The organism is Ruegeria sp. YKSD163 (assembly GCF_059612905.1).
In genome coordinates, this window is the sequence record NZ_JBXWRM010000001.1 from 227,982 (window position 1) to 338,298 (window position 110,317).

Genomic DNA, 110,317 nt, shown 5'->3' on the forward strand with positions numbered 1-110,317 from the left:
CCTGATGAGCGTGCTCTGGCTGGTGGCGGGCTATTCCATCGCCTTTGGCGGCGGCACATCGGGGCTTTGGGGCGGTTTGGACAAGGTGATGCTGGCCGGTGTTACTGCCGAAAGCCTCAGCGGCACCCTGCCCGAGATCCTGTTCTTTGCCTTCCAGATGACATTCGCCATCATCACCCCCGCCCTGATCGTCGGCGCCTATGTCGAGCGCGTGGGCTTCGGCTTTGTCCTCACCTTCTCGGGTCTCTGGATGCTGCTCTGCTATGCGCCGGTGGTGCACTGGATCTGGGGTGGCGGCATGCTGGCCGATGGCGGGATCTTCGGCGAAACTGGCGTCAAGGACTTCGCGGGCGGCATCGTCGTGCACGAGACCGCCGGTCTGGCGGCGCTGATCATCGCCGTGATGCTGGGGCCGCGCCGCAACCGCACCACCCCGCCGCATAATCCCGGTTTCGTGATGATCGGTGCGGCGATGCTGTGGGTGGGCTGGTTCGGCTTCAACGGCGGCTCGCAGCTGGCCGCCGATGGTGGCGCCGCCATGGCGCTGACCGTCACCCATATCTCGGCCGCCACCGCCTCGCTCAGCTGGGCGTTGTGGGAGCGGATCAAATACGGCAAGGCCTCGCTGGTCGGCCTCGTCACCGGAACCATCGCAGGTCTTGCCTCGATCACCCCGGCCAGCGGCTTCGTCGGCCCCACCGCAGCACTGCTCATTGGCGCCGTCGCCGGTATCCTCTGCCAGGAGGCGGTGAACCTGGTGCGCAACTGGCTGAAGATCGACGACACGCTCGACGTCTTTGCCGTGCACGGGGTCGGCGGCATCTTTGGCACGCTCATGATCGCCGTGCTCGGCGCCGGCAGCTGGGCCGCTCAAATGGGCGGGCTGGTGATCGTGGGTGTCTTCACGGCCGTTGTCACCATCGTGTTGGTCAAGGTGGTTGCGCTCATCACCCCGCTTCGCGTAGATGCCGAGACCGAAACAAACGGGCTTGACCTCTCCGTTCATGGCGAGCGGGCCTATGACATGAGCAGCTGAGCCCACCTCGGCTGTTCCGATGCCCTCAAGGGGCTCAGGCGGATCTCTGAACAGGGGTCCGCCTTTTCTCTGGTCGGTACCTCAGCCTCTCCATGAAGACCCCCTCTTTCCTCTTGCTGTAAATATCCCCGCCGGAGGCATCGCGCGGCACGCGCGATACCGCTTCAGCCAGCGGTCAAACGCGACGCCAGATCAGCCGCCCCGCCGCCGGTGCGCAGCAAGGCCCAGATCTCGTCGGCGGCACCGCCCCCGATCAGCTTGACCGCCTTGGCACGCACGCGTTCCTCGCGCTCGGCAAGCGTCAGCGGCGCCATCAGGTCATGGCGCACCTCCTGTCGCTGACCGTCACGGCGCAAGAGCGACAGATGCGCCTGGGTCTCGCTCAGGCTCTCGTCGCCGATGACCTCCATCTGGTCGCGCAGCTGGATCAGCCGGGGATCTGCGCAAATGGCATCGCTATAGCTGTCAAGACGCGCGGTATCATGCCCCAGCGCCCGCATCGCCAGAACCGTGCCATAGGAGAACTTGGCCCCCAGCCCGGTGGTGGGCGCCTGCTGGTTACACACGCTTAGCCAGCGCGGATGGGTGCGAACCGTCAATGTGGCCACTTCGGGCGCGGCGATATCCAGGCTGCGCGCCGCCTCGAGCGCCGCATGCAGCCCGTGACAGCAAGCATGAAACTTGTGGCTGACCTGTTCGAACAGCCAGCTTTCACCCAGCCCCTCCAGCGCCGACATCTCGCCCGCGCCGTGATGGGTGGCGCCAAAGCCGTAGTCGCCCTCCAGCGCCAGCGGATTGGCGTCAAAACCGCGTCGCACCAGCTCCACCGCCTCGATCCCGGCGGCAGCGGCCAGACCCGCGTTATAGGGTTTGCCCATGGTGCCGAACTGCGCCTTGAGCCCGGCGGCGCGGGTGGCGGTCAGCCCCAGAGCCTGCGCCATCCGCTGCGGCGTCAATCCGGCCAGCCGTCCGGCCGCGGCGGCGGCGCCAAAGGCGCCGGCAGTCGCGGTCTGGTGAAACCCCGCCTGATAATGCCCGCGCCCCAGCCAGAGGCCGACGCGCACCGACAGTTCCATCCCAACCAGCGCCGCCTCCAACAGTTCGACAATCGCGGCATCGCGCGCCTCGGCCATGGCCAGTACGGCGGGAAACACCGCCACAGATGGGTGGCCGATATGGGCGAAATGAGTGTCGTCGTAATCCAGTGCATGGGACACGGTGCCATTGACCAGCGCAGCCCCTCGCAGGGGTGCCGCGCCGCCGCCGAACAGATGCGCGCGCCCGGCGCCACCCTCCTCCAACACCATCTCGCGCAGGATGCGCGAAACCGGCTCCTCGACCCCGGCCCGACCGACCGCGATCCAGTCAAGCGCGGACAGCGACGTGACCAGCCGGGCGGCGGGCGTCGTGGTAATGGAACCAGTGGCGAACTCGGCAAGGGTGCGTGTCAACTCAGGCATGACGCGCAGTCTAGCGTCGGACGGACCCGCGTAAAGAGGGCATCGCTCAGCCGTATAGTGCCCGCGCGCGCTCCTCGAAGGCGCGCACGATCCGCTGCATCGCCTCGTTGAACACAAGACCGATCACCCCTTGCAGGATGGCGTTCCTGAACTCGAAATCCACGTGAAAGGAGACGTCGCAGCCCCCCTCGCGCGCATCGGCAAAGGCCCAGTCGGATTTCAGGTATTTGAACGGCCCGTCCAGGTATTCGGTATCGATCCGCATCTCGGCTGGAAACAGGGTCACCCGGCTGCCGAACCGCTCGCGGAAAACCTTGAACGAGATCACCAGATCGGCCTCCATCACCTGCGCCGCGCCCTGGGGCGTGATGCTGCGGATCCGGGCGGCCGCGCACCAGGGCAGGAACTGCGGATACTTCGCCACATCGGCAACCAGATCGTACATCTGCTGGGCGGTATAGGGCAGGCGACGTGTTTCCGAATGTGTGGGCATCTGTCCTTGGGTATTTGTTGGTGACAATGGCGCGTGATTTCGTATGTTGCGCGCCAAAGATCAAGGGGGCTGCGATGACTGACCGCGCTTATGTGATTGACGAGATGATCTCGGCCAAGGCCATCGCGGCGCGGATCGAGGCGCTGTGCCGTGAGATCCAGACCGAGTTCGCCGATACCGACAAGCTGGTCGTGGTGGGCCTGTTGCGCGGCAGTTTCGTGTTCATCGCCGATCTGGTGCGCGAGCTCGACCTGCCGATCGAGGTCGATTTCCTCGAAGCCTCCTCTTATGGCGACGCGATGGAATCGAGCCGCGAGGTGCGCATCCTCAAGGATCTGCGCAGCCCGATCGAGGGGCGCGACGTGCTGGTGGTCGAGGATATCGTCGATACCGGCCATACTCTGAACCATGTCACTCATCTCTTGCTCAGCCGGATGCCCAAGCGGCTGAAATCCATTGCGCTGCTGGACAAACCCAGCCGGCGCGAAGTGGATTTCCGCTCCGACTGGATCGGCTTCGAGATCCCCGATGAGTTTGTGGTGGGCTATGGCATCGACTTTGCCCAACGCAACCGCAACCTGCCCTTCATCGGCAAGGTCCGCTTTACCGAAGCCTGATACGGCGCGTTGCCTGCGCGGCGCAATCCAAGAAAATTCGTCGGATTTTCTTGCCCCGGCTCACGGGCCGAGTTGCGCCGCCCGGTCTCGAAGCGCCTGGCAGAGCAGGCCACGAACCCGGATCAGGCGCGGCACATCGGCCAGTTCCTCGTGGCAGGCGACCCAGATCGGGGTTGCGGTCTCGGGTGGCAGTCCGACATCAAGCCGTACCAATCGGGGGTCGTTGCGGGCGATGAAACAGGGTAGCAACGCCCGGCCCAGCCCCTGCGCCACCATCTCGCGCAGCACCAGGAAACTGTCGGCCGATCCGATTGCCGCCCCAGGCTCAAGTTGCGGCTCCAACCAGGCCCAGGGTCGCGACCTCCGCATCGCTCCGTCGAAGCCGAGCCAGCCCGCGGTGTTGCAGCCAGGTGCCGCATAGGCGGCAAATGCCATACTGACCGGGCTTTCGCCCACCAGCCCCTCGGGCAGCACCGGCGCCGGGCGCAGGGTCAGTTCGGCCTCTAGCCGCGACAGGTTCAGATGGCTGTTGGTCGAGATCAGCGATAGCCGCAATTCCCCCGCACTCTGGTGCAGATCGGCGAGGATCTCGGGCAGCAGGCTCTGGCACAGCGTATCGGTGGAAGTCACCCGCACGTGGCCGGCCAGGGGCGCGTCCAGCCCCTGTGCCAATTGATGCACCGACTGCACCGCCTGCCCCACTTCTCGCGCCGCCGCGATCAGACGCAGCCGATCGGGTCTCAGAACATAGCCACGCGGGGTCCGGTCGAACACCTGGGTGCCGACACTCTCCTCAAAGGCGGCGATCCGGCGCAAAACGGTGGCGTGATTGACCCCCATCCGCCGGGACGCCCCCGCCACACTGCCCGCCTCGACCACCGCCAAGACAAATTGCAGGTCGTCCCAGTTCAATCTGTGCAAGATTTAAGACCCTTTAACCAGAAATGCAGACTATCCGCTAAGATTAACACAAGTACACTTGGAGATGTTGTCATTATCTTTTTCGCAACGGAGACGGGACATGTTTGCAAAGACCAAGACCGCCATCGCCGCCGCCACGCTGTGTGCCGTGGGGGGGCTGGCCCTGGCCGGTAGCCACGCACAGGGCGAATTCGCGCGTGAAATCAAGGCCCGCCAGGCGCAGATGACGCTCTATGCCTTCAACCTGGGCATTCTTGGCGCGATGGCCAAAGGCGAAGCAGAATACGACGCCGAAGCCGCCGCGCTGGCCGCCAACAACCTGGCCGCCGCCAAGTCGATCTGGATGCCCACCGCCTGGCCCGCCGGGTCGGACAATGCCTCGGTCGAGGGCACCCGCGCCCTGCCCGCCATCTGGGCCGCTGATTCGGATATAGGCGCCAAGTCGCAGGCGATGGGCGAGGCGGTCGCGGCCCTGCAGGCCGCCGCCGGCACCGATCTCGAAGCGCTGCGGGGCGCCATCGGCCCGGTTGGCGCCTCTTGCGGCGGGTGTCACAAGCCCTTCCGCGCCGAAGAGTGACGCGCGCGCCGGTCCCGGCTAGACTGGGACCGGTTCCTTGTTTCTGACGGAGGCGCGGATGAAGCTCTTGCGCATCGGTGCGGTGCTGGCGCTTGCCGGCCTTGCGGTGTTCTGGCTGCTCACCCGGCCCGAACGCCTGGCTCAGAGCGCTTTGGACGGTGTCGCGGGTGATGCCGCGCGCGGTGCGCTGGTCTTTGCCGCTGCAGGTTGCGCCTCCTGCCACGCCGCGCCGGGGGCTGAGGGCGAAACGCGGCTGGTGCTGGCCGGGGGCGAGGGCTTTGCCAGCCCCTTCGGCACCTTCTATGCCCCCAATATCTCGCCCTCTCCGGAACACGGGATCGGCGGCTGGAGCGTGCTGGACCTGGCCAATGCGATGAAATACGGCACCTCGCCCGAGGGTCAGCATTACTATCCCGCGTTCCCCTTCGTTTCCTACGCCAACGCGGAACTGGGCGATATCGCCGATCTGTATGCCTATCTGATCACCCTGCCCGTCTCGGATACGCCCAGCCGCGCTCACGATGTGGGATTTCCCTTCAACATCCGGCGGGGCCTGGGGCTGTGGAAACAGCTCAACACGGGCAAGGGCTGGGTGATGACCGATCCCGCCGACGACCAGATCGCGCGCGGGCGCTATCTGGTCGAGGCGCTGGGACATTGCGGCGAATGCCACACCCCGCGCGATGCACTGGGTGGATTGCAGCGTGACAAGTGGTTGTCCGGCGGGCCGATCCCCGGCAGCAAGGGCCGCTTTCCCGACTTGACGCCCAAAACGCTGAAATGGAGCGCCGAGGACATCGCCTATTACCTGGAAACCGGCTTCACCCCCGATTACGACAGCGCGGGCGGTGCAATGGCCGAGGTGATCCAGAACACCGCGCAACTGCCGCCCGAGGATCGTGCCGCAATCGCCGCCTATCTCAAGGCGCTGCCTGCGAATTGACCGGGCCGGAGCCCAGCACCGAACGCAGGGCGCGTTCAAAGATACCGGCCCCCACCGGGATCAGCGCATCGGGAAAATCATAGTCGGGATTGTGGAGTTGCGGATGACCGGTCCCGGCCCCCAGCCACAGCATTGCGGCCTCGGCCCCCTTGCCGAATTGCCCGAAATCCTCGGAGAATTTCTGCGGCACTTCGGTCAGGCGCAGCGGCACATCGCCCGCTCGGCAGGCCTCGGCCAGCAGATCAACGGCGACGGGATGGTTGGTGCAGGCCTCGAACACGTCGTCATAAGCGATCTCGACGCGCAGCCCCGCAGGGTCGGCATGGGCGAACACCAGCGCCTCGGCCTCACCCACCAGCGCCGCCATGCGCGCATCGGTGACAGTGCGCAACGTGACCCAGAGCGTGCCCTCGCCCGGCGCGACGCCGAATGTCGGCTCGCCCAGCCGGGCATGGGTGAGCGTGGTCAAAGCAAAGCCATCGTCCAGCGCCCCACCCGGACCCAGCGCCGCTAGCCGTGGCATCAACGCCGCCATCACACCCGCGGGTGACAGCCCATCCTGCGGCGCCGCCGCATGTGAGGTTTTGCCAAAAAGCCGGATCGCCATCCCGCGAGAGGCACAGTTGGCCGCACGCGCGCAAAGCTCGACCGTGCCCAGCGGCAATCCCGGCAGGTTGTGCAAGGACAGCACCGTGTCGGGCTCCACCTCGGCAAAGCGCGGATCGGCCCGCAGCGCCATGGCACCCTTGCCGGTTTCCTCGGCCGGTTGAAAGATCAGGATCGCTCGGCCCCGTGCCGGGCGCCGCATGGCCAGCGCCTCGGCCACCGCCAGAACGATGACCATATGACCGTCATGTCCGCAAAGATGCCCGTGGCCCGGCGTCTCGCTGGCATAGGCCAAGCCGGTCTCTTCGGGAATGGGCAGCGCGTCCAACTCGCAACGCACGCCAACGCTGGGCCCCGCGACGCCGCTGTCAAAGACCGCCACCACCCCGTGACCGCCCAGACCGGTCAGCACCCGGTCGGCGCCCATCTCGCGCAACTGACCCGCAACCATCGCAGCGGTGCGCCCCTCAGCGCCCGAGATCTCGGGCGCACGGTGCAGCGCATGGCGCAACGCGGTGAGCCGCGCCAGATCGTCGGGCGTCATGCCAGGCCGAGTTTCTTCTGCCGGGCGTCCCGCAGGCGCGCAAAATCGTCGCCCGCGTGGTAGGACGAGCGCGTCAGCGGCGTTGCCGAGACCATCAGGAAGCCCTTGCCATAGGCGGCTTTCTCATAAGACGCGAATTCTTCGGGCGTGACGAAACGGTCGACCCGGTGGTGTTTCGGCGTCGGTTGCAGGTACTGGCCGATGGTCAGGAAATCGATATCGGCGGCGCGCATGTCGTCCATCACCTGGCGCACCTGCTGTTCGGTCTCCCCCAGCCCCACCATGATGCCGGATTTGGTAAAGATCGACGGATCCAGTTCCTTGACCCGCTGGAGCAGGCGCAACGAGTGGAAATAGCGCGCGCCGGGGCGCACCTCGGGGTAAAGGCCCGGCACGGTTTCCAGATTGTGGTTGAACACGTCGGGTTTCGCCTCGACCACCACTTCCAGCACCTCGGGCGCGCATTTCAGGAAATCGGGTGTCAGAATCTCGACCGTGGTCGAGGGGCTGCGATGCCGGATGGCACGAATGGTCTGGGCAAAATGCTCGGCACCGCCATCGGCCAGGTCGTCGCGGTCAACGCTGGTGATCACCACATGGTTCAGACCCAGTTTCTCGACCGCATGCGCCACCCGGCCTGGCTCGAACGCGTCCAGCGCATCGGGCCGCCCGGTGGCGATGTTGCAGAAGGTGCAGCCACGGGTACAGATCTCGCCCATGATCATCATGGTGGCGTGGCCCTGGCTCCAGCATTCGCCGACATTGGGGCATCCGGCTTCTTCACAGACAGTCACCAGGTTGTTGTCGCGCATGATCCGGCGGGTATCGGCATAACCCTTGCCCCCCGGCGCCTTGACCCGGATCCAGTCCGGTTTCTTGGGTTGCGACTGATCGGGGCGATGCGCCTTTTCAGGGTGGCGCTGCTCGGGGATCTTCAGGTCACGCACGGGTCGGTTTCCCTTGGCTGGAACGGTTGCGGCACCCTCTAACATAACGCGGCGTCACAAGTAAGGCCACTGCTGCATGACCGCCATGCATTCTCGGGGTGGCGCGATGCTGCACATGCAGCATTTCCCCGGTTGAAGCCGATCTGGAATCGCTCTAACCCTCGCCCGACCTATTGAAATTCCAAGGAGATCGTCTGATGAAGACCGGAGCATCCCTTCCCAATGTCACCTTCCGCACCCGCGTGCGCGACGAGGCCGTCGGCGGCCCGAACCCCTATCGCTGGCAGGACATGACCACCGCCGACTATTTCGCGGGCAAGCGCGTGGTGCTCTTTTCGCTGCCCGGCGCCTTCACCCCCACCTGCTCGACCTATCAGCTGCCCGGTTTCGAAAACGGCTTTGGCGATTTCCAGGCTCAGGGCATCGACGCGATCTATTGCATGTCCGTGAATGACAGCTTTGTCATGAACAAATGGGCCGAGGCGCAGGGGCTGAAGAACGTCGCCGTGATCCCCGATGGCTCGGGCGAGTTCACCCGCAAGATGGGCATGCTGGTTGACAAGGACAATCTGGGTTTTGGCATGCGCTCGTGGCGCTATGCGGCCATCGTCAATGACGGCAAGATCGAGGCCTGGTTCGAGGAACCCGGCCTGATGGACAACTGCCCCGAGGACCCCTATGGCGTCTCGTCGCCCGAAACCGTGCTGAATTGGCTGGTCGCGGCGAATAGCGAAATCGCCGCCTGACCCCTGGCCCCCACGATTTTTCGATACCCGCGCGACTTGCGCGGGTATTTTTTTGACTTTTTTCCCGTCCAGTGAGTTAGATTTTTTTCATAAGGCAAAAAGACACGGCAACTGCCGGCATATCAAATCAGGGGAATACCCCCACGGGAGGGAACATGAAAAAGAATATTGCAGAAGTGATCGGCACGTTCACGCTGGTCTTTATGAGCTTTTCGACCATTACCTTTATGGCCGATCAGGTGGGCGCGCTGGGCATCAGCCTGTCCTTTGGTCTGGCGGTGGTGGCCATGGCCTATGGCATCGGCCCGATCTCGGGCGCACATCTGAACCCGGCGGTCAGCATCGGCGCCTTCATGGCCGGGCGGATGTCGATGCCCGAGATGATCGGCTATTGGGTGGCGCAGGTCGTGGGCGGGCTGGCGGCGGCCTTTGTCATTCTCGCGATGAGCGGCGATCCCGCCATGGCCAAGAACATGATCGGCCCGCAGGGGCTGGCGGCGGCGCTGATCTTCGAGGTGGTGGCGACTTTCATCTTTGTTACTGTGATCCTTGGCGCAACCCAGGACGGGCATGCAACCCCAGTGGCCGGGCTGGCCATCGGCCTGACCCTGACGTTGATCCATATCGCGGGCATCGCCATCACCGGTGTCTCGGTCAACCCGGCCCGGTCCATCGCCAGCAACCTGTTCGACGGCGCGGCGTTGGCGCAGCTGTGGCTGTTCCTGGTGGCCCCGCTGGCCGGTGGCGCCCTGGCAGGCATCCTGCACAAGAACGGGTTGACACGCGCCTAGCCCGCGGCACCCAGCCCTTCCGCCGGTTGCGGCGGAGGGGCCTTGCGCGCTTCGGTCACGATCCCCTCACCCACCTGTCGGATGATCCGCTCCAGATCGTCGAACCAGCGCGCCCGATAGGTCGAACTGCGCCGCACCAGCCCCACGGTACGGGACGGTTCCGGCGCTGGAAACCGATGCAGCCGCAGCCCCGGCACGGCGGCCAGTTCCGAGCGCGCGGCCAGTTCGGGCATCAGGGTGAGACCGAATCCCTCGGCCACCAATCTCGATAGTGTGGCCAACGACGAGGCGCCCATGTTGATCCCCGCCGCCGCCCGGTCATGGCCGCAGACCTCAAGCGCCTGATCGGTCAGGCAATGGCCATCCTCCAGCAACATCAGTTGCGCGGGTTGCAGATCGGTGGGGCGCAGCGCCTCGGCCCCCTGAGCCAGGCGCGCCAGACGGGCCTCGGACCCGGCCAGCAGGAAACGGTCGCGAAACAGCTCGACCGAGGTCAGCCCCGCCTGGGACACCGGCAGCGCCAGCACCGCCGCATCCAGCTCCCCTTTGTGAAGCGCCTGCAAGAGTTGTTCGGTGCGCGCCTCGCGCACATGCACCCGCAACGACAGGTTCTGCGCCCTCAGTTCCGCCAGCACGCCGGGCAGCAGATAGGGCGCCATGGTGGGAATGAGGCCCAGAGACAGGCTTGCCGCACCTGCCTGATCCCGCGCGAACCGGTCCAGCCGGTCGGCACTGGCCAAAGCTTGATCGACCAGCGGCAGCACGCTGCGCCCCAGCGGTGTCATTACCACGTCGCGAGCGCGCCGCTCGACCAGCGGTCCGCCCAACACCTCTTCCAAAGCGCGGATCTGCACCGACAGCGCGGGTTGCGAGACGTGACAGGCCTCGGCCGCGCGACCAAAGTTGCGCTGCTCGACCAGGGCCTTGAAATAATGGAGTTGCCGAAGGGTGAAACTCATAAGAGAAACATATCGCAATCATCCCCGGCAACAACCCGGAATTATCCGATCAGTCGATCGCGCCCGCTCTGTTCCTCGTAATGCCGCTTGAGCCGTTGCAGAGCAATCCGCAGCACGATCTTGCCCGAACGCGCAGACCAGCCCATGCGTTTCTCTGCCAGTTCCAGCCCTTCGAGGTAGCAGCAGCAGCGCAGCGCCACATCGCTCAGCCCCGGCCCCAGATCGGATAGCGCGCGCGCCACCCGGTCGCGGGCGGCCTCGGGGCCGTGGCGGATGCCGCTGTCGGGCTGAAAGCCTCCCCGCGCGCCGCCGGTCAGGAACCGGTCCCAGTTCTGCGAGATGTTGGGACCCATCTGCGCCAGTTCGAAATCCTCGCGCAGCCGCTCGCCCGCCCGAACCAACGTATCATCCAGAAAGGGCTGACCATCGCGATCCTTGCGCCGGGCCAGCGCGATCAGAGGGCTTTCGGCCATGTTGTAGCGCACCCGGCGCGGCCGTTCGCCCGCCTCGCCCTCAACCGTCTTGTCGCCCATCACCCGGTGTTGCGCGGCAAAGGGGCTTTGCGCCTCGGCGAACCCGTCCTGGGCGGCGCGGGCGCGATTCTCGGCCTCGGCCAGCAGCCGGCCCAGGGCGCCACGCCCAGCGGTGGTCAGGTAATAGCGGCTGATCCGGCCCGGCTTGTCACAGGCGATCCAGTCCTTGAGCGCCAGCGCCTGCGCCATGGCACAACTGACCACGGCGGTGCGGGTATTGCCGCCCTTGCCGTCGTCACGCACCACCACGGCCTTGTCCATATCCTCGGCCACCGCCAGCACCGCGCCGCTTTCGCACAGCCGTCGCAGGATACGCGTGGCCTCAAGGTCAAAGGTGGCGGCGTCGGGGGTCTCCTCGGTCTGTTGGGCGGGCTTCATCATCGGGGCGGTATCCTCTGGCTTGGACCCACCGCGCGAAACCGGCGATCTGCTGAGCTTCAGCGGCGGGAAATGGGCGGCCGCCAAAGCCTCGAGCGCCGCGTCCACCAGGGGATCGTCCCGCCGCATTTCGACCCGCCGAATCTGGCGCAGCACGGTCGAGGCATGACACCCCGCCCCGCGCGCCAGATCCCGGATCGAGAACCCCGCCTCGGTATGAGCCAGATAGCGCTGCGCGCTTTCGGGAACCCAGCCGGGGACGGCGTTTTCTGCCCAGTTACCCATCGTGTCCTACCCTCAAAGGCAAATTGACTGACCCTTTTATCCAGCAGTTATCCCCCGAGTTGCGCACACACCTTATGGTTGCATTGGTTACTCGTTCGTTAAGAAAGCCGCTGGTCAACCGATGATTGTTTCGAAAGGATAAACAGTTCTGAAGTCAGCGCTCGGTAGTTTCCACATCGAAGCAACACCCGCAGGGGTTGTGGCTAAAATGTGGCGAACGTTATCGGGAAAGGAACCTTCATGCAGGACCTGATGTACATGGTATCGCAACTGCGCCGCCCGCGCCTGCTGATCCGCGCCGCACGCTTTGGCCAGGCGGAATACAACCGCGACCGCCACCTGCAACGTATCCTTGGATACGGCAAGCTGCCGCGCCCAGCGGCGGCGCTGATACGGCTGTTGGAGCTGGAAAGGGTTCTGGACGAGCAGCGGCGCGCAGAGGATGCGGGATATTCGCTGCCCCGGCACGTGGACCTGCTGATCGCAATGATGGGCGAGGCGCAGCTGGTACAGACCAGCCACGCCCCGCATAACCCGTGACTTACATGAAGGCGTCGGGCATCGAGGCCTTCTTTTCGGCCACATAAGCCGCCAGCGCGTCAGCGATCTCGGGGTCGAGCGTGGGTTGCTGATAGGCGCCAAGCAGCTTGTCCACCCGGCTTGAGGCCAGCGCATACGTGTCGCGCGCGCCCTCTTCCTCCCAAGTTTCGAACGGCTTGTAGTCGAGCAGTTCGGATTTCCAGAAGGCGGATTTGAAATTGGCCTGGGTATGGGCACAGCCAAGGTAATGGCCGCCCGGCCCCACCTCGCGGATGGCGCCCATCGCCTGATGCTCGGCATCGACGGGGACGCCCTTGGCCAGCCCGTGCAATGCGCCCAGCTGGTCTGCATCCATGACGAACTTCTCGAAATCCGCCACCAGGCCACCTTCGAGCCAACCACAGGCATGCAGCATGAAGTTCACGCCCGAGAGCAGCCCCATGTTGAGCGAGTTAGCCGTTTCGTAAGCCGCCTGTGCATCGGGCAGTTTCGAGCCGCAGAACGACCCCGCCGAGCGGAACGGAAGGCCAAGACGCCGCGCCAACTGACCGGCACCATAGGTGACGAGGCTTGCCTCGGGCGTACCAAAGGTGGGGGCGCCCGAATTCATGTCGATCGACGACACGAAGGCACCAAAGATCACCGGCGCGCCGGGGCGGATCAACTGGCTATAGGCGACACCGGCCAGAACCTCGGCCAGAACCTGGGTCAGCGTACCGGCTACCGAAACCGGTGCCATCGCGCCGCCGACGATGAACGGAGAGATGATGCAGGCCTGGTTGCTGGCCGCATAGACCTCGAGCGCGCCCATCATGATGTCGTCGAAGGTCATCGGCGAGTTGATGTTGACCAGCGAGGTCATCACCGTGTTGTCGCGCACGAACTCCTTGCCGAACAGGATCTCGCACATCTCGACCGAATCCTGCGCCCGTTCCGGCGCGGTAACCGACCCCATGAAGGGCTTGTCGCTCAGTGTCATATGCGCCATCAGCATGTCCAGGTGACGCTTGTTGACCGGAATGTCGGTGGGCTCGCACACGGTGCCGCCGGAATGGTGCAGCCATTTCGACATATAGGCCAGTTTCACGAATTTCTCGAAATCGGCCATCGTGGCATAGCGGCGCCCGCCCTGTGCATCGCGCACGAAGGGCGGGCCATAAACCGGCGCCAGCACCAGATTGCGACCGCCGATAACCACCGATTTCTCGGGATTACGGGCATGCTGGGTGAACTGGCTGGGTGCGGTGGAGCAAAGCTTGCGCGCCAGCCCGCGCGGAATCCGCACCCGCTCGTCCTCGACCTCGGCCCCGGCCGCGCGCCAGCGATCCAGCGCTGCGGGATTGTTGACGAAGTTGACACCGATCTCGGCCAGCACCGTCTCGGCATTGGTCTCGATGATTTCGAGGGCCTCTTCGTTCAGCACCTCGAAATTGGGGATGTTACGTTCGATATATTTGGCGGTCTCGATCACAACCGCCGAGCGTTCGGCACGGCGGGCGGCACCACCGCCGCCCCGGGCGCGCCGCCGGGTCATTGCCTCTTCCATGGTTGATCCCCTGGGTGATTGGTTAGCGTGGACTGTCTTTTATCAGGCGGTTGCCGATTTCGAACGTGGATTGCGGCGCTCTTGGGGGAAAAGCGACATGTAACGCGCCTTTGCACGAAAGCACGCCGCGCCCATCGGGCGCGGCACCGTTTTCCAAATGGAAAACGGCCCGGAAAACGTGCCGTTTTCCGGCGCCACCTCTTGCGCAAAGTCAGGCCGCACCCTAAGAGCCTGACATGAACCAGACATCCCACGACCGCCTTCTGATCATTGACTTCGGCAGCCAGGTAACGCAGCTGATCGCCCGCCGCCTGCGCGAGCTGAACGTCTATTGCGAAATCCATCCTTATCAGAACGTCACCATGGACTTCGTGCGCGAAATGGCGCCACGGGCGGTGATCTTCTCAGGCGGGCCCGACAGCGTCACGCGCGAGGGCAGCCCCCGCGCGCCGCAGGAAATCTTCGACTATGGCGTGCCGATCCTGGGGATCTGCTATGGCCAGCAGACGATGATGACCCAGCTGGGCGGGCGCGTCGAATCCGGCCACGGCACCGCGGAATTCGGCCGCGCCTATGTCACGCCCAAGGGCAAGCTCGATATACTCGACGGCTGGTTCACGGACGGCCGCGAACAGGTCTGGATGAGCCACGGTGACCACGTGGCCGAAATCGCGCCCGGTTTCGAAGTGTTCGGCACTTCGCCCGGCGCCCCCTTTGCCATCACCGCCGACACCAGCCGGCATTTCTACGCGGTCCAGTTCCACCCCGAGGTGCACCACACCCCCAACGGCGCAAAGCTCTACGAGAATTTCGTGCGTCTGGCCGGGTTCAAGGGCGACTGGACCATGGGCGCCTATCGCGAGGAAATGATCCGCAAGATCCGCGAACAGGTGGGCGACAAGAAGGTGATCTGCGGCCTTTCCGGCGGCGTCGACAGTTCCGTCGCCGCCATCCTCATCCACGAGGCGATCGGCGACCAGCTCACCTGCGTCTTTGTCGACCACGGGCTGTTGCGCAAGAACGAGGCGACCGAGGTCGTCGGCATGTTCCGCGACAATTACAACATTCAGCTCATCCATGCCGACGAATCCGATCTGTTCCTGGGCGAGCTTGACGGCCAGTCCGACCCCGAGACCAAGCGGAAGATCATCGGCAAACTCTTCATCGACGTGTTCCAGAAACATGCCGACACCATCGAGGGCGCCGAGTTCCTGGCCCAGGGCACGCTCTACCCCGACGTGATCGAATCGGTTTCCTTCTCGGGCGGCCCCTCGGTGACGATCAAATCGCACCACAACGTGGGCGGCCTGCCGGAGAAGATGGGCCTGAAACTGGTCGAGCCGCTGCGCGAGCTGTTCAAGGACGAGGTCCGCGCGCTGGGCCGCGAGCTGGGCCTGCCGCAAAGCTTCATCGGTCGCCACCCCTTTCCCGGGCCGGGCCTGGCCATCCGCTGCCCCGGCGAGATCACCCGCGAAAAACTCGAAATCCTGCGCGAGGCCGACGCGATCTATATCGACCAGATTCGCAAGCACGGGCTCTATGACGAGATATGGCAGGCCTTTGTCGCCATCCTCCCCGTCCGCACCGTGGGCGTGATGGGCGACGGGCGCACCTATGATTACGCCTGTGCCCTGCGCGCGGTGACCTCGGTCGACGGCATGACCGCCGATTATTACCCGTTCACCCACGAATTCCTTGGCGAAACGGCGACCCGGATCATCAACGAGGTCAAGGGCATCAACCGCTGCACCTATGACATCACCTCGAAACCTCCGGGAACCATCGAGTGGGAGTGATCGGCCCCCATATCCGGGTCGCTCGGTAACGGCATGAGCCCCATCGCCCGCGCCGCGCTGTGGATGACCGGTGCCATCGCCTCGTTCTCGGCGATGGCCGTGGCCGGGCGCGAGTTGAGCACCGTACACGATACATTCGAAATCATGATGTATCGCAGCTTTGTCGGCGTGCTGGTGGTTTCAATTGCGCTCACCTTCAGCGGTAAATGGCATCAGGTCAGCACCCGAGCACTGGGTCTGCACGCGCTGCGCAATGCGGTGCATTTCACCGGCCAGAACCTGTGGTTCTTTGCCGTCACCGTGATCCCGCTGGCGCAGGTCTTTGCACTGGAATTCACCCAACCGCTCTGGGTCATCCTGCTGTCACCGCTGCTTTTGGGCGAGCGGATGACACGGGTGCGCTTGGCCGCGGCAGTGATCGGGTTCATCGGGATCCTGATCGTTGCCCGCCCCGGCGCCAGCAGCCTGAATATCGGCATCATCACGGCGGCTTTGTCGGCTATTTTCTTTGCCATGACAACGATTTCCACGAAAAAGCTCACTCGACTTGCCAGTATCGGCTGCATCATGTTCTGGCTGACGATCATGCAGGCGGTGCTGGGGCTGGTGGCCTCGGGCCATGACGGTCAGATCGCCCTGCCCACGCTCGGCACCGCACCCTATCTGGTGTTGGTGGGGCTGGCCGGTCTGCTTGCGCATTTCTGCATCACCAACGCGCTGTCCATTGCCCCCGCCACCGTGGTCGTCCCCATCGACTTTGCCCGCCTGCCAACCATCGCCGTGGTCGGAATGCTGCTCTATGGCGAGGCGCTGGATATCTGGGTTTTCGTCGGCGCCGCGGTGATCTTTGCCGGCAACTACGTCAATATCCTTGCCGAGACCCGGAACACGGCGCGGTAACGCCCTCTCAATCCGGCGCGAGCTGACCCATCGTCAAGAGTTGACCGATCTGTACACCCTCATAATTTGATCTCACCACAATGGGAACTCCCCGCAGTCACTCACCTGCGCGGGACGGAGATATCTGGGAGAGATCAATGAGATACGCGCTTTCGGGTGCGCTGGCTTTGTGCACCCTGACGGTGGCGGCACAGGCGGGCGGCCTTGACCGGTCAGGCCAGGGCATCAACATCCTCTTTGAAGAGGGCGATGCGGTCCAGTTCCGCCTGGGCTGGACCGATCCCCGCGTCAGCGGCAGCCTGGGCGGTGTGCCCTCGGGCAATGTGGCCAACAGCTTTGTCCTGCCGCATTTCGCCTATAAGAAAGCGCTGACCGACCGGCTGGATTTCGCGCTGATCTATGATCAGCCCTTTGGCGCCGACATCACCTATGACGCCGCCTATCCGCTGTCGCAAAACCCCGTGCCGGGCGGGCGTCGCGATGTGCTCAGGGCCAAGGCCGATACCGACGCGCTGACCGCCGTGTTCCGCTATCGCTTTGACCGGGGGCTGAGCGTGATCGGCGGCCTGCGCGCCCAACGGGCCGAGGCCAGCGTGACCGTCCCCGCAGCGGCCGGATACAGTGTGACCACCGACAGCCCGGTCGATTACGGCTATGTCGTGGGCGTCGCGTGGGAGCGGCCCGATATCGCCGCAAGGGTGGCGCTGACCTATAACTCGGCCATCGACCATACCCTGCAACAAAGCGAGAGCCTGAACCCTCCGCCGCCCGCACCGCCAGGCTTCGTGGCCACCCTGCCCTCGACCAGTACGATCAGCACACCGCAATCGGTGAACCTCGATTTCCAGACCGGTATTGCAGCCGACACGCTGTTGTTCGGCAGTGTGCGCTGGGTCGACTGGACTGCGCTGGTCTATAACCCGCCCAATTATCCGCCGCTCACCAATTTGGTCGATTACGACAGCGATACGGTGACCTATTCGCTGGGCATCGGGCGCAAATTCTCCGAGGCATTTTCGGGCGCGGTGACTTTGGGATACGAGAGGCACTCGGGCGACAGCCTGTCCGATCTTGGCCCCACCGACGGGTTCTGGAGCGTCGGGCTGGGCGGCACCTATTCGCTGGACAAGGCCAAGATCTCGGGCGGCGTGCGCTATACCGATCTGGGCGATGCCACCACCAACAACGGTGCCCGCTTTACCGGCAACAGCGCCTGGAGCGTCGGATTCCAGATCACCTATGCGCTGAACTGATCAAGGCGCAGGAATCGGGTCGCGCGGGGGCCGCCCCATCGGGCACAAGGGGGCATGAGCGATCAGAAAACCCTGTCCCCCCGCGCCTGGGCCGAGCTGTTGCTGCTTGGTCTCATCTGGGGCGCGTCCTTTCTGGCGATCCGCATCGCGCTGGACGAGGTGCCGGTGGTCACGGCGGTACTGCACCGGACGTTCTGGGCCGCCCTGCTGTTGTGGCTGGTGGTCTGGGCCAGCCGCATCGCGCTGCCGCGCGATCCCCGCATTTGGGGCGCCTTTCTGGTGATGGGGCTCCTGAACAACGTGATCCCCTTTGGCCTGATGGCCTGGGGCCAGCTGCATATCGAGACCGGGCTGACCTCGATCCTGAATGCCAGCACCGCGATCTTTGGCGTGCTGGTCGCGGCGGCGGTCTTTGCCGACGAGCGGCTGACGCCCCGGCGCCTGCTGGGGGTGAGCATCGGCTTTGCTGGCGTGGTGGTGACCATCGGGCCGGAGCATCTGACCCGGTTCGACCCGCGCTCGACAGCGCAGCTGGCGGTGCTGGCGGGCACGCTTTCCTATGCACTGGCCGGGGCCTGGGCGCGCGCCCGGCTGGGCGGGTTGCCGCCGCAACTGGCCGCTGCCGGAATGTTGACCGGGTCGAGCCTGATCCTGCTGCCTGCCGCACTGCTGATCGACGGGCCGGTCAGCCTGTCGCTGCAACCGGTAACCTGGGCCGCCATCGGGTATTATGCGCTGGTCGCCACGGCGGGGGCCTATTTGCTTTATTACCGGGTGCTGGCGATGGCGGGTGCGGGGAACCTGATGCTGGTCACGCTGGTGATTCCGCCGGTGGCTATTGGCCTTGGTGCCTGGATACGATCCGAGGCGCTGCCGACCAATGCCTTTGGCGGTCTCGCCCTGCTGGCCCTGGGCCTGATGCTGCTGAACCGCCGCCCGCGCCGCCGCGATTGACCCGGCCCGCCGCGCCCATTAGCAAGGGCGCGAACAGCAAGGATGAGGGCGGGATGATCTACGGCTCGGCTCGGGACTGGCGCGAGGCCAGTCGCAAGAAAGTGCTCTTTTTCGGCATGTCGGGCCTGGGCAAGACCCATGTGTCGAACCGGTTGCGCGACAATGGCGACTGGTTCCACTACTCGATCGATTACCGCATCGGCACCCGCTACATGGGCGAGTTCATCACCGACAACGCCAAGGCCGAGGCGATGAAGGTGCCATTCCTGCGCGATCTCCTGATGTCGGATTCGATCTATATCGGCTCGAATATCTCATTCGAGAACCTGACCCCTGTCTCGACCTACCTGGGCAAGCCCGGCGCGCCCGAAAAGGGCGGGCTGCCCATCGCCGAATACCGCCGCCGTCAGGACCAGTTCCGCCATGCCGAGATCTATGCCCTGCTCGACACCGAATATTTCATCGACCGGGCGCAGCGGTTGTATGGCTATCCGCATTTCATCTGCGACACCGGCGGTTCGATCTGCGAATGGGTCAATCCCGAGGATCCGCGCGACCAGGTGCTGAACGAATTGTCCAAGCAGACGCTGATGATCTGGATCGAAGGATCCGAGGCGCATACCGCCGAGCTGATCCGCCGTTTCGACAAGGCGCCGAAACCGATGTCCTATCAGCCGGAATTCCTGTCCCGAGTTTGGGATACCTATCTGGTCGAAAACGATTGCGCCCCAGACGAAGTCGACCCCGACGCATTTATTCGCTGGACCTATGCGCAGGCGCTGGCGCATCGTCAACCCCGCTATCGCGCCATGGCCGACAACTGGGGAATTACCGTCACCGCCGAACAGATCGGCAGCATCCGCGACGCCACCGATTTCGACACGCTGATCGAAGCCGCCCTGGAGAACCGCCCCCGCTAAACGACCGAGAAAATTCTGCGAATTTTCTCTCCCCCCTCTGGACGATGTGAATCGTGATTGCTATACGACGCGAACCGTTCCGGCGTAGCTCAGCGGTAGAGCAGTTGACTGTTAATCAATTGGTCGTAGGTTCGATCCCTACCGCCGGAGCCAATACCCTCGCATAGCGTTGATACATGGTGAAAAAGCGATCCTTTCAGGGTCGCTTTTCGCGTTTTGGTCAGGGTCAAAGAAAAAGGGGGCCGAAGCCCCCTGTAAAGTCTCGCGTGCCAGGCTCAATCGTTGACCGCCCGGTGTTTTCTGCCTGCGGCCTGGACGCGTCGGGGGCGAGCGCACCCGCCCCGTGTTCGAGTGAGGGGGCTGGTCACCCCGCCCCACCCGGGACCCGGCAGCCCCAGCAGCTGGGGCCGTCGGCTGGAACGCCGGGCGCGGATGGGCCGCGCCGCCGGTTCCGGATCTCGTCGGGGCCGGATTTCCGAGGGAAGCCCTCGGCCCCTACGCGCCCCGGCGGGGGCGCGATTTGTCGCCCCGTGGTTACGAGCAGCCGCTCGTCGCGCCACAGGTGTTGCACTTCATGCAGGTGCCGTTGCGCACCAGCGTGTAGTTGCCGCATTCGCCGCAGGCCTCGCCCTCGTATCCCTGCATGCGCGCCTTGGTGCGGGCATCCATGCCGGTGGCGGCCACGGCGGCCTGTCCGGTTTCGGGGACCAGCGTCTGCAGCGCCGCGACGGGGTCGCCGGCGGTGTCCAGCGCCACCGCGCCAACACTGGCACCACCATTCAGCACCACCAGTTCCTGCGGCAGACGCTTGCGCAAATAACCGGTCGAGCTGATCTGTTTCAGCACCTCCAGCGATTTCGACGCGGCGCTATCGCTGACGGTGGTGACATTCGACACGCCCTCGTCCTCGCCCTTGCCGATATCGTCAAAGGTGGCGCCTTCGGGTTTCACATGGGCCAGGTCGGTGCGGTCGAGATAGCTGACTGCCAGTTCCCGGAACACATAGTCCAGGATCGAGGTCGCGTTCTTGATCGAGTCGTTGCCCTGTACCATGCCGGCCGGTTCGAACTTGGTGAAGGTGAAGGCATCGACGAATTCCTCAAGCGGCACCCCGTATTGCAGGCCGACCGAAACAGCGATGGCAAAGTTGTTCATCATCGCCCGGAACCCGGCGCCTTCCTTGTGCATGTCGATGAAGATCTCGCCCAGCGAACCGTCCTGGTATTCGCCGGTCCGCAGATAGACCTTGTGACCGCCCACAATTGCCTTCTGGGTATAGCCCTTGCGGCGATGGGGCAGCTTCTCGCGATGGCTGCGGATCACCTCCTTGACCACCACCTTTTCGATCACCTTCTCGGCCAGCACGGCGGCCTTTGCGGCGGGGGTGCCGGTTTCCAGCACCTCGGCGGCCTCGTCGTCATCCTCGATCAGGGCGGCGGCCAGCGGCTGGCTCAGCTTGGACCCATCCCGATAGAGCGCGTTGGCCTTCACCCCCAGCGACCAGCTGAGTTCATAGGCCTTCTGGCAATCCTCGATGGTGGCGTTGTTGGGCATGTTGATCGTCTTGCTGATCGCCCCCGAGATGAAGCTCTGCGCCGCTGCCATCATGGTGATGTGGCTGTCCACCGACAGGAAGCGCTTGCCCTTCTTGCCGCAGGGGTTGGCACAGTCGAAGATCGCGTAATGCTCCTCGGACAGATGCGGCGCCCCTTCCAGCGTCATGGTCCCGCAAACATGGTCGTTGGCCGCGTCGATATCCTTCTTGGTAAAGCCCAGATGCCGCAGCAGGTCAAAGGTGGGATCGTTCAGCTTGGTTGCCGGGATACCCAGCACACCAGTGCAGAAATCCTCGCCCAAGGTCCACTGGTTGAACACAAAGCGGATGTCAAAGGCGCTTTCCAGCGCGGCGTCGACCTTGCGCAGCTCGTTGGGGCCAAAGCCGTGACCGGTCAGCGAGGTGTGGTTGATCCCCGGCGCGTTGCCGATGGTGCCATGACCCACCGCATAAGAGACGATCTCTTCGATCTGGGCGCTGGAGTAGCCAAGATTCTCCAGCGCGGCAGGGACCGAGCGGTTGATGATCTTGAAATAACCGCCGCCCGCCAGCTTCTTGAACTTGACCAGCGCGAAATCGGGTTCGATCCCGGTGGTGTCGCAATCCATCACCAGACCGATGGTGCCGGTGGGCGCGATCACGCTGGTCTGCGCGTTGCGATAGCCGTTCTTCTCGCCCAGGCTCAGCGCCTCGTCCCACGAGGCCATGGCCAGTTCGACCAGACGCGGGTCGGGGCAATTGGCGTGATCCAGCGGCACCGGCTTGACGCTCAGCTGTTCATAGCCATTGGCCTTGCCCTGGGCTGCGGCGCGGTGGTTGCGGATAACCCGCAGCATGTTGGCGGCGTTGCGCTCGTAGCCGGCAAAGGGCCCCAGCTCTCCGGCGATCTCGGCCGAGGTGGCATAGGCGACACCGGTCATGATCGCGGTCAGCGCACCGCAGAGCGCGCGGCCCTCGTCGCTGTCATAGCCGTAGCCCATGTTCATCAGCAAGCCGCCGATATTGGCATAGCCCAGACCCAGCGTGCGGAAATCATAGCTGAGCTGCGCGATTTCCTTGGACGGGAACTGCGCCATGGTCACCGAGATTTCCAGCGTCAGCGTCCACAGGCGGGTGGCATGGATGTAATCCTCGGCCTGGAACTCGCCATCCTTGAGGAAGGTCAGCAGGTTCATCGACGCCAGGTTGCACGCGGTATCGTCGAGGAACATGTATTCCGAACAGGGGTTCGAGCCGCGGATCGGCCCATCTGCCGGGCAGGTGTGCCAATCGTTCACCGTGTCATGGAACTGGATGCCCGGATCGGCGCAGGCCCAGGCCGCATGACCCACCTTCTCCCATAGCTCGCGCGCCTTGACGGTCTTTGCGACCTTACCGTTGACGCGGTTGATCAGCTCCCAATCGGCATCCTTTTCCACCGCTTTCAGGAAGGCATTGGTGACCCGGATCGAGTTGTTAGAGTTCTGGCCCGAGACCGAGTTATAGGCCTCGCTGTCCCAATCGGTGTCATAGGTGGGGAATTCGATGCTGGTATGGCCCTGCTTGGCGTAATCCAGCACCCGTTTGACATAGGTCTCGGGGATCGCGACCTTCTTGGCCTCGCGAATTGCGGCCTTCAGCCCCTCGTTCACCGTCGGGTCATAGGCATCCACCTCGGCACCGTCCCAAACGCGGATGGCGGCAAAGATGCCATTGAGCATCTTTTCATGCATCTTCGAGCCGGCGACGATGCTGGCGACCTTTTGCTCTTCCAGCACCTTCCACTGGATGAACTGCTCGATATCGGGGTGATCGGCGTCGACGATCACCATCTTGGCTGCCCGACGGGTTGTCCCGCCCGATTTGATGGCGCCCGCCGCGCGGTCGCCGATCTTGAGAAAGCCCATGAGGCCCGAGGATTTGCCACCGCCCGACAGGCTCTCACCCTCCGCGCGCAGATGGCTGAAATTGGTGCCGGTGCCCGAGCCGTATTTGAACAGGCGCGCCTCGCGCACCCACAGATCCATGATGCCGCCCTCGTTCACCAGATCGTCGCTGACCGACTGGATGAAACAGGCATGCGGCTGGGGATGTTCATAGGCGCTGTCCGACTTGGTCAGCTTGCCGGTCTTGTAGTCGACATAGTGATGCCCCTGCGCCGGGCCGTCGATCCCATAGGCCCAGTGCAGGCCGGTATTGAACCACTGCGGGCTGTTGGGCGCGGCGCGCTGGGTGGCCAGCATATAGCGCATCTCGTCGAAATAGGCGCGCGCGTCCTCTTCGGTAGTGAAATAGCCACCCTTCCAGCCCCAATAGGCCCAAGCGCCCGCCAGGCGGTCAAACACCTGCTTGGAAGAGATCTCACCGCCCATTTCGGCGTCGCTGTCGGGGACCGAACGCCACAGGAATTCCGGCACCCCCTTTTCGCGCACCTTCTTGAGACGGCTGGGCACGCCCGCCTTGCGGAAGTATTTCTGAGCGATCACGTCGCTGGCGACCTGGCTCCAGCTGGTGGGAACCTCGATATCGTCGAGGCGGAATACGATGGTGCCATCCGGATTGCGAATCTCGGAGGTCGCGGATCGGAACTCCAGATCCGCATAAGCATCCTGTCCCGCCGTCGTGAACTTTCTTTCGATCTTCATGTCCCCAGCCCCTGGTCGTTTTTTGGGTCTTGCCGCCCGCAGGCCCATCCCGCTGGCGCTCTCCGCATTGCCGTCATTCGGCCCGTTGCCGGAACCGGAACGAATTCGCCCGTCGCCGCGATGAGTGGCGCGGCGTTCTAAGAACATGGTGATCTGTGGTTTCTTCGTCCCGCCCGTTCCGCCGCTCTGGCTTTGATACCAGATTTTGTGGCTGTGCAACCGGCCAATACAATCTGACGTATGCAGGCATAGAAGGTCAACGGCATTTTTGCACCCCGGCAGGATTCTTTTCTGTTGACCCGCGAGCCCGTCGGCGCCCCCCGTTCCAACGGCGCGATTCCTCCACAGGACCATCCCCAGCCCTTGCTGCGATGCAGTTGGGCACAGCATGAAAATTTCCGTTTTTTCACGGTGGCTTTCATCCGGAACTAAAAGTCGAAGTCGCTTGGATTTCTGCATTGCAGCAACGCACAAGCCCCCCTCGCGCCCGCTTCCACGATCCGATATGGTGGGTCTGAAATACGCCGCGACTCGGAAAGTTCCGTAAGGTGAAACCCCTGTTTGGCCTGCTGGCCGCCCTGCTGACTGTGGCTTCGTGCACACAAGATATTGCGGTTAACTCTGCGTCAGCCCTGTTCCCGACCCGCCCCAAAGCCCTGATCGAGGGATTCGCTGGGGCCTGTTCCGAACCGAGCGAAACCCTGCGACGTCCCGATCCGGGAACTTGGCAATGCTGGGTTGACCTGCCCGCCGACCTGACCGCAGCGGCAGTCGTGGACCATGACGGCACGCTCAAGGCGCTGCCGCAACTGGTGGTTCAGTTGCAGGTCGCCCAAACGACCGATGGCCGCTATCTGGCCACGCTCGAAGATTACCTGAATGTTCCGCAGGCCTCTGGGTCCGCGCGGCGGATCGCCTCGGATGGACCGGGCGCCCAAGAGGCGCGCATCGGCCTGTTGCGCGACATGGGTGGCCAGATCATCGGCGAGTAAGAGAGGAAAGTGGTCGGGGCGGCGAGATTCGAACTCACGACCCCCTGTACCCAAAACAGGTGCGCTACCAGACTGCGCCACGCCCCGGACCGTGCGCCTTCCTATCTGCCGCAATCCGATTTGAAAAGGCCTAACAGGGCCATATGGCGGGTCCGTCCGAAAAAACACGGTGCCGCAACTGGGTGCCCGGCGCGATGCCATACCGCGCGGCCAGCCCGCCATTGATTTCGAGCACCGCAAATACCGCATCTCCGCCCGGTATCGGGGTCTCGTCATGTGGAATCGCATTGGGATGCACGCGGGTCACGGTGCCACTTCGATCAACAAAGATCAGGTCGAGCGGGATCAGCGTGTTCTTCATCCAGAACGCAACCCGCTGGGGGTGCTCGAAAACAAAGAGCATGCCAGCCCCGCGTGGCAGGCTCTCGCGGAACATCAGCCCCTGCGAGCGCTCTTCGGGTGTCTGGGCCAGTTCAATGGTGAACCGCGACTCGCTGCCATCACCGCGCAGGCGCAGTTCGTCATCCCGGCATTCATCTGCCCAAAGCGTCACCGCACTGGTCAGCCAGACCAGCAGGCAAAGCGCCGCGCGGATCACCGGCCCGCCCTCACGGGTTCAGCGCCGCTTCCCAGGCCAGCACCTCGGCCGCCATACGCCCGCGTTTACCGTCGACGACACGCATTGCCAGCGCCTCGCCGGGTTGCAGGTCAGACAGGCCCGACTGGCGCAGAACCTCGATATGCAGAAAAACGTCCTCGTTGCGGCCAAAGACATTGGCAAAGCCGAACCCCTTGCCCTTGTCGAACCACTTGACGCGGGCCGGTTCCAACGGCGCGGCGCGGATCACATCCGGATCCATCTCGGCAAAATCCGACAACAGCACCGTCTCGGGTCGCTCGGGGGGAACGATGCCGACCACCTCGACCGCCTGCACGCCGCGATCGGTGCGGTGGGTCATGATCTCGATGGCGGCCCCGTCGGCAACCGAACTCTGACCAAAATTCCTGAGCACATTGACGTGCAAGAGGATGTCCGGCCCGCCCTCGTCGGCGACCACGAAACCATATCCCTTGGCCGGGTCAAACCATTTTACCCGGCCCCGGACCTTGTATGCACTGCTCAATTCTTCGGACACTTGCTATCCATCGTGATTTGACGTTGCTGTAAGCCCCTTGGTTTGCCGGATTTTACACCGGAAACACAAGGAAAAAAAGTTCTTCTATTTCTGACACTTGCATTTCACGTTCCGCGAATGTCATGGGTTAAGGCGTTGAATATTCCAGCTTTCCGACGCCGCATCGCGACGCCAGACAAAGCGATCATGAAGACGGAACGCTCCATCAGCCCAGAACTCGATCTCGACAGGTGTCAGGCGAAACCCGCCCCAGAACGGCGGCCGCGGTGGGTTCGGTCCCTTGGCAGCGGTAATCTTGGCAACCTCGGCCATTAGCGCGGCGCGACTAGACAATGGCCGCGACTGGCGTGAGGCCCAGGCGCCCAGCCTGCTCTTGAGTGAGCGCGAGGCATAATAGGCATCCGCCTGCGGCCCCGCTTCGCGGGTGATCGTGCCGCGCACCCGAAGCTGTCGGCGCAGCGATTTCCAATGCATAACAAAAGCCGCCTTGCCGGCCTGCTCCAGCTCGATCGCCTTGGCACTTTCGTAATTGGTGTAGAAAACGAAGGCCGCCGGTTCGATCTCTTTCAGCAGCACCATCCGCACATTCGGCAGGCCCGAAGCGTCAACCGTCGCCAGCGCAATGGCGTTCGGATCGTTGGGTTCCGACTGTTCGGCCTCGGCCAACCACTCCCGCGCAATAGCAAACGGGTCATCACCGGCAAAGATGCCAGTCCTGTCACTCATGTCCATCCCCTTGAACAACTGCACTGGATCCTAGGCCCTCTTACCGACACGGGCAAGAGCGCGCGCCCTTGAAGGGACATGTTCTATAGCATAAACCACAAGCTCATGACGCGACGACAGGCGGAGAACCGAACATGTCAAATCAGTTGATGGCCGGAAAACGCGGCCTCATCATGGGACTGGCCAATGACAAATCCATCGCCTGGGGCATTGCCCGAGCGCTTGCGGATGCGGGCGCAGAGCTGGCCTTTTCCTATCAGGGCGATGCGCTGAAGAAGCGGGTCGACCCGCTGGCCGCGCAACTGGGTAGCGAGATCGTGCTGCCTTGTGACGTGGGTGACGAGGACTCGATCGACGCGCTGTTCGACGCGCTCGAACAGAAATGGGGCAAGCTCGACTTTGTCGTGCACGCCATCGGCTTTTCCGACAAGAACGAGCTGCGCGGCCGTTATGTCGACACCAGCCGGGCCAATTTCAAGCTGACCATGGATATCTCGGTCTTTTCCTTCACCGCGGTGATGAAGCGGGCCGAAAAGCTGATGACCGAAGGCGGCAGCGCCATCACCCTCACCTATTACGGCGCCGAACAGGTGATGCCGCACTATAATGTGATGGGCGTGGCCAAGGCGGCGCTGGAGGCGTCGGTGAAATACATGGCCGAGGATCTTGGCAAGGACGGTATCCGCGTCAACTCCGTCAGCGCCGGTCCTATCAAGACGCTGGCCGCCAGCGGCATCGGCGATTTCCGTTATATCATGAAGTGGAACGAATATAACTCGCCGCTGCGCCGCAATGTCACGATCGACGATGTGGGCAAGTCGGCGCTCTACCTGCTCTCGGATCTCAGCTCGGGTGTCACGGGCGAGAACCTGCATGTGGACAGCGGCTATCACATTGTCGGGATGAAGGCGGTCGACGCCCCCGACATCGACAAGGGATAACGGGGGGCAAGACGGCATGAGCACCAAGGATCCGCATCGCTTGCCCCATGAAAAGGGCTTTCACATCAGCTGGGACCAGATTCATCGCGACAGCCGGGCGCTGGCCTGGCGACTGGACGGTCAGGGCCCCGACGAGGGCGCCTGGCGCGCGGTGGTGGCAATCACCCGTGGCGGCATGGCCCCGGCGATGATCGTCAGCCGCGAGCTGGATATTCGCACCGTCGACACGATCAGCGTGAAATCCTATCACCATCAGGCCCAGGGACAGGCGCAGGTTCTGAAAGCGCCCGACGCCGGTCTGATGGGCGACGGAACCGGTATTCTGGTCATCGACGACCTGGTCGACAGCGGCAAGACGCTGGAACTGGTGCGCGAGATGTATCCCAACGCCCATTTCGCCACCGTCTATGCCAAACCCAAGGGCAGGCCCATGGTCGATACCTTTATCACCGAGGTTAGCCAGGACACCTGGATCTTCTTCCCCTGGGACATGGCATTGCAATATGTCGAACCCTATCGGGGCACCGACTGATCCAACCGCCAGCGCGCCCAAAAGGGCGCGCTTTTTGCACCAAGCCCCACCTCCTGAACAGAGTATCCAAGATGGCCCCGACCCGCACCGCCACCACTTTCGCACCGCCGGTGATGGAGGCGCGGCGCTGGCTGGAGGGCGTCACGTTTTCGCCCGAGCGGCCGCTGATCAATGTCAGCCAGGCCGCCCCGGTCGAGCCGCCACCGCAGGCGCTGCGTCAGGCGATGGCCGATTTCGCCCTGACCGAGGACAGCGCGCATCTCTATGGCCCGGTGCTGGGCAACGCCGATCTGCGCGCCGAACTGGCCGCGCAGATCAGCCACCATTACGGCGGCGCGGTCAGGCCGGAACAGGTGGCGATCACATCGGGCTGCAATCAGGCCTTTGCCGCCACCATCTCGGCCATTACCGGCGAAGGGGATGAGATCATCCTGCCAACGCCTTGGTATTTCAACCATAAAATGTGGCTCGACATGGAGGGGGTCACGGCGGTGCCGCTGGCCACCGGCCCCGATCTGCTGCCCGATGTCGAGGCCGCGCGCGCCCTGATCACACCGCGCACCCGCGCCATCGCGCTGGTGACGCCGAACAATCCGGGCGGCGTGGAATACCCCGCCGAGCTGGTCGGCGCCTTTTACGATCTGGCCGCCGAACACGGGCTGCGCCTGCTGCTGGACGAGACCTATCGCGATTTCGACAGCCGCAGCGGTGCCCCGCATGACCTGTTCACCCGGCCCGACTGGGACCAGACGCTGGTGCATCTCTACTCCTTCTCCAAGGCCTACCGGCTGACCGGGCACCGGGTCGGCGCGCTGGCCAGCGATACCGGACTTCTGGCCGAGATCGAGAAATTTCTCGACACCGTTGCCATCTGCCCAGGCCAGATCGGCCAGCATGCCGCGCTTTGGGGCATGCGCAATCTGGGCCAATGGGTGGCGGGCGAACGGGACGAGATCCTCGACCGCCGCGCCGCCATTGCCGAGGGCATGCCCGCGCTCGAGACCGAGGGCTGGAAACTGCTGGGGCTGGGTGCCTATTTCGCCTATCTCGAACATCCCTTCGACATCCCCTCGGACGAGTTGGCGAGGCGGCTGGTGCGGGATGCCGGGGTGCTGGTGCTGCCCGGCACCATGTTCATGCCCGAAGGCGACCCCGCCGGTGCCCGCCAGCTGCGCGTGGCATTTGCCAATCTCGACCGTGCCGGAATCGGGCAACTGTTCGACAGGCTCAAAGGGCTCCGCTTCTGACCTTGCCCAGCCCGGGCGCCCGGCGTAGACAGGGCGGCAAACAAACGGGCAAGGCGAAATCGCCGCAATCCAGCCGAAACAAGGGGGCGACATGTCCGCAGGTGTCAAAAGCTTATCGAAGACCTTTGTCTGGATCCTGATGGGTCTGCTGATAGCGGGGCTTGCCGGTTTCGGCGCCGTCAACCTCAGCGGCACGGTGCGCACCGTAGCGCAGGTGGGGGAGCAGACTGTCAGCGTCGACGCCTACGCCCGCGAACTGCAACGCGAGATTCGCGCCATCGAGGCGCAGACCGGCCAACCCCTGCAGATGAGCCAGGTGCGCGATCTGGGCATCGACCAGGCCGTGCTGGCGCGGCTGGTGGCCATTGCCGCGCTCGACAACGAGGTGGCCGGACTGGGGATCTCGATCGGTGACGAGAACCTGAGCCGCGAGATCGTGCAGATCCCCGCCTTTCAGGGTGTCGACGGCAAATTCGATCCCGAGGGCTATCGCTATGCGCTGGACAATGCCGGGCTGAGCGAGGCCGAGTTCGAAGCCGATCTGCGCCGCGAATCGGCGCGTACCCTGGTGCAGGGCGCGATCATGGAAGGGCTGGTCATGCCCAACACCTATGCCGACACGCTGGCGCAATTCGTCGGTGCCCGGCGCAGCTTTACCATGGCCACCGTCGATACCGGCGCGCTGGATACCCCGGTTGCAGCCCCCGATGCGGCTCAGATCGAGGCCTATTACGCCGAAAATCGGGACCAGTTCATGCTGCCGCGCAGCAAGCGGCTGACCTATGCGCTGCTGACGCCCGAAATGCTGCTCGACCGGGTCGAGCTGGACGAGGGCGCGGTGCGCCGTCTCTTCGAGGAACGCGAAAGCAACTACCAGCAACCCGAGCGCCGTCTGGTCGAACGTCTGGTCTTTGCCGATCAGGCCAGCGCCGAAAGCGCCAAGGCCCAGGTCGAGGTCGGCGGTGCCACCTTCGAACAGCTGGTCGCAGATCGCGGCCTGTCTCTGACGGATGTCGACATGGGCGACCTGACCGCGGAGGATCTGGGCGCTGCCGCCGAGGCGGTGTTCGCCGCAGAGGTCGGCGAGGTGGTCGGCCCCCTGCCCTCGGATCTGGGCCCCGCGCTGTTTCGGGTGAACGGCACGCTCGATGCCCGCATCACCGCATTTGAAAGCGTCGAGGCCGAGCTGCGCGATGAGCTTGCTGGCGAACGCGCCCGCCGCCTGATCGAGGCGCAGGCCGAATCCCTCAATGACATGCTGGCCGGTGGCGCCACGCTGGAAGAGCTGGCACAGGATACCGACATGGAACTGGGCCAGATCGACTGGACCGAGGACAGCTCGGATGGGGTCGCCGCCTATGCCGGGTTCCGCGAGGTCGCGACCGAGGTAGCCGAGGGCGATTTCCCCGAAATCGGCTTTCTCGAAGACGGCGCCATCTTTGCCCTGCGCCTGGACGAAGAGCTGGAGCCGCGCCCCGAACCGCTGGACAGCGCCCGCGAGCGCGTGATCGCTGCCTGGACCGCCGCCGAAACCCGCCGTGCCCTGCAGGACAAGGCCGCCAGTGTGGTGACCGGTCTGGCAACGGATGGAGATTTCACCGCCACCGGCCTGCCGCATCGCGTGGAAAACGGTCTGACCCGCACCGCCTTCATCGACGGCACGCCGTTTGATTTCATGGAGCAGGTCTTTGCAATGCAGCCCGGCGACCTCAAGGTGATCGCGGGCGAAGAGGCCGCGTTCATCGTCCGCCTCGAAGAGGAACTGCCGCCCGCCGATACTGACGAACTGACCCAGATGAAACGGGCGCTGAACGCCCAGATGACCCAGGCGCTGGCGCAGAACCTGTTCGACATCTACGTCCGCGACGCCCAGACCCGGGCACAGCCGACCCTGGACCAGCGCGCGCTGAACGCGGTGCAGGCCAGCTTTCAATAAGGGTTCCCCATGGCGCTGACCCCCGATTTCGAAACCTTCGCCCGCGCCTATGAGGCGGGCGAAAACCAGGTCGTTCATACCCGCCTGGCCGCCGATCTCGACACGCCGGTGTCGCTGATGCTCAAGCTGACGGGCGCCCAGAAAGACGCCTTCATGCTCGAATCGGTGACCGGGGGCGAGGTGCGCGGGCGCTATTCGATCATCGGGATGAAGCCGGACCTGATCTGGCGTTGCCATGGCGGACATTCTGCGCTGAACCGGCAGGCGCGGTTCGATCCCGACGGGTTTCAGCCGCAAGAGGGCAATCCGCTCGACAACCTGCGCGCGCTTTTGGCCGAAAGCCGCATCGCGCTTCCCGAGGATCTGCCGCAGGCCTCGGCCGGGCTGTTCGGCTATCTCGGCTATGACATGGTGCGGCTGGTCGAACATCTGCCCGATGTGAACCCTGATCCGCTGGGCCTGCCCGATGCGGTGATGATGCGCCCCTCGGTCGTGGCGGTGCTCGACGGGGTCAAGGGCGAGGTCACCGTGGTCTCGCCCGCCTGGGTCAGCGACGGGCAATCGGCGCGCGCCGCCTATGCCCAGGCGGCTGAGCGGGTGATGGATGCGGTGCGCGATCTCGAACGCGCCATGCCCGCCGAGACCCGCGATCTGGGCGAGGCACATGAGGTTGCGCCGCCGGTGTCGAACTTCACCCGCGAGGGCTATAAGGCGGCGGTCGAAAAGGCCAAGGATTACATCCGCGCGGGCGACATCTTTCAGGTGGTGCCGGCGCAGCGCTGGACGCAGGAGTTTCCGCTGCCACCCTTTGCGCTCTACCGCTCGCTGCGGCGCACCAACCCGTCGCCCTTCATGTTCTATTTCAACTTCGGCGGCTTTCAGGTGGTCGGCGCCAGCCCCGAGATCCTGGTGCGCGTCTTTGGGCAAGAGGTGACGATCCGCCCCATCGCGGGCACCCGCCCGCGCGGCGCCACCCCGGAAGAGGACCGCGCCAACGAGGCCGATCTGCTCGCCGACAAGAAGGAACTTGCCGAACATCTGATGCTGCTCGATCTCGGCCGCAACGATGCGGGCCGCGTCAGCAAGATCGGCACCGTGCGCCCGACCGAGAAATTCATCATCGAACGCTATTCCCACGTGATGCATATCGTGTCGAACGTGGTCGGAGAGCTGGCCCCGGACAAGGACGCGCTGGATGCCTTCTTTGCCGGCATGCCCGCCGGTACGGTCAGCGGCGCCCCCAAGGTGCGCGCGATGGAGATCATCGACGAGCTGGAGCCGGAAAAACGCGGTATCTATGGCGGCGGTGTCGGCTATTTCAGCGCCGGGGGCGACATGGACATGTGCATCGCCCTGCGCACTGCCATCGTCAAGGACCGCAAGCTTTATATCCAGGCCGGTGGCGGCGTGGTCTATGACAGCGACCCCGAGGCGGAGTTCATGGAAACCGTGCATAAATCCAACGCCATCCGCCGCGCGGCGGCGGATGCGGCCCGGTTCACCGGACTGCGCAACAGCTGATGCACCTGCTCGATCCGCGCACCCTGCCCCCGGTTCCCTGGAAAAACGGCGGCGGCGTGACGCGCGAGATGGCCGGAGAGGCTGACCTCTGGAGGCTCAGCCTAGCCGAGGTTGCCGCCGAGGGTCCGTTTTCCCTGTTTCCCGGACAGGCCCGTATTCTGACCGTGGTCCACGGCAGCGGAATGGAACTGCACACCGACGGGTGCGTCCTGCATGCGAGATCTGGCACCCCTCTGCATTTCTCAGGCGATCTCACGGTCACCGGAAGATTGCCTGACGGTCCAGTGCGCAACCTGAACCTGATCTACGATCCCAACCGGGTGACCGGCTCTGTCAGCGTTCATACCGGAACAAGCAACCTTGCCGCCGTCCCCGAAGAGGTTGCGCTCTATCTCCTCAGCGGCACGGCAAGCTGTCAAAACACCGTCATATCCGCTGGCCAGTGCCTGCTCGCCCGAGGATCTCCCTTGAAGCTCGGCCTTGACGCCCTGGCGCTCTGCATTTCGATCTCACGCCAAACCTGATCCTTCATTCCGCCGCAAATACTCCCGCCGGAGGCGCACAAGAAAAAGAGCGCGCCGCAGGCGCTCCTTTTGGCAACACCACCCCCCGGCTCAGCCCGGATCACGCGTCAGCACTGCCGAGACCGGCGCCAGCGCCACCCGGCTGGCGCGATCCTGCAACCCCCACAGCAGCAGCGCCGAGATCGTGTCGGGCCGCAGCCGGCCCAGCATCACCACCGCGCCCTCCTGCCCGGCGCGGAAGGCCGCCTGGTCAAGGAACCGGCGCATCACCGTCGGGCTTTGTCCGGCCCCATCGAAATCGCGGAACACCACCGCCGAGGGCACACCGTCGCGCGCGGCCAGTTTCTGCACCGTGTTCAGCCCGTTATCCTGGGTCAGCAAACCACGCCCGCTGCCACCGACAATGGCGGTGACCTGATCGGACAGCTCCCGGTTGCCCTGGATGCCGGTGCCGGTGCCTTCCAGGACGCCGACAGTCTCGGGCAGCGCCTTCAGCCAGACTGCCATCGAAACTTCGGCATCCTGCGCACTGGCGGCGGTGGGCAGATCGGCGATCAGCATCACCTCGACCCCGGCGGCGCGGTGGCGCGCCATTTTTTCGGCGGCCTGCGGGTCAGCCGGGTCCAGCGCAAATGTCAGCGGATAAGGAAAGTCGCGCAGCGCCTCGCTGCCCAGCCCCTCGGCATCGTCGATCAGGACAATCGACATCAGCGGCTTGTCCTCGGGGTTGTCGAATGTCGCCGCATAGGCCTCGATCGGGCGCGGGCCGTCCTCGGCCGGAGCTTCGACGGGGGTATCGCGCTCGGTCAGCGGAACAACCGGGGTGCCGACGCGCGGCGCCGCGCCCTCTTCGGCCCCACCGATCTGAGGCAGGGCGGCGATGCGCGGTTTCTCTTCTTCCTTCGGGTCCTCTGGTTCAGCCATTGCAGTATCCGGTGCCGGGGCGCTGTCGGCGGCCGGGGCCTCGGTCACGCTGGCCTCCTCCTGCGCCACTTGGGGGTCGGCGGTGATCGCGGGCTGTTCCGGCGCCGCCTCGGGCAGGTTGGGCTCCGTCACCTCGGCGGTCACGCTGGTCGAGGGCACGTTGGGTTGCGCGGGTGCTTCGGTATTCACCTCGGGTTCGGCGCGATCCTGCGGTGCGGCGGGGCTGCCCAATTGCGGTTGCGTTACCCCGGTACCCGTCCCCGGCACCTGCACGGCGGCGGTTTCGCTGCCCTCGGGCCGGTCGATGGCATCGGTCGCGCCCCCCACCTGCGGTTTGTCGGCAGGCTGGCGGTCGGCCTCGTCCAGGGCGCCAAGCGTTTCGGCACCCGTGGCCGCCTCGGGTTGGCGCGGCGCCAGTTCCACCAGATCGGCGTCACGGCCGGGGGCCGCGATTCCCCCGTCCCCGGCAGGTTCCGCCGCCGGTTCCGCCGCCGCGGGTGTTGCCGCCACCTCGGGACGCTGCGGCAAAGGTGTCGTCAGCGAAAGCCAGGCCGCTGCCGCCAAGACCAGCACCGCCCCGGCCAATAGTCCTCCGATGAATCCGCCCATATCCTGTCGCCTCTTGTTGGTCCTGCTTCGACTTTTTGCCCGTTCGCCCCGTCTGCCCTTGACGCTGCCGCGCAAGACTGAACATGTAGGGGCGCGATTACTATACCTTGGCTGGCCCCCGTGCCACCAGCCCCTAATACCCGACGGGACAAGGCTCAAGATGCTGCTCTTGATCGACAATTACGACAGTTTCACCTACAACCTCGTGCACTATCTTGGCGAGCTTGGCGCCGAGATCGAGGTGCGCCGCAACGATGCGTTGGATGTGCAAGAGGCAATGGCGCTGAACCCGGCGGGCATCCTGCTCAGCCCCGGCCCCTGCGACCCAGATCAGGCGGGCATCTGCCTGGCCCTGACCGAGGCCGCCGCCGAGACCCGCACACCATTGCTGGGTGTATGCCTCGGGCACCAGACCATCGGGCAGGCCTTTGGTGGCAAGGTGGTGCGCTGCCACGAGATCGTGCATGGCAAGATGGGGCAGATGCATCACAGCGCAAAAGGGCTGTTTGCGGGCCTGCCCTCGCCCTTCGAGGCGACGCGCTATCACTCGCTGGTGGTCGAGCGCGACAGCTTGCCCGACTGTCTCGAGGTCACCGCCTGGCTGGAAGATGGCACCATCATGGGGCTGCAACACAAGGAATTGCCGATCCATGGGGTGCAGTTCCATCCCGAATCCATCGCTTCGGAACATGGGCATGCGCTGCTGCGCAATTTTCTTGATGTCATGAAGGTGCCGGCATGAGTGATGCGCTGAAACCGCTGATCGGCGCCGCCGCCGATCGGTCGCTGACCCGCGCTGAGGCCGAGCAGGCCTTTACCATCCTGTTCGATGGCGAGGCGACGCCCAGCCAGATCGGTGGGTTGCTGATGGCACTGCGCACACGTGGCGAGACGGTTGACGAATACGCCGCCGCGGCCGCCGTGATGCGCGCCAAATGCAACGCAGTGCGCGCGCCCGAGGGCGCGATGGATATCGTCGGCACCGGCGGCGATGGCAAGAACACGCTCAATATCTCGACCGCCACAGCCTTTGTCGTGGCGGGTGCAGGCGTGGTGGTGGCCAAGCACGGCAACCGCAACCTGAGCTCGAAATCGGGTACCGCCGATTTGCAGAGCCAGATGGGCATCAACGTGATGGTTGGCCCGCAAGTGGTTGAAAAGGCGCTGAACGAGGCCGGGATCGGCTTCATGATGGCGCCCATGCATCACCCGGCCACCGCCCATGTGATGCCCACCCGGGCCGAGCTGGGCACCCGAACCATCTTCAACATTCTCGGGCCGCTCACCAACCCGGCAGGGGTCAAGCGGCAACTGACCGGCGCCTTTACGCGCGCGCTGATCCGGCCCATGGCCGAGACGCTGGGCCTCTTGGGCTCAGAGCGCGCCTGGCTGGTGCATGGCTCGGACGGCACCGACGAGCTGACCATTACCGGGGTCAGCTGGGTTGCCGCGCTCGAGGATGGCACCGTCAAGGAAGTCGAGCTGCATCCCGAGGATGCGGGCCTGCCCGTCCATCCGTTCGAGACGATCGTCGGCGGCACCCCCGAGGAAAACGCAACCGCATTTCGCGCGCTGCTGGATGGCGCGCCCTCGGCCTATCGCGACGCGGTTCTGCTGAACGCGGCCGCAGCGCTGGTGGTGGCCGACCGCGCCGCCGACCTGCGCGAGGGTGTCGCCCTCGCCGCCCAGAGCATCGACAGCGGCCAGGCCCGCGCCAAGGTCGAGGCTCTTTCCCGCATCACACAGGACGCAAGATGACCGATACGATTCTCGACAAGATCAAGGCCTACAAGCTGGAAGAGGTCGCTGCCGACAAGGCTGCCAAACCCTTGGAGGTGGTCGAGGCCGAGGCGCGCGAGGCAAGTCCGGTGCGCGGCTTTGCCGATGCGCTGATCGCCGCTACACGCCAGGGCTATGGCCTGATTGCCGAGATCAAGAAGGCCAGCCCGTCCAAGGGCCTCATCCGCCCCGACTTCGACCCGCCCGCGCTGGCGCGTGCCTATGCCGAGGGCGGCGCGACTTGCCTGTCGGTGCTGACCGACACGCCCAGTTTCCAGGGCGCCAAATCCTATCTGTCCGCCGCGCGCGCCGCCTGCAACCTGCCCGCGCTGCGCAAGGATTTCATGTATGACCCCTATCAGGTGGTCGAGGCGCGCGCGCTTGGGGCCGACTGCATCCTGATCATCATGGCCTCGGTCGATGATACCCAGGCCGAGGAACTGGAACAGACCGCGTTCGACTGGGGCATGGATGTGCTGATCGAGGTGCATGACGCAGAAGAGCTGGAACGCGCCGAGCGGCTGAAAAGCCCGCTGATCGGCATCAACAACCGCAACCTCAAGACCTTCGAGACGACGCTGGATACCACCCGCAAACTGTCGAAACTGGTGCCGCCAGAGCGGATCATCGTCTGTGAAAGCGGGCTGAACACGCCCGCCGACCTGTCCGACATGGCGCGCTATGGCGCCCGCTGTTTCCTGATCGGCGAAAGCCTGATGCGCCAGGACGATGTGGCCGAGGCAACCCGGACCCTGCTCGCCGATCCGCTGATGCCCGGAGCGATGTGATGAGCCTGACCCATTTCGACGCCAAAGGCGATGCCCATATGGTCGATGTCACCGACAAGGCGATCACCGACCGGGTGGCCGTGGCCGAAGGTTACATCAGCATGGCGTCGCAAACCTTTGATATCGTGTCAGAAGGCCGGGCCAAGAAGGGCGACGTACTGGGCGTCGCCCGGCTTGCAGGCATAATGGGGGCCAAGAAGACCCCCGACCTGATCCCGCTTTGCCATCCGCTGCCGCTGACCAAGGTTGCGGTCGAATTGACCCTGGACCCCGAGCTGCCCGGCGTGCGTATCGCCGCCACGGTGCGGACCACCGGCCAGACCGGTGTCGAAATGGAGGCGCTGACCGCGGTCTCGACCGCTGCGCTCACCGTTTATGACATGGTCAAGGCGGTCGACAAGGCGATGCAGATTGGCGGCATCCGGGTGACGCTGAAAGACGGCGGCAAGTCAGGACGTTACGAGGCGACATGATCACCGTCGAAGAGGCCCGCGCACTGCTGCTCGACCTGGTGGAACCGCTTGGCGCCGAAGAGGCGCCGCTGGCCGAGTGCGCAGGCCGGGTTCTGGCTCGCGATGTCGCCGCGACGCGCGATCAGCCACCCTTTGCCGCCGCCTCGATGGACGGGTACGCGGTGAAATCCGCCGAGGTCGAACGCCACGCCATGTTCAAGGTGATCGGCGAAGCGGCAGCGGGGCACCGGTTCGATGGCCAAGTGGGTCCGGGTCAGGCGGTGCGGATCTTTACCGGGGCACCGGTGCCGGATGGTGCGGATTTCGTTGTGATCCAGGAGGATGTCAGCCGCAGCGGCGATCTGATCACCATCACCGACATGCCCGGTGACAAGACCAATATCCGCCCCGCTGGCGTCGATTTCCGGGTCGGACAGACCCTTGCCGCGCCACGCATACTGCGGCCCGAGGATGTGGCGCTGCTGGCCTCGATGAATATCCCACGGGTGCCGGTACGGCGACAGCCGGTTGTCGCCCTGATCTCGACCGGGGATGAGTTGGTGATGCCGGGCGAGACGCCCGGCCCCGATCAGATCATCGCCTCCAACACGTTCGGTCTCAAGGCCCTGTTCGAGGCAAATCGCGCGCAGGTCCGGGTATTGCCCATTGCGCGCGATACCCGCGCGTCGCTGACCACAGCCTTTGAACTGGCCCGCGGCGCCGATCTGGTGATCACCATCGGCGGTGCCTCGGTGGGTGATCACGATCTGGTCGCACAGGTGGCGGCTGAACTTGGGATGGAACAATCCTTCTACAAGGTACGGATGCGCCCGGGCAAACCGCTGATGGCGGGCCGGATCGGCGACATGCCGATGGTCGGACTTCCTGGTAATCCCGTTTCTGCAATGGTTTGCGGATATATCTTTATCCTACCGATGCTGCGCCGGATGCTGGGTCTTGACCCGGAGATTGCCCTGCGCGAGGCGGTGCTGAGCGCGCCGCTCGGCCCCAATGGCCCGCGCGAGCATTACATGCGCGCTCAGGTCGAGAATGGCCAGATTGCCACCTTTGGCGATCAGGACAGCTCTCTCTTGTCGATACTGGCGCAAGCCAACGCGCTGTTGATGCGCCCGCCCGAGGACCCGGCCCGCGCCATTGGCGAGCGGGTTCGATACCTGCCGATCTGATCCTCAAACCTCGATTGTTGACACAAAACAAGAACATGCGTAGAACAAATGTAAACGCGTGACCGGAGAGGTATGGGGAATGCTGACAAAGAAGCAACTCGATCTGCTGGAATTCATTCACAAAAGATTGCAGGCAGATGGTGTTCCACCCAGTTTTGACGAGATGAAGCTGGCGCTGGATTTGCGCTCGAAATCGGGCATTCACCGGCTGATCACCGCGCTGGAGGAGCGTGGCTTCATCCGCCGTCTCGCCCACCGCGCCCGCGCCATCGAAATCGTCAAACTGCCCGAGAGCTTGGGCGGCGAACCCACGGTGGGCTTTCAGCCCCGGGTGATCGACGGCGACCGGCCCGACCACCCGCGCCCCGCCAATGCCGAACCGGTGACGATCCACGCAGTGGAGCTGCCGGTGATGGGCCGCATCGCCGCTGGTGTGCCGATCGAGGCGATCAGCCAGGTTTCGCATCAGGTGGCCGTGCCCGGCAGCATGGTTGGCAAAGGCGAGCACTACGCGCTCGAGGTCAAAGGCGATTCGATGATCGAGGCCGGGATCAACGATGGCGATGTGGTGGTGATCCGCGAGACCTCCACCGCCGACAATGGCGATATCGTGGTGGCGCTGGTCGATGACAGCGAGGCGACGCTGAAACGATTCTATCGCCGTGGCGCCAGCATCGCGCTCGAAGCCGCGAACCCGGCTTACGAGACCCGCGTGCTGCCTTCGGACAGGGTGCGGGTACAGGGCCGGCTGGTCGGGCTGATCCGCACCTATTGACCCCGATCTATGGATCGGGACGCGCGGCGCCGTTCCACAGGCGCCTCCCCGACAGGCGCGCGGCGCTTTCCATGCCTTTCGGTCCGATGCTGAGCGCGCCGGTAAGGGCCAGCCGCTTTGGGTCGTAAACCTCGCAAGGCCCGTTCACCGCAAGCGGGACCGCCGAGACAATCAGCTGCGCCCTGTCGCAGCCGCTTATCCCCTGTGCCGCTAGCTTGCCGGTCACATGCACGATCTCGACGCCACCCACCTGCATCTTGCGCAACATGTCTTCTCCGGGCCAACGCGCCGCCGCCGCCATCTGGTCGGCGCCGTCGCCATCGTTTTCCAGCCAGACCCCGGCGATGAAGCCCGCCCCGCGCGGCTTGCTCAGCGCGCGGCCCGTGTCGGTCATCACCCCCACCAGCCCACCGGTATCGGCGATCAGCACGCCGGGCCGCTCGGCCCCGGACCAGAGCCAGAAGGCCGCCACCATCACCGGCACGCCCGCCAGCCGCGCCCGCCCGCGCCACAGCACCAGCCACAGCGCGCCCAGCGACAATATCGGCAACACCGCCCAATCGGGGCGCATCACGTAGCCACGCGCACTCTCCAGCCCCGCAACCCAATCGGCGACGCTCAGGATCCAACGCAGGCCCAGCCCCATCACCTCGAGCCCGATCCAGTCGAGCCCCAGCGGCGCCAGCACCAGCGCCAGCACCGCCGCCGGAATGACCACCAGTCCCATTAGGGGCACCGAGAGCAGATTAGCCACCAGGCCGTAATGGGCCAGCGTGTTGAAATGCGCGGCCCCGATCGGCGCCGTCGCCAGCCCCGCCACCGCCGATGAGATCATCACCCCCACGACCGGATTCAGCCAGCGCGGCCCCAACCCGATCTCAGCCTCGCGCAGCCAGCCGAACACCGCAACCAGTGCCACGGTGGCGGCAAAGCTCATCTGGAACCCCGGCCCCAGCAGCGCCTCGGGCCGCAGCACGAGGACGATCAGCGCGGCCATTGCCACCGCCCGCATCGACAGCGCCCGCCGGTCGACCAGAATGGCGCAGAGCATCACCGCCACCATCACAAAGGCACGCTGGGTCGCTACATTGCCGCCCGACAGCGCCAGATAGCCCGCTGCCACTGTCAAAGCGCCAAGCGCGGCCAGCTTGCGCACCGGCAGGCGCAGCGCCAAAGGCGGGATCAGCGACAGTGCCACCCGCAGCGCAGTAAAGACAAACCCCGCAAGCAGCCCCATATGCAGGCCCGAAATCGCGAGAAGATGCGCCAGATTGCTGGCCCTCAGCGCATCAAGCGCGCCCTGGCTCACGCCGCTACGGTCGCCGGTGGTGACAGCGGCAGCAAAGCCGCCCACATCGCCCGGCAGCCGCGCGCGGATATGGGCCGAGGCCGCCATGCGCAGGGTAAACACGCTCATGTCACGCTCGGCCCGGTCGGGCGGCCGCGACAGCAGCACCGGAACGCGCGTATATCCGATAGCGCCCAGACCCTGAAACCAGGCATGGCGACGGAAATCGAAGCCGCCCGGCTCGACCGGCCCCTGTGGCGGCGACAGATAGGCGGTGGTCATGATCCGGCTGCCCGGCTCGGGCACACGTTCGTCACCATGCAGCGAGATCCGCACATGGCGCGGCGGTCCCGTCGGCATCCAGCTATCCAGCCGCACCTGATCCAAGGTCACCCTCAGCTTGTCCGAGGCGGACCGGTCCATCGCTACCACCCGCCCCTCGACCGGGCCGTAATAGCGCCCCTCGATCACCGGGGCGGCGACCTGATGCGCGCGCGCACCCGCAAGAACAAACCCCGCCGCGATCAGCGCCAGCGCCCAGCCCAGCGGCGAAAAGGCGCCAGGCCGCCTCCATGCCCAGATGCCAGTCGAGATGCCAATTCCCGCGACCACCGCGTAAAGGGTCAACCCCGGCTCTACACGCAACAGGAAATAGCCACCGATCCCCAGCGCCAGGAAAACCGGCACCCAGGGGAACAGGTACCCTCGCTGCGCCAGCAGCGCGGCCTCGATCCGTGGCAGAACGCGCATGCTTGCTCCCACTCGTCCGGCTCGTTAGACAGACCGCAGAACCCTAGCCCCTTCACGGTTACCAAAAGGTAAATTGCCCTTATGCCGGATCAGGTCGTCACCCGCTTTGCCCCTTCTCCCACCGGTTTCCTGCATATCGGCGGTGCCCGCACGGCGCTGTTCAACTGGCTTTACGCGCGGGGGCGCGGGGGCAAGTTCCTGCTCCGGATCGAGGATACCGACCGGGCGCGCTCAACCCCCGAGGCGACAGCGGCGATCCTGCAGGGCATGGCCTGGCTGGGACTGGACCATGACGGCGAGGTGATCAGCCAGTTCGAGCGCGCACCGCGCCATGCCGAGGTGGCGCTGGAGCTGCTGGCCCAGGGCAAGGCCTATAAGTGCTTCTCGACGCAGGACGAAATCCAGGCCTTTCGCGAGGCCGCCCAGGCCGAGAAACGCTCGACCCTGTTCCGCAGCCCTTGGCGCGACGCCAATCCGGCGACCCATCCCAACCGGCCCTATGTGATCCGGATCAAGGCGCCGCAAAGCGGCGAAACCGTGATCCGCGACCGGGTGCAGGGCGATGTGACCATCCGCAACGACCAGCTCGACGACATGGTGCTGCTGCGCTCGGACGGGACACCGGTCTATATGCTGGCGGTGGTAGTGGATGACCACGACATGGGCGTGACCCATGTGATCCGGGGCGACGACCATCTGAACAACGCCGCCCGCCAGATGATGATCTATCAGGCGATGGGCTGGGAGGTGCCGGTCTGGGCTCATATCCCGCTGATCCACGGACCCGACGGCAAGAAACTTTCCAAACGTCACGGCGCGCTGGGGGCGCAGGAATACCAGGCGATGGGCTATCCCGCCGCGGGCATGCGCAACTATCTGGCGCGGCTGGGCTGGAGCCATGGCGACGACGAGTTCTTTACCGACGCGCAGGCGCGCGAGTGGTTCGATCTGGATGGAATCGGCAAATCCCCTGCCCGGTTCGACCTGAAAAAGCTGGAAAATCTGAGCGGTCAGCACATTGCCGCCTCAGATGACGCTGCGTTGCAGCAAGAGATTCAGGCCTATCTTGCGGCTGCAGATCGTCCAGCTCTTACCGACACACAATCCAGTGATCTGGAACGTGCGATGTATTGCCTCAAGGACCGGGCACGTACTTTCCCTGAACTTCTTGAAAAAGCTTCATTTATACTCTCCACTCGACCGATTGAACCAGATGAGAAGGCAGCGGCGGCCCTGGCCAGTGTATCCGATGGTATACTGACAGAATTGACGCCGCAGTTGCAAAATGCTAGCTGGACGAGAGAGTGTCTGGAAGAAGCGTTGAACGCTTTTGCCGAGGCGCATGGAACCAAGTTTGGCAAGCTTGCCGCGCCCCTCAGGGCCGCGCTTGCCGGACGGGCCGTGACGCCTTCGGTATTCGACATGATGCTGGTGCTGGGCCGGGACGAAAGTCTGGCCCGTCTCCGGGACGCGGCGAACGCAGCCTGACATTCACGATCAGGCAATGTTGCGCGGTTAAGACCTGGGCTTGCGCGGCTGTGCGCAGGCCTTGACGCATGCGATGCGAGGGCCTCCGCCCGTGTCCGTGCCTGCCATGAGGAAGGGAAATCGATGACTGAAGACAAGAAAACCGCCACGCTCAGCCTGAACGGCCAATCCTACGATTTGCCAATCCTTTCGCCCTCGACAGGCCCGGATGTGATCGACATCCGCAAACTCTATGGCCAGGCGGGCGTGTTCACCTATGATCCCGGTTTCACCTCGACCGCAAGCTGCGACAGCACCATCACCTATATCGATGGCGAGCTTGGAGAGCTGTTGCACCGGGGCTATCCGATCGACCAGCTGGCGGCGAAATCTCATTATCTCGAAGTCTGCTATCTCCTGCTGTACGGAGAGCTTCCGACCGCGGCCGATCTGGAAAAGTTCGAGAGCACGATCACCCGCCACACCATGATCCACGAGCAGATGCACTATTTCTTCCGCGGCTTCCGCCGGGATGCGCATCCGATGGCGACCATGGTGGGTGTGGTCGGCGCGATGTCGGCCTTCTACCACGACTCGACCGATATCGCCGACCCGCATCAGCGCGAGATCGCCAGCCACCGCCTGATCGCCAAGATGCCGACCATCGCGGCGATGGCGTATAAGTACTCGATCGGTCAACCGTTCATGTATCCGCGCAACGATCTGGATTATGCGGCCAACTTCCTGCAGATGTGCTTTGCCGTGCCGGCCGAGCATTATCATGTGGACCCGATCCTGGCCCGCGCGATGGACCGGATTTTCACCCTGCATGCCGATCACGAGCAGAACGCCTCGACCTCGACCGTGCGTCTGGCGTCGTCCTCGGGCGCGAACCCGTTTGCCTGTATCGCCGCCGGTATCGCCTGTCTCTGGGGTCCCGCCCATGGCGGCGCCAACCAGGCTTGCCTGGAGATGCTCAAGGAAATAGGCTCTCCGGACCGGATCCCCGAATACATCGCCCGCGCCAAGGACAAGAACGACCCGTTCCGCCTGATGGGCTTTGGCCACCGGGTCTACAAGAACTTCGATCCGCGTGCGACGGTGATGAAACAGTCCGCCGACGAGGTACTGGACCTACTGGGCGTGGAAAACAACCCGATCCTGGCCACCGCCAAGGAGCTGGAGCGCGCGGCGCTTGCCGACGACTATTTCGCCGAGAAAAAGCTGTTCCCGAATGTCGATTTCTATTCGGGCATCATCCTCGAGGCGATGGGCTTCCCCACCTCGATGTTCACGCCCATCTTCGCCGTGTCGCGGACCGTGGGCTGGGTCAGCCAGTGGAAAGAGCAGCTGGCCGACCCGCAGCACAAGATCGGCCGCCCGCGTCAGCTGTACCTCGGCTCGACCGCGCGCGACTATGTGGATATCGAAGACCGCTGACCCGCGGTCGATCCGGTTTCAAACCCCGGCGGAGCCCTCCGCCGGGGTTTTTCTGTGCCAGCCGGTTCCGCTCGGCCCGGTCTTGCGAAGACGGGAGGACTTGGGACAGATGCGAATCCCCGGCCTGCCCTGCCACAGCGACGCCAGGTTGCTGTTTCGGAAATCCCGGCTATCCGTTTCGCCCCGCAACATCGTTGACGACTGGTAAACGCCGCACCCCGCAAAACCCGCCATCCAGCGGCAAATGCGTCAATTTCATGGCGTGAATATGGCGTGAACGGTAGCGTCGGCTCCGGCAATTGAACGCGGTTAGTGACGCGGGTTAGTAGGGGGTTTTCATGACCGGAACCATTGGCGAAAAAACAGAAATCACCGTGACACTGGGCTGCGAACCGCGCCTGCTGGTCACCATCGTGGAAAAGCCTGACGGCGGGCTGTTCATCGACATCAAGTCAGAGGACCCTTCGGTCGAGGTGGGTGATCTCGACGGTTTCTTCTTCAATTTCAACGACGATGCGACGCTGGACGGATTGCATATCTGGCCCGCCGAAAACGAAGGCACACAATGGTCGCCAGTCACCGATGTTCAGCTGAACCCAGATGCCGTCGACAGCCTGAGCAACGGAGCCCAGCTGGCTGAAGGCTATGATGCGGGCATCCAGTTCGGGACAACCCCGGATTCGACCCAAGGCCATGTCAGCGCCGCCAATTTTACCATGTGGTCCGAGAACGGGCCTCTCAGCATCGAGGATATCGACCTCGACAGCCTGGCGGCGGTAGTGGATTCCGACACCGGCAATGGCATCGTCAAGACCGTGAGCGACAGCACCGGCGACACTGGCGATGACGAAGACGACCATGACGAGGACGAATGCGCCTTTGTCATCGAGGGTCCGGTCAACACCGAGGTGGTGCTGACCCAGCTCGAGAATGGCGATATTCGCGTCGACCTCGAGGTGCTCGAGGGCGACGACCCGGACGCGACCGGCCAGATCGGCGATATCACCGGGCTGTTCTTCAACGTCGGCGATGACAGCCTGCTGGACGGCATGACCGTGAGCGGCGAGGATGTCACCGGATCGCAATTTGCCGCCGGTTCGGTCAACGATCTGGGCAACGGCGCCAATATGGAAGGCGCCCAGGAAGGCGAGACCGGCGAGACCGCAAACGGGTTCGATGCCGGCATCGCGATCGGAGCGAACGGCATCGGGCATGGCGACGATATCCGCGCCACCAGCTTTACCCTGTCGCATCCCGACGGGCTGAGCCTGGAGGATTTCAGCGGCGAGTATTTCGGGTTGCGCCTGACCTCGGTCGGGGACGAGGACAGCGATGACCGCGACGGGTCGCTGAAGCTGATCGGCCAGTGCGAGGACGAACCGCAGCCGCCGATCTGCGACGACCAGTATTACCTGAACGATGTCATGGCGCTGATGACCCAGCCCATGCATGACGAACTGGCCTATGAGATGATGGCCAGCGACCCGGTCGAAGAGGTGGATCTGGTCGAGACCTACTGAGCACCCTGCCCGCTCAGAACAGGCTCAGCTGATCGCCGGGCTGCGGGGGCACCCGGAACAGATCGCATCTCAGGGCTGGCGCCTCCTGCGCCAGCCCGATGCGTTTGCAGGCGGTGCGGAACCGTTTCGCGATCATCTGAGCATACTCGCCCTCGCCCCGCATCCGGTGACCCCAGCGCGGGTCGTAATCGCGCCCGCCATGCATCTCGCGCAGACGGGCCATCACCTTGGCCGCGCGGGTGGGCGCATGTTCGGCCAACCACTCCTGCCACAGCAGCGACACTTCGCGCGGCAGCCGCAGCATGATCCAGCTGGCGGTGTCGGCGCCCGCCTCGGCCCCGGCAGCGAGCAGCGCCTCAAGCTCGTGATCGGTCAGGCCGGGAATCAGCGGCGAGGTCATCACCCGCACCGGCACCCCAGCCCCGCTGAGCGCCCGGATCATCGCCAGACGCCGCGCCGGCGATGGCGCGCGCGGTTCCATCCGGCGGGCCAGCCCCGCATCCAGCGTCGTGAGCGAGATCCCGACCCGCACCAGCCCACGCGCCGCCATCGGCGCCAGAATGTCCAGGTCGCGTTCGATCAGCGCACCGCGCGTTACGATGGCAACCGGATGGTTGAACGCATCCAGCACCTGCAAACAGCCACGGGTGATCGCATGGGTCTTTTCCAGCGGCTGATAGGGATCGGTATTGGTGCCGATGGCAATCGGCGCCACCTTGTAGCGGCGCGCGCTCAGCTCGGCCCGAAGCACCTCGGCCGCGTTGGGCCGCGCCACCAGCCGGGTTTCGAAGTCCAGCCCCGGCGAAAGGCCCAGATAGGCGTGGCTGGGCCGGGCAAAGCAATAGGAACACCCGTGTTCGCAGCCCCGATAGGGGTTGATTGAGCGATCAAAGGGCAGATCGGGCGAGCGGTTATAGCTGATCAGGCTGCGCGCGGTTTCCAGCGAAACCTGGGTCCTGAGCGGTGGCAACTCCTCCTCCCGATCCCAACCGTCAGGTTCGGCCACCCGATCCAGCGGTTCGAACCGGCCCGCATCGTTGCTGCGCGCGCCACGCCCGACGGGCCGGGCCGAAATCAAGGGGGGTACGGGGTGAGTCTGCATGCCCAAAAATAGAACATTAGGCGAACATTCAGCAAGGCAAAAAGTGCCGCCAATCTGGTCGCAAGCGACCTGTCCGAGAGCAGGAATATGCAGCGTATCGATGATCTAACCACGGAATACTCATTATCATTCGGGCATTTTTCATCCTATAGGTCGGTTGCAACACCGCCCATGTCGCAATCAACGCAGTCGAAAAGTGACCTTCGGGCAAAAAGGAAAAAAACGGCACCCCCGGGGCCCGCCCCGCCCAAGATTGAGGAATTGCGCCATGTCGGAAGAAGAAGACATCATCCTGTCGGAACTCGACGACGAAGAACTTGTCCAGCAGATGTTCGACGACCTTTACGACGGTCTCAAGGAAGAGATCGAGGAAAGCGTCAACATCCTGATCGAACGCGGCTGGGCGCCCTATGACGTTCTGACCAAGGCTCTGGTGGGCGGCATGACCATCGTCGGCGCCGACTTCCGCGACGGTATCCTCTTCGTTCCCGAAGTGCTGCTGGCCGCCAACGCGATGAAGGGCGGCATGGCCATCCTGAAGCCGCTGCTGGCCGAAACCGGCGCGCCGCGCGTCGGCAAGATGGTGATCGGCACCGTCAAGGGCGACATTCACGACATCGGCAAGAACCTCGTGTCGATGATGATGGAAGGCGCCGGTTTCGAGGTGGTCGATCTGGGTATCAACAACCCGGTCGAGAACTATCTGGAAGCGCTTGAAAACGAGCAGCCCGACATTCTTGGCATGTCCGCCCTACTGACCACCACCATGCCCTACATGAAGGTTGTGATCGACACGCTGGTCGAACAGGGCAAGCGCGACGATTACATCGTTCTGGTCGGCGGCGCACCGCTGAACGAGGAATTCGGCAAGGCGATCGGTGCCGACGCCTATTGCCGCGATGCCGCGGTTGCCGTGGAAACCGCCAAGGATTTCGTCGGCCGCAAGCATAACCGCATGGCCGGCTGAGCGCGCCAGCGGGTACAGTCAGGGCCGCCCTTCGGGGCGGCCCTTTGCGTTTGGGGCCGCGGGCTCGCTTGGCCCGTTTCCGCCGACGACACGAAACCGCCAACATTCCCCCTGACTTTGGCCACCATCACAACCTAATTTTCGTCAGTGCCCCAAAGCTGCTGACAGGTGCCCAATGCCAACGACCTTTACCGCGCTTTTTCTCGGCAATCTGGCCGATATCGACACGTTCGAAGGCAACAACTCTGCCGAAAACGCCGGGGCGCTTGCAGGCATGACCTTTGGCAGCGTCGCCAATCCGCTGGTCGACAGCGCCGTGACATGGAGCGCGGTGGGAGATCCCGGCAGCCTCTACGATATGGACAACACCCCGTCCGAGCAGTTCTCGATCGACGGTGGCCCGGCGCAAACCTTTGATGGCACCGCGATTTACGATGCCACCATCACCTATACCGATGGCAGCACCGCGATCATCACTGCCGTGCTGGCACAGGATGTGAGCGGCAACACCTATCTGGTGCCCGAATTCAACGCCAATGCCGACCAGGCCGCGCTCGAGGCGGGAATCATCGAGTCGATCACGCTTGACGCCGTCACCGGCGGAGGCGCCAACTATTCCGGTCTGACCGCAAATCGGCAGGAATGGCAGTTGGTGACCTGCTTCACTCCCGGCACCATCATTGACACCGCCCAGGGTCCGCGCCTGATCGAAGAGCTAAAGCCCGGTGACCTGATCCGCACACTCGACCATGGCGATCAGCCGCTGCGCTGGGTCGGGCATACGACCGTGCGCGCCACCGGTGCGCTGGCCCCGATCCTGATCCGCGCCGGGGCGCTGGACAACCGCCGCGACCTGATCGTGTCACCTCAGCACAGGATGCTGATCGAAGGCTGGCAGGCCGAACTGATCACCGGCCATGCCCAGGCGCTGGTCACCGCCAAGCATCTGGTCAATGCGCGCGACATCCTTGTCGCGCCGGGTGGCGAGGTCACCTATATCCACCTGCTGTTCGACCGACATGAAATCATCTGGGCCGAAGGCTGCGCAACCGAGAGCTTTCATCCCGGCCAGATGGGCTGGTCCGGTCTGGAACAGGCCGCGCGCGATGAAATCCTGATTTTGTTCCCGGAACTGGCGGCGATTGGCCTTGCCAGCTATGGCCCGCTGGCGCGGCCCGCCATCCGCCAGCACGAGGCGCTGTTGTCGGTGGCCTGACACGACCTGTCGCAGCCGCACTTGCCTTTCCGCAACGGCGCCGGGCATTCTGCCGCCACTGCAACCAGTAAAGGCGCCCGATATGAACACCGCCCCAGATGACGCCCAGCTGACCCGCAGCGGCCTGAGCCTGACCACCGGCGGGGCGCGGGTGCTGCTCATTGCCTGCGGCGCCCTGGCGCGCGAGATTCTGGACCTGCGGGACCGTAACGGCTGGACCCATATGGACCTGACCTGTCTGCCCGCCATCCTGCATGTCTATCCCGAACGGATCACCGCCGCCGTCGAAGAGGCGGTCGCCCGCCACCGCGGCACATATCAGCATATCTTCGTCGTCTATGCCGATTGCGGCACCGGCGGCCTGCTCGAGGCCGCCTGCGCGCGTATGGGGGTCGAGATGGTCAAGGGTCCGCATTGCTATTCCTTCTTCGAAGGCAACGCGCGCTTCGCAGAGGTTTCCGAAGACGAGATCACCGCCTTTTACCTGACAGATTTCCTGGTCCGGCAATTCGATGCCTTTGTCTGGAAACCGATGGGGTTCGACCGCCACCCCGAGTTGATCCCGATGATGTTCGGCAATTACACCAAGCTGGTTTACCAGGCCCAGACCGACGATGCGGCCTTGACAGAAAAGGCGCGTGCCTGTGCCGAGCGGCTGGGCCTTGCATTCGAACGTCGTTTCACCGGCTATGGCGACCTGGAAACCACGCTGGCCGACTGGGCAGGCAGTGTCGCGCGCGGCGACTAACGCCGCGCGCTCCTTGCTCAGGCCTCTTTCCGCGTACCTAGTGCTGCCATGGCGCGGGCCTCGTAAGCGGCGATTGCCCCACCATCCAGGCTGTTGCCGACGCGCTCGACCCAGGCCTTGATCGCCGGGGTGTCGGGCATCAGGTGCGGCGCCCACTGAAAAGGCGAGGCCAAGAGAATATCCGCGACACTCACCGTGTCGCCCAGCAGGAACGGCTGATCTTTCACCCCCCTCTCCAGCACGGCGCAGACCTCACCCATGCCGCGAAAGGTCTCGGTCAGCGCCGGGTGATCCAGCCCGGAAAAGGCGGCCACCAGAACCGGCTCCAGCACCCCACCCGAATAGGCCATCCAGCTCAGGTAAGCGCCGCGCCCCGGCGCGCCGATGGCGGGGCTCAGCGGCTGGCCGAACAGCTCGTCCAGATACATCATGATGGCCGCGCTTTCGCGAATCCCCGTGCCGTCGTCGGTGACCAGATAGGGCACCTTGCCCTCGGGATGGGGATTGCGCGGATCATGCCGCCCGCTGCCGTCATGGCGCACGACGTCGACGGTCACCACCTCGACCTGATCCAGCTTGCCCATCAGCATCAGCTGCGCGATGACGCGGGAAGAGCGGGTATGGGGCGAATAATAGAGCGTTGGCATTTGGATCACCTTTGATCTGACGGGTTGAAGATGCCCCCATGTGCCAATACCCTCTTGCCAGTTTCTGTCAGGAGGTTTGCAGGACCCTGCCCCATGCCCAAGACCGACCGCCTGTTCCGCCTTCTGCACCTGATCCGGGGTTTGCGCCCGCCGGTGACCGCCGCGCGGCTGGCCAGCGCGATGGAGGTGTCCGAGCGCACGATCTATCGCGACATTGACAGTTTGCGGGCAGCGGGCGCCCGGATCGAGGGCGCGGCGGGGCTTGGCTATACCATGGTCGAGGACCCGGCCCTTCCCCCGCAGACCTTTACCCAGATCGAGATCGAGGCCCTGACACTGGGGCTTGCTGATGTGACGCAGCGCGGCGATGCCGACCTGGCCCAGGCGGCCAGCGACGCGCTGGTCAAGATTCTGGCCACCCTGCCCGAACGCCAGCAACGTCAGGCCATGCACGCGGTCAACTTGGTGCAACGCCTGATCACCCCCGCGACACCCACCATCGACATGACCCTGCTGCGCGAGGCGATGTGGGCCGAAGAGGCGCTGGACATCGGTTATCGCGACCTGAAACAGGACCGGACCCGGCGCCGTATCTATCCGCTGGCGCTGTCCTATCATGACCGCAGCGTGATGCTGCTGGCCTGGTGCTGCAAGCGACAGGATTTTCGCAGCTTTCACGTTACGCGCATCGAGGGTTATGAAAGGACTAGCGAAAGCTTTCGCCCGCGCCGGGTGACGCTGTTGCGGGATTTCCTTGAAAAACTCCGCCTACGGGATCAAGCCTGTCTGGCCGACCTTGCGTGACGCGGATTACGCGGCGGCGGCAGCCGTTTCGCGAATCCGCTCGATCATGGATCGCAACCCGTTCGAGCGCTGCGCCGACAGATGGTCGTTCAACCCCAGCCGCGCCAGCTCGGTGCGCGCGTCGATCCGCGCCACCTCGGCCACCGGCACCCCGTTATAGAGCGCGCGCAAGACCGCGATAAGACCGCGTACGATCATCGCATCGCTGTCCCCGTCAAAGCGGAACACGCCATCTTCGATCACCGGATGCAGCCAGACCTGGCTGGCGCAACCATGTACACGTGTGGCAGGTACCTTCAGCGCTTCGTCCAGCGGGTCCATCGCCTTGCCCTGCTCAATCACATGGCGATAGCGGTCTTCCCAATCGTCGAGAAACTCGAAATCCTCGACAATCTCCTCGAAGGCGGGGCTGGCCATGTCTCGCTCCTGCTCAGGTCATATGCGGGTCAGCAGTGACCTAAGCTCCGTCCGACCCGGTGTCCAGACCTGCCATGGCTTTTCAAGCGTGCCGCGATGCGCTAACCGATAGACAGGAAAACACCAAGGACTTGCGGGGCACCCCATGCTGAAACCACTGATTGCTCTCGTGACCGCCGGATCGGTGCTGACGGCCTGTGGCGGCTGGCGCGACTCGCGGGTCAATCCGTCGAACTGGTTCGGCCCCTCGACCCCGGCACCGGTCGAGGCCGCTGCCGCCGAAGACGTCAACCCGCTGATCCCCAACAGTTCCGGCAAGGGGCTTTTTGCGCGCCCCGACCCCAAGGACCGCAGCATCCTGATCACACAGGTGACCGAACTGAAAGTCGAGCCCACCACCACGGGGGCCATCATTTCGGTCGTCGGCGTTGCCAACCGGCAGGGCGGCTTTGATACCGAACTGCGCCCGATCGTGACGCCCGAGAATACCGAGGCCGGCATCCTCGCCTATGCGTTCCGTGTGGTCTATCCCGAGGACGCGACCCCACAGGGCCCGGTCCAGACCCGCACCATCCGCGAAGCGGTCAGCGTGTCCCGTCAGGATCTGGCCGGGATCAAGGTGATCCGGGTCGAGGCGAAGGAAGGTGCTCTGGAAACCCGGCGCCGCTAAGGCCCGACGGCAGCGTCTCGGGCAGAGCGATTGTTCGGATACGGGCGGGCGACGCTGGCGCTACAGCGACACCACCTCGACATTCTGACCCTTGGCGGCCAGCGCGATCTCGCCCTGACACAACCGTAGCGCATCGGCGCCGAACACTTCCAGCCGCCAACCGGTCAGCGACGGCACGTCGCGTTCGCCGGCCGCGATCAGGTCCAGCTCGGCGCTGTTGGCGATCAGCTTGGCGGCAACGCCCACATTCTCGGTCTTGGCCTTCAGCAGCACCCGCAACAGATCGGCCAGCGCCGGGTTCACCTGCAGGTTCTCGCGCCCGTTCTTCACCTTGGGCATCCGCTCGGGCGGGCAGTCGATCCCGCGCCCCACGGCCGCCAGAATACCGTCGGCAATGGCCCCCTTGCGCGCCTCGCGCAACAAGAGCCGCGAACCGCCCAGATCGGCATGTGTGCGCGGCTTGGTCGAGGCCAGCTCGATCAGCGCGTCATCCTTGAACACCCGGTTGCGCGGCACGTTGTTGTCCTGGGCATAGCTTTCGCGGAACTGCGCCAGTTCGCGCACCACCGCCAGGAACTTGCCCGAGTTGGTGCGGGTCTTGATGCGGCGCCAGGCCTCTTCGGGGCGAATGTCATAGGTTGCCGGATCGGTCAGCGTGCGCAATTCCTCGGCAACCCAATGGCTGCGCCCGGTCTTGGCCAGATCGGCGGCAAGGTGTTCATAGATCTGGCGCAGATGTGTGACATCAGCCAGGGCATAGGTTTTCTGCGCATCGGTCAGCGGACGGCGCGACCAGTCGGTAAAGCGCGAGGTCTTGTCCAGCCCCTGCCGGCAGATCTTGCGTACCAGCGTTTCGTATCCGACCTGCTCGCCAAAGCCACAGACCATGGCCGCGACCTGGGTGTCGAACAGCGGTTCGGGAAACACCCCCGCATCCACCCAGAAAATCTCAAGATCCTGCCGGGCGGCATGGAACACCTTGACCACCGAGGTATCGCGGAACAGCGCATAAAGCGGATCCAGCTCCAACCCCTCGGCCAGCGGATCGACCAGAACGGCGCAATCATCGCCGTCACCGGGATAGGCCAGCTGAATCAGGCAGAGTTTCGAGTAATAGGTCCGCTCCCGAAGAAACTCGGTATCGACGGTCACATAAGGTTGGCTGGCGGCCGCCGTACAGAACGCGGCCAGTTCTTGAGTGGTTGTCAGGGTCTTCATACGGTTTTTATCTTGTTCTTTTCCTTGGTTCCGCCCGTGCCCCCGGAACGGGTCGGTTTCGCTCACCTTAGGGCCAACACCCCTGCTCTGCAAACCCCCTATGGCGCGCACGTCCCTGCGTCAGGGCAGCCAGACCGGCCTGCGGTCACCACCGGCAAAGCGGCGCAGGACCGCCGGATAGAGCTTGTGCTCCCAGGTCAGCACTCTTGCGGCCAGTGTCTCGGGCGTGTCGCCGGGTTCGATGGCAACGCGGGCCTGACCCAGGATCGGGCCATCGTCAAGTTCCGAGGTCACCTCGTGCACGGTGCAGCCATGTTCGGTATCGCCTGCCGCCAGGGCGCGGGCATGGGTGTGCAGCCCCTTGTATTTGGGCAGCAGCGAGGGGTGGATGTTCAACATCCTACCCTGGAACCGGTCGGTGAAACCGGCGGTCAGTACCCGCATGAAGCCGGCCAGGCAGACGATATCGGCCCCCGCGTCGAGGATCGGCTTGATCAGTTCGACCTCGAACGCGGCTCGGTCCTTGCCATAGGGGCGATGATCGACAACCGCCGTCGGCACGCCGCGCGCGGCGGCCTTGGCCAGCCCGCCCGCGTTTGCGTCATTGGACAGCACCAGACAGGGCCGCGCCGGATGGTCGCCGGTCATGCTGTCGACCAGCGTGACCATGTTCGACCCGCCACCCGAGATCAGGATCGCGACGCGCTTGGCGCTCACAGCAGCTTGCCCGCATAGGCGATGCCGGGCGTGGTGGTGACGGTGCCGATGCGGGCAACGGCTTCGCCCTCGGCGGTCAGCAGCTCGGTCAGCGTCTCAGCCCGGTCAGCGGCGCAGACCACGATCATGCCGATGCCGCAGTTGAAGGTCTTGAGCATCTCGGCCTCGGCAATACCGCCGGTTTCGGCCATCCAGCGAAACACCGGCGGCAGATCCCAGCTGTTCAGGTCGATGGTAGCGCCCATGCCCTCGGGCAGGACCCGCGGCAGGTTCTCGGTCAGGCCGCCGCCGGTGATATGAGCCAGCGCATGCACGCCACCGGCGCGGATCGCGGCCAGAACCTGGCGCACATAGAGCCGGGTCGGCGCCAGCAGCGCCTCGCCCAGTTTGCCGGGGCCAAAGGGGCAGTCCGATTCCCAGCTGCTACCCGAGATCTCGACCAATTTGCGCACCAGCGAATAGCCGTTGGAATGCACCCCGTTCGAGGCGAGGCCCAGCAGCACGTCCCCCTCTGCCACGCCTTCGGGCAGCGCGGTGCCGCGCTCGATCGCGCCGACGGCAAAGCCCGCCAGATCGAAATCGCCTGCCGGATACATGCCCGGCATTTCAGCCGTTTCGCCGCCGATCAGGGCGCAGCCGGACTGTACGCAGCCTTCGGCGATACCTTCAATAATGCGGGCGGCGGTATCGGTTTCGAGCTTGCCGGTCGCGAAATAATCAAGGAAAAACAGCGGCTCGGCACCCTGGCAGACCAGATCGTTGACGCACATGGCAACGAGGTCAATGCCAACCCCGTCGACCAGGCCAGTGTCGATGGCGATGCGCAGCTTGGTGCCGACACCATCGGTGGCCGCGACCAGGATCGGGTCCTGATATCCGGCCGCCTTGAGGTCGAAGAGCGCGCCGAACCCGCCCAGTCCGCTGGCCACGCCGGGGCGGTTGGTGCGCTTGGCGGCCGGCTTGATCCGGTCCACCAGCGCGTTGCCCGCATCAATGTCCACACCTGCCTCGGCATAGGTGATGCCGTTCTTGCCCGCTGTCATCGGTCCATCCTCACGATTGCTTGCGCGGGGGTTATTCGATTGTGCCCGCGCATGCAACGGTCAGGCTTGACGCGGGAGCGGATCGTGTTAGGCATGGCCCATGGCGGGCCTGTAGCTCAACGGTTAGAGCAGAGCGCTCATAACGCTTTGGTTGCGGGTTCAAATCCTGCCGGGCCTACCACATTCTCCGCATTCGTCCGGTCAGCGTCCGATCACGATATCGGCGCAGAGCCCTCCCAACCGTTCACTGTCACCCAGCCGGAGTGCGCCGCCATGAGCGCGCGCTATATCGGCAACGATGGCAAGGCCCAGGCCCACACCGCCGCCCTGGTTCTGGTTGCGCGACGTATCCAGCCGCTGGAACGGTTTCACGGCCTCGGCGCGCTTGTCCGCTGGAATTCCGGGGCCGTCATCCTCGACCCGGATGCGCAGAAACTTTGGCGTCACCGCCAGACTGACTTCGACTCGGGTTCCATAGCGGACCGCGTTGGTAATCAGGTTCTCGACCGCGCGGCGGACGGCCGTGGGCCGCAAGGTGACGGTATCCCCCTCGGGCACCTCGCAGGCGACCAGCGCGACATTGCGATCGGCGCGACGGGCATCCTCCACCACCTGCTTCAGCAAGGCGACGGGATCGACCTTTTCCGGCGCGCTTTCCGACACTCCGCGCGAAAAATCGAGGAACGCGTCCAGCATCTGCTGCATTTCGGCCACGTCCTGCAACATGGGCGCGGCATCCTCTTCGTCGATCATCGCCAGTCCCAGTTTCAACCTGGTCAGCGGCGTGCGCAGATCGTGGCTGACCCCCGAGAGCATCAGGGTGCGCTGTTCGATCTGCCGTTCGATCCGGGCCCGCATGTCCAGAAAGGCACTGCCGGCTGCCCGTACCTCGATGGCGCCCGAGGGATAATAGGGAACCGTGTGCCCCCGGCCAAAAGCCTGCGCCGCATCCGCCAACCGTTTGACCGGCCTCAGCTGGTTGCGCATGTAGAGAAAGGCAATCACGGTCATCAACAGACCAAAGGCCACCATCGTCACGATCAGCTGGTGCGGCGCGGCGGGCGACATGCGGCGGCGGTCGAAGATCAGCTCGACCGGACCCAGCGCGCTGCCCAGATAGAGCCGCACCACCCGGGTATCGGGCAGTTCCACCGCGATCACATCCTGCACCCTGCTGCGCAGAACGTGTTCTACCTGTCGGCCGGTATAGTCATACCAGGGTCGCAGATCGTCTGAGGGCACGTCGCCGTCATTCACGAATCGCAGACTGACCTGCAAGGCGTCGAGAGCCGGCCGCAGCCGCACCTGAACCTGGGCATGGGTTTCGGTCTCGGTGACCTGCCCCATGATCAGCTCGATCTCGCGCACGGCGGTCAGCGTCATCTGGGTGGTCACATCCTCCAGATGCCGTTGCAGGAACACGACAGAAACCACGATCTGGACCGCGATGACCGGTACGACGATGATGATCGCCGCACGGGCATAGAGGCTGCGTGGCATATAGTGTTTGAGCCAGCGGAATGTCATGGCTAAACCTACCCCGGTGCCAGAGCGAGAAAAAGAGACAGATGACCCAGCCGCCCGACGAATTCGACCCGCCCATCGGCACCCCCATCGAGCTGGAGCCCGGGATAAGGCGGATCGTGGCGCCAAACCCCTCGCCGATGACCTATCGCGGCACCAATACCTATCTGGTGGGCACAAGAGAGCTGGCGGTGATCGACCCCGGCCCGCTGAGCGAGGCGCATCTGGAAGCGATTCTGGACGCGCTAGGACCCGGCGAGAGCATCAGCCATATTGTGGTCACCCATACGCATCTGGATCACTCGCCTCTGGCGCGCCCGCTGTCCGAGCGCACCGGCGCGCCGGTTCTGGCCTTTGGTGGGCCCGAGGCCGGGCGCAGCGCGGTGATGCGCGCGCTGGCGGCGCAGGGGCTGGCTGGCGGTGGCGAGGGTATCGACACCAGTTTTGTCCCCGACCAGACGATCGCCGATGGCGAACGGATCGAGGGCGACGGCTGGCAGCTGGAGGTAATCCATACGCCGGGCCATCTGGGCAATCATATCGCGCTGGCCTGGCAGGATGTGTGCTTTACCGCCGATCACGTGATGGGCTGGGCCAGTTCGCTGGTCTCGCCCCCCGATGGCGACCTGACCGATTTCATGACCGCCTGCCGCGACCTGCGCGCCCGCGATTGGAGGCTGTTCCATCCGGGCCATGGTGCCGCCGTGACCGAGCCAGGGGCGCGCCTCGACTGGCTGATCAGTCACCGCCTGGGGCGCGAAGACGCGATCCTCGCGGCGCTGGCCGACGGTCCCGCCACCGCCGAGGCGCTGGCGCGGCGCATCTACACAGAAACACCCGCTGCGCTGCTGCCCGCTGCCACCCGGAACGTGTTCGCCCATCTGGTCGATCTGACCGGCCGCGACCGGGTTGCGCCCGAGGGCAAACTGGCGGTGTCGGCCCGGTTTCACCGTCGATCCTGAACGCCCGAGAAAATTCGACGAATTTTCTCTCCCCCCCTCTGGACGCGGTGAATCGGGATTGCTATACGGCCCGCACCGTTCCGGCGTAGCTCAGCGGTAGAGCAGTTGACTGTTAATCAATTGGTCGTAGGTTCGATCCCTACCGCCGGAGCCAAAATCCTCATAAATCGGACGCTTATAGGGGATTTCTCACCTCAAAAGTTTCTATCCTTCTTACGTGCCCGGCATGGCGTAGGGCGCTTGCAACAAAACGCCCCGTGGCTTTCGCCGCGCAGTATTATGCTGCCTCAAAAAGGCGGACAAGACACAGGCGATCAGGCGGCCTGTCCAAGTGGTTCGGTGAGGTCAATGGTGATCAGGTTTTCGGCTTCGTGGCGCCGGAACGGAGACAGGGCCTGCGTCACATAAGGCTCGATTCGCATGCGCGTCCGCTGCCAACCTGCAAAGCGGCGGAACAACGCCCATGATATCTCGTCGCTGGCCGGAATCGCCGTCTGCACACGGGTCACCCCGACACAGGCTTCGCGCCGCAGCAATTGCCCCAGCATCAGCGATGCCAACCCCTTGCCCTCTTCGTTCTCTGCCACGTTGACCTGCCAGACAAACAGCGTCTGCGGATCATAAGGCAGGATATAGGCCAGCACCGCGCCGGCAACCTCGCCGTCAAGCTCGGCCACGACCGAGGTTTCGACGAAATCATCGCACCCTGCCAGATCGCCCAGAAGCGTTCCCACCAGTTCCTGCTTGTCACAATGGGCCAGGGCGGCAACGGCCGCTCCATCCTGCTGCACGGGCGCGCGCAGCACGGGAATGGGTTGCTCGAACAGGTCCAGGGAATGCTTCATCAGTGACTCCTCTAAAAGCTTCGATTGACTAAGTATCATACAGATCCGCACAATTCAAATCTCTCCTATTATTGTGCGCATATGTCACAATTTCCACCAATGCGGTTGCGGCAAAAACTTAGTTTATCTTTGGATATTCGATACCGCCCGCTTGTCATCCCTTGGTGAAATTGCCATTCTGGATCAATTGCGCGAGGAATCCTCATGAACCGGATCGACAGCAGCCTGATCGCCTTGCGCCGCATCCTGCGCGCCACCGACATGTTCGGGCGCGAGCTGGCGCAATCGGCCGGGTTGACGGCGGTGCAACTGCGGGTGCTGCAAGTGGTGGGCGAAACCGGCCAGAGTACCGCCACCGCCATTTCGAACCGGATGCGCGTCAGCCAGGCCACCGTCACCGTGTTGGTGGACAAGCTGGTTGCCCGAGGCATGGTACAGCGTGAAAAGTCGCAATCTGACCGGCGCCAGACCGACATCCTGATCACCGATCTTGGGCAGCAAACGCTGGCCACTGCCCCCGACCCGCTGCAACAACGCTACGTCAGCCGGTTCCTGGCGATGCAGGACTGGGAACAGGCGATGCTGGTGGCGGCGCTGGAACGGGTCGCCGCGATGCTGGATGCCGAGGACATGGACGCGGCCCCGGTGCTCGACAGCGGCGAGATCGGACGCACCGCACCCTGAGCCCCTGCCCTCACTCGGTCCGGGCGCGCAGGCTGTCTATCAGGTCCTGTTCCACGTTCAGATGCTGATCGGCCGCCTCGATGGTGCGGCGGTCCAGGTGCTGCGGGTTCAGGTCCACCCCCTGCGCCAGCGTCGCCGTCACCGCCCTGAGCGCTGCGACACGGGCATATTTCTTGTTGTTGGCGGGGATCAGCGTCCAGGGCGCGCGCGCGGTCGAGGTACGGGCGAACATCTCGTTCACCGCCTCTTCGGTCTCGGTCCAGCGAGCGCGGTTGCGGAAATCCTCGTAGGTCAGTTTCCAGCGCTTGAGCGGATTGCGCAGACGCTCCTCGAACCGGCGCATCTGCTCGTCAGCCGAGACGTGAAAGAACAGTTTCACGATACGGGTGCCATCGTCGATCAGCATTCGTTCGAAATCGTTGATCTCGCGATAGGCCGCGCGCCATCGGTGTTCGGGCGTCAGCCCCTCGATCCGTTCGACAAGAACGCGGCCGTACCAGCTGCGGTCAAAGGCGCTGATGGCGCCCTCGGGCGGCAGGCGCTCGAAAAAACGCAACAGGTAGTGGCGGTTGAGGTAATAATTGCGGGGCGCCCCGATCGGCCAGACCTTGAAACTGCGCGGGTCGAGCGCCTGGCTGATCCGGCGAATGGCACCACCCTTGCCAGCCGCATCCCAGCCCTCGAACACCAGCACCGCCTTGTGCCCATGAAACAGATAGGCCTGCTGGATGCGGGACAGCAGCAACTGCTGCTCTTGCAAGCGGGACAGGTATTTTCTCTTCGACAGCGACAGGCTCAGGTCCGCGTCGGCGAGAGTCAGGGTCTTGTCAGGTGCCATATCCAACCTTTGCAGGGATCGGCGCGCGTGTTCCGGGGATCAGTCTTTGGCCTGACGTCGCAAAAATCAACCCCTTGGCCAGAATGCAAAAGGCCGGGCATCCCGCCCGGCCTTTCGACTGTTATCTGGCAGGCGCTCAGGCGCGGCGGCGACGGCCTCCGGCGCGGCCACCCCGACCCCGGCCTTCGTCCCCCTCGGCCGCGGGCGCTTTGTTGGAGCGGATCCATTCGGCGCCGTGAGGGTCGTTATTGGTCAGCAGGTTGGCGGCCCGGATGGCCTCCATCTCTTTCCCCGCGCGCGGCAGGGTCGAGCCCAGACCGAACATGGTCACAAAGGTCTCGTCATCCATGCCCTCGGGCAGGATGATGCCGGCGGCGGCCACAGCCTCACGCTTTTCGGCGATGGCCTTTTGCGTCACCGGCAGCGCCACCGGGTTCATGATCGCGCTGGTCATGCCCGCACCCATCGCCATCGGCAGGAAGGCGTTGTTGATGCCGTGCCGGTTGGGCAGGCCGAACGAGATGTTGGACGCACCACAGGTGGTGTTCACGCCCAGTTCCTCGCGCAGGCGGCGCACCAGGGCGAAGACCTGCTGACCGGCGGTTGCCATGGCACCGATCGGCATCACCAGCGGGTCGACCACGATGTCATGGGCCGGGATGCCGAAATCGGCGGCGCGCTGCACGATCTTCTTGGCGACGGCAAAGCGCACATCGGGGTCTTCGGAGATGCCGGTATCGTCGTTCGAGATCGCCACCACGGGCACGTTGTATTTCTTGACCAGCGGCAGGATCTGCTCCAGCCGTTCCTCTTCACCCGTGACCGAGTTCAGCAGCGGCCGACCCTCAGCCGCCGCCAGACCGGCCTCGAGCGCGCCGGGCACCGAGCTGTCGATGCACAGCGGCACGTCGACCAGCCCCTGCACCAGCTCGACGATCTTGCGCATCAGCGGCGGTTCGGTCTCGTTGGGGTTGGGGTTGGAGTTATAGACAACACCCGCGTTGATATCGAGAACGGTGGCCCCGGCGGCAACCTGGGCGATGGCGTCCTTTTCCACGGTCGAGAAATCGCCCGCTTCCAGCTCGGCGGCCAGTTTCTTGCGGCCCGTGGGGTTGATCCGCTCGCCGATCACGCAGAACGGCTGGTCAAAGCCGATGATCGCGGTTTTTGTTTTGCTTTCAACGATGGTGCGGGTCATGTCTGGCCTTTCAGGTCGGGTTTACGGGGCGGGTGCTGGCACCGCCGTTATTGATCGCCCAGGTGGCATTGGTCTTGATGCCGCCCAGCGGGAAGAAGTGCACATTGGTGATGTTGAAATCGGGGTTGGCGGCCTTGTGGGCGGCCAGTTCGGTCACGACATCATTGGGTTCATAGGGCAGCAGCAGCTTGGATACGTCCATCGCGCGCTTTTGCAGCACTTTCAGAGAAGGGCCGACGCCGCAGGCGATGGCGAACTTGATCAGGGTCTGCAGCTTGGCCGGGCCCGCGATGCCGATATGGATCGGCAGGTCGATGCCGGCATCCTTGAGCCCGTTGGCCCAGGCGATGATCGGCTTGGCCTCGAAACAGAACTGCGTGGCCAGTGCCATCTGGGCATCGGTGGTCTCGTTGAATTTCTGCTTCCAGCGCAGCGCGTCCATCACATTGGCATCGCCGCCCTTGGGGTCGATGTCCTTGTTGCCCTCGGGGTGGCCTGCGACGTGCAGACGCTTGAACCCTGCCTTGTCAAAGAGGCCGGTTTCCATCAGTTGCATCGAGCAGTGGAAGTCGCCATGCGGCTCTGCCACGCCACCTGCCAGCAGCAGCGCCTGCTCGACCCCGGCCTCGCCCTGGTACATGGCGATCCAGTTTTCCAGCGTCTTGGCATCCTTGATGATACGCGCCGGGAAATGCGGCATCACCGGATAGCCCTCGGCGGCCAGCCGCTTGGCGGTTGCCACCATATCCTCGATCGGCGTGCCCTCGATATGGGCGATATAGACGCGGGTGCCATCGGGCAGCAGGGCGCGGAAATCCTCGACCTTTTCCGCGGTGCGCGGCATCACCTCGATCGAGTAATCCTTGAGAAAGGCCTCGACGGTGGGGTTCACGGGGCCGTTCTCGACCGTCTCGCGTTTCTTGAAGTTCAGCAAAGCCATCACGGCCTCCCATATGCTCTGCGGGCTCATGCCCAACCGTCGTTTGCAATCAGCGCCTTGATGCGGTCGCGATCGTATTCCCGTTCCAGACGCTGGGCCTCGGCCTCGACGATATCCGCCGGGTCACCGGCAACCTCGTAAGGTTCGGCCTTGCGCCACTCGGCCAGATAGGCATCGGTGTCCTGCGCGCCCACTTTCATCGCGGCGCGGTCGATGGCCTGCTCGAACCGTTCCTCCAACTGACGCTTGGCGCCGCGGCGGCCTTTGCCGACGATGACCTGAGCCGGGATGTCCCGCCAGTAGACGATGGTAACCTCGGGCATGCAGTCGATTCCTCCTGATCCGGTGAGCCGGTTCTAGCGGTCAATATGGGGCGGGGTCGGTCCGATTTCGACACGTGCGCGATGTGCAGCGACCTTTGTCGTTTTCGGACCTTCCGCGAGTCACGGCTTAGCGCGGATCGCCTGCCCGTGCCTTCCCGAATTCTTCAGCAAGATGATGAGCAATGATCATGTCACGAAAAACCCCGGGGCCTTGTGGCGCCCGGGGCTCTTGTTCGCACAGTGAGGTGTGTCAGCCGACCAGGCCGCCATCCTCGCGCGTAACGGCGATGATGGCCGAACGCGGCACGCTGTCACCACCATCGGGCCAGTGGCTGTCGCCATCCTCACCCGGATGCTGCACGCCCACGAACATGGTGCGGCGGTCGGCCGACCAGCACAGGCCGGTGATCTCGGCCTCGCGCGGGCCGACCAGAAAGCGGCGGATCTCACCGGTCACCGGATCGCCCGCCAGCATCTGGTTGTTGCCCTGACCGGCGAAATCACCCTCGTTCGAGTATTTGCCGTCGGTCTGGATCCAGAGCAGCCCGTTGCTGTCGAATGCCAGCCCGTCGGGCGAGTTGAACATGTTGCCCGCGTTGACGTTTTGTGACCCCGCATTGGCATCGGAATGCACCGTCGGGTTTCCCGCCAGCACGAACAGATCCCAGTCGAAGCCTTCGGCGGTATGGTCGCCGCCTTCCGGGCGCCAGCGCACAATCTGGCCATAGTTGTTCTTTTCGCGCGGATTGGGCCCTTCGGCCGGGGTCTCGTCGCCGCCCTTGTTTGGCTTGACGCCGCGGTTCTTGTTGTTGGTCAGCGCGCAATAGACCTCGTCCGCGTTCGGATTGGCGGTGACCCATTCGGGGCGGTCCATGGTGGTAGCACCCATTTTCGAGGCCGCGATCCGGGTATGGATGCAGATTTCGGCCTGGCTCATGCCGGTGGCCTCGGGCGTCAGCGCCAGCCACATACCCCTGCCCGACGCGTCGAACTTGGCCGCGTAAAGCGTGCCATTTTCCATCAGCTCGTCGGTATCGACACCGGCGGCATAGACCCCGTCCGAGACATAGCGGTAGAGGAATTCACCCCGCTCGTCATCGCCCATATAAATCACCAGACGCCCGTCGCGATTTACGACACATTCGGCATTCTCGTGCTTGAAGCGGCCCAGCGCGGTGCGCTTCTTGGGGGTCGAATTCGGGTCGCGCGGATCGATCTCGACCACGTAACCGGCACGGTTGGGTTCGTTGGGATTCTTTGCGACGTCAAAGCGGTCGTCCACGCGCGCCCAGCCATAGCCCCAGTCCTTGGACGAGACACCATAGCGCGCCAATTCCGCCGAAACCTCATGCGCCTCGTCAGCGGCGGAGAAGTAGCCGTTGAAGTTCTCTTCGCAGGCCAGATAGGTGCCCCAGGGGGTGGTGCCCGAGCCGCAGTTGTTCCAGGTGCCGAAGGTGACCGTGCCGGTCGGATCAGCGGCGGTTTTCATCAGGTCGTGGCCTGCGGCGGGGCCGGTCAGGGACATCTCGGTACGCGGCGTGATGCGGCGGTTATAGGGGCTGTCGGTGACCACCTGCCAATGGCTGCCGTCATGGGCCAGTTCGACCACGGTGACGCCATGGGCCAGTAGACCCTTTTCCACGTCGTCATCGGTCTCGGCCTTGCCGTCCGTGCGGTTGCCCCAGATGATCTCGCGGTTGGTGTATTCGTTGTTCACCACCAGCAGGGTGCGACCCTGATGATGGAACACCTCCATCCCGTCGGTATTGTCGCCAAAGGCGCGCGCCTGGCTGGCGGCGGTGCCGCGCGTGGCCTGATCGAAGGCCACCCCATCCGACCACAGCGGGTCGGCCCAGCGCACCAGAACCTCGGCCTTGAACCCTTTTGGCACCACGATCTCGTCCGCGGTCGAGGTTGCCACAGCCTCAAAGGCAAAGCGGTTGGTCGCGGCCTCGGCCCCGCGCGGCAGAACCGCACCGCCAAGGGCCGCAAACCCGCCCATTGCCAGCACCCCGCCCAGGAAGCCACGACGCGACAGCGCCTCTTCAACGACATGGTCGAAATCGCAATCCTCGGGGCGCGGGTTCATCGCCTCGTCAAACTCGTCAAATGTCAGGCTGCGGTCGTTTTTCATAGCGTGCTCCATGGCTTGCCAGCAGAATCCCTGCCGGCACGGCGGCCGGCGATAGCAGATGCAGTCGCACGGCTTTGTTAAACCTGTATGACGGTTCTGCCCTCTGCCCCCGGGAAATCTCTTGCGCCGCGCGGGAACGGATCCTAGGTTCAAGCTAACACGAAATCGGAGGGCGTGAAACATGGCGCCCAAGCGTCCCAAAGGTGCGGGCGCGTTCCCGAAAGCGGTCGAAAGCCCCGCGCCGAACCGGCCGGATCCGGACGCCCTCTATGCGGCGCTCGATCTTGGCACAAACAGTTGCCGCATGCTGATCGCCCAGCCCAAGGGCAGCGGTTTCCATGTGGTGGACAGCTTCTCTAAATCCGTCCAACTCGGAGCTGGGCTGGAACGGACAGGTCGTCTGTCGCGCTCGTCGATGGCGCGCACCATCCAGGCGCTGCGTATCTGCCAGCAGAAGATCAAGCGCAACAAGGTGCACCGGATGAGGCTGGTCGCGACCGAAGCCTGCCGCCGCGCCAAGAACGCGCGCGAATTCATCCGCGATGTAAAGCGTGAGACCGGTCTGACACTGGAGATCATCCAGCCCGAGGAAGAGGCCCGGCTGGCCGTGATCTCCTGCGCGCCACTGGTCTCGACCCGCTCGGAGCAACTGCTGGTGGTGGATATCGGCGGTGGCTCGACCGAGCTTGTCTGGATCGACCTGACATCGGTGCCGCGCCGCGACCGCCCCTCGGCCATCATGCGGCTGCATGCGGGGTTTCACCCGCCCGAAAGCCCCTTTCCCGCCGCCAAGGTGGTGGACTGGATCAGCGTGCCGTTGGGCGTGGCCACGCTGCGCGACCAGTTCAACGATGTCGAGGACGATTCTGCGCGCTTTGCGCTGATGAGCTGGTTCTTCGAAGAACAGCTGGCCGATTTCGTGCCCTATAGCAGTCAACTGGGCCGTGACCGGTTCCAGATCGTCGGCACCAGCGGCACCGTCACCACGGTGGCGGCCAGCCATCTGGGGCTGAAGCGGTATGACCGGACCAAGGTCGACGGGCTTCGCATGACCAGCGAGCAGATCGACAAGGTGATCCGGGGTTATCTGGATCTGGGTCCGCAGGGTCGGCGCCGCGACCCGCGCATCGGCGAGGACCGCCATGCGCTGATCATGTCGGGTTCGGCCATTCTTCAGGCGCTGCTCCGATGCTGGCCCACCAACCGGCTGTCGGTGGCCGACCGGGGCCTGCGCGAAGGCTTGCTCTACGCGCAGATGAGCGCCGACGGGGTACTGGAGGATGGACCGTTCTAGGCGTGTCCGGCTTGAATCCGGCGGCCAATCGCCGTATCGCCCAGAGCGAAAGAGAGGCCAGACGACATGGCAAAGAACACATCCGGACGCGGACAGCGTGACCTCAAGGTCAAGGTCAAGACCGCCCGCGGGCGCAAGCTCAGCTCGACCCGCTGGCTGCAACGCCAGTTGAACGACCCCTATGTCAAGCGGGCGCAGGCCGAAGGCTATCGCGGGCGCGCGGCGTTCAAGATCCTCGAACTGGACGACAAGTTCCGCTTTCTAGTGCCGGGTGCGCGGGTGGTCGATCTCGGTTGCGCCCCCGGCGGCTGGTGCCAGGTCGCGGTCAAGCGCGTCAACGCGCTGGGCGAGCGCAGCGACAAGCGCGTGGGCCGGGTGCTGGGCATCGACCTGCAAGAGGTCGAACCGATCGCGGGGGCCGAGATCCATCAGCTCGATTTCCTCGACGACGGTGCCGATGACCGGATCAAGGAGTGGCTGGGCGGCAAGGCGGATGTGGTGATGTCGGACATGGCGGCCTCGTCTTCGGGCCACAAGCAGACCGATCACCTGCGGATCATCGCACTGTGCGAGGCCGCGGCCTATCTGGCCTTTGACGTGCTCGAAGAAGGTGGCACGTTCGTGGCCAAGGTACTGGCCGGTGGGGCGGAGGGTGATCTGCAAAAACTGCTCAAGCAGAAATTCACCAAGGTCGCCAACGTGAAACCGCCCGCCTCACGTTCGGACAGTTCCGAAAAGTTTGTGGTGGCCACCGGCTTTCGCGGCTAGGCGGGCGCCGTTTTCCGTCGCGGAAAACGGCCCGGAAAACATCTGTTTTCCGGCTCCTGCCGCAGGCAAATACCCAGAATTCAGCCGTTGTGGCTGAAACGACGCCGCAGCACGCGACAGCAGGCACAGCGCATCTCCGGCGTTCAGCGATTGCGCGAATAGCCGCGCGCCCATCGCCTCGGCCCGGCTTTGCTGATCCAGGAACATGAACAGGCGGGCATGTCTGCCCCCATCGCAAAGAGCTGGCATCTGATTTCTCCTGCAGCAGGGCCTTCTGGCCCATGAACCGTCAACCTGCCACGCGGTTCTGCCGATCCGATGGCACAATCAAGGCCGCTTCGAGGCAGTCGGCTCTCAGCCTATTCGCCCGCCAAGTCCATCAAGGCGCCGTTGAACTCGGCGCCCAGAATCAGGATCGCGGCATTCAGATACAGAAAGATCAGCGCCGCCATCGCCCCAGCCAGTCCGGCATAGGTCGCTGAATAACTGGCGAAATTCGCGATGTAGAGAGAGAATCCCCAGCCGCAACCGGCCCAGAGCACCAGCGTCAGCACCACCCCCGGCAGGATCCGCCTGAGCGGATGCCGCCGCGCGGGCAAGAGGGCATGGCAGGCCAGCACCGCGCCCGCCGGCATCGCGACCACGAAAATCCAGCTTAGCCGCTCGACCGACAACCAGTCGGGCGCCTCTCCCGGCAGGGCCTCGGTGACCAGCCGGGTATAGATCGGCATCGCCACCTCGAACGCGGCCACCGCCAGCACGATAGCACCGCCCCCCACCACGATCCCGATGCACAGCAGCCGGGTCTTCCAGAAGGGCCGCGTATCCGCGTCGTGATAGGCCCGCGAGATCGCCTCGCGCACCGCATCCACCCCGTTCGAGGCAAAATAGACCGCCAGCACGCCGCCCACCGTCATGACGCGCGAATTCGCTCCCTCCAGCACCGCATTCAGCTCCGCCACGATGGGGGTGGCAACCTGTTCGGGCCAGGTGCCAAAGATCAGTTGGATCAGGTCGTCGGTCACCAGATTTTGGCTGAGACTGCCCGCCAGCGCCACGGTAAAGAGGATGAAAGGAAACAGCGCCATCATCATCGACATCGCAACATGGCTGCTCATGACAAAACCGCTTTTGGCCTGAAACCGGCTCAACGCCAGCCAGACCGCGCGCAGCGGCAGGGGAAGGGAGGGATTCGCCGGACGCGTCATGGGGTCAATCTAGCCGCTGGTGGTACCGGGTTCCAGCCGTGCCACGATCGCGCGGGAACAGAAGGTCCCGGCGGCGCACCTGACGCATCGCTCAGCACAGTCGGCCCTGCCTGTCCGCAATGGTGTCCGCGATTGCAGCCGGGAGCAGGTCCGTGCAACATGGCTGCGACATGCCACAGCCCGATCCCGCCCCCACCCCGACGCGCCCGCAGCTGGCCCAGTTGCGCGACATTGCCATCCTGCTGGCGCTCGCCGTATTGGCGCTTTATGCCGGAGCGGGATTTCTGATCCCGCTGGCGCTGGCCTTTCTGGTCTATGTTCTGGTCACCGCGATCAGCGACCGGGTCCATGCCGCGACCGGCGCGCCGGTCTGGCTGACCACGCTGGCGGGGATCACGGTGGTTCTTGCCGGTCTCTTCGTCATGATCGCGGTGATTGGGGGGCAGGCCACGCAATTCGCCCGTGCCATCGCAAGTTACGAGAATGCCTTTGACGAGGCGGTGACCCGGGTTGCGGCACTCTTGGGCGAAGAGGTTACCGGTTTCGTGCGCGACAACCTGATCCGCATTGACCTGTCTGCCCTGACCCGGACGGCGCTGGGCAGCGCCACCTCGCTTCTCAACACCTTCCTGCTGGTCTCGCTTTATGTGGCGTTCCTACTGGCCGAGCGGCGGGTGCTTGGCATCAAGCTGCTGCTGGCCGCCCGTGACCCTCAACTGGGCCGGGACATGAGTCAGGTGATGGAGGCGATCTCGCACAATCTGCAAAGCTATCTGGGCGTCAAGACATTCGTCAGCCTGCTGACCGCCGGCATCAGCTATGCCGTGTTCACCCTGCTGGGGCTGGAGTTCGCCGAGACCTGGGCGGTGCTGACATTCGCGCTGAACTTCATTCCCTCGATCGGGTCTATCGTAGCGGTGATCTTTCCGGCGCTTGCCTCGCTGGTGCAGTTCGACACCATCACGCCCTTTCTCGTCATCGTGTTCTTTTGCGGGACGGTGCAGTTCCTGATCGGCAATTTCCTCGACCCGGCGCTGTTGGGGCGGTCGCTGAACATGTCCACCTTCATGGTGATCCTGGCGCTGACCTTCTGGACGGCGGTCTGGGGGCTGATCGGCGCCTTTCTCAGCGTGCCACTCACGGTCTGCATGCTGATCGTGTTCCGCCATGTCCCCGCGCTGCGGCCGGTGGCGGTGCTGATGTCCAAGGACGGCCACCCCGAGGCGCAGGACCCAAACGCGTGACAGCCCCCCTGCCCGAGGCCCTGTTCATCGGTTCCGAGATCTATCGCCGCTCGACCTATGGCGCGACGCATCCGCTGGCGATCCCGCGCGTGTCGACGGTGATCGACCTATGCCGGTCACTGGGCTGGTTCGCACCCGGCCAATACCGCACCAGCCCGCGCGCGCGGCCAGCCGCGCTGAGTGCATTTCACACGCCCGACTATATCACCGCACTGCAACGGGCCGAGGCCGAGCAGGCGGTGAGCGAGGAGACCCGCGCTCGCCACGGGTTGGGCACCCTGCCCAACCCGGTCTTTGCCGAGATGTTCCGGCGCCCGGCCACGGCGGCGGGCGGCTCGCTCTTGGGGGCCGAACTGGTGGCGCAGGGCCACCGCGTGTTCAACCCCGGCGGCGGCACGCATCACGGCTTTGCCGACCGCGCGGGCGGCTTCTGCTATCTCAATGACCCGGTTCTGGCGATCCTGGCGCTGCAACGGCTGGGCTGCACCCGCGTCGCCTATGTTGATATCGATGCGCATCATTGCGACGGGGTCGCCTCGGCCTTTCACGGGTCGGAAACGGTGCGCATGATCTCGGTCCACGAGGCGCGGCGCTGGCCCTTTACCGGCGGGCTGGCGGATGACGCGGGAGGTGCGGCGTTGAACCTGCCGGTGGCACGCGGACTGAATGACTGCGAGTTCGGACTGATCCTCGATCACCTGATCCTGCCTGCGGTGGCAGGATTCCGCCCCGATGCTGTGGTTCTGCAATGCGGCGCCGATGCAGTGGCCGAGGACCCGCTGTCGCGGCTGGCGCTGTCCAACTGCGCGCATCGGGAGACGGTGCGGGCGCTGGCGGCGCTCTGCCCGCGCCTGCTGGTGCTGGGCGGTGGCGGCTACAACCCGTGGAGCGTGGCGCGCGCCTGGACCGGGGTCTGGGCCACGCTCAGGGGCAACGAGATCCCCGACCGCCTGCCCCCCGAGGCCGAGGCGGTGCTGCGCGGTCTCACCTGGCAGCGGCAGCGCCACGCGCCCCGCCCCGAGACCTGGTTCACCACGCTGGCCGACACGCCGCGCCCCGGCGCGATCCGGTCCGAGCTGCGCGCGGACCTGTCCCGGCTGGAACAGAGGATGCGGGCCGAGGTCTGAACCGGCATCCGGGGCTATGCCATCGCGCGTGCGCCTGCTAAGGCTTTGACATGTGGACCGCTCTTCTGTCGCTGATCGTCTTCTGCCTCTACGGGGCGTCGATCATCTGCGCGGTGCAGGCGGCGCGCACCGCGCGCACGCCGCAGGGCGCGGTCGGCTGGGTGGTGTTCCTGCTCACCCTGCCCTGGGCCTCGGTGCCGCTTTACATGTTTCTGGGGCATCACCGATTTCGCGGCTACCGTATAGCGCGGCGCGAGAGTGAGAGGGTGGTGGCCGGGCTGCGCGCCCATGCTGATGCCACCGCCCCCGATCCCGACCGCGTGATGGTCAACACCCGCCCCTTTGAAAAGATCGCCCATATGGCGGTCAGCCGGGGCAATGGCGCCCGACTGCTGGTCGATGGCGAGGCCACATTTGCCGCGCTCTTTGCCGCCATCGATGCCGCACGCCACTATGTGCTGATCCAGTTCTATATCGTGCGCGACGACGATCTGGGGCTGGAGCTGCGCGACCGGCTGATCGCAGCGTCCCGGCGCGGGGTCAAGGTGCGGTTCCTGACCGATGCCATCGGCAGCTACCGTTTGTCGGACAGCTATGTCGAGGATCTGCGCGCCGCCGGAATCGACATCGCCGACCCGCGCAAGCAACGCGGCCCCAACACCCGGTTTCAGGTCAATTATCGCAACCATCGCAAGACGGTCGTGGTGGATGGGCATACCGGCTATATCGGCGGCCACAATGTGGGCGTCGAATATCTGGGCCAGGACGCGGCGATGGGCCGTTGGCGCGATACTCATTTGGAAATCACCGGTCCCACGGTCCTGCAACTCCAGCTGGTCTTTGCCGAGGACTGGCATTGGGCGCGGGGCGAGGATCTGCTCGATCTTCTCATTTGGGAGACCCGACTGGCCTCGCAGGATGCGAATGCCCTGATCGTCGCCACAGGGCCCGGTGACCGAACCGAAAGCGGCGCGATGATGTTCTTTGCCGCGATTACAGCGGCACAGCGCCGGTTCTGGATCGCCTCACCGTATTTCGTGCCCGATCTCGACATTCTGGCGGCGCTGAAGCACGCCGCGCTGCGCGGGGTGGATGTGCGCCTTCTGGTACCCGACGAGGCCGATCACACCATTCCCTGGCTGGCGGCCTTCGCCTATTTCGACGAGGTGCGCGAGGCCGGGGTACGCGTGATGCGCTATACCGACGGCTTTCTGCACCAAAAGGTATTCGTCGTCGATGATACCATCGCCGCCGTTGGCACAACCAACCTGGACAACCGCTCGTTCCGGCTGAATTTCGAGGCGATGGCGCTGTTCTTTGACGCAACCGTGGCCGCGCAGGTGGCGGCAATGCTGGAACATGATTTTGCCAGCAGCACCGAGCTGACACGCAGCCTGGCCGCGCAGCCCATGTTCATCCGCTACGGCGCGCCGCTGGCACGGCTGTTTGCCCCGATCCTGTAGACAAATCCTTTAGCGCGGCAGGCGGCCTTCGAAAATCCTGCCGATCAGCGCCACCAGATAGGCCGTGGACAGGCCAAAGGCCAACAGCCCCGCCACCGCGGCAAAGGCAGCAAAGATACGCAGGCCCGGCCCCAGCACGATGTCGCCATAGCCCAGCGTGGTATAGGTGACGAGCGAGAAATACAGCGCCTCGTTCCAGTCGGTCAGAACGTCGCTCCAGATCCAGACCCCGGCCCAGAGCCAGACCTGCAAAGTATGGGCCAGCACGATGAAGGCCAGCGAAACACTGATCACCGCCGCCGTGCGCATGGCGCGCGACAGATGTCGCAGCCGGATCGACAGGTGCACGATCACCAGGGTGCACCAGACCAGCAGCAGCACCTCGACCACGAAACACAGGCCCAGATACAGGCTGCCCCACATGATCTGTTGCAAGAGTGTCATCGTCGCCCGCCTTTGCCCCTTTTCGTTCTGGGCGCAGGATGACGGTGCTGGCCGGTAGGTGCAACCCCGCCGCGCCCTTGGGCCGCGGGGTCACGCTCAGCGTGTCTGCGCCATGCAGTCATTATAGGTTCGGGTGTAGATTTTCTTCCGCCGCTTTTCCTCGAATCGCTCCGACGCAGCCGACCCGGCATAGGCCGGTGCTCCCTGGGTCGCGGGCCCCGAGGAGCGCGATACCCCTACCCCGACCGAGCCGCCAAGGCGCAGCGTGGTGCGCCCCTGCGACCATTCGGTGTCGCGGATGCCGGCCTGTTTCAGCGCCCGTTCGTGGCACAGGGCAGCGCGATCCTGCGCCAGCGCGGGCACGGCGAAAAGGGCAAAAAGAAGAATGGACAATCTGAACATAAGGCGGCTCCTATCCCCCTGCACATGGGAGCGCGCCCGACCGATTGCAATCGCTGCCCTGCGGCGAATGGGGACAATCGCGGCTTGGGGCTGGACAGCGGCAGAGGACGGACCATTCTCTGACCCATAACTGCCCGGAGGCCGCGCGCCCATGCTTCTGACCGTCGATACCGTGACCAAGACCTATCCGGGGGGGCGCCCGGTGCTGCGCGGGGCCTCGATCACGCTGGATCGAGGGCAGAGCTTGGCGCTGACCGGCGAAAGCGGCAGCGGCAAGAGCACGCTGTTGAACTTGACCGGTGCGCTGGACGGGTTCGACAGCGGCGAGATCACGCTGGACGGGGTGGCGCTGTCGCGACTTGACGATGCGGGCCGGGCGGCGCTGCGGCGCGACCAAGTGGCGCTGGTATTCCAGCAGTTCAACCTGATCCCGGCGCTGACCGTGGCACAGAACCTCTCGTTCCAGGCGCGGCTGGCCGGGCGGCTGGATGCCGATTGGCTGAATGAGATCACCGCGCGGCTGGGGTTGGAGGATCTGACCGATCGCTATCCCGAGCAGCTGTCGGGTGGTCAGCAACAGAGGGTCGCCATCGGTCGGGCGATGGCCGGTCGTCCGAAGCTGTTGCTGGCGGACGAGCCGACCGGCAACCTCGACGAGACCGCCGCCGGCACCGTGCTGGACCTGATGCTGGACCTGGTGCGCGACAGCGGCACGGCGCTGCTGTTGGTGACCCATTCGCAGGCCATCGCCGCCCGGCTGGATTGGCGCGCGCATCTGACCGGCGGGCGGGTGGCGGCGTGATCGGCGCCGCGCTTCTGGCGCTGGGGTCGCATTGGCGGCGCCATCCGATTCAGCTGGTGACGCTGCTCTTGGGCGTGGCGCTGGCCACCGGCCTCTGGTCGGCGGTGCAGGCCATCAATGGCGAGGCGCGCGCCTCTTATGCGCGCGCGGCCAGCCAGATCGGCGCCGACGGGCTGGACCGCCTGCGCCGCGCGGATGGGGCGGCTCTGACGCTTGATGACTATCTTGCCCTGCGCGAGGCGGGCTGGCAGGTGGCCGCCGTGCTCGAGGGCGAGATGCGGCTGGGTCCGCGCACGGTGGCGGTGACCGGCATAGACCTCTTGGCCTATCCCGACCTGCCTGCCATCGCCGAAAGCGCCGCCGCTGCCGAAATCGCCCCGGTCGAGGCGCTGACCGCGCCCGGACGCCTGTTTGCCGCGCCCGCATTGGCGCTGGCCTTGCAGGGCGAACCCGGCCTGCCGCCGGTGGTCGAGACCACCGCCCTGCCACCCGACACGATGCTGACCGATATCGGCACCGCCGAGACGCTGCTGAACCGTCCCGACCATATCTCGCATCTGCTGGTCCTGCCCAAGCAGCCGCTGCGCCGTGCCCCTCTGACCGAGATCGCCCCCGAACTGATCCGCCAGCCCGCTTCCAGAGCCCAGGACATCGCGCGGCTGACGGACAGCTTTCACCTCAACCTCACCGCCTTTGGGCTGCTCTCCTTCGTGGTGGGCCTGTTCATCGTACATGGCGCGGTCGGACTGGCGTTCGAGCAGCGACGCGGCCTTATCCGCACGCTGCGCGCGCTGGGCCTGCCGCTGCGGCTGTTGACCCGGCTGTTGCTGGCAGAGCTGTGCCTGCTGGCGCTGCTGGGCGGTGCGGCGGGGCTGGTGCTGGGCTATGTGGTGGCTGCCGCCCTGCTGCCGGACGTGGCGGCAACCCTTCGCGGGCTTTACGGGGCGCCGGTCTCGGGCGTGCTGGAACTCAGGCCGGTCTGGCTGCTGTCGGGCCTTGGCATGGCGGTGGCGGGCACCCTGCTGGCCAGTGCACAGGCGCTGTGGCGGCTGGCCCGCATGCCGATCCTGGCCGCGCCCGGACAGCGCGCCTGGGGCAGCGGGCGCCTGAACGCGCGGACCCAGCTGCTGCTGGCGTTGGCGCTATTGCTTACCGGACTGGCGGGATTTGCGCTGAGTGGCGGGCTGATCGGCGGGTTTGTCCTTTTGGGCGCGGTGCTGATGGCCGCCGCGCTGGCGCTGCCGCCGACCCTTTCGGTTCTGCTGACGTTCGGCACTACGCGGGCGCGCGGCCCGGTTGCAGAATGGCTGTGGTCCGACATGCGGGCACAGCTGCCCGGCCTGTCACTTGCGCTGATGGCGCTGCTGCTGGCACTGGCCGCAAATATCGGCGTCGGCACCATGGTAGCGAGCTTTCGCCTCACCTTCGACGGCTGGCTTGACCAGCGGCTGACCTCGACCCTTTACGTCACTGCCCGCGACGATGCGCAGGGCGCCGCATTGGCGGACTGGCTGGAACCGCGCAGCGATGCGGTGTTGCCGATCCGTCCAGTCGAGCTCGACCGCGCAGGCGCGCCGCTGTTCGTCTATGGAATCGTCGATCACCAGAGCTATCGCACCCACTGGCCGCTGATCGCGCGCAGCCCGCAGGACTGGGACCGGGTGATGCGCGGAGAGGCGGCTCTGATCAACGAACAGATGGCGCGGCGCGACGGGCTTTGGCCCGGTGACAGGGTCGAACTGGCCCCTGGCTGGACCCTGCCGGTGGCCGCAGTCTATTCCGATTACGGCAACCCGACCGGACAGGCCATCGTGGCGCTGGAGCAGTTGCTGGACCGCTATCCCGGCACGCCCGACACAAGGTTCGGCGTGCATCTGGCGCCTGAGCAAGCCGATGCGCTGGCCGATGAGATCACCGCCACCTTCGACCTTCCCGCCGGCTCGGTGATCCGTCAGGAGACGCTCAAGGCCCGCTCACGCGCGATCTTTGAAAAGACCTTTCTGGTCACCGGCGCGCTCAACATTCTGACATTGGGGGTGGCGGGGTTTGCGATCCTCACCAGCCTGCTGACGCTGTGGACACAACGATTGCCGCAGCTAGCACCGGTCTGGGCGCTAGGGCTGACCCGCGCTCGGCTGGCGCGGCTGGAACTGGCGCGCGCGGTGGCGCTGGCGGCGATGACGGCTCTGCTGGCACTGCCGCTGGGGTTGGTGCTGGCCTGGCTGCTCTTGGCGGTGATCAACGTGGCGGCCTTTGGCTGGCGGCTGCCGATGTATCTGTTCCCGCTCGACTGGCTGCGGCTGATCGGGCTGGCGCTGGCCACCGGGGCGCTGGCCGCCGCCCTGCCCGCGCTACGCCTATACCGCCTGCCGCCTGCCCACCTGCTGAGGGTCTTTGCCAATGAACGCTAGGCTGCTTGTCTTTCTGCTGCTCTGGCCCTGGGCGGCGCTGGCGCAGGGCTTTGCCGGACTGGGAACCGAGGCTGATGGCTTTGCGGTGCCAGAGCGCGGGCAAAGCCCCGCCTTTCCCGCCGATCACGGGCCACATCCCGATTTCCGCATCGAATGGTGGTATCTGACTGCCACGCTGACCGGGGCCGACGGGCGCGATTATGGCCTGCAATGGACCCTGTTCCGCTCGGCCCTGAAACCGGGCGATGCCCCGGGCTGGCAAAGCCCGCAACTGTGGATGGGACATGCCGCCGTAACCACGCCCGACAGCCACCTCTTTGCCGAGCGACTGTCGCGCGGCGGCATCGGACAGGCAGGCGCCCAGGCCACCCCCTTTCGCGCCTGGATCGACGAATGGGAGATGGCGGGCGACATGGGGGGCGACATGGTGCTGCGCGCCGGGGGAAGCGATTTCGCCTATCATCTGGCCATGCGCGCCAAAGGGCCGCTGGTCCTGCATGGCGAAGGGGGCTATTCGGTCAAATCCGCCGCCGGTCAGGCCAGCTATTACTATTCGCAACCGTTTCTGGAGGTCTCAGGCAGCCTGACCCTGCCCGAGGGAGAGATGCCGGTGACCGGCCAGGCCTGGATCGACCGGGAATGGTCCTCGCAACCGCTGGCCGAGGATCAGAGCGGCTGGGACTGGTTCTCGCTGGTGCTGGACGATGGTAGCCGGGTGATGGCCTTTCGCCTGCGCGGCGACACGGATTTTGCATCTGGAACATGGATCGGACCCGATGGGCGCGCGACCGCCCTGCCCGATGGCAGCATCCACGCCGAGCCATTGGCCACCGCGCCCAGCGGAGCAGGCCCCGAGGTGCCGGTGCGCTGGCGGCTGGCGATCCCGGCACGGGGGCTGGATGTGACGGTCAAGGCGCTATACCCGCAGGCCTGGATGGGCACGTCTTTTGCCTATTGGGAAGGACCGGTGCGCGTCAGCGGCAGCCACGCCGGACGTGGTTATCTGGAGATGACCGGCTACGGGGACGAGTAAGGCTGGGTCGCGCCCGAACGCAGAGGACGGGCGCGACCTTCTGCTTTCTGGCCTATACACCTTCGGCGTTGCGGGCGCGGGCAAGTTCCTTGTAGACCTTGTTGCGCACCCGGTTCACAGCGCCCAGCGGGCGATGCTCGGGCAGCGTGTTCCACGGGTTGAAGGCCATCCGATCCCCTGCCGCAATGCGAGCCGCGCGCGCCACCGCGTCCCCCGCGTCAAGCGCCGGGATCTCGATCCGTGCCAGTTTCACCCAGCCCGCCCCATTCTCGGTCCAGTTCACGTTTGGATCCTCGATCGGATGCGCTGCCACGTCCTCTTGCGGCTGGATATAGAAATCAAAGGCCGCCGCCTTGCCGTTCAACCCGTCAAGCAGCTGATCGGTCAGCCCATCCGCGCCCTCGACCCCGTCTCGCAACTCTCCGGGCGCAGGCGCCGGATCGGGCACCACGCGATGTTTCACCGCGATATCGCCATGCAGAAACGGTGTCGTGCTCCAATAGATTGCGCGCAGGGGCGAGGTCGGATGCTGATCGCCAAATTTCTGGGCCACCGCATAGATATCGTGACTGAAATACTTCTTGAGGAATTTCAGGTAGATCCCGTTCACGATTGCGGCAAGCGCCTCGTCCCCGTTACGCTTGAAATTCAGAACCTCGGAGACGAGATCGTTGAAGGCGGAATACTCGTTCAGATCGCCCTCGAAAAAGGTCTCGTTATCCACCAGCACGAAATCGAGCGTGCCCTTGGCATCCGCCGCCCCTTCGACGCGACCGCCCGGCACGCCGAAAAGCTTGATCGCCATGCCATGGGCATCGCCGCCCTTGGGATCGTCGCGACGTTCGGTGCCATTGGAAAACCGGATCAGCGCCGCATACTCACCGGGTTGCGCAAACAGCCCCGCGCGAAAGGCTTGCGGCAGGTCAGGGCCGACGATGAACCGGGCCGGAATGGCACCATGCCCCTTGGGATGCTGGGCCCGCCATTTGAAACCGTTCTCCTCGACCTCCATCATCTTGAGATTTGCCTGAATGATGTCGGCGATAATCTGGTCCTCATTGGCCGAGATCGGCGCCTCGCCCAGATCCGCGCGAATATCCGTCATGTCAAATTACCCTTCAAAGAAACTGCCGGCGAAATAGCGCCGGCAGCCAAAGGTACCACGGATGGTTGAAAAATCCAGATGCGACGGGCGGGGTCAGCCCGCGCGCACCACATAGACCGAGACCGGCGCATGGCGCACCACGCGGGCGGCATTGGGGCCCAGCAGGTAATCGGCCAGATCGGGCTTGTGCGCGCCCACCACGATCAGATCGCTGCCCGCGCTTTCAGCGGTTTTCAGGATCTCCTTGTAGGCGGTGCCGGTGGCCACCACATGGCGGATATCGGCATTGCGCTCGGCCCCCAGTGTCTGAGTACACAGCTGCACCAGCGTGTCATGGGCGGCCTTGACCGCCTTGTCGTGATGGCCCGCCTCGAAGAAACCCGAGACCCAGGTTTCTCCAAAATCGGGCAACACGGTCACCACGTCCAGCCGCGCCCTGTCCAGATCGGCCAGGCGCGCGGCCTGTTTCAGGATCGGAGCGTCGCTGTCGGGGTTGCTGATATCGACGGCACAAAGAACAGAGCTGCTCATGCGGGGACTCCCTGTCTGGCGGCGCGGCCGCGTTGGAGAAAGGCGACAAGGCCAAGCAGCAGCAGCGCCGGGATGAACACCAGCTCCTTGGGCGGCTGGTTGGCCGGGGCTTTGACGGTGACAACACGCACCGCCTCGTCGCCGTAGAAATCGAAATCCTGCATCGATTCAGCGATCGGCGCGCCAAAGAGCGGCTCTTCGAGCTTGATCAGCCCGTCTTCCTCGAACGGCAGGAAACCCATCGCCTCGACACGCGCGGCGCCGTCGGCCTCGTCGCCCACGGTCAGCTCCAGGCTCAGGTCCTTCATCTCGCCACTGTCGAAATCGGGCCCAGACACGATGACCCGCAGCACGTCGCCCGGTGCGGCGTCGCCCACCGCCTGTTCCAGGCGGGCGGGTTCGAACAGCTCGAATGGCGGTGCGATCCGGTTCATCACATAATCGGGCCGGAACAGGACAAAGGCCACCAGGATCAGCGCAACGCTTTCATAGATGCGGTTGCGGGTCAGGAAAAAGCCCATGGTACCGGCAGTAAAGACCAGCACCGCGATGGTTGCGGATATGGCCACCAGAATGCCGCCCACCCAGCCCACGTCGATCAGCAGCATGTCGGTGTTGAAGATGAACACAAACGGCAGTGCCACGGTACGCAGGGAATAGAAGAAAGCGGTGAAACCGGTCTTGATCGCATCGCCCCCCGACACCGCGGCGGCGGCGAAACTGGCCAGCCCCACCGGTGGCGTCACATCCGCCATGATGCCGAAATAGAAGACGAAGAGATGCACCGCGATCAGCGGCACGATCAGCCCCGATTGCGCGCCAAGCTGCACCACCACACCGGCCATCAGCGAACTGACCACGATATAGTTGGCTGTGGTCGGCAGGCCCATGCCCAGAACGAGGCTCAGCAGACCCACCATCACCAGCATCAGCACCAGGTTGCCGCCCGACAGGAACTCGACCAGATCGGCCATCACCTGCCCCACCCCGGTCAGGGTGACGGTACCCACGATCACGCCCGCCGTGCCGGTCGCCAGCGCGATGCCGATCATGTTGCGGGCGCCGTCGATCAGCCCCTGCCACAGGTCGGCAACCCCGGACATGAAGCTGCTCGCCATCTCGGATTCGCCCCGGAACAGCGATTTCAGCGGCTTTTGCGTCAGCAGGATCACGAACAGCAGCGCGGTCGCCCAAAAGGCGGACAGGCCGGGCGATTTCTGCTCGATCATCAGGAAATAGACCAGCACTACGATGGGCAGCAGGTAATGCAAACCCGCCTTGTAGATCTGGGCGATATCGGGCAGTTCGACAACCTCGGCATTGGGATCGTCGGGTTCCAGATCGGGCACCTGCGCGGCGAACCACACAAGCACGATGTAGATTGCGGTCACAATCAGCCCCATGATCAGCCCGGCGGAACTGGGCGCCCATGCGGCAATCGCCTGCGCCGGGAACTGGGTCGCATAACACAGCCCGGCAAAGATCACGAAGAAGCTGAGCATGCCCGCCACGGTGCGGATCAGATGCACCTCGCGGTCGCCCAACGTCGGCATGTTCCGCTTCACCGCCTCGAGATGCACGATATAGATCAGCGCGATATAGCTGATCGCGGCAGGCAGGAAGGCATGGGTGATCACCTCGACATAAGAGATGCCCACATATTCCACCATGAGAAAGGCCGCAGCCCCCATCACCGGCGGCATGATCTGGCCGTTGACCGAGCTTGCGACCTCGACCGAGCCGGCCTGTTCGCTGGTAAAGCCCACCCGCTTCATCAACGGGATGGTAAAGGTGCCGGTGGTGACCACGTTGGCAATCGACGAGCCCGAGATCAGACCGGTCGCGGCCGAGCCGACAACAGCGGCCTTCGCCGGGCCGCCGCGCAGGTGACCCAGCGCGCCAAACGCCATCTTGATGAAATAGTTGCCCGCGCCCGCCTTGTCCAAAAGCGCGCCGAACAGCACGAAGAGAAACACGAATTTGGTCGAGACCCCCAGCGCGATGCCGAACACGCCCTCGGAGGTGATCCACATATGGCTCATCGCCTTTTTCAGGCTGGCGCCCTTCCAGCGGATCACCTCGGGCACCCATTCCGAGGCGCCCCAGAACACATAGGCCAGGAAAATCGTGGCGATGATCGCCATGGCCGGCCCCAGCGCGCGGCGCGCGGCCTCGAATAGCAGGATCAGACCGACCAGCGCGATCCACTTGTCGGTATCGTCGGCCAAACCGCCCGAATTCACCAGCTTGTCATAGAAGATATAGCCATACAGTGCGATACCCGCCCCCAGCACCGCCATCACCCAGTCCTGCGCGGGAATGCGGTCGCGCGGGCTGGATTTCAGCGCCGGATAGGCGGCAAAGGCCAGAAACAGGGCAAAGGCCAGGTGCACCTGACGCGAGTTGTTCACGATGCTGCCGGGCAGGATCATGTTCGACATCGGCGAGGCCAGGATCAGCTGGAACACCGACCAGATCACCGCGACGATGGCCAGAAACAGCCCGATGCTGCCCGCCGGGTCGCGCGCACCCGCATCGGAAGAGGCAACAAGATCCTGAAGCTCTTCTTCGGATAGCGGCCGATTACCCTGACTCTCAGAGGTCATGAAAATCTCTCCCTGTCACGCCGTGCTGCTTTGGCTGGTGGCGTCATTTATCCATTGCCCGGCCCCCGCCGGGAAGGAGCGGGGCGCGCAACTGCGCCCCGCCCAAAATCAACGCGTCTTAGATCAGTTGATCCACCCGCGCTCGCGGTAATACTTCTCGGCACCCGCATGCAGAGGCGCCGACAGACCGTCCTTGATCATTTCCTCTTCCTTGAGGTTGGCAAAGGCCGGGTGCAGCTTCTTGAAGTCTTCGAAATTGTCGAACACCGCCTGCACCAGCGCATAAACCGCGTCCTCGGACACATCGGCCGAGGTCACCAGGGTAGCACCCACACCAAAGGTGGTGGTGTCACCGTCATTGCCGCGATACATGCCGCCGGGAATGGTGGCCTTACGATAAAAGCTGTTGTCGGCGATCAGCTTGTCGATGGCGTCACCATCGACGCTCACCAGCACGGAGTCACAGGCGGTGGTGGCCTCCTGGATCGAGCCCGACGGGTGGCCGACGGTATAGATCATCGCGTCGAGCTGGTTGTCGCAGAGCGCCGCCGACTGTTCCGCCGCCTTCAGCTCGCTGGCCAGGGCGAAATCGCCGGTGGTCCAGCCCTTGGCCTCGAGCACCACATCCATGGTGCCGCGCTGACCCGAACCGGGGTTGCCGATATTCACCCGCTTGCCCTTGAGATCGTCAAAGCTCTTGATGCCGGAATCGGCGCGGGCAACCACGGTAAAGGGTTCGGGATGGATCGAGAAGACCGCGCGCAGGCCTTCGAACTTGCCCGCTTCTTCGAATTTCGAGGTGCCGTTATAGGCGTGGTACTGCCAGTCCGACTGCGCCACACCGAATTCCAGCTCGCCCTCTCGGATGGTGTTGATATTGTAGACCGAACCGCCGGTGGATTCGACCGAGCAGCGCACGCCATGTTCCTTGCGCCCCTTGTTCACCAGACGGCAGATGGCACCGCCGGTCGGGTAATAGACGCCGGTCACACCGCCGGTACCGATGGTGATGAACTCTTCGGCCATCGCCGCGGGCGCCATGAAGGCCGCCGTGACCAATGCGCCAAGACCAAGCTTGCTGTTGCGATTCATGCTGTAACTCCCGTTAGTTTTTATAAGCGGGCAGAAACGCCCGTGAGATAGATCCGGAACTGCCTCCGCCGGCCATCGCGCATACGAAGCGCGGGGGCGGGCTGCAACCCGTCAGGGCGCGCGGGGCGCGGGTCCCGATGGATCAAGGGTTCCACCCGGACTTTGGACTTGTCAACCCGCAGGGGTGAACCGGTTGGCGAAATCGCCAGATGTGAACCGATATCGCAGATTTTCCCCCGCGCTTGCCTGCCCGTCACCTCAGACCGCGCCAATGGAACAGGTCTCCGTCCGACATCTCGCAATAGACCCGCCAACCATCGCGGCGATAGAACCGCTCGGCCCGCGTCCCTGCCCCGATCGCAAGCCACGCCTTGCTCCAGCCTGCGCGCCGCAGATCGGCACAGGCCCGCGCCAGGAGCGCGCGGCCAAAGCCGCCCCCTTCGCGGCCCGGGGCCACGAACAGCGCCCAGATGTTCCCATTGTGTGGATCGCAGGCGGAAAAAACCGGCCACCTGCCCGCCGGTTTCACACATCCAGAGGGTCGAGTTCCGGTGAAAGTCCAGATAGTCCGAACGCGGGACGCGCGCCGGATCCGAAAGCTGGTTTTCACTCACCGCGCCCCGGATCGCCATCAGGGTGTCGATATCACTGATACAAGCCAGTCTGATCCGCATGGTCCGATCCCGTTGTGCCGGCTTCAACCAGCAGCGGGCGCGCGCGTCTGTCCATCCTTTGCGCGGCCTCGTTGGCCCCACACACGCGGCCGCGGTTCTCCGATTTGGCCTTGCGTGGTCTGGCCGTTGCGTTTAAACGGCGAGCGCAAAGTCGGAGCGTCAGGATGTGCGCCTTTCCTTCGGCCGGATTGCCCGAGAATCCGGGCAGTTCAAGCCGCTTTGATGCGGCGCGGTGTTGATAGTGGTGGCCAGCGTTCGGCCCGCACAAAGAGAAGAGTGCCGCTGTAGCTCAGCTGGTAGAGCACGTCATTCGTAATGATGGGGTCGGGGGTTCGAGTCCCTTCAGCGGCACCAGTCTTCTCTCGGGCTTCCCTTCCTTCAGAATACTCCGACGCTTGGTGAGCCTTTTTCCCGGTCGGATTTGACCGCATTTCTTTCGCCGGGTTCACGCGCAGGCTTCCCAAACGGAAACCGCCCTCAGGATCCATCGCCGTTCAGCCCGATCCAATTGCACCTGCCCTGCAAGATTGTTTGGTGCCCAAGGAGAGACTCGAACTCTCACGCCCGTAAAGGCGGGGGATTTTGAATCCCCTGCGTCTACCATTCCGCCACTTGGGCCACCTGAGGACATGGATTAGCCGCAGCCGCGGCGAAGGTCCAGAGGCAAAAACGAGATCGGCAAGACGGTTGACCCGGGCCGCGCCGCATGGTTTGCAACCTGCAACCTCAATCACAGGGCAGGCACGGGCGGCATGCTGACATCGCTCTATCACCGGACCATGGCGCTTGCCGATCACCGTCACGCGCTCTGGGCGCTGGCGCTGGTCGCGTTTCTGGAAAGCTCGGTCTTTCCGATCCCGCCCGATCTTCTGATGATCCCGATGATTCTCGCCCGCCCCTCGCGGGCCTGGCTGATTGCGCTGGTGGCGCTGGTGGCCTCTGTGCTGGGTGGTTTGCTGGGCTATGCCATCGGCGCCTTCTTCTATGACAGTATCGGTGCGCCGATCCTCGAGGCGATGGGCAAGGCTGAGGCGATGGAGGCCTTCAACACCCGCTTCAACGATTTCGGATTCTGGGCGGTGCTGACGGCGGGCGTCACCCCCTTCCCCTACAAGGTGATCACCATCATGTCGGGCTGGACGGGCATGCCACTGGGCACCTTCATCGCCACTTCGATCCTGGCGCGGGCACTGCGCTTCTTCCTGGTGGCCGCGTTGCTCTGGAAATTCGGGGCCCCGGTGCGCGATTTCATCGAAAAGCGTCTCGGGCTGGTAATGACCGTCTTCATAGCGCTGCTGATCGGCGGCTTCTTTCTGGTGAGGTATCTGTGATGACACGTAAGCGCTTGGTTCTCCTGGCCGCTGGCGGCTCGACGGCGATGCTGCTGGCGGCCTGGGGATTTCAATATCTGGGCGGCATGGCGCCTTGCAAACTGTGCATCTGGCAACGCTATCCGCATGGGGCGGCAGTGCTCATCGGGGCGGTGACGCTGGCGACCGGCTGGCGCATTCTGCCTTGGGCCGGCGCCTTGGCGGCACTGACCACAGGTGGCATCGGCCTCTATCACGCGGGTGTCGAACAGGGCTGGTGGGAGGGCCCCACCACCTGCACCTCCGGCCCGATCGGCGGGCTCAGCGCCGAACAGCTGATGGCGCAAATCATGGAGGCGCCGCTGGTGCGCTGCGACGAGATCCCGTGGGATCTGTTCGGCATCTCGATGGCGGGCTGGAACGGCCTGATCTCGCTGGCCCTGGCGCTGGTCTGGCTGCTGGCCGCGACCCGGCGGGCCTGACTGCACTCACAATGGGCCGCACCAGCCCTGCCTCTTCATTTCGCTGAAAATACTCCGGGGGAGTCGCCCTTTGGGGCGACGGGGGCAGCGCCCCCTCCCCTCAGGTGGCTTTCTTGGTTGACAACAGCAGGCTGGTTTCGCTGGCCTGTACGCCTTCGAACAGGCGGATCCGCGCCAATGCGTGATCGAGATCTTCCAGCGTCTCGGTCCCCAGTTCAACTATCAGGTCCCAGCGGCCGTTGGTCGAGTGGATCGCCCGCACCTGTTTCAGCCCCTGCAACTGCCGCGTGATGCGGGCGGCACCGCGCCCCTCGATCTCGATCATCATCAGCCCGCGCACCGGATCGTTCAACACGTCCTCTTTCAACGTGACCGTGAAACCCAGGATATCTCCACGCTGCATCAACCGCTCGATTCGCGCCCGCACGGTGGTACGCGACAAATTCAGTTGCAGCGCCAGATCCGACAGCGACGCCCGCGCGTCATGTCTGAGTGCGGCAATCAGGCGCTCGTCCGTTTTGTCCATGATGATTTCCGATTTGCACAATCCCCCTTCCTACTGAGCAAAATCACCACTGGAGTTCAACACGTTTCGATCAGAATCTGACAAAAACACAATGAGACTGCACCTTATGACTCCCAAACGCTGCATTCTGATCGGCGCCCCGGTCGACAGCGGCAAGCGCCGCACCGGCTGCCTGATGGGCCCCGATTCCTATCGTACTGCCGGCCTGGCCGAGGCGCTGGCCGATCTGGGCCATATGGTCGAGGATCTGGGTAACCTGTCACCGGCCGAACACTCCCCCGAGCCGGGCGACACACATCTGCATCAGCCCAACCGCACCATCGGCTGGACGCACCGCCTGATCCGCGCCGCCGAACAGGCGATGCCCCTCGGACTGCCGATCTTTCTGGGCGGCGATCATGCGCTGGCCCTGGGCAGCGTGGCGGGTGCAGCCAACCATGCTGCAAGCGTCGGACGCCCGCAATTCGTGCTGTGGCTCGATGCCCATAGCGATTATCACACGCCCGACACCTCGGCCTCGGGCAATCTGCACGGCACCCCATTGGGCTATGTCACCGGGCGCGCTGGCTTTGCCGGCTTTCCGGTGATCAAGAATCCGGTGCCGCAGGAAAACATCTGTATCATCGGCCTGCGGTCGGTCGACCGGGCCGAACGCGAGGCCCTGCAACAGACCAGGATCCGCTTTCACGACATGCGCCAGATCGACGAACATGGTATTGCCCGCCCCCTCCAGGCCTTTCTCGATACCGTGGCCAAGGCGAACGGCTTGCTGCATGTCTCGCTCGACGTCGATTTTCTCGACCCCGCCATTGCACCCGCCGTCGGCACCACTGTGCCCGGTGGCGCCACCATCCGCGAGGGACATCTGGTGATGGAAATGATCTGCGACAGCGGGCTGATGACCTCGATGGATCTGGTCGAGCTCAACCCGTTCCTCGACGAGCGCGGCCGCACCGCTCAGCTGATGGTCGATCTGGCCGCGTCAGCACTCGGCCGGCGCGTCTTCGACCGTCCGACACAAAGCTATTCCTGATCGCCCCGGAAAGGACCCCGACATGACGACCCTCCCCCCCTCGGACAAGGCCCTGGTGCCCTTTGTCTCGGTCGATCACATGATGCAACTGGTGCACCGCATCGGTGTCGAAAAGATGATGCGCGGCATTGCCGACTATATCGAGGCCGACTTCCGCCGCTGGGAAAGCTTTGACAAGACCCCGCGCGTTGCCAGCCATTCACCCGTCGGCGTGATCGAGCTAATGCCGACCTCGGATGGTGAGCTTTATGGCTTCAAATACGTGAACGGCCACCCCAAGAACACCAAAGAGGGGCTTCAGACCGTCACCGCATTCGGCCTGCTGGCGTCGGTCGAAACGGGCTATCCGGTGCTGCTGAGCGAAATGACCCTGCTGACCGCTCTGCGCACCGCCGCAACCTCGGCCCTGGTGGCCAAGTACCTTGCCCCCAAAGGCGCGCATACGATGGCGATGATCGGCAATGGCGCCCAGTCCGAGTTCCAGAACCTGGCGATGAAGGCGATCTGCGGCCTGAAATCCGTTCGTCTCTACGATACCGACCCCGCCGCCACCGCCAAGGCTGCCCGCAACCTGGCCGGACAGGGGATCGAGGTGGTGAGCTGCACCAGCCCCGAAGAGGCGATCGAAGGCGCCCAGATCCTGACGACCTGCACCGCCGACAAGCAATATGCCACCATCCTGACCGACAACATGGTGGGTTCGGGCGTGCATATCAACGCCATCGGCGGCGACTGCCCGGGCAAGACCGAACTGGCCGAGGCGATCCTGCACCGCTCGGATATCTTCGTCGAATACCCGCCGCAGACCCGGATCGAGGGCGAGATCCAGCAACTGGCCCCCGATCACCCGGTGATCGAGATGTGGCAGGTGATCACCGGCAAGGCCCAGGGCCGCACCTCGGACCGTCAGATCACCCTGTTTGACAGCGTGGGCTTCGCCATCGAGGATTTCTCGGCCCTGCGCTATGTGCGCGACCGGTTGCAGGAGACCGGCCTTTATCACGCGCTCGACCTGCTGGCCGACCCCGACGACCCGCGCGACCTGTTCGGCATGCTGCAACGGGCGGCGCCTGCCGAGGGCTGATGACATGCGAGGCTCTGCCTCGCGCTCCGGAGTATTTGCGGCGAAATGAAAGAATGGACCCCTGGCTTTCCTCTTGCCGCAGATACCCCGCCGGAGACATCGCGCGGCACGCGCGAATAGCTGCCTTGCACGCGGACGAGTGGGCCGGTAAGGCGGGGCATGACCGATAACCTGCCACCCTGCCCCGATTGCGCCTCATCCTTCACCTATCAGGTGGACGCGCTGCTGAACTGCCCCGAATGCGGCCATGAATGGCAGGCAAGGGAAGAGGCCGAGGTCGGCATCCGCGACAGCGTCGGCAATCTGCTGGCGGATGGAGATACGGTGACCGTGATCAAGGATCTCAAGGTCAGGGGATCCTCGGCCGTGGTCAAGGTGGGCACCAAGGTGCGCAATATCCGCCTGGTGGGCGGCGATCACGATATCGACTGCAAGATCCCCGGCATCGGCCCGATGGGATTGAAATCGCAATTCGTGAAGAAGGCCGCCGACTAAGCGTCACGCGTCCAGTTCGGCATCCCAGTAGAGGAAGTCCATCCAGCTTTCGTGCAGGTGGTTGGGCGGGAACTTGCGACCCACATTCTGCAATTCCTCGGCCTGCGGGCGACGCGGCGGACGGCGCAGCGACATGTTGGCCTGGCGCAGCGATTTCGACCCTTTGCGCAGGTTGCAGGGCGCGCAGGCGGCGACCACGTTTTCCCAGCTGGTCACGCCCCCGGCGGCGCGCGGCACCACATGGTCAAAGGTCAGATCGCCCTTGCCACCGCAATACTGGCAGCGGAATTCGTCCCTCAGAAACAAATTGAAGCGCGTGAAGGCCACGCGCTTCTGAGGTTTCACATAGTCTTTCAGCACCACGACCGAGGGTATTCGGAGCACCACGCTGGGGCTGCGCACCACCTCGTCATATTCGGCGATGATATCGACCCGGTCCAGCCAGGCCGCCTTGATCGCCTCCTGCCAGGGCCAGAGCGACAGCGGATAATAGGAGAGCGGGCGGTAATCGGCATTCAGCACCAGCGCCGGGTGATGTTTCAACGCACCCGGCTCGCGCACAAAATCAGTCCTGAAATCGCCATCCATCCCGGATTCTCTCCTTGCCCCGGATTGCCATGAGACCTGTCCAGAGCGGGGAGCACCCGCCCCGGCTTCGAACCAACTATATATCGTGTCCGGTCGCTGGCAAGCCTTGATTTTCCACTACATGTCGGCACTGCACTAGCTTGTGCAAGTAACAGGGTCGTGACGGTTATCCACAGGCTTGCCGCAACGCGCGGCGCGCGCTATTGGCAACGCCCATGGCCTGGTTCATCCGCTTCAACAAACCTTATGACGTGCTGTCGCAATTCACCGATCGCGGCAGCGCCGACAGCCCGCGCGCGACCCTGTCCGACCATATCGACCTGCCGGGCGTTTACCCCGCCGGACGGCTGGATCGCGACAGCGAGGGGCTGATGCTGCTGACCGACGATGGCCGGTTGCAGGCGCGGATCGCCGACCCCAAGCACAAGCTGGCCAAGACCTATTGGGTGCAGGTCGAAGGCGTGCCCGATGCGGCCGCGCTCAGGGCGCTGGCCGAAGGGGTCGAACTGAAGGACGGGCTGACGCGCCATGCCCGTGCCCGCGCCATGCCCGAACCTGCGAACCTCTGGCCGCGAAATCCCCCTATCAGAGAGCGCAAATCGGTGCCGGACAGCTGGATCGAGCTGACCATTCGCGAAGGCCGTAACCGGCAGGTGCGCCGGATGACCGCCGCAGTCGGCCATCCGACCCTGCGCCTGATCCGGGCGCGGATCGGTGAGTGGACGCTGGACGGGCTGGCGCCCGGCGAATGGCAGAGCCTGCCGATGCCCGCCGCTCCTGCCCCATCCGGCCCACAAAAAGGGCGCCCGCGCCGCTGATCGCGCGGCGCAGCACGCCTCAGAGGCTCAGCTTGTCGCGCATGAAGGCCAGCGCCACACTCAGCCCATCGGGCGCGATGCCGTGGCCGGTCCCCTTCATCACATGGGCATAGACCTCTTTGAAACCGGCGCCCTGCAAGGCCTCTGCCGCCTGCGGCAGCGATTGCGGCGGCACCACGTCATCGGCATCGCCATGCACCAGCAGCACCGGCATCCGGCTGACCACCTCGTCGGCCAGCAGGTCCGGCTCCAGCAACCGCCCCGAAAAGGCCACCACGCCAGCCACCGGGTCTTCGCGGCGGGGCGCGACATGCAGGCTCATCATCGTGCCCTGGCTGAAACCGAACAGCACCACCTGTTCCGGCAGCAGATCCTCGTCCACCATCAGCGCGTCAAGGAAGGCATCAAAATCGGCCACCGCCGCTTCCATCCCACGCCGCGCTTCCTCCTCCGAGGAGCCGTCGAGCCAGGGGATTGGAAACCACTGGAAGCCAAAGGGCATGCCCGGGATGGTCTCGGGCGCGTCGGGCGCCACAAACATCGTGTCAGGCAGGTGTTCGCCCAGAACATCGGCAAGCCCCAACAGATCGGCCCCATTGGCACCATAGCCATGCACGAACACCACCGCCGAGCGGGTGTCGCCCGATACCGGCGCCTTGCGCTCGGCCCTCAGAACACGTGTCATCTGATCCCTTCCCTGTCCTTTGCCACCCGGTAATAGGCCCAGAGCACGCGCGCCGCAACCGAGCGCCAGGGCGACCAGGCCAGCGCCATCTGTCGCAGGGCGCGTTCGCTTGGGCGTTCGGGCAGATCATAAAGGACGCGCGCCGCTTCCTGAAGGGCCAGATCGCCGGGCGCGAACACATCGGCACGGCCCAGGCTGAACATGGCATAGATCTCGGCCGTCCAGACCCCGATGCCGGGAACCCGGGTCAGCTCGGCCACCACATCCGCATCCGGAACGGCCCGCAAACCTTTGAAATCAATGCGCGCCTTGGCAAGCTCGCGGGCATAGCGGATCTTCTGCCGGCTCAGACCCACAGCGCGCAGATCGTCATCACTGGCCCAGAGGATCTTGCGCGGGCCGGTCAGCCCCGCCGCCCGCATCCGCGCCCAGATCGCATTGGCCGAGGCGACGCTCACCTGCTGGCTGACAATGGCGCTGAGCAGTTCGGCAAAGCCATCCGGCCGGCGGCGCAACGGCAAGGGCCCGGTCAGCGTCATCGCATAGGCCATGCGCGGACAGATCTCGGCCAGCCAGGCCGCCCCTTCGGCCACGCAATCTGGGGATTCGATGATACGTCCAACAGTCATCCCGACCCCTGAGATACGATAGCAGTTCACGGAAAGGTTAATCTGTTCACAATTGGTTTCAACCGGCTTGCCGCCACATGCATTCGCCGATACGCATGCGTCCATGACGCTCGCCGATAACCATACCAACGACAGCCGCGCCAAGCGCAACGTCGCCGTTCTCGTCGCCGCCCAGGCCATCCTGGGCGCGCAGATGCCGATGATCTTCACCATCGGCGGGTTGGCCGGCCAGTCGTTGGCCAGCAATGTCTGCCTTGCGACGCTGCCGATCTCGCTCATCGTTCTGGGGTCGATGCTGTCAGCAACACCGATTTCGGCCATCATGCAGAAATGGGGTCGCCGCGCCGGATTCCTGCTGGGGGCATTGGCGGGTGCACTGGGCGGAGCTGTCGGGGCCTATGGGCTTTACCTCTCGTCTTTCCCTGTCTTTCTGGCGGGCAGCCTGCTGACCGGCGTCTATATGAGCGCGCATGGCTTCTATCGTTTTGCCGCCGCCGATACCGCCTCGGACGCGTTCCGGCCCAAGGCGATCTCGTATGTCATGGCGGGCGGTCTGGCCGCTGCGATCATCGGGCCACAACTGGTGAAGGCCACGTCCGACGCCTATGTCGTACCGTTTCTTGGCACCTATTACGCGGTGATTGGGGTCAACCTGTTGGGCGCGCTCCTGTTCTTCTTCCTCGACATTCCGCGCCCGACCCCGCCCGCCGCCGACAGCCCGCGCGGGCGCACGCGGATGGAACTGCTGAAAACTCCGCGGATCGCGGTGGCGGTGATCTGCGCCATGGTTTCTTACGCGCTGATGAACCTGGTGATGACCTCGACCCCGCTGGCGGTGGTGGGCTGCGGATATGATCAGGGTGACGCGGCGGATGTGGTGACCAGCCACGTGCTGGCCATGTATGTGCCCAGCTTCTTTACCGGCCATCTGATCGCCCGGTTCGGGGTGGAAAAGGTCTTGGCCGCCGGTCTGGTGGTGCTGGCCGCCGCCGGGGTGGTGGCGCTGCAAGGGGTCGATCTCAACAACTTCTTCATCGCGCTCATTCTTCTGGGTCTGGGCTGGAACTTTGGCTTTATCGGCGCCACCACCATGCTGGCCGGTGCCCATGAACCACATGAGCGCGGCCGGATGCAGGGGTTGAACGACCTTCTGGTATTTGGCGGCGTCACCATGGCCTCGCTGGCCTCGGGCGGGTTGATGAACTGCTCGGGCGGGTCGCCGGTCGAGGGCTGGACCGCTGTAAACCTGGCGATGGTGCCCTTCCTGACTCTGGCGGGCGGCGCGCTGATCTGGCTGATGCTGCGCCCCAGGGAGGCCTGAGCGGGGGCGCTGCCCCCATCGCCTGGCGGCGAATCTCCCCGGGATATTTCCAGCAAGAGGAAAGAGCGAAAGCACTTCTCTTCATTCCGCGGCAAATACTCCGGAGCGCGAGGCGGAGCCTCGCAAAACCGTCACCAGCGGCCAGTCGCAACCTGGAGACTGAGGCGCAGGTGTCGCGCGAACGGGCTGAGGCCAAGCTCGCCCGCCGCCACACGTGCGGGCTCCTTGTATGCCTGACATAACAGCGCACCGCTCTGCCAACCGGGCAAAAGCGCGGGCCGCGCAGCGGGTGAGATCATGGCGCGTTTCGCGCGCGCCCGAGACAGCCGGTCAAGCCCCTCCTCGGCCAGTTGCCGGATACCTGCGGGGGTACCGTCGAGCAACGGGATGCGTCCGCGCGCCTCCAGTTCCGGGATGGCGCGGAACCAGTTGGCAAGCCCCATCGCATGGCCGTAATCGCGCAAGACGCCCTCGTCGGCCTGCCCCAGCGCGGCCGCCGCAGCGCATAGCAGCGTGCCGCTGCTCCGTTCCAGGTAACGGGTCAGGTGGGCTTCATCCTCAAACGGGTCGCGATAGATGTCCCAGCGCCGCACCGCTACGAACCCATCGAGCCGCGCCGCCATCTGCGGGCTGAGGATACCCGCCAGCGGCGTCACCACCGGATGCCGGCGCGGCGGCTTGCCCATGGCCAACTCTTCCAGCGCGTCGCGCCACCATTGCAGGCGCATCTCTGCGATCATCGGTTCGGCCGAGGCCCAGGGCGCGCGCGCCACCTCGACCGCCAGCGCGTAGAGCGGGAACAGCACCCGCCGCGCCGCCACCGGCGCTGCCATGGCCGCCGCAAACCGGTCCGGGTCGGCGCGCTGCACCAGCTCGGCGCAGGCGGTCAGATCGGCGTCGAAGACGTCACTCACTCCGCCGCCGCCTCGTGCCCCGCACAATCGCGCAGCAACTTCCAGTTGATCGCGTCCAGGAGCGCCTCGAACGAGGCATCGACTATGTTGGCGCTGACACCCACGGTGGACCAGCGCCGCCCCTTGCCATCCTCGCTGTCGATGATGACACGGGTCACGGCCTCGGTACCGCCTTGCGTGATGCGTACCTTGAAATCCACCAGCCGCATGTCACTCAGGATCGCCGAATAGCGCCCCAGATCCTTGGCCAGCGCCTTGTAGAGCGCGTTGACCGGGCCGCGGTCGCTACCAGTTTCGTCCAGCGACTCGCTAACCGAAAGCAGCTTTTCGCCATCCACCTTGACCACCACGACCGCCTCGGACAGGCTGACCATGCGGTCATACTTGTTCTTGCGCCGCTCGACCGTGACCTTGTAGCGCTTGACCTCGAAGAACGCGGGCATCTGGCCCAGTTCGCGTCGGGCCAGCAGCTCGAAACTGGCCTGCGCGGTATCATAGGAATAGCCCTCGTCCTCGCGCGCCTTGATCCGCTCCAGGATATGCCCCAGCGCCGGATCGCCCGGCGGCACGCTCAGCCCCGCATCGGTCAGCCGCTTGCGCAGGTTCGACTGGCCGGCCTGGTTCGACATCGGGATGATGCGCTCGTTGCCGACCAGCGCGGGGTCGATATGTTCATAGGTCGAAGGGTCCTTGAGGATGGCGCTGGCATGCAGCCCGGCCTTGTGGGCAAAGGCCGACGAGCCGACATAGGGCGCCTGTTTCACCGGCACCCGGTTCAGGATATCGTCCAGCATGCGGCTGATCCGGGTCAGGTCGGCCAGCGCCCCCGCGCTGACACCGGTTTCGAACCGGCTGGCATAGGGTTCCTTCAACAACAGCGTCGGGATCAGCGAGGTCAGGTTGGCATTGCCACAGCGCTCGCCCAGCCCGTTCAGCGTGCCCTGGATCTGGCGCGCGCCCGCCATCACCGCGGCCAGAGAACAGGCCACCGCCTGATCGGTGTCGTTGTGGCAATGGATGCCCAGACGGTCGCCGGGGATACCGGCGGCGATCACCTCGCCCACCACGCGGGCCACATCGGCGGGCATGGCGCCGCCATTGGTGTCACACAGCACGATCCAGCGCGCGCCTGCCTCCAGCGCGGCCCGGCAGACCTCCAGCGCATAGGCGGGATTGTCGCGATAGCCGTCAAAGAAATGCTCGGCATCAAACAGCGCCTCGCGCCCCTGCGCCACGATATGGGCCATCGAGGCGCGGATGTTCTCGGTATTCTCGGCCAGCTCGATCCCCAGCGCATGAGTCACGTGGTAGTCATGCGCCTTGCCCACCAGACAAACGGTGCCGGTGCCCGCGTTCATCACGGCAGCCAGCACATCATCGTTCTCGGCCGAGCGGCCCGACCGTTTGGTCATGCCAAAGGCGGTCAGTCGGGCGCGGGTCGCCGGGGCGGCATCGAAAAAGGCGCTGTCGGTGGGGTTGGCCCCGGGCCAGCCGCCCTCGATATAGTCTATGCCGAGGCTGTCGAGTGCGCTGGCGATGCGCAGCTTTTCCGGGGTCGAGAACTGTACACCCTGGGTCTGTTGCCCATCGCGCAGGGTGGTGTCGTAGAGATAGAGACGCTCGCGGGTCATGCGGTGCCTCCTCGACAGGGCAGCGCCCGGCCCGGGGTGGGCGCATAGCGCCCGCCCATGGGGGCGGGTCGGGCGCTGCCCGGGCAAGCCCGGGCGGGACATTCGAGGTGGAGGGTCATTTCAGGGCCTCCAGCTTGGCGGGGTCGAATTCTGCAGTTACGTCGATAACAACTTCAGCCTTCGAAATTCGAACTTCCAAACCAGCGTCACGCAAAATGCCTGTTATGCGATCTACTTCGCCGAAGTCCTTTGTCTCCATTGCCGTTTGCCGGGCCTTGAACAACAACTCCTCGTAGGACCCGAAATCAACCGGATCGCCCAGCAGCTTAGTAAGCGAGTAACCATGCGAAACAGACCAAATATGCGTATGGTCGAATCCGAGAAAATCCATGGCCTCGGCCAAGTCTACTTTTGCTGTCAAAGAGGTTTTCGCCTCCTTTGCCAATGCATGGAGACTACTGATGGCCTTGGATGTATTCAGGTCGTCCATCAAGGCCTCTAGAACAACATCGGGTGGATTGCTGCCTGTATACCTTTTCGCGACCTCATCTCTCGAGAGGTCTATCAGTTGCTTCCATTTCAGCAGGGTTGCCTCGGCTTCTTTCGCCTTCTTCTCGGTCCAGTCCATAGGCTTGCGGTAATGCGTGCTTAGGAACACAAACCGGATCACCTCGCCCGGGATGCCCTGATCGAGCAGGTCGCGCACGGTAAAGAAGTTGCCCAGCGACTTGGACATCTTCTTGCCCTCGACCTGCAACATCTCGTTATGCAGCCAGAAATTCGCAAAATGTCCCTCGGGATGGGCGCAGCAGCTTTGCGCGATTTCGTTCTCGTGATGCGGAAACATCAGGTCGTTGCCGCCGCCATGGATGTCGAAGCTTTCGCCCAGCAGTTCATAGCTCATGGCCGAGCATTCGATATGCCAGCCGGGCCGCCCCCGGCCCCAGGGGCTGTCCCAGCCGGGCAGATCGGGGGTCGAGGGTTTCCACAGCACGAAATCCATCGGGTTCTTCTTGTAGGGCGCAACCTCGACCCGCGCGCCTGCGATCATGTCGTCGACCGAGCGGCCCGAGAGCTTGCCATAGTGCTCTTTCCACGAATCCACCGCGAACAGCACATGACCCTCGGCCGCATAGGCATGGCCCTTGGCGATCAGGCTTTCGATCATCGCCACCATCTGCGGGATGTACTCTGTGGCGCGCGGCATGTGGTCGGGTTCCAGCGCGCCAAGCGCGCCCATGTCGTCCAGAAACCACTGGGTCGTCTCGGCGGTGATATCGCCGATGGGTCGCCCGCTCTCAGCCGCGCGCGCGTTGATCTTGTCGTCGACGTCGGTGAAGTTGCGCACATAGGTCACGTTATCCGCACCATAGACATGGCGCAGCAGCCGGTAGAGCACGTCGAACACCACCACGGGCCGCGCGTTGCCCAGATGCGCCCGGTCATAGACCGTGGGACCGCAGACATACATGCGCACGTTCTGGGGGTCGATCGGGACAAACTCTTCCTTTGTCCGCGTCCTTGTGTTGTGCAGCTTGATCGTCGTCATCGGTCTTGTTCCTCAACAGCATGCGGCAGGCGCTTGTCAGCGCGGGCTTAGCAACTTGTCTTTGCGAAGAAAACGACGAATGACCAGCCCGCGAATGGATCAGCGGGTAATGCAGCAGATAATGATGCGAATGGTGCGGGTCATGGAACATCCCTTAGCACGCCGGGCCTGCTTCTCCAACATGAAATCCGGACGGTAATTGACAAGCAGTACCGGCTCTGCCCCTCTCCGCCTGGGACACAGGCAAGGGAAGCGAGATGAGACTGTCACGGCGGATAACCGGCCTCACCGGGGGCGGATCGGACGGATGGGACCTGTTCCTGCGGGCGCGTCGGATGATCGCCGAAGGCATCGCCGTGACCGAACTGACCATTGGCGAACATGACACGCGGACGCACAGCTCGATTCTCGATGCCATGGACCGCTCTGCGCGCGGTGGTCATACCGGGTATGCCATGGTTCCGGGCACGGCCCTGTTGCGCGATACCGTGGCCGCGCGGGTTCAGGAACGGACCGGTCAACGCACGACCCGCGACAACGTGCTGATCACACCGGGCGGTCAGGCGGCTCTCTTCGCGGCCCATAGCGCCGCCTGTGATCCGGGGGATACAGCGTTATTTGTCGATCCCTATTACGCCACCTATCCAGGTACGATTCGCGGTGTCGGCGCCCTGCCCCGCGCCGTGATCGCGAGGGCCGAGGACGGGTTCCAGCCGCGCGCCGAATTGATCGGAGCGGAAGCAGATGGCGCGGTGTCTCTCCTGATCAACTCACCCAACAACCCAACGGGGGTAGTCTATGGCCGCGAAACGCTGGAGGGGATCGCCCGTGTCTGCCAGGACCGCGACTTGTGGCTTATCTCGGACGAGGTCTATGACACACAGATCTGGGAAGGAGCGCATCTGTCCCCCCGTGCGCTGCCCGGAATGGCCGAGCGCACGCTGGTTGTCGGCTCGATGTCCAAGTCCCACGCCATGACCGGGTCGCGCTGCGGCTGGATCGTGGGACCGGAAGCGGCGATTTCGCATCTGATCACGCTGGCCACCCATACCACCTATGGCGTGCCCGGGTTTGTGCAGGACGCGGCGGTTTTTGCCTTGGGTCAGGGACGGGATCTGGAAGAGGAGATCGCAGCGCCCTTTCGCCGCCGCCGCGACCTGGCGCGGCACATCCTGGCGGGTCAGAATGCCGTCCGTCTCAGCCCGGCCCAGGGGGCAATGTATCTGATGCTGGATATTCGGGCGACCGGCCTGTCGGGCGAGGCATTTGCCATAGCCTTGCTGAAGACCCACCATATCGCCGTGATGCCCGGGGAGAGCTTTGGCAAGGCGGCGGCGGGTCATGTCCGGGTGGCGATGACCGTCGCCGATGATGCCTTTGTCAAGGCACTCAAAACGCTCTGTCACTTTGCGGCGCAGCAGACGTCTGGCCTGTCCGAAGGCTGATATCGGGCGGCCCGCAGGCCGCCCGCCCTTGATTTCGGTCGCGTCAGAACCGCAGAGAGGCCCGCAAGTTGAACGTGTTGACGTCGAAATCGCTTCCGGCGCCGCCAAAATCCTTGAACTGGTGGCGCAGCACCTCACCGCTGAGCGACAGGTAATCGGTCACCGGCATCGCCAGACCCAGGCCATAGACAAGGCCGTTTTCATTGCCGAATGTCGAGGTGGCGCGCGCCGCCCCCAGCACGCCATAGCCCAGTACCGGGCCGAAGTCGTAACCGGCCTTGACCTTGAGCCGCCCGATTTCGTCCAGCGTGCCGCCACCGCCGCCCAGATCGTTGTTGACGCGGTCGTATTCCAGCTCGCCGCCCATGACGAACCGATTACCCAGATTGAAGTTGTACCCGATATGACCGCCGAAGGTAGCGGCCTCGCCATCGCGCGCGCCGGGGCCATCGACATCGCCATAACCGACACCCAGACCCAGATAGGCGCCGCTCCAGTCACCTGCGATTGCCGGGGCGGCCGCGATAGATACCGCGACCAGTGCGGGAACCAAATGTTTCATTGTTCTACTCCTTGCCACGGGACATGAGAAAACCGGCAAGATATTGTCGCCAATATCTTTTTCAGCGCTGCTCTCTTGTCGCCACCAGACAGATGCGCCTTGTCTTCAGCCGCTTCAAGCAGCCAGGGTTCCGGCCCTGCAGGCTGGGCCGGAACCCGCCACAGGGGGGCGAAAGCGTCGCGGAATCCCGCGCACGAGCGCTGCGACACGCAGGTCGCAAACAGGACAGATCAGGTCGGATCGGGATGGCATTCTGCCACAGGATGAGGAGCGCAAGCATGCAAGAGGAACGCAGCAAGATCTGCCTGGTCAGCCGTACCATCGGTGCCGACCGGGGGCGTGCCGCACGGGGTCGGCCTGGCCACCGCTGACGCGTTTTCTTCCTTTCCATTCCCAAACTCACCAGGATTCTACCTGCATGAACGATCAGACTCGTAGCACAGCCCGTGCGGGCGGGCGTTCGGCCCGTCGCGCCGCCCGCTCTGCCGCGCTTCCCGACCATCTGCGCCCCATCCGCCCCGGTATGAGCGGTGGCGCGCTGAACCTTCTGAGCCAACAGGACATGGAGCGTATCCATGCGGCGGCCCTTGATGCGCTGGAACGTATCGGTCTGGCCGATGCCCCGCAAAGCGGTATCGACTATCTGGTCGGCGCCGGCTGTATCCTGGGCGAGGACAAGCGCATCCGCTTTCCCCGCGCCCTGGTCGAGGACACTCTGGCGCGCGCCAACCGCTCGGTGACGCTCTACAGCCGCGATGGCAAGACCGATCTCGAACTCTCGGGCACGCGGGTCCATTACGGCACCGCAGGGGCTGCGGTTCACATGGTCGATGTAGATGGCCGCGAATACCGCGATTCGACGGTGCAGGATCTGCACGACGCCTCGCGGATTTGCGAGGCGCTCGACAATATTCATTTCGTGCAACGCCCGATGGTCTGTCGCGACATCAGCGACAATTTCGAAATGGATATGAACACGATTTATGCTTGTTGTGCTGGCACGTACAAGCATGTCGGCGTGTCCTTCACCGATCCTTCCTATGTGGCACCCGCCATCGAAATGCTGCACATGATCGCCGGGGGCGAGGCCAACTGGCGCGAGCGGCCCTTCGTGTCAAACTCCAACTGCTTTGTCGTGCCGCCGATGAAATTCGCCACCGAATCCTGTCTGGTGATGGAGGAGTGCATCAAGCACGGCATGCCGGTGCTGTTGCTGTCTGCGGGCATGGCCGGGGCCACCGCGCCCTCGACCGTGGCGGGCGCCATCGTACAGGCGGTGGCCGAATGCCTGGCCGGTCTGGTTTACGTAAATGCCGTAAAGCCCGGAGCACCCGCAATTTTCGGCACCTGGCCCTTTGGCCTGGACCTGCGCACTGGCGCGATGACCGGCGGATCGGGCGAACAGGCGCTGCTGACGGCGGGCTGTGCCCAGATGCATCGCTTTTATGACCTGCCCGGCGGCGCCGCGGCGGGGATCGCCGACAGCAAGCTGCCCGACATGCAGGCCGGGTGGGAGCAGATGTGCTCGAACGTCATGGCGGGTCTGTCGGGGTTGAACATGGTCTACGAGGCGGCGGGCATGCATGCGTCGCTGCTGGGCTTCTGCCATGAAAGCCTGATCCTGTCCGACGACCTGATCGGCCAGGCGCTGCGCTGCGTGCGCGGCATCGAAGTGACCGACGAGACACTGGCCGTGGATCAGATCGCCGAAGTGTGTCTGGGCGGCAGCGGCCATTATCTGGGCACCGACCAGACGCTGGGCCGGATGCAGGTGGACTATGTCTATCCCACGCTGGGGGACCGGACCTCGCCCAAGGAATGGGTTGAAAAGGACAAGCCCGACCTGATCGCCAAGGCCGTTGCCCGCAAAGAGGCCATTCTGGCCGAACGCTCTCCGGCGCGGTTCGATGCCGCCACCGATGCGGCGATCCGGGCGAAGTTCAACATTCACTTGCCCGCGTAACACGTTGAACAAAAACGGCGGCCCCAAGGCCGCCGTTCCTGGCGGCGGTTAGCCGTCGCTTGCGGGCAGCAGACCTGCCTCTTGTGCGGCGGCCACCTCCTCGGAATCGAGGACCGCATCACCATTGGCATCCATCCGCACAAAGGTTTCTGCGTTCACCTCAGGGTTGGCGGCCTGAACCTCGGTCAGGGTCAGCACGCCGTCGCCATCCGTATCCGCGCTGCTTTGCGCCCATGCGGTCGCAGGCAGGGCCAGTCCCAGGGCGCCCAGCAGGGCCAGCAGTTTCGGTGTCATCTGAGTCTCTCCTCAAGTGGGGTTATGTCTCTGTCTTGTCCGGACAGGCCCACAGTCCCCTCTCTGCAAATCCCTGTCACCTTGCGCGAACCGACGACCCGGATTCGCGCTGACGGGCGCCGGTTGTCCCGTATCCCGTCGGCAAGGTGCCGCCCGCCGCCGCGCGCCCGAGCGGTTTCGGCGGAACTCTTCGGGTGATATCGCCCGGATCCGGCAGGCTCCTGCCGGAAACCTGCTCGCGTGGCGCCCGGGGCCGCAGGACCCGAGTCGCGCGCCCGACCGTTCAGCCCAGCGCGGTCTTGGGAAAGTAGAAGCTGACGGTCCAGTTCGGCATGTCCACGATCTCGCTGATGCGCAGGTCGCCGCAGACCGAACAGAGCATATAGGCATCCAGCGCGCTCATCCCCGTGGTGGCGGAGATCCAGTCGATCATGCCCGACACCGCATCGCGCGCCGCCTGCATCAGGTCGGGGCCAATCCCGGTGGTGGCCCTGTAACCCGAGACATCGAAATGGCGGCTGACCGGGCCGTCGGTCTCGAACCGGGGAAAGGCCAGATCGGCCCCCTTGAGCAGGTCGACCTTGATTGCCACATCCATCGGGCTTTCGATAGCGGTGCCACAGATCTCGCCGTCGCCTTGCGCGGCATGGGTGTCGCCCAGCGACAACAGGCCGCCCGCCACCTCAACCGGCAGATAGAGCGTGGTGCCCACCGCATTGTCGCGAATGTCCAGATTGCCGCCCACCCGGCGCGGCGGCACCACCGAATGATTGCCCGCCTCGGCCAGTGCCAGCCCGATGGTGCCCACAAAAGGTTTCAGCGGCACCTGCCCGCCCGGACCGTAAAGCGCGGGACGCATCGCCACCTTGTCATAGCTCCAGATATGCAGGGCCGGATCGGGGAACTGGTCGCTCAGCAGGCCGAAACCGGGGATATTCGCGGTCCAGCCCCAGCCCGAGGGCTTGAAGTCGAGGAAGGTGATCGCCACCGCGTCACCCGGCTCGGCCCCGTCGATATGGATGGGGCCGGTCACCGGGTTCACCTTGTCGAACGACAGCGCGCCCAGATCGGCCAGGGTCGACCCCGGCCCCAATTGCCCGCCCGAGCTGTCAATCGTCTCGATCTCGACCGTCTGGCCGGGGGTGACCCGCAACACCGGCTCGATGCTGTTGTCCCAGCCGAAATGGTGAGAGTGCTTGTGGATCGTGTGATTGCAGCCCATTGCCGTCTCCTATTTCAAGATCAGATCCTCGATTTCGCGGTCGCCCATCAGCCCGCCGGGGCGCAGCGCCATGGTCAGCACGATCACCCCGCCCAGCACGATGCCCGACAGGCCCAGCGCCTCGGGCAGGTCGATGCCCAGCACCACCGGACCGGTTTCCAGCCAGCGCACCCATTCCAGCCCGAACGAGATCAGAAAGGTGCCCAGCACCGCCCCTGTCACCGTGCGCATCCCTCCCAGGATCAGCATGGCAAGTGTCAGGAATACATGGTTGAAATAGAAGGGCCGCGCCGAGATCGTGCCCAGGTAATAGGCATAGGCGATGCCCGCCACCGCCAGCAGCACCCCCGACAGCACCCAGGCCATCAGCCGCAGGCGGTGGATGTCCACCCCCATGGCGGCGGCGCCCACCTCGTCATCGGCCGAGGCACGCAGGGCAACGCCCCAGCGGCTCTCGCGAAATCCACGGGTGATGAACACCACCAGCACCGCCAGCCCCACCACCCAGGTCAGGTTGAAGAGTTGCGGGATGCCGAAGAACGCCTGGTTCCCCTTGAAGATATCGGTGCGGTAGAGGAACAGCCCATGCACGATGACCAGCACCGCCAGCGACACGATGGTGGCGCCGATGCCGGTCAGCCGCACGATGAACACCCCCACCAGCCAGGCCACCAGCCCGGTCAGCACCAGCGCGATCAACGCCGAACTGACCGGGTCGAGCGCGAATGCGTTCAACCCCCAGGGCGCATCGGGCAGCGAGATCGCCTTGATCTTTTCCGGTGTCACGCAGATTGCCGCGGCATAGGCGCCGATCCCCATAAAGGCGGAATGGCTGAGATTGGTGACCCGCGCATTGCCCATGAACACTTGCAGCGCCAATACGACCAGCAGGTTGACATAGGCGCCATAGACCAGCCGCAACTGATAGCGCGAGCCGAACCAGGTGGCGGCCAGCCCGATCACGATCAGGATCAGCGCCAGCAGCGCGGCGCCGACAATGCCGCGGCGCTGGGCTCGGGACAGGGTCATATCTTGTCCCCCTTCTCGACCGGCGGCGACAGGATGCCGTCAGGCCGCCAGATCAGCACCATCGCGATGATCCCGAAGACAAAGGCGTCGGTCATCCCGCCCAGCGATTGCGGCAGCATCACCAGCATCGCCACCTCGACAGCCCCCAGCAGGAAGCCGCCCAGCACCGCGCCAGGCAGGCTGCCAAAGCCGCCCACCACACAGGCGACAAAGGCCTTGAGCACCGGATCGAACCCCAGATGCGGATCGACCGAGCCGCGCCGCGCCATGATGAACACGCAGGCGATCCCCGCCAGCAGGCCCGAGATGGCAAATGCCATGGCAAAAACCCGGTTGGCGCGGATACCACTCAGCCGCACCATCTCGAAATCCAGCGACGCCGCCCGCATCGCCAGGCCCAGCACGGTGCGGCGCAAAAACAGCATCAGCGCCACGATCACCACCGCCGTGGTCAGCGCCTCGAACAGTTGCAGCGAGGAAACCCGTATCGCGCCCAGATCGACGGGCCAGTCGAGGAAATAGAGAGAGGTCACCGCGATTGGCCGGGGCGAGACCAGCAGCAGGAACAGGTTCTGCAACACGATCGAGACACCAAAGGCCGTGAGCAGCCCCGTGGTCGGGTCGGCATAGCGCACCGGGCGGAACGCCACCCGTTCCAGCATCATGGACCCGGCTACCGCCGCCAGCACCGCCGCCCCGATCACGATCAGCGGATTGCTCAGCGCCAGCGCGGCCATGGCGACCATGGTATAGCCGCCCACCGCGATGATTTCACCATGGGCGAAATTCACCAGCCCCATGATCGAGAACACGATGGCCAGCCCCAGCGCCAGCAGCGCGTATTCGGCACCGAAAGAGAGGGCGTTCATCGCCTGTTGCGCAACATAATCCATCTCAGCCGATCCCCGTCAGTTCCGCCATCAGCGCGTCGCTCTGGCCCAGTGTCCCGGCCGTTCCCTCGGCCACGATACGCCCGTTGTTGAGCAGATAGGCATAGTCCGACAGCCTCAGCGCCTGGGTCGCGTTCTGTTCGACCAGCAGGATGGTCATCCCCTGCTGGCGCAGCGTTTCGATCATGGCGAAGATCTGCGCCACGATGCGCGGCGCCAGGCCCAGGCTCGGTTCGTCCAAGAGAAGGATACGCGGTTCGGACATCAGCGCGCGGGCAATCGCCAGCATCTGCTGTTCGCCCCCTGACAGGGTGCCCGCCTGCTGGTCGCGCCGTTCGCCCAGAATGGGAAAGGTGTCGAACCAGCGCGCGATGCGCTCGGCCTGCCCCTCGGGCCGCATGGCGGCGCCAAGGCGCAGGTTCTCGGTTACCGTCAGGTTGGCAAAGACGCGCCGCCCCTCGGGCGAGATCGCCAGCCCGCGCCGCATCCGCGCCTCGACCGGCAGGCCGCCCATATCGGAGCCGTCAAAGGCGATGGTGCCTGTCGCCCGCGCAATGCCGGTGATCGCCGACAGGGTCGAGGTCTTGCCCGCTCCGTTCGGCCCCAACAGCGAAACGCATTGCCCCGGCTTCACCTGAAAGGTGATCCCGTGCACCGCCTCGATCGGCCCGTGATAGACCCGCAGGTCCGTGACATTCAGCATCCGCCGCCCCAGATTTGGTTCCGGCGGGGCCAGCGCGGCCCCGCACAGCCTCAGTTCAGCTTCAGTTCCAGTCCGTCGGCGTGTTGACGGGGATCTCGTTCGAGATCAGCACCCGCTTGCCGCCTTCGAAGCCGATCACCGGAATGGTACGCTGGGCATAGGTCCGGGTCTCCTTGAACGAGATCGCATCCACCGACATCACCGGGATGCTGTCGGCGTTGCGCAGGGTCTCGGCCAGGGTGACCGGATCGGTGCTGCCCGACTGTTCCACCGCCCAGGCGACCGCCTTGACCGTGTCGGCCCCGGTGGCCGGGAACAGGCCCGGCACGTCGATCCCCATCTCCTTGCACTCGGCGATGAACTTGACCACCGCGCTGTCGGCATGGCTGGGCGCCAACGTGGCAAAGAACACCTTGTCCAGAATCGTCGGATCATCGCTGCCGATGGCATCCAGCGACGGGTCGTCAAACCCGTCGGCGCCCACCACATAGGCCTCGATCCCGGCGCTGCGCATCTGCCGGATCAGCACCGCGATATCGGGCATGATCGACGAGATATAGACCGCGTCGATCTGCTCGCCCAATGCTTTCATCTCGGCGATCTGTGGCGACCAGTCCGAGGTCCCGAAGGAGAAGTTGAGCTTGCTCAAAACCTTGCCGCCCCCGGCCTCGACCACGTCACCAAACCAGAGCGGCGTTCGCGCCGACCAAGAGCCGCCCTCGTCCGAGGTCATCAGCACAACATTTTTGACCCCGAGGCTCAGCGCGTGGTTCGCCGCTGCAGTGGCGGTGAACGGGTCGGGCGAGACGCCGGTGAAGAAGTTGTCGACAATGCCTGCATGCATTTCGACCTGGGTCGATTGCGGCTGAAAGATCGACACACCATAACCCTGGGCGACCTGCGCCACCGGGATCATCGTGTCCGAGAACGGGATGGTGCCCAGCATCACCGCGCCCTCGTCGAGGAATTTCTGCGCCAGGCTGATGGCGGTCTGCGTGTCGGCGCCGCTGTCCTGGATCAGCACTTCGATCTTCATACCGTTCACACCGCCTTTGGCGTTGATCATGTCCGCCATGCAGCGCGCGCCCTGCCATTCGGAATAGGGCGCGTAATCGCCGGTCATCGGCACGCCGAGGCCGATCTTGATGGTATCCGCCGCCAGCGCGGGGCTTGCTATTGCAACGCAGGCCAGAGCCGCGATCGAGGTCTTTCTCATGTCATTCTCCTGTTGGTTGCCCGCCGCACCGTTCAGGCGGCGTGGTCGTTGCCTTCTCCCAGATATGCGTCGATGACCTGCCTGTTTTCCGATACCTCGCGCGGGTTGCCTTCGGCGATCACCGCGCCCATGTTCAGCACCGTGATCCGTTCGCACAGCGACATGATGAATTTCAGATCGTGGTCGATGACCAGAAATGCGCAATCGGTCTGGCCGCGCACCCAAGTCAGCGCGCGCCCCAGTGCCTGGGTCTCCTGTTCGTTCATGCCCGCCGCCGGCTCGTCCAGCATCAGCACCCGCGGCGCCAGCGCCAGCGCGCGCACGATTTCCAGCCGGCGCAGCTGGCCATAGGCCAGCGCATCGGCGCGGCTGTTGCGGCGGCTGTCCAGATCGAACTGGACCATCGCCTGTGCCACCAGCGCATCGGCACTGCGTCCGGCCCGCGCGGCGGTATAGCGGGCGACGTCGATATTCTGTTCCACCGTCAGCGCCGGGAACACCCGCAAGTTCTGAAAGGTGCGCGCGATACCGCATTCGGCCCGGCGCGGCGCGCTCATCCCGTCAAGCGATTGCCCGTCCAGCGTCAATGTCCCCGCCGAATGAGTGAGCAGCCCCGAGATCAGGTTCACCAGCGTGCTCTTTCCCGCGCCATTGGGGCCGATCAGCCCATGCACCTGCCCCGCCGCCAGCCGCATCGACACATCGCGCACCGCCTGCACGCCGCCAAAGGATTTGCTGAGACCCTTGAGTTCAAGCACGGGCCAGCTCCGCCACCAGTTCTTGCGTGGTCACCTGTCTGCAATAGCCCTTGATCGCCGAGAGCGAATTGTCGTGTCGCGCCTGGGTGTAGGTCAGGCAGGCATCGCTGACCTGGGTCACCAGATAACCCAGGTCGCAGGCATCGCGGATGGCGCTTTCGACGCATTGATCGGTGATCAGCCCCGAGATCACCAGTTGTCGAACGCCCAGATTGCGCAGCACATAGTCGATATGGGTCGAAACAAAAACCGAGGACGACCCCTTGGGCAGCACGATCTCGTCCCCCTCGGGCGCGATCTCGTCGATCACCTTGCCGTCCCACGAGCCCTTTGGCACGTTGAAGCCGGTAATCTTGTAATCCAGCGAGCGGTCGCGCCCGTCCAGCGTCAGGCTTTCGATGGTGGTATACATCACTTCGACCCCGGCGGTGCGGCAGGCGGCCTGAATCGCCTGCATGTTAGGGATCACGCGGCTGTCGAGCTGGTCGAAATACCAGCCATATCTGGCATCGAACTCGGCGGGGTCCAGCCCGTCGAACTCGGCCCCGTTGCGATGGGCCGAGAAGTTCTGAACGTCGATGAACAGCAGCGCCGATTGGGCCGGGATCAGCGGCAGATCGCGGGTCAGGGTCATGTCAGGCTCTCCATCACATGGGTGATCGCACCCGCCAGCAGCCCGGCCCACAAGGCCGCGCCGGGGGCGCTGTCGATCTGGTCGTTGCGAATCTCGATCAGGCAATGCGGCAGGCCACGGGCCTCTGCATGGACGGGGATAAACCAGTCGGTCTCATCCTCAATCCGATAAGGTTCGTTGATCGCCAGCACCAGATCGGGGCGGCGGTCGGCGATGTGGTCGCGCAGCGCCTCGGCGGTGGCCATGCTCTGGCGGCTCAGAAAACCGGCATGCCAAGGGCGCGCGCGCCCCGCCATGCTGGGTGTGTAGGAATGGATCGAGAAGGCCGCCCGGCGCGGCGGGCTGTCGAGCAGGTGCGCCATCTGGCGATCCATCGGGTCGAAGATTTCGGCGATGCGGCTGGCGCGCGCTGTCGCGCTCAGCCCGAGATTGCCGGGAACGGCGGCGCCATCGCTGACCTCGGGCATCGCCTCGGCGCTGTGCGGCGGGCGGTTGGCGTCAATGACCAACCGGCTGTAGCGTTGCAGGATCAGCGGCGCACCCAGCTCTGCCGCCACCGCGCGCGCCACCGCCTCGGCCCCTATATCCCAGCCACGATGGCTGTCGAGCACCCCGGGGCCCAGCCCAAGGTCACCCAAGGCGCGCGGAACCGCCCGCCCGGCATGTTCACAAACCAGCAGCAATGGCGCAGCGCTTTCGGCCTCCACCAGGTCAACCGGCGCGGGATCCGCATCTGTCAGCAAAAGAGGAGTGGCAGCAGCTTGCATGCCGCCAGAGTAGAGAAAGAATTTTTTCAATGTCAAGAAAATTGCCATTGATTGAAAATTTATTCTCATCATAATCGGACCCATGACCATTCGCCATGCAATCGAGGCCCATGCCGACAGCCTGACCCAGTCCGAGCGCAAGCTGGCTGCGGCGCTGCTGTCGGATTATCCCTATGCCGGGCTGATCTCGATCCAGGAACTGGCCGAACGGGCCGAGGTCTCGGCGCCCTCGATCACCCGTTTCGTGGCCAAGATCGGCCTCTCCGGCTATCAGGAGATGCAGCGCCGGCTGATCTCGGAACTGAAGGAAGGCGACCGCTCGCCTGTCGAACTGCATGATGGTGGCACCCGGATCGAGGGCGGCTATCTGGACGAATTCGTCGCCCGCGCGGCGGCACAGCTGCATTCGGCCCGCGACGCGATCACCGAGGGTCAGTTCTCGCGCATCTGCGCCCTGCTCGGCGATCCCAAACGCGCGGTCTACGCGTTGGGCGGGCGCATCAGCGACACCATCGCGCAGCATCTGTCATTTCACCTGCGCCAGGCGCGTCAGGGCGTGTTCCACCTGCCCCGCGACCCCGAGACATGGCCCGAATACCTGCTCAGGATGCGGCCGGGCGACGTGTTCTTCATGGTCGATTTCCGCCGCTACCAGACCAATCTGGCGCGGCTGGCCGAACAGGCCGCGCGCGACCGCAAGGCACATGTGGTGCTGATGACCGACAAATGGCTGTCTCCGGCCACCCGCCATGCCTCGGAGGTGCTGGCGGTGCCGATCGAGACGGGCACGATCTGGGACAGCTATTCGGCCGCGCTGGCGGTGACCGAGGCGCTGGCGACCCGCGTCGGCGAAGACAATTGGGACCAGACCCGCGCCCGGATCGAAGCCTGGGACGCGGCCAGGGGACATGCACGGGAGAGCTGAGATGACACCGTTGATTTTTGCGGCAACCTGCGATCTGGCGGGCAAGGTGCGGGGCAAGGGCTTTCCCGCCGAGCAGCGCGACAAGCGGCTGGTGCGTGGCGTCGGCTGGACCCCCACCAACGCACTGATCACCTGTTTCGACACCATCGGCGACAGCCGCTATGGCGCGCTGGGCGATCTGCTGCTGATCCCCGATGAGGAGGCCGAGGTCGAACTGAGCTTTGGCGAGGTCACCGAACATTTCATGCTGGGCGATATCGTCGAACTGGATGGCAGCCCCTGGGACCTGTGCACCCGCGCCCTGCTGCGCAGCGCGCTCGACCGGCTGGAGGCGCTGAGCGGTACGCGGCTGCTGGCGGCCTTCGAGCACGAGTTCCAGATCCGCGGCGGCCCCGGTCCGGTGGGCGAGGCCTATGGCCGGGGCGGGTTCGAAGCGCAGCGCGCGCTGTGCGAAACGCTGATGGCGCGGCTGGCGCAAGTGGGGCTGTCCCCCGACAGTATCATGAAGGAATACGGCCCCAACCAGTACGAGGTGGTGATCGGCCCCGAAATCGGGCTGCGTGCCGCCGATGCGGCGGTGATCCTGCGCGAGATCACCCGATCCTCCGCGCGGCATCTGGGGCAAGAGGCCACCTTTACCCCGATCCGCGACCCCGCCAGCGTCGGCAACGGGGTGCATATCCACATGAGCTTTCTAAACGCCGATGGCAGCCCGGCCACCTATGACGCCGAGGGCCCCTGCGGCATGTCCACCCTGACCGCCAGCTTTGCCGCCGGGGTGCTGAAATACCTCGACAGTATCCTGGCGCTGACCGCGCCCTCGGTGGTCTCGTATCTGCGGCTGACGCCACATCGCTGGTCGGCGGCCTATAACAACCTTGGCTTTCGCGACCGCGAGGCGGCGCTGCGGATCTGCCCGGTGACGTCGCGCGATCCGGCCTCGGTGGCGCGGCAGTACAATATCGAATACCGCGCCGCTGATGCCGCCGCCTGCCCGCATCTGGCGCTGGCCGCGATCGTGCATGCGGGATGCCAGGGCATCGAAGAGGGACTGTCGGCCCCCGAGCCGACCGAAGAGGACCTGTCGCTGCTGCCGCCCGAAGCGCTGGCCGCGCGCGGCCTGGTTCGCCTGCCGCAGACGCTGGAGGAGGCGCTGGAGCGGCTGGGTGCCAATTGCACCGTGGC

At 64.5% G+C, this 110,317-nt stretch carries 106 protein-coding genes and 6 tRNA genes (2 of these 112 only partly in view); 58 read left to right on the forward strand and 54 right to left on the reverse strand.

Features of this window, described 5'->3' with window-relative positions; translation table 11 throughout:
* Positions 1-1,036: the 3' portion of an ammonium transporter gene (locus AC2FNA_RS01060; protein WP_496823769.1), read on the forward strand. Its footprint begins 146 nt before the window's first position; 1,036 of the gene's 1,182 nt are visible here — the last part of the coding sequence; its start codon lies beyond the left edge, outside the window; its stop codon occupies positions 1,034-1,036.
* Between the two features lie 164 nt (positions 1,037-1,200).
* Here AC2FNA_RS01060 and AC2FNA_RS01065 read toward each other — a convergent pair whose 3' ends face one another.
* Positions 1,201-2,496: an MmgE/PrpD family protein gene (locus AC2FNA_RS01065; RefSeq protein ID WP_496823771.1), complete on the reverse strand. Its 1,296-nt coding sequence runs from the start codon at positions 2,494-2,496 to the stop codon at positions 1,201-1,203.
* A gap of 46 nt (positions 2,497-2,542) precedes the next feature.
* Positions 2,543-2,989: a type II toxin-antitoxin system RatA family toxin gene (locus AC2FNA_RS01070; protein ID WP_496823772.1), complete on the reverse strand. Its 447-nt coding sequence runs from the start codon at positions 2,987-2,989 to the stop codon at positions 2,543-2,545.
* A gap of 74 nt (positions 2,990-3,063) precedes the next feature.
* On the opposite strand from AC2FNA_RS01070, the gene hpt reads away from it, so the two are divergent.
* Positions 3,064-3,606, forward strand: a complete 543-nt coding sequence (gene hpt, locus AC2FNA_RS01075) for a hypoxanthine phosphoribosyltransferase (RefSeq protein ID WP_496823774.1) — start codon at positions 3,064-3,066, stop codon at positions 3,604-3,606.
* Positions 3,607-3,666: 60 nt separating this feature from the next.
* Here the strand turns inward: hpt and AC2FNA_RS01080 are convergent, their stop codons facing one another.
* The gene (locus AC2FNA_RS01080; RefSeq protein WP_496823776.1) at positions 3,667-4,518 is read right to left on the reverse strand and encodes a LysR family transcriptional regulator; all 852 of its coding nucleotides are present in this window, start codon (positions 4,516-4,518) and stop codon (positions 3,667-3,669) included.
* Positions 4,519-4,627: 109 nt separating this feature from the next.
* On the opposite strand from AC2FNA_RS01080, the gene AC2FNA_RS01085 reads away from it, so the two are divergent.
* On the forward strand, positions 4,628-5,104 hold the full coding sequence (locus AC2FNA_RS01085) for a c-type cytochrome (protein WP_011047825.1): 477 nt from the start codon (positions 4,628-4,630) through the stop codon (positions 5,102-5,104).
* A gap of 58 nt (positions 5,105-5,162) precedes the next feature.
* Positions 5,163-6,047: a c-type cytochrome gene (locus tag AC2FNA_RS01090; protein WP_496823778.1), complete on the forward strand. Its 885-nt coding sequence runs from the start codon at positions 5,163-5,165 to the stop codon at positions 6,045-6,047.
* Here the strand turns inward: AC2FNA_RS01090 and AC2FNA_RS01095 are convergent.
* Together AC2FNA_RS01095 and lipA are read right to left on the reverse strand one after the other, a co-directional pair.
* Positions 6,025-7,197: an amidohydrolase gene (locus AC2FNA_RS01095; RefSeq protein ID WP_496823779.1), complete on the reverse strand. Its 1,173-nt coding sequence runs from the start codon at positions 7,195-7,197 to the stop codon at positions 6,025-6,027. The genes AC2FNA_RS01090 and AC2FNA_RS01095 overlap by 23 nt on opposite strands.
* On the reverse strand, positions 7,194-8,144 hold the full coding sequence (gene lipA, locus AC2FNA_RS01100) for a lipoyl synthase (protein ID WP_496823780.1): 951 nt from the start codon (positions 8,142-8,144) through the stop codon (positions 7,194-7,196). Before lipA ends, AC2FNA_RS01095 begins: the two co-directional genes overlap by 4 nt.
* A gap of 197 nt (positions 8,145-8,341) precedes the next feature.
* Here lipA and AC2FNA_RS01105 point away from each other — a divergent pair, with 197 nt between their 5' ends.
* Together AC2FNA_RS01105 and AC2FNA_RS01110 are read left to right on the forward strand one after the other, a co-directional pair.
* Positions 8,342-8,890 carry a peroxiredoxin gene (locus AC2FNA_RS01105; protein WP_496823781.1) on the forward strand — a complete coding sequence of 183 codons (549 nt, stop codon included), beginning with the start codon at positions 8,342-8,344 and terminating at the stop codon, positions 8,888-8,890.
* 155 nt (positions 8,891-9,045) lie between these two features.
* Positions 9,046-9,681, forward strand: coding sequence for an aquaporin (locus AC2FNA_RS01110; protein WP_496823782.1), 636 nt, complete (start codon positions 9,046-9,048; stop codon positions 9,679-9,681).
* Here AC2FNA_RS01110 and AC2FNA_RS01115 read toward each other — a convergent pair.
* Together AC2FNA_RS01115 and AC2FNA_RS01120 are read right to left on the reverse strand one after the other, a co-directional pair.
* Positions 9,678-10,640, reverse strand: a complete 963-nt coding sequence (locus AC2FNA_RS01115) for a hydrogen peroxide-inducible genes activator (protein WP_496823784.1) — start codon at positions 10,638-10,640, stop codon at positions 9,678-9,680. The two genes, AC2FNA_RS01110 and AC2FNA_RS01115, sit on opposite strands and share 4 nt — an antisense overlap.
* A 41-nt stretch (positions 10,641-10,681) precedes the next feature.
* Complete coding sequence (locus tag AC2FNA_RS01120) at positions 10,682-11,836, reverse strand: DUF6456 domain-containing protein (RefSeq protein WP_496823786.1); 1,155 nt, start codon at positions 11,834-11,836, stop codon at positions 10,682-10,684.
* 240 nt (positions 11,837-12,076) lie between these two features.
* Between AC2FNA_RS01120 and AC2FNA_RS01125 the strand changes: the two genes are divergently transcribed.
* Positions 12,077-12,376 carry a DUF6477 family protein gene (locus tag AC2FNA_RS01125; protein ID WP_496823788.1) on the forward strand — a complete coding sequence of 100 codons (300 nt, stop codon included), beginning with the start codon at positions 12,077-12,079 and terminating at the stop codon, positions 12,374-12,376.
* Position 12,377: 1 nt separating this feature from the next.
* On the opposite strand, the gene AC2FNA_RS01130 is transcribed toward AC2FNA_RS01125, so the two are convergent.
* Complete coding sequence (locus AC2FNA_RS01130; protein WP_496823789.1) at positions 12,378-13,922, reverse strand: trimethylamine methyltransferase family protein; 1,545 nt, start codon at positions 13,920-13,922, stop codon at positions 12,378-12,380.
* Positions 13,923-14,158: 236 nt separating this feature from the next.
* Here AC2FNA_RS01130 and guaA point away from each other — a divergent pair, with 236 nt between their 5' ends.
* The 6 genes from guaA (at position 14,159) to AC2FNA_RS01160 (ending at position 19,898) form a co-directional block, all read left to right on the forward strand.
* A complete protein-coding gene (gene guaA / locus AC2FNA_RS01135) occupies positions 14,159-15,718 on the forward strand; it encodes a glutamine-hydrolyzing GMP synthase (RefSeq protein ID WP_496823791.1) in 1,560 nt (519 codons plus the stop codon).
* 33 nt (positions 15,719-15,751) lie between these two features.
* Positions 15,752-16,618, forward strand: a complete 867-nt coding sequence (locus AC2FNA_RS01140; protein ID WP_496823792.1) for a DMT family transporter — start codon at positions 15,752-15,754, stop codon at positions 16,616-16,618.
* Between the two features lie 137 nt (positions 16,619-16,755).
* A complete protein-coding gene (locus AC2FNA_RS01145) occupies positions 16,756-17,871 on the forward strand; it encodes an OmpP1/FadL family transporter (RefSeq protein WP_496823794.1) in 1,116 nt (371 codons plus the stop codon).
* Positions 17,872-17,925: 54 nt separating this feature from the next.
* A complete protein-coding gene (locus AC2FNA_RS01150) occupies positions 17,926-18,825 on the forward strand; it encodes a DMT family transporter (protein ID WP_496823796.1) in 900 nt (299 codons plus the stop codon).
* 53 nt (positions 18,826-18,878) lie between these two features.
* Positions 18,879-19,745: an ATPase gene (locus AC2FNA_RS01155; RefSeq protein ID WP_496823797.1), complete on the forward strand. Its 867-nt coding sequence runs from the start codon at positions 18,879-18,881 to the stop codon at positions 19,743-19,745.
* Positions 19,746-19,823: 78 nt separating this feature from the next.
* Positions 19,824-19,898: transfer RNA gene (locus tag AC2FNA_RS01160), tRNA-Asn, on the forward strand.
* A gap of 381 nt (positions 19,899-20,279) precedes the next feature.
* Here AC2FNA_RS01160 and AC2FNA_RS01165 read toward each other — a convergent pair.
* On the reverse strand, positions 20,280-23,924 hold the full coding sequence (locus AC2FNA_RS01165) for a vitamin B12-dependent ribonucleotide reductase (RefSeq protein ID WP_496823798.1): 3,645 nt from the start codon (positions 23,922-23,924) through the stop codon (positions 20,280-20,282).
* Positions 23,925-24,472: 548 nt separating this feature from the next.
* Here AC2FNA_RS01165 and AC2FNA_RS01170 point away from each other — a divergent pair.
* The gene (locus AC2FNA_RS01170; RefSeq protein ID WP_496823800.1) at positions 24,473-24,916 is read left to right on the forward strand and encodes a hypothetical protein; all 444 of its coding nucleotides are present in this window, start codon (positions 24,473-24,475) and stop codon (positions 24,914-24,916) included.
* Positions 24,917-24,926: 10 nt separating this feature from the next.
* On the opposite strand, the gene AC2FNA_RS01175 is transcribed toward AC2FNA_RS01170, so the two are convergent.
* The 4 genes from AC2FNA_RS01175 to pdxH form a co-directional block, all read right to left on the reverse strand.
* Positions 24,927-25,003 (reverse strand) — tRNA-Pro (locus AC2FNA_RS01175).
* A gap of 43 nt (positions 25,004-25,046) precedes the next feature.
* On the reverse strand, positions 25,047-25,514 hold the full coding sequence (locus AC2FNA_RS01180; protein WP_496823802.1) for a DUF192 domain-containing protein: 468 nt from the start codon (positions 25,512-25,514) through the stop codon (positions 25,047-25,049).
* A gap of 10 nt (positions 25,515-25,524) precedes the next feature.
* Positions 25,525-26,052: a cold-shock protein gene (locus AC2FNA_RS01185; RefSeq protein ID WP_496823804.1), complete on the reverse strand. Its 528-nt coding sequence runs from the start codon at positions 26,050-26,052 to the stop codon at positions 25,525-25,527.
* A gap of 120 nt (positions 26,053-26,172) precedes the next feature.
* Positions 26,173-26,778 carry a pyridoxamine 5'-phosphate oxidase gene (pdxH, locus tag AC2FNA_RS01190; protein WP_496823805.1) on the reverse strand — a complete coding sequence of 202 codons (606 nt, stop codon included), beginning with the start codon at positions 26,776-26,778 and terminating at the stop codon, positions 26,173-26,175.
* 134 nt (positions 26,779-26,912) lie between these two features.
* Between pdxH and fabI the strand changes: the two genes are divergently transcribed.
* The 6 genes from fabI to AC2FNA_RS01220 all read left to right on the forward strand — a co-directional run bounded on the left by fabI (position 26,913) and on the right by AC2FNA_RS01220 (position 33,479).
* Positions 26,913-27,719, forward strand: a complete 807-nt coding sequence (gene fabI, locus AC2FNA_RS01195) for an enoyl-ACP reductase FabI (RefSeq protein ID WP_234145196.1) — start codon at positions 26,913-26,915, stop codon at positions 27,717-27,719.
* A gap of 16 nt (positions 27,720-27,735) precedes the next feature.
* Positions 27,736-28,251: a xanthine phosphoribosyltransferase gene (gpt, locus tag AC2FNA_RS01200; RefSeq protein ID WP_011047866.1), complete on the forward strand. Its 516-nt coding sequence runs from the start codon at positions 27,736-27,738 to the stop codon at positions 28,249-28,251.
* A gap of 71 nt (positions 28,252-28,322) precedes the next feature.
* Positions 28,323-29,498, forward strand: a complete 1,176-nt coding sequence (locus AC2FNA_RS01205) for an aminotransferase (RefSeq protein ID WP_496823808.1) — start codon at positions 28,323-28,325, stop codon at positions 29,496-29,498.
* Positions 29,499-29,589: 91 nt separating this feature from the next.
* The gene (locus AC2FNA_RS01210; protein ID WP_496823809.1) at positions 29,590-31,434 is read left to right on the forward strand and encodes a peptidylprolyl isomerase; all 1,845 of its coding nucleotides are present in this window, start codon (positions 29,590-29,592) and stop codon (positions 31,432-31,434) included.
* 9 nt (positions 31,435-31,443) lie between these two features.
* The gene (gene trpE / locus AC2FNA_RS01215) at positions 31,444-32,955 is read left to right on the forward strand and encodes an anthranilate synthase component I (RefSeq protein WP_496823811.1); all 1,512 of its coding nucleotides are present in this window, start codon (positions 31,444-31,446) and stop codon (positions 32,953-32,955) included.
* Positions 32,955-33,479 carry a HutD/Ves family protein gene (locus AC2FNA_RS01220; protein ID WP_496823813.1) on the forward strand — a complete coding sequence of 175 codons (525 nt, stop codon included), beginning with the start codon at positions 32,955-32,957 and terminating at the stop codon, positions 33,477-33,479. Before trpE ends, AC2FNA_RS01220 begins: the two co-directional genes overlap by 1 nt.
* Positions 33,480-33,569: 90 nt before the next feature.
* On the opposite strand, the gene AC2FNA_RS01225 is transcribed toward AC2FNA_RS01220, so the two are convergent.
* Positions 33,570-35,012, reverse strand: a complete 1,443-nt coding sequence (locus tag AC2FNA_RS01225) for a divergent polysaccharide deacetylase family protein (RefSeq protein WP_496823814.1) — start codon at positions 35,010-35,012, stop codon at positions 33,570-33,572.
* Positions 35,013-35,172: 160 nt separating this feature from the next.
* Here AC2FNA_RS01225 and AC2FNA_RS01230 point away from each other — a divergent pair, with 160 nt between their 5' ends.
* From AC2FNA_RS01230 to lexA, 6 genes are all read left to right on the forward strand, one after another.
* Complete coding sequence (locus AC2FNA_RS01230; protein ID WP_496823816.1) at positions 35,173-35,754, forward strand: anthranilate synthase component II; 582 nt, start codon at positions 35,173-35,175, stop codon at positions 35,752-35,754.
* The gene (trpD, locus tag AC2FNA_RS01235) at positions 35,751-36,770 is read left to right on the forward strand and encodes an anthranilate phosphoribosyltransferase (RefSeq protein ID WP_496823818.1); all 1,020 of its coding nucleotides are present in this window, start codon (positions 35,751-35,753) and stop codon (positions 36,768-36,770) included. The genes AC2FNA_RS01230 and trpD overlap by 4 nt, the downstream gene beginning before the upstream one ends.
* Positions 36,767-37,579, forward strand: a complete 813-nt coding sequence (trpC, locus tag AC2FNA_RS01240; protein ID WP_496823819.1) for an indole-3-glycerol phosphate synthase TrpC — start codon at positions 36,767-36,769, stop codon at positions 37,577-37,579. The genes trpD and trpC overlap by 4 nt, the downstream gene beginning before the upstream one ends.
* The gene (gene moaC / locus AC2FNA_RS01245; RefSeq protein ID WP_496823821.1) at positions 37,579-38,052 is read left to right on the forward strand and encodes a cyclic pyranopterin monophosphate synthase MoaC; all 474 of its coding nucleotides are present in this window, start codon (positions 37,579-37,581) and stop codon (positions 38,050-38,052) included. The genes trpC and moaC overlap by 1 nt, the downstream gene beginning before the upstream one ends.
* Positions 38,049-39,218 carry a molybdopterin molybdotransferase MoeA gene (locus AC2FNA_RS01250; protein WP_496823823.1) on the forward strand — a complete coding sequence of 390 codons (1,170 nt, stop codon included), beginning with the start codon at positions 38,049-38,051 and terminating at the stop codon, positions 39,216-39,218. The genes moaC and AC2FNA_RS01250 overlap by 4 nt, the downstream gene beginning before the upstream one ends.
* Before the next feature lie 79 nt (positions 39,219-39,297).
* The gene (gene lexA / locus AC2FNA_RS01255; protein WP_496823824.1) at positions 39,298-39,993 is read left to right on the forward strand and encodes a transcriptional repressor LexA; all 696 of its coding nucleotides are present in this window, start codon (positions 39,298-39,300) and stop codon (positions 39,991-39,993) included.
* 7 nt (positions 39,994-40,000) lie between these two features.
* On the opposite strand, the gene AC2FNA_RS01260 is transcribed toward lexA, so the two are convergent.
* Complete coding sequence (locus AC2FNA_RS01260; protein WP_496823826.1) at positions 40,001-42,031, reverse strand: ComEC/Rec2 family competence protein; 2,031 nt, start codon at positions 42,029-42,031, stop codon at positions 40,001-40,003.
* A gap of 81 nt (positions 42,032-42,112) precedes the next feature.
* Here AC2FNA_RS01260 and gltX point away from each other — a divergent pair, with 81 nt between their 5' ends.
* The 3 genes from gltX to AC2FNA_RS01275 all read left to right on the forward strand — a co-directional run bounded on the left by gltX (position 42,113) and on the right by AC2FNA_RS01275 (position 46,458).
* Positions 42,113-43,519 carry a glutamate--tRNA ligase gene (gene gltX, locus AC2FNA_RS01265; protein WP_496823827.1) on the forward strand — a complete coding sequence of 469 codons (1,407 nt, stop codon included), beginning with the start codon at positions 42,113-42,115 and terminating at the stop codon, positions 43,517-43,519.
* A 123-nt stretch (positions 43,520-43,642) separates the two neighbouring features.
* Positions 43,643-44,938 carry a citrate synthase gene (locus tag AC2FNA_RS01270; protein ID WP_234145184.1) on the forward strand — a complete coding sequence of 432 codons (1,296 nt, stop codon included), beginning with the start codon at positions 43,643-43,645 and terminating at the stop codon, positions 44,936-44,938.
* 338 nt (positions 44,939-45,276) lie between these two features.
* A complete protein-coding gene (locus tag AC2FNA_RS01275; protein ID WP_496823829.1) occupies positions 45,277-46,458 on the forward strand; it encodes a hypothetical protein in 1,182 nt (393 codons plus the stop codon).
* A gap of 13 nt (positions 46,459-46,471) precedes the next feature.
* Here the strand turns inward: AC2FNA_RS01275 and AC2FNA_RS01280 are convergent, their stop codons facing one another.
* Positions 46,472-47,560, reverse strand: a complete 1,089-nt coding sequence (locus AC2FNA_RS01280) for a PA0069 family radical SAM protein (RefSeq protein WP_496823831.1) — start codon at positions 47,558-47,560, stop codon at positions 46,472-46,474.
* A gap of 268 nt (positions 47,561-47,828) precedes the next feature.
* On the opposite strand from AC2FNA_RS01280, the gene AC2FNA_RS01285 reads away from it, so the two are divergent.
* From AC2FNA_RS01285 to AC2FNA_RS01295, 3 genes are all read left to right on the forward strand, one after another.
* Entirely contained in the window at positions 47,829-48,527 is a 699-nt protein-coding gene (locus AC2FNA_RS01285) for a corrinoid protein (RefSeq protein WP_234145181.1), read from the forward strand.
* A 175-nt stretch (positions 48,528-48,702) separates the two neighbouring features.
* Complete coding sequence (locus tag AC2FNA_RS01290) at positions 48,703-49,743, forward strand: Hint domain-containing protein (protein ID WP_496823833.1); 1,041 nt, start codon at positions 48,703-48,705, stop codon at positions 49,741-49,743.
* Positions 49,744-49,825: 82 nt separating this feature from the next.
* Positions 49,826-50,491: a DUF1638 domain-containing protein gene (locus tag AC2FNA_RS01295; RefSeq protein WP_496823835.1), complete on the forward strand. Its 666-nt coding sequence runs from the start codon at positions 49,826-49,828 to the stop codon at positions 50,489-50,491.
* A 17-nt stretch (positions 50,492-50,508) separates the two neighbouring features.
* Here AC2FNA_RS01295 and AC2FNA_RS01300 read toward each other — a convergent pair whose 3' ends face one another.
* Complete coding sequence (locus tag AC2FNA_RS01300) at positions 50,509-51,138, reverse strand: glutathione S-transferase family protein (RefSeq protein WP_496823837.1); 630 nt, start codon at positions 51,136-51,138, stop codon at positions 50,509-50,511.
* A gap of 93 nt (positions 51,139-51,231) precedes the next feature.
* Here AC2FNA_RS01300 and AC2FNA_RS01305 point away from each other — a divergent pair, with 93 nt between their 5' ends.
* Positions 51,232-51,942 (forward strand): helix-turn-helix transcriptional regulator, encoded by a 711-nt coding sequence (locus AC2FNA_RS01305; protein WP_496823839.1) that lies wholly within the window; start codon positions 51,232-51,234, stop codon positions 51,940-51,942.
* 6 nt (positions 51,943-51,948) lie between these two features.
* Here AC2FNA_RS01305 and AC2FNA_RS01310 read toward each other — a convergent pair whose 3' ends face one another.
* Positions 51,949-52,359, reverse strand: a complete 411-nt coding sequence (locus tag AC2FNA_RS01310; protein ID WP_496823841.1) for a SufE family protein — start codon at positions 52,357-52,359, stop codon at positions 51,949-51,951.
* Positions 52,360-52,504: 145 nt separating this feature from the next.
* On the opposite strand from AC2FNA_RS01310, the gene AC2FNA_RS01315 reads away from it, so the two are divergent.
* Entirely contained in the window at positions 52,505-53,029 is a 525-nt protein-coding gene (locus AC2FNA_RS01315; RefSeq protein WP_496823842.1) for a hypothetical protein, read from the forward strand.
* A gap of 60 nt (positions 53,030-53,089) precedes the next feature.
* Here the strand turns inward: AC2FNA_RS01315 and rnd are convergent, their stop codons facing one another.
* From rnd to purM, 3 genes are all read right to left on the reverse strand, one after another.
* Positions 53,090-54,247, reverse strand: a complete 1,158-nt coding sequence (gene rnd, locus AC2FNA_RS01320) for a ribonuclease D (RefSeq protein ID WP_496823844.1) — start codon at positions 54,245-54,247, stop codon at positions 53,090-53,092.
* A gap of 120 nt (positions 54,248-54,367) precedes the next feature.
* A complete protein-coding gene (gene purN, locus AC2FNA_RS01325; protein ID WP_496823846.1) occupies positions 54,368-54,964 on the reverse strand; it encodes a phosphoribosylglycinamide formyltransferase in 597 nt (198 codons plus the stop codon).
* Positions 54,961-56,007, reverse strand: coding sequence for a phosphoribosylformylglycinamidine cyclo-ligase (gene purM, locus AC2FNA_RS01330; protein ID WP_496823847.1), 1,047 nt, complete (start codon positions 56,005-56,007; stop codon positions 54,961-54,963). Before purM ends, purN begins: the two co-directional genes overlap by 4 nt.
* 105 nt (positions 56,008-56,112) lie before the next feature.
* Here purM and AC2FNA_RS01335 point away from each other — a divergent pair.
* Positions 56,113-56,188: transfer RNA gene (locus tag AC2FNA_RS01335), tRNA-Ile, on the forward strand.
* Positions 56,189-56,208: 20 nt separating this feature from the next.
* On the opposite strand, the gene AC2FNA_RS01340 is transcribed toward AC2FNA_RS01335, so the two are convergent.
* Positions 56,209-57,534, reverse strand: a complete 1,326-nt coding sequence (locus AC2FNA_RS01340) for an ATP-binding protein (RefSeq protein ID WP_496823849.1) — start codon at positions 57,532-57,534, stop codon at positions 56,209-56,211.
* A 41-nt stretch (positions 57,535-57,575) separates the two neighbouring features.
* Here AC2FNA_RS01340 and AC2FNA_RS01345 point away from each other — a divergent pair, with 41 nt between their 5' ends.
* On the forward strand, positions 57,576-58,493 hold the full coding sequence (locus tag AC2FNA_RS01345) for an MBL fold metallo-hydrolase (RefSeq protein WP_496823850.1): 918 nt from the start codon (positions 57,576-57,578) through the stop codon (positions 58,491-58,493).
* A 79-nt stretch (positions 58,494-58,572) separates the two neighbouring features.
* Positions 58,573-58,647, forward strand: a tRNA-Asn gene (locus tag AC2FNA_RS01350).
* 160 nt (positions 58,648-58,807) lie between these two features.
* Here AC2FNA_RS01350 and AC2FNA_RS01355 read toward each other — a convergent pair.
* Positions 58,808-59,338 carry a GNAT family N-acetyltransferase gene (locus tag AC2FNA_RS01355; RefSeq protein WP_496823852.1) on the reverse strand — a complete coding sequence of 177 codons (531 nt, stop codon included), beginning with the start codon at positions 59,336-59,338 and terminating at the stop codon, positions 58,808-58,810.
* A 204-nt stretch (positions 59,339-59,542) separates the two neighbouring features.
* On the opposite strand from AC2FNA_RS01355, the gene AC2FNA_RS01360 reads away from it, so the two are divergent.
* Positions 59,543-60,022, forward strand: coding sequence for a MarR family winged helix-turn-helix transcriptional regulator (locus AC2FNA_RS01360; protein WP_496823854.1), 480 nt, complete (start codon positions 59,543-59,545; stop codon positions 60,020-60,022).
* A gap of 10 nt (positions 60,023-60,032) precedes the next feature.
* Here AC2FNA_RS01360 and AC2FNA_RS01365 read toward each other — a convergent pair whose 3' ends face one another.
* From AC2FNA_RS01365 to AC2FNA_RS01385, 5 genes are all read right to left on the reverse strand, one after another.
* The gene (locus AC2FNA_RS01365) at positions 60,033-60,860 is read right to left on the reverse strand and encodes a polyphosphate kinase 2 (protein WP_234145169.1); all 828 of its coding nucleotides are present in this window, start codon (positions 60,858-60,860) and stop codon (positions 60,033-60,035) included.
* Positions 60,861-60,996: 136 nt separating this feature from the next.
* A complete protein-coding gene (locus tag AC2FNA_RS01370) occupies positions 60,997-62,058 on the reverse strand; it encodes a methyltetrahydrofolate cobalamin methyltransferase (RefSeq protein WP_234136763.1) in 1,062 nt (353 codons plus the stop codon).
* 10 nt (positions 62,059-62,068) lie between these two features.
* The gene (locus AC2FNA_RS01375; RefSeq protein ID WP_496824303.1) at positions 62,069-62,998 is read right to left on the reverse strand and encodes a methylenetetrahydrofolate reductase; all 930 of its coding nucleotides are present in this window, start codon (positions 62,996-62,998) and stop codon (positions 62,069-62,071) included.
* 26 nt (positions 62,999-63,024) lie between these two features.
* Positions 63,025-63,321 carry a virulence factor gene (locus tag AC2FNA_RS01380; RefSeq protein ID WP_011047594.1) on the reverse strand — a complete coding sequence of 99 codons (297 nt, stop codon included), beginning with the start codon at positions 63,319-63,321 and terminating at the stop codon, positions 63,025-63,027.
* A gap of 250 nt (positions 63,322-63,571) precedes the next feature.
* The gene (locus AC2FNA_RS01385; protein WP_496823857.1) at positions 63,572-65,455 is read right to left on the reverse strand and encodes a PhoX family protein; all 1,884 of its coding nucleotides are present in this window, start codon (positions 65,453-65,455) and stop codon (positions 63,572-63,574) included.
* Between the two features lie 181 nt (positions 65,456-65,636).
* On the opposite strand from AC2FNA_RS01385, the gene AC2FNA_RS01390 reads away from it, so the two are divergent.
* Positions 65,637-66,749 carry a Ppx/GppA phosphatase family protein gene (locus AC2FNA_RS01390; RefSeq protein WP_234136766.1) on the forward strand — a complete coding sequence of 371 codons (1,113 nt, stop codon included), beginning with the start codon at positions 65,637-65,639 and terminating at the stop codon, positions 66,747-66,749.
* 66 nt (positions 66,750-66,815) lie between these two features.
* The gene (locus AC2FNA_RS01395; protein WP_234145165.1) at positions 66,816-67,517 is read left to right on the forward strand and encodes an RlmE family RNA methyltransferase; all 702 of its coding nucleotides are present in this window, start codon (positions 66,816-66,818) and stop codon (positions 67,515-67,517) included.
* 359 nt (positions 67,518-67,876) lie between these two features.
* On the opposite strand, the gene AC2FNA_RS01400 is transcribed toward AC2FNA_RS01395, so the two are convergent.
* Complete coding sequence (locus AC2FNA_RS01400) at positions 67,877-68,725, reverse strand: YihY/virulence factor BrkB family protein (RefSeq protein WP_496823860.1); 849 nt, start codon at positions 68,723-68,725, stop codon at positions 67,877-67,879.
* Positions 68,726-68,877: 152 nt separating this feature from the next.
* On the opposite strand from AC2FNA_RS01400, the gene AC2FNA_RS01405 reads away from it, so the two are divergent.
* Genes AC2FNA_RS01405 through cls form a run of 3 tightly spaced genes read left to right on the forward strand, consistent with a single transcriptional unit; the run spans position 68,878 to position 72,559 of the window.
* Positions 68,878-69,969: an AI-2E family transporter gene (locus AC2FNA_RS01405; RefSeq protein ID WP_496823862.1), complete on the forward strand. Its 1,092-nt coding sequence runs from the start codon at positions 68,878-68,880 to the stop codon at positions 69,967-69,969.
* The gene (locus AC2FNA_RS01410; protein ID WP_496823863.1) at positions 69,966-71,096 is read left to right on the forward strand and encodes an acetoin utilization protein AcuC; all 1,131 of its coding nucleotides are present in this window, start codon (positions 69,966-69,968) and stop codon (positions 71,094-71,096) included. The genes AC2FNA_RS01405 and AC2FNA_RS01410 overlap by 4 nt, the downstream gene beginning before the upstream one ends.
* A 50-nt stretch (positions 71,097-71,146) precedes the next feature.
* Complete coding sequence (cls, locus tag AC2FNA_RS01415; RefSeq protein ID WP_496823864.1) at positions 71,147-72,559, forward strand: cardiolipin synthase; 1,413 nt, start codon at positions 71,147-71,149, stop codon at positions 72,557-72,559.
* A 9-nt stretch (positions 72,560-72,568) separates the two neighbouring features.
* Here the strand turns inward: cls and AC2FNA_RS01420 are convergent, their stop codons facing one another.
* Positions 72,569-73,003 carry an ion channel gene (locus AC2FNA_RS01420; RefSeq protein ID WP_496823866.1) on the reverse strand — a complete coding sequence of 145 codons (435 nt, stop codon included), beginning with the start codon at positions 73,001-73,003 and terminating at the stop codon, positions 72,569-72,571.
* Between the two features lie 96 nt (positions 73,004-73,099).
* Positions 73,100-73,405 carry a hypothetical protein gene (locus AC2FNA_RS01425; RefSeq protein WP_496823868.1) on the reverse strand — a complete coding sequence of 102 codons (306 nt, stop codon included), beginning with the start codon at positions 73,403-73,405 and terminating at the stop codon, positions 73,100-73,102.
* 151 nt (positions 73,406-73,556) lie between these two features.
* Here AC2FNA_RS01425 and AC2FNA_RS01430 point away from each other — a divergent pair, with 151 nt between their 5' ends.
* Genes AC2FNA_RS01430 through AC2FNA_RS01440 form a run of 3 tightly spaced genes read left to right on the forward strand, consistent with a single transcriptional unit; the run spans position 73,557 to position 77,651 of the window.
* Complete coding sequence (locus AC2FNA_RS01430; RefSeq protein ID WP_496823870.1) at positions 73,557-74,207, forward strand: ABC transporter ATP-binding protein; 651 nt, start codon at positions 73,557-73,559, stop codon at positions 74,205-74,207.
* Positions 74,204-76,618 (forward strand): FtsX-like permease family protein, encoded by a 2,415-nt coding sequence (locus tag AC2FNA_RS01435; RefSeq protein WP_496824304.1) that lies wholly within the window; start codon positions 74,204-74,206, stop codon positions 76,616-76,618. Before AC2FNA_RS01430 ends, AC2FNA_RS01435 begins: the two co-directional genes overlap by 4 nt.
* Positions 76,608-77,651, forward strand: coding sequence for a lipocalin-like domain-containing protein (locus tag AC2FNA_RS01440; protein ID WP_496823872.1), 1,044 nt, complete (start codon positions 76,608-76,610; stop codon positions 77,649-77,651). The genes AC2FNA_RS01435 and AC2FNA_RS01440 overlap by 11 nt, the downstream gene beginning before the upstream one ends.
* Positions 77,652-77,703: 52 nt before the next feature.
* Here the strand turns inward: AC2FNA_RS01440 and AC2FNA_RS01445 are convergent, their stop codons facing one another.
* From AC2FNA_RS01445 to AC2FNA_RS01465, 5 genes are all read right to left on the reverse strand, one after another.
* The gene (locus tag AC2FNA_RS01445) at positions 77,704-78,756 is read right to left on the reverse strand and encodes a catalase family protein (protein ID WP_496823874.1); all 1,053 of its coding nucleotides are present in this window, start codon (positions 78,754-78,756) and stop codon (positions 77,704-77,706) included.
* 93 nt (positions 78,757-78,849) lie between these two features.
* The gene (locus AC2FNA_RS01450) at positions 78,850-79,287 is read right to left on the reverse strand and encodes a universal stress protein (RefSeq protein ID WP_496823876.1); all 438 of its coding nucleotides are present in this window, start codon (positions 79,285-79,287) and stop codon (positions 78,850-78,852) included.
* Positions 79,284-81,893 carry a TRAP transporter permease gene (locus AC2FNA_RS01455; RefSeq protein WP_496823877.1) on the reverse strand — a complete coding sequence of 870 codons (2,610 nt, stop codon included), beginning with the start codon at positions 81,891-81,893 and terminating at the stop codon, positions 79,284-79,286. The genes AC2FNA_RS01450 and AC2FNA_RS01455 overlap by 4 nt, the downstream gene beginning before the upstream one ends.
* Positions 81,894-82,016: 123 nt before the next feature.
* Positions 82,017-82,985: a TAXI family TRAP transporter solute-binding subunit gene (locus AC2FNA_RS01460; RefSeq protein ID WP_496823879.1), complete on the reverse strand. Its 969-nt coding sequence runs from the start codon at positions 82,983-82,985 to the stop codon at positions 82,017-82,019.
* 253 nt (positions 82,986-83,238) lie between these two features.
* Positions 83,239-83,595 (reverse strand): GNAT family N-acetyltransferase, encoded by a 357-nt coding sequence (locus tag AC2FNA_RS01465; protein ID WP_496823880.1) that lies wholly within the window; start codon positions 83,593-83,595, stop codon positions 83,239-83,241.
* A 342-nt stretch (positions 83,596-83,937) separates the two neighbouring features.
* Here AC2FNA_RS01465 and AC2FNA_RS01470 point away from each other — a divergent pair.
* Positions 83,938-84,013, forward strand: a tRNA-Thr gene (locus tag AC2FNA_RS01470).
* Between the two features lie 178 nt (positions 84,014-84,191).
* Here the strand turns inward: AC2FNA_RS01470 and AC2FNA_RS01475 are convergent.
* Positions 84,192-84,277: transfer RNA gene (locus AC2FNA_RS01475), tRNA-Leu, on the reverse strand.
* A 134-nt stretch (positions 84,278-84,411) separates the two neighbouring features.
* On the opposite strand from AC2FNA_RS01475, the gene AC2FNA_RS01480 reads away from it, so the two are divergent.
* Both AC2FNA_RS01480 and AC2FNA_RS01485 read left to right on the forward strand, forming a co-directional pair.
* Positions 84,412-84,990, forward strand: a complete 579-nt coding sequence (locus AC2FNA_RS01480) for a YqaA family protein (protein ID WP_496823882.1) — start codon at positions 84,412-84,414, stop codon at positions 84,988-84,990.
* On the forward strand, positions 84,990-85,451 hold the full coding sequence (locus AC2FNA_RS01485; RefSeq protein WP_496823884.1) for a disulfide bond formation protein B: 462 nt from the start codon (positions 84,990-84,992) through the stop codon (positions 85,449-85,451). The genes AC2FNA_RS01480 and AC2FNA_RS01485 overlap by 1 nt, the downstream gene beginning before the upstream one ends.
* Before the next feature lie 100 nt (positions 85,452-85,551).
* Here the strand turns inward: AC2FNA_RS01485 and AC2FNA_RS01490 are convergent, their stop codons facing one another.
* Positions 85,552-85,977 carry an Lrp/AsnC family transcriptional regulator gene (locus AC2FNA_RS01490; protein ID WP_234136786.1) on the reverse strand — a complete coding sequence of 142 codons (426 nt, stop codon included), beginning with the start codon at positions 85,975-85,977 and terminating at the stop codon, positions 85,552-85,554.
* A 106-nt stretch (positions 85,978-86,083) separates the two neighbouring features.
* On the opposite strand from AC2FNA_RS01490, the gene rocF reads away from it, so the two are divergent.
* The 3 genes from rocF (at position 86,084) to AC2FNA_RS01505 (ending at position 88,589) form a co-directional block, all read left to right on the forward strand.
* Complete coding sequence (rocF, locus tag AC2FNA_RS01495; RefSeq protein WP_496824306.1) at positions 86,084-87,010, forward strand: arginase; 927 nt, start codon at positions 86,084-86,086, stop codon at positions 87,008-87,010.
* A gap of 22 nt (positions 87,011-87,032) precedes the next feature.
* Positions 87,033-88,094 carry an ornithine cyclodeaminase gene (ocd, locus tag AC2FNA_RS01500; protein WP_496823886.1) on the forward strand — a complete coding sequence of 354 codons (1,062 nt, stop codon included), beginning with the start codon at positions 87,033-87,035 and terminating at the stop codon, positions 88,092-88,094.
* Between the two features lie 159 nt (positions 88,095-88,253).
* Positions 88,254-88,589 (forward strand): zinc ribbon domain-containing protein YjdM, encoded by a 336-nt coding sequence (locus tag AC2FNA_RS01505; protein WP_496823888.1) that lies wholly within the window; start codon positions 88,254-88,256, stop codon positions 88,587-88,589.
* 3 nt (positions 88,590-88,592) lie between these two features.
* Here AC2FNA_RS01505 and AC2FNA_RS01510 read toward each other — a convergent pair whose 3' ends face one another.
* Positions 88,593-89,177 (reverse strand): HNH endonuclease, encoded by a 585-nt coding sequence (locus tag AC2FNA_RS01510; protein WP_011047847.1) that lies wholly within the window; start codon positions 89,175-89,177, stop codon positions 88,593-88,595.
* Positions 89,178-89,392: 215 nt separating this feature from the next.
* On the opposite strand from AC2FNA_RS01510, the gene AC2FNA_RS01515 reads away from it, so the two are divergent.
* A complete protein-coding gene (locus tag AC2FNA_RS01515; RefSeq protein ID WP_496823890.1) occupies positions 89,393-89,995 on the forward strand; it encodes a pseudouridine synthase in 603 nt (200 codons plus the stop codon).
* A 19-nt stretch (positions 89,996-90,014) separates the two neighbouring features.
* Here AC2FNA_RS01515 and AC2FNA_RS01520 read toward each other — a convergent pair whose 3' ends face one another.
* Positions 90,015-90,680 carry an alpha/beta hydrolase gene (locus tag AC2FNA_RS01520; protein ID WP_496823892.1) on the reverse strand — a complete coding sequence of 222 codons (666 nt, stop codon included), beginning with the start codon at positions 90,678-90,680 and terminating at the stop codon, positions 90,015-90,017.
* The gene (locus AC2FNA_RS01525; protein WP_496823894.1) at positions 90,677-91,309 is read right to left on the reverse strand and encodes a DNA-3-methyladenine glycosylase family protein; all 633 of its coding nucleotides are present in this window, start codon (positions 91,307-91,309) and stop codon (positions 90,677-90,679) included. The genes AC2FNA_RS01520 and AC2FNA_RS01525 overlap by 4 nt, the downstream gene beginning before the upstream one ends.
* Positions 91,310-91,412: 103 nt before the next feature.
* Here AC2FNA_RS01525 and AC2FNA_RS01530 point away from each other — a divergent pair, with 103 nt between their 5' ends.
* Positions 91,413-92,630, forward strand: coding sequence for an MFS transporter (locus AC2FNA_RS01530; protein ID WP_496823896.1), 1,218 nt, complete (start codon positions 91,413-91,415; stop codon positions 92,628-92,630).
* 131 nt (positions 92,631-92,761) lie between these two features.
* Here AC2FNA_RS01530 and AC2FNA_RS01535 read toward each other — a convergent pair whose 3' ends face one another.
* The 3 genes from AC2FNA_RS01535 to cysS form a co-directional block, all read right to left on the reverse strand.
* The gene (locus AC2FNA_RS01535; protein ID WP_496823898.1) at positions 92,762-93,544 is read right to left on the reverse strand and encodes a squalene/phytoene synthase family protein; all 783 of its coding nucleotides are present in this window, start codon (positions 93,542-93,544) and stop codon (positions 92,762-92,764) included.
* The gene (cimA, locus tag AC2FNA_RS01540) at positions 93,541-95,175 is read right to left on the reverse strand and encodes a citramalate synthase (protein ID WP_496823900.1); all 1,635 of its coding nucleotides are present in this window, start codon (positions 95,173-95,175) and stop codon (positions 93,541-93,543) included. Before cimA ends, AC2FNA_RS01535 begins: the two co-directional genes overlap by 4 nt.
* Positions 95,176-95,290: 115 nt before the next feature.
* Entirely contained in the window at positions 95,291-96,724 is a 1,434-nt protein-coding gene (cysS, locus tag AC2FNA_RS01545; protein ID WP_496823902.1) for a cysteine--tRNA ligase, read from the reverse strand.
* A gap of 257 nt (positions 96,725-96,981) precedes the next feature.
* Between cysS and AC2FNA_RS01550 the strand changes: the two genes are divergently transcribed.
* A complete protein-coding gene (locus AC2FNA_RS01550) occupies positions 96,982-98,169 on the forward strand; it encodes a pyridoxal phosphate-dependent aminotransferase (protein WP_496823904.1) in 1,188 nt (395 codons plus the stop codon).
* 43 nt (positions 98,170-98,212) lie between these two features.
* Here AC2FNA_RS01550 and AC2FNA_RS01555 read toward each other — a convergent pair whose 3' ends face one another.
* Positions 98,213-98,731: an outer membrane beta-barrel protein gene (locus AC2FNA_RS01555; protein ID WP_496823905.1), complete on the reverse strand. Its 519-nt coding sequence runs from the start codon at positions 98,729-98,731 to the stop codon at positions 98,213-98,215.
* 418 nt (positions 98,732-99,149) lie between these two features.
* Between AC2FNA_RS01555 and AC2FNA_RS01560 the strand changes: the two genes are divergently transcribed.
* A complete protein-coding gene (locus AC2FNA_RS01560) occupies positions 99,150-100,694 on the forward strand; it encodes a trimethylamine methyltransferase family protein (RefSeq protein WP_496823906.1) in 1,545 nt (514 codons plus the stop codon).
* Between the two features lie 48 nt (positions 100,695-100,742).
* Here AC2FNA_RS01560 and AC2FNA_RS01565 read toward each other — a convergent pair whose 3' ends face one another.
* The 9 genes from AC2FNA_RS01565 to AC2FNA_RS01605 all read right to left on the reverse strand — a co-directional run bounded on the left by AC2FNA_RS01565 (position 100,743) and on the right by AC2FNA_RS01605 (position 108,207).
* Positions 100,743-100,988, reverse strand: a complete 246-nt coding sequence (locus tag AC2FNA_RS01565) for an EF-hand domain-containing protein (protein WP_234145141.1) — start codon at positions 100,986-100,988, stop codon at positions 100,743-100,745.
* A gap of 283 nt (positions 100,989-101,271) precedes the next feature.
* On the reverse strand, positions 101,272-102,210 hold the full coding sequence (locus AC2FNA_RS01570; protein ID WP_496823908.1) for an acetamidase/formamidase family protein: 939 nt from the start codon (positions 102,208-102,210) through the stop codon (positions 101,272-101,274).
* 9 nt (positions 102,211-102,219) lie between these two features.
* On the reverse strand, positions 102,220-103,239 hold the full coding sequence (locus AC2FNA_RS01575) for a branched-chain amino acid ABC transporter permease (RefSeq protein ID WP_234145139.1): 1,020 nt from the start codon (positions 103,237-103,239) through the stop codon (positions 102,220-102,222).
* Entirely contained in the window at positions 103,236-104,132 is an 897-nt protein-coding gene (locus AC2FNA_RS01580; protein ID WP_496823910.1) for a branched-chain amino acid ABC transporter permease, read from the reverse strand. Before AC2FNA_RS01580 ends, AC2FNA_RS01575 begins: the two co-directional genes overlap by 4 nt.
* Before the next feature lies 1 nt (position 104,133).
* A complete protein-coding gene (locus AC2FNA_RS01585; protein ID WP_496823911.1) occupies positions 104,134-104,832 on the reverse strand; it encodes an ABC transporter ATP-binding protein in 699 nt (232 codons plus the stop codon).
* 61 nt (positions 104,833-104,893) lie between these two features.
* Positions 104,894-106,048, reverse strand: coding sequence for an ABC transporter substrate-binding protein (locus tag AC2FNA_RS01590; RefSeq protein ID WP_496823913.1), 1,155 nt, complete (start codon positions 106,046-106,048; stop codon positions 104,894-104,896).
* Positions 106,049-106,080: 32 nt separating this feature from the next.
* Entirely contained in the window at positions 106,081-106,806 is a 726-nt protein-coding gene (locus AC2FNA_RS01595; protein WP_496823915.1) for an ABC transporter ATP-binding protein, read from the reverse strand.
* Positions 106,799-107,440 (reverse strand): cysteine hydrolase family protein, encoded by a 642-nt coding sequence (locus AC2FNA_RS01600; RefSeq protein WP_496823917.1) that lies wholly within the window; start codon positions 107,438-107,440, stop codon positions 106,799-106,801. The genes AC2FNA_RS01595 and AC2FNA_RS01600 overlap by 8 nt, the downstream gene beginning before the upstream one ends.
* The gene (locus AC2FNA_RS01605; protein WP_496823919.1) at positions 107,437-108,207 is read right to left on the reverse strand and encodes an N-formylglutamate amidohydrolase; all 771 of its coding nucleotides are present in this window, start codon (positions 108,205-108,207) and stop codon (positions 107,437-107,439) included. Before AC2FNA_RS01605 ends, AC2FNA_RS01600 begins: the two co-directional genes overlap by 4 nt.
* 82 nt (positions 108,208-108,289) lie before the next feature.
* Here AC2FNA_RS01605 and AC2FNA_RS01610 point away from each other — a divergent pair, with 82 nt between their 5' ends.
* Positions 108,290-109,132 carry a MurR/RpiR family transcriptional regulator gene (locus AC2FNA_RS01610; RefSeq protein ID WP_496823921.1) on the forward strand — a complete coding sequence of 281 codons (843 nt, stop codon included), beginning with the start codon at positions 108,290-108,292 and terminating at the stop codon, positions 109,130-109,132.
* 1 nt (position 109,133) lies between these two features.
* Positions 109,134-110,317, forward strand: the 5' portion of a protein-coding gene (locus tag AC2FNA_RS01615; protein ID WP_496823923.1) for a type I glutamate--ammonia ligase. 118 nt of this gene lie beyond the right edge of the window; only the first 1,184 of its 1,302 coding nucleotides appear in the window; the start codon lies at positions 109,134-109,136; its stop codon lies beyond the right edge, outside the window.

What these genes read in the sequence shown, in the direction of transcription:
- AC2FNA_RS01355 (WP_496823852.1), bottom strand. Translation starts at nt 59,338, where the DNA reads ATGAAGCATTCCCTGGACCTGTTCGAGCAACCCATTCCCGTGCTGCGC.
- AC2FNA_RS01485 (WP_496823884.1), top strand. Translation starts at nt 84,990, where the DNA reads ATGACACGTAAGCGCTTGGTTCTCCTGGCCGCTGGCGGCTCGACGGCG.
- AC2FNA_RS01295 (WP_496823835.1), top strand. Translation starts at nt 49,826, where the DNA reads ATGAACACCGCCCCAGATGACGCCCAGCTGACCCGCAGCGGCCTGAGC.
- AC2FNA_RS01375 (WP_496824303.1), bottom strand. Translation starts at nt 62,998, where the DNA reads ATGGCTTTGCTGAACTTCAAGAAACGCGAGACGGTCGAGAACGGCCCC.
- purM (WP_496823847.1), bottom strand. Translation starts at nt 56,007, where the DNA reads ATGACAGCGGGCAAGAACGGCATCACCTATGCCGAGGCAGGTGTGGAC.
- guaA (WP_496823791.1), top strand. Translation starts at nt 14,159, where the DNA reads ATGAACCAGACATCCCACGACCGCCTTCTGATCATTGACTTCGGCAGC.
- AC2FNA_RS01385 (WP_496823857.1), bottom strand. Translation starts at nt 65,455, where the DNA reads ATGAAAAACGACCGCAGCCTGACATTTGACGAGTTTGACGAGGCGATG.
- AC2FNA_RS01400 (WP_496823860.1), bottom strand. Translation starts at nt 68,725, where the DNA reads ATGACGCGTCCGGCGAATCCCTCCCTTCCCCTGCCGCTGCGCGCGGTC.
- AC2FNA_RS01430 (WP_496823870.1), top strand. Translation starts at nt 73,557, where the DNA reads ATGCTTCTGACCGTCGATACCGTGACCAAGACCTATCCGGGGGGGCGC.
- AC2FNA_RS01530 (WP_496823896.1), top strand. Translation starts at nt 91,413, where the DNA reads ATGACGCTCGCCGATAACCATACCAACGACAGCCGCGCCAAGCGCAAC.
- rocF (WP_496824306.1), top strand. Translation starts at nt 86,084, where the DNA reads ATGACTCCCAAACGCTGCATTCTGATCGGCGCCCCGGTCGACAGCGGC.
- AC2FNA_RS01105 (WP_496823781.1), top strand. Translation starts at nt 8,342, where the DNA reads ATGAAGACCGGAGCATCCCTTCCCAATGTCACCTTCCGCACCCGCGTG.
- AC2FNA_RS01090 (WP_496823778.1), top strand. Translation starts at nt 5,163, where the DNA reads ATGAAGCTCTTGCGCATCGGTGCGGTGCTGGCGCTTGCCGGCCTTGCG.
- AC2FNA_RS01425 (WP_496823868.1), bottom strand. Translation starts at nt 73,405, where the DNA reads ATGTTCAGATTGTCCATTCTTCTTTTTGCCCTTTTCGCCGTGCCCGCG.
- AC2FNA_RS01285 (WP_234145181.1), top strand. Translation starts at nt 47,829, where the DNA reads ATGTCGGAAGAAGAAGACATCATCCTGTCGGAACTCGACGACGAAGAA.
- AC2FNA_RS01585 (WP_496823911.1), bottom strand. Translation starts at nt 104,832, where the DNA reads ATGCTGAATGTCACGGACCTGCGGGTCTATCACGGGCCGATCGAGGCG.
- AC2FNA_RS01560 (WP_496823906.1), top strand. Translation starts at nt 99,150, where the DNA reads ATGAACGATCAGACTCGTAGCACAGCCCGTGCGGGCGGGCGTTCGGCC.
- AC2FNA_RS01250 (WP_496823823.1), top strand. Translation starts at nt 38,049, where the DNA reads ATGATCACCGTCGAAGAGGCCCGCGCACTGCTGCTCGACCTGGTGGAA.
- AC2FNA_RS01360 (WP_496823854.1), top strand. Translation starts at nt 59,543, where the DNA reads ATGAACCGGATCGACAGCAGCCTGATCGCCTTGCGCCGCATCCTGCGC.
- AC2FNA_RS01300 (WP_496823837.1), bottom strand. Translation starts at nt 51,138, where the DNA reads ATGCCAACGCTCTATTATTCGCCCCATACCCGCTCTTCCCGCGTCATC.
- AC2FNA_RS01145 (WP_496823794.1), top strand. Translation starts at nt 16,756, where the DNA reads ATGAGATACGCGCTTTCGGGTGCGCTGGCTTTGTGCACCCTGACGGTG.
- AC2FNA_RS01570 (WP_496823908.1), bottom strand. Translation starts at nt 102,210, where the DNA reads ATGGGCTGCAATCACACGATCCACAAGCACTCTCACCATTTCGGCTGG.
- moaC (WP_496823821.1), top strand. Translation starts at nt 37,579, where the DNA reads ATGAGCCTGACCCATTTCGACGCCAAAGGCGATGCCCATATGGTCGAT.
- AC2FNA_RS01110 (WP_496823782.1), top strand. Translation starts at nt 9,046, where the DNA reads ATGAAAAAGAATATTGCAGAAGTGATCGGCACGTTCACGCTGGTCTTT.
- ocd (WP_496823886.1), top strand. Translation starts at nt 87,033, where the DNA reads ATGACGACCCTCCCCCCCTCGGACAAGGCCCTGGTGCCCTTTGTCTCG.
- AC2FNA_RS01275 (WP_496823829.1), top strand. Translation starts at nt 45,277, where the DNA reads ATGACCGGAACCATTGGCGAAAAAACAGAAATCACCGTGACACTGGGC.
- AC2FNA_RS01315 (WP_496823842.1), top strand. Translation starts at nt 52,505, where the DNA reads ATGCTGAAACCACTGATTGCTCTCGTGACCGCCGGATCGGTGCTGACG.
- AC2FNA_RS01565 (WP_234145141.1), bottom strand. Translation starts at nt 100,988, where the DNA reads ATGACACCGAAACTGCTGGCCCTGCTGGGCGCCCTGGGACTGGCCCTG.
- AC2FNA_RS01365 (WP_234145169.1), bottom strand. Translation starts at nt 60,860, where the DNA reads ATGGCACCTGACAAGACCCTGACTCTCGCCGACGCGGACCTGAGCCTG.
- AC2FNA_RS01440 (WP_496823872.1), top strand. Translation starts at nt 76,608, where the DNA reads ATGAACGCTAGGCTGCTTGTCTTTCTGCTGCTCTGGCCCTGGGCGGCG.
- AC2FNA_RS01590 (WP_496823913.1), bottom strand. Translation starts at nt 106,048, where the DNA reads ATGAGAAAGACCTCGATCGCGGCTCTGGCCTGCGTTGCAATAGCAAGC.
- hpt (WP_496823774.1), top strand. Translation starts at nt 3,064, where the DNA reads ATGACTGACCGCGCTTATGTGATTGACGAGATGATCTCGGCCAAGGCC.
- trpC (WP_496823819.1), top strand. Translation starts at nt 36,767, where the DNA reads ATGACCGATACGATTCTCGACAAGATCAAGGCCTACAAGCTGGAAGAG.
- AC2FNA_RS01225 (WP_496823814.1), bottom strand. Translation starts at nt 35,012, where the DNA reads ATGGGCGGATTCATCGGAGGACTATTGGCCGGGGCGGTGCTGGTCTTG.
- AC2FNA_RS01115 (WP_496823784.1), bottom strand. Translation starts at nt 10,640, where the DNA reads ATGAGTTTCACCCTTCGGCAACTCCATTATTTCAAGGCCCTGGTCGAG.
- AC2FNA_RS01260 (WP_496823826.1), bottom strand. Translation starts at nt 42,031, where the DNA reads ATGCGCGTTCTGCCACGGATCGAGGCCGCGCTGCTGGCGCAGCGAGGG.
- AC2FNA_RS01340 (WP_496823849.1), bottom strand. Translation starts at nt 57,534, where the DNA reads ATGACATTCCGCTGGCTCAAACACTATATGCCACGCAGCCTCTATGCC.
- AC2FNA_RS01460 (WP_496823879.1), bottom strand. Translation starts at nt 82,985, where the DNA reads ATGAATCGCAACAGCAAGCTTGGTCTTGGCGCATTGGTCACGGCGGCC.
- pdxH (WP_496823805.1), bottom strand. Translation starts at nt 26,778, where the DNA reads ATGAGTGACAGGACTGGCATCTTTGCCGGTGATGACCCGTTTGCTATT.
- AC2FNA_RS01150 (WP_496823796.1), top strand. Translation starts at nt 17,926, where the DNA reads ATGAGCGATCAGAAAACCCTGTCCCCCCGCGCCTGGGCCGAGCTGTTG.
- cls (WP_496823864.1), top strand. Translation starts at nt 71,147, where the DNA reads ATGTGGACCGCTCTTCTGTCGCTGATCGTCTTCTGCCTCTACGGGGCG.
- AC2FNA_RS01610 (WP_496823921.1), top strand. Translation starts at nt 108,290, where the DNA reads ATGACCATTCGCCATGCAATCGAGGCCCATGCCGACAGCCTGACCCAG.
- AC2FNA_RS01605 (WP_496823919.1), bottom strand. Translation starts at nt 108,207, where the DNA reads ATGCAAGCTGCTGCCACTCCTCTTTTGCTGACAGATGCGGATCCCGCG.
- AC2FNA_RS01555 (WP_496823905.1), bottom strand. Translation starts at nt 98,731, where the DNA reads ATGAAACATTTGGTTCCCGCACTGGTCGCGGTATCTATCGCGGCCGCC.
- AC2FNA_RS01165 (WP_496823798.1), bottom strand. Translation starts at nt 23,924, where the DNA reads ATGAAGATCGAAAGAAAGTTCACGACGGCGGGACAGGATGCTTATGCG.
- AC2FNA_RS01380 (WP_011047594.1), bottom strand. Translation starts at nt 63,321, where the DNA reads ATGCCCGAGGTTACCATCGTCTACTGGCGGGACATCCCGGCTCAGGTC.
- AC2FNA_RS01525 (WP_496823894.1), bottom strand. Translation starts at nt 91,309, where the DNA reads ATGACTGTTGGACGTATCATCGAATCCCCAGATTGCGTGGCCGAAGGG.
- AC2FNA_RS01390 (WP_234136766.1), top strand. Translation starts at nt 65,637, where the DNA reads ATGGCGCCCAAGCGTCCCAAAGGTGCGGGCGCGTTCCCGAAAGCGGTC.
- AC2FNA_RS01480 (WP_496823882.1), top strand. Translation starts at nt 84,412, where the DNA reads ATGCTGACATCGCTCTATCACCGGACCATGGCGCTTGCCGATCACCGT.
- AC2FNA_RS01505 (WP_496823888.1), top strand. Translation starts at nt 88,254, where the DNA reads ATGACCGATAACCTGCCACCCTGCCCCGATTGCGCCTCATCCTTCACC.
- AC2FNA_RS01490 (WP_234136786.1), bottom strand. Translation starts at nt 85,977, where the DNA reads ATGGACAAAACGGACGAGCGCCTGATTGCCGCACTCAGACATGACGCG.
- AC2FNA_RS01520 (WP_496823892.1), bottom strand. Translation starts at nt 90,680, where the DNA reads ATGACACGTGTTCTGAGGGCCGAGCGCAAGGCGCCGGTATCGGGCGAC.
- AC2FNA_RS01515 (WP_496823890.1), top strand. Translation starts at nt 89,393, where the DNA reads ATGGCCTGGTTCATCCGCTTCAACAAACCTTATGACGTGCTGTCGCAA.
- cysS (WP_496823902.1), bottom strand. Translation starts at nt 96,724, where the DNA reads ATGACGACGATCAAGCTGCACAACACAAGGACGCGGACAAAGGAAGAG.
- AC2FNA_RS01600 (WP_496823917.1), bottom strand. Translation starts at nt 107,440, where the DNA reads ATGACCCTGACCCGCGATCTGCCGCTGATCCCGGCCCAATCGGCGCTG.
- AC2FNA_RS01085 (WP_011047825.1), top strand. Translation starts at nt 4,628, where the DNA reads ATGTTTGCAAAGACCAAGACCGCCATCGCCGCCGCCACGCTGTGTGCC.
- AC2FNA_RS01280 (WP_496823831.1), bottom strand. Translation starts at nt 47,560, where the DNA reads ATGCAGACTCACCCCGTACCCCCCTTGATTTCGGCCCGGCCCGTCGGG.
- AC2FNA_RS01510 (WP_011047847.1), bottom strand. Translation starts at nt 89,177, where the DNA reads ATGGATGGCGATTTCAGGACTGATTTTGTGCGCGAGCCGGGTGCGTTG.
- gltX (WP_496823827.1), top strand. Translation starts at nt 42,113, where the DNA reads ATGCCGGATCAGGTCGTCACCCGCTTTGCCCCTTCTCCCACCGGTTTC.
- AC2FNA_RS01270 (WP_234145184.1), top strand. Translation starts at nt 43,643, where the DNA reads ATGACTGAAGACAAGAAAACCGCCACGCTCAGCCTGAACGGCCAATCC.
- AC2FNA_RS01220 (WP_496823813.1), top strand. Translation starts at nt 32,955, where the DNA reads ATGCACCTGCTCGATCCGCGCACCCTGCCCCCGGTTCCCTGGAAAAAC.
- AC2FNA_RS01095 (WP_496823779.1), bottom strand. Translation starts at nt 7,197, where the DNA reads ATGACGCCCGACGATCTGGCGCGGCTCACCGCGTTGCGCCATGCGCTG.
- AC2FNA_RS01130 (WP_496823789.1), bottom strand. Translation starts at nt 13,922, where the DNA reads ATGGAAGAGGCAATGACCCGGCGGCGCGCCCGGGGCGGCGGTGGTGCC.
- lexA (WP_496823824.1), top strand. Translation starts at nt 39,298, where the DNA reads ATGCTGACAAAGAAGCAACTCGATCTGCTGGAATTCATTCACAAAAGA.
- gpt (WP_011047866.1), top strand. Translation starts at nt 27,736, where the DNA reads ATGAGCACCAAGGATCCGCATCGCTTGCCCCATGAAAAGGGCTTTCAC.
- AC2FNA_RS01155 (WP_496823797.1), top strand. Translation starts at nt 18,879, where the DNA reads ATGATCTACGGCTCGGCTCGGGACTGGCGCGAGGCCAGTCGCAAGAAA.
- AC2FNA_RS01205 (WP_496823808.1), top strand. Translation starts at nt 28,323, where the DNA reads ATGGCCCCGACCCGCACCGCCACCACTTTCGCACCGCCGGTGATGGAG.
- AC2FNA_RS01210 (WP_496823809.1), top strand. Translation starts at nt 29,590, where the DNA reads ATGTCCGCAGGTGTCAAAAGCTTATCGAAGACCTTTGTCTGGATCCTG.
- AC2FNA_RS01345 (WP_496823850.1), top strand. Translation starts at nt 57,576, where the DNA reads ATGACCCAGCCGCCCGACGAATTCGACCCGCCCATCGGCACCCCCATC.
- AC2FNA_RS01420 (WP_496823866.1), bottom strand. Translation starts at nt 73,003, where the DNA reads ATGACACTCTTGCAACAGATCATGTGGGGCAGCCTGTATCTGGGCCTG.
- AC2FNA_RS01455 (WP_496823877.1), bottom strand. Translation starts at nt 81,893, where the DNA reads ATGACCTCTGAGAGTCAGGGTAATCGGCCGCTATCCGAAGAAGAGCTT.
- cimA (WP_496823900.1), bottom strand. Translation starts at nt 95,175, where the DNA reads ATGACCCGCGAGCGTCTCTATCTCTACGACACCACCCTGCGCGATGGG.
- AC2FNA_RS01310 (WP_496823841.1), bottom strand. Translation starts at nt 52,359, where the DNA reads ATGGCCAGCCCCGCCTTCGAGGAGATTGTCGAGGATTTCGAGTTTCTC.
- rnd (WP_496823844.1), bottom strand. Translation starts at nt 54,247, where the DNA reads ATGAAGACCCTGACAACCACTCAAGAACTGGCCGCGTTCTGTACGGCG.
- AC2FNA_RS01290 (WP_496823833.1), top strand. Translation starts at nt 48,703, where the DNA reads ATGCCAACGACCTTTACCGCGCTTTTTCTCGGCAATCTGGCCGATATC.
- trpE (WP_496823811.1), top strand. Translation starts at nt 31,444, where the DNA reads ATGGCGCTGACCCCCGATTTCGAAACCTTCGCCCGCGCCTATGAGGCG.
- AC2FNA_RS01140 (WP_496823792.1), top strand. Translation starts at nt 15,752, where the DNA reads ATGAGCCCCATCGCCCGCGCCGCGCTGTGGATGACCGGTGCCATCGCC.
- AC2FNA_RS01580 (WP_496823910.1), bottom strand. Translation starts at nt 104,132, where the DNA reads ATGGATTATGTTGCGCAACAGGCGATGAACGCCCTCTCTTTCGGTGCC.
- fabI (WP_234145196.1), top strand. Translation starts at nt 26,913, where the DNA reads ATGTCAAATCAGTTGATGGCCGGAAAACGCGGCCTCATCATGGGACTG.
- AC2FNA_RS01550 (WP_496823904.1), top strand. Translation starts at nt 96,982, where the DNA reads ATGAGACTGTCACGGCGGATAACCGGCCTCACCGGGGGCGGATCGGAC.
- AC2FNA_RS01120 (WP_496823786.1), bottom strand. Translation starts at nt 11,836, where the DNA reads ATGGGTAACTGGGCAGAAAACGCCGTCCCCGGCTGGGTTCCCGAAAGC.
- AC2FNA_RS01125 (WP_496823788.1), top strand. Translation starts at nt 12,077, where the DNA reads ATGCAGGACCTGATGTACATGGTATCGCAACTGCGCCGCCCGCGCCTG.
- AC2FNA_RS01445 (WP_496823874.1), bottom strand. Translation starts at nt 78,756, where the DNA reads ATGACGGATATTCGCGCGGATCTGGGCGAGGCGCCGATCTCGGCCAAT.
- AC2FNA_RS01230 (WP_496823816.1), top strand. Translation starts at nt 35,173, where the DNA reads ATGCTGCTCTTGATCGACAATTACGACAGTTTCACCTACAACCTCGTG.
- AC2FNA_RS01065 (WP_496823771.1), bottom strand. Translation starts at nt 2,496, where the DNA reads ATGCCTGAGTTGACACGCACCCTTGCCGAGTTCGCCACTGGTTCCATT.
- AC2FNA_RS01450 (WP_496823876.1), bottom strand. Translation starts at nt 79,287, where the DNA reads ATGAGCAGCTCTGTTCTTTGTGCCGTCGATATCAGCAACCCCGACAGC.
- AC2FNA_RS01395 (WP_234145165.1), top strand. Translation starts at nt 66,816, where the DNA reads ATGGCAAAGAACACATCCGGACGCGGACAGCGTGACCTCAAGGTCAAG.
- AC2FNA_RS01305 (WP_496823839.1), top strand. Translation starts at nt 51,232, where the DNA reads ATGCCCAAGACCGACCGCCTGTTCCGCCTTCTGCACCTGATCCGGGGT.
- trpD (WP_496823818.1), top strand. Translation starts at nt 35,751, where the DNA reads ATGAGTGATGCGCTGAAACCGCTGATCGGCGCCGCCGCCGATCGGTCG.
- AC2FNA_RS01575 (WP_234145139.1), bottom strand. Translation starts at nt 103,239, where the DNA reads ATGACCCTGTCCCGAGCCCAGCGCCGCGGCATTGTCGGCGCCGCGCTG.
- AC2FNA_RS01070 (WP_496823772.1), bottom strand. Translation starts at nt 2,989, where the DNA reads ATGCCCACACATTCGGAAACACGTCGCCTGCCCTATACCGCCCAGCAG.
- AC2FNA_RS01370 (WP_234136763.1), bottom strand. Translation starts at nt 62,058, where the DNA reads ATGACCCGCACCATCGTTGAAAGCAAAACAAAAACCGCGATCATCGGC.